The organism is Celeribacter ethanolicus (assembly GCF_002407265.1).
Classification (GTDB): Bacteria; Pseudomonadota; Alphaproteobacteria; order Rhodobacterales; family Rhodobacteraceae; genus Celeribacter; species Celeribacter ethanolicus.
Window position 1 is genome coordinate 668600 of the sequence record NZ_CP022196.1, and the last position, 113263, is coordinate 781862.

The window sequence follows — 113263 nt, forward strand, 5'->3', positions numbered from 1 at the left end:
TTTGGGCCAGCGAAGACGATCTGCGCGCCTGTGGCCTGTCGCGGCAAAAGGTGCGCTATGCCAAGGCCTTGGCCGAGGCGCGGATCGACTACCGCGCGCTGCGGGACGCGCCCACGCCCGAGGTGGTTGCGACCCTGACCGAGGTGCCGGGGATCGGCGTCTGGACGGCGGAAATCTATGCGATGTTCTCGCTCGGCCATGCCGATGTGTTTGCGCCGGGCGATTTGGCCTTGCAGGAAGCGGCGCGTCTGTTGTTCGATCTGCCGGACCGCCCGAAAGAGCGCGCGCTGCGGCAGATGGCCGAGGATTGGGCGCCATGGCGGGCGGTCGCGGCGCGGGTGCTCTGGGCCTATTACCATGTGGCCAAACAACGCGAGGGTGTGCGGTAAGCCCGGTTGCGAAGCCCCTGCTTTGTGCTTAGAGCTTGGCCATGACCCAGTTTGAGAGGACCCCATGAGCGATCTGACCAACCACAAACGCGACAGCCTGTCGGGGCGCACGAGCTCTGCGGTGATCTTCCTCCATGGCTATGGCGCCGATGGCAACGATCTCCTGAGCCTTGCCGATCCTTTGGGCGAACACCTGCCAGACACGATGTTCTTCGCACCGGACGCGCCCGAGGTCTGTACTGGCAACCCGATGGGATTTCAGTGGTTTCCGATCCCGTGGATCGACGGTTCCTCGGAAGAGGAGTCGCGTAACGGCATGCTTCGCGCAGTCGATGAGCTCAATGACTATCTCGACAATCTTATGGTCGATTACGGGTTCGAGGCCGAGCAGATCGCTCTCGTGGGCTTTTCGCAGGGCACGATGATGTCGCTGCATGTGGCGCCGCGCCGCGAAGAGGCGATGGCCTGTGTCGTTGGCTTTTCCGGGCGGCTGATTGCGCCGGAGATGCTCGCCGACGAGATGAAGGTGAAACTGCCGATCCTGCTGCTGCATGGCGATCAGGACGAGGTGGTGCCGCCACAGTCGATGCCGGAGGCGGGGCAGGCGTTGCAGGAGGCCGGATTCGAGACCTACGCGCATATCATGCGCGGCATGGGACATGGCATCTCGCCGGACGGTCTGGGCGTCGCACTGGCGTTTTTGCGGGAAAAGCTGGGCTATGAGGCCGGATAAGGCGGCGTGACGTAACGGTCTTGCGCATCGCGGGTGCGAAAGGGACGAAAGTTAGCCTTCTGTTCACTTTTTTCACCACATGATGAGCGCGACCCCTTGACCCTGCACCTTCGGGTGTTACCTATTTTTATACATAGCTAGGAGGGCTGACCTATGGACATTCTCATGACGACCGCACTCGCCTTGATCGCAACCGGTGTCGTGGTGGCCTATGCCTTCCTTTCCCAGCGTCCGACTGAGGAACGTCTCCCTGTCCGCATCCGTGTTGAGGACCGCAAACGCAAGCTCTGAGCTTGCGTCATCAGGTTCTGAACCGCGTGTAGCTTTCGATCTGACCCTCGGGCCCGGTGTGACCGGGCTTGTGGGCCGAAATGGATCGGGGAAATCCTCGCTTCTCAAATTTATTGCAAGCTCTGGGCTAACGGGGGCAACTGACCTGCCCGTGATGGGGGAGGTCTCACTCTCCGGCCCCGTGCGCCTGCTCGATCAATCGCCCGATCCGCAGGCCCGGCTGTGCGGGCTGTTCGGCTGTGCCGAAGCCTGGGCCGACCTCAGGCACGCTCTGGCCGGAGAGCCTACACGGGGGGCGTTTGAGGCGGTCGACTGGACGCTTGAGGACCGCATGGTGGCGCAGCTCACGCGTTTCGGGCTGCCCGGAATGGCGCCTGAACGGCGTCTTGGCGCGCTGTCGGGAGGGCAGCAATTGCGCGCCTCTCTGGCCGCGTTGTTTTTCGACGCGCCGGAGATCATCCTGCTGGACGAACCGACCAATGCGCTCGACACGGAGGCGCGGGAGGTTCTGGCGGCGGCGTTGAAATCTCATCGTGGCATCGCGCTGGTCGCAAGCCATGACCGCACGCTTCTCGAAGAGGTCGACCGCATCGTGTCGCTGGAACCGGACGGCTCGGTGGCCCAGTTCGGCGGTGGCTGGTCGGCGTTTCAGACCGCCAGGGAGGCGGAGCGTGCCCGGCTCGTGGCAGAGGCCGACAAGGCCGCTCGCGCCCTGCGTCAACATCGGGCACAGGTCGAGGAGGCCGCAGCCCGACAGGCAAGGCGCGCGCGTCAGGGCAAGGCGTTGCGCGACGGCTCGCAATCGAAGATGCTGCTGGACAAGGCCAAGGAAGGCGCTGAAGGCGCGGCCGGTGGACGGCTCCGGGCCACGGCTCGACGGCAGGAGGCACTGGGGGCGGCACAGGCAAGCGCAGTCAACCGGATCGAGGTCGTAACACCGGTGGCGATGGTCTTTCCCGAGATCAACCTGCCCGCGACGAAACAGGTGCTCGTGCTGCGCGAGGCGGTGTTTGCCATTGGCGATCGGCGGATCGGGCCGATCACCCTGAGCCTGACGGGGCCGGAAAGGCTGGCGATCAGCGGCCCCAACGGCGCAGGGAAATCGACGCTCCTGCGCGGCATCGCAGGCAAGATCGCGCCGCTGTCGGGCGAGGTGATCCGTCCGGTCAAATGCGCCCGGCTCGACCAGAGTGGCGGTCTTGCGGGACCGGGGAACCTGATCGAGGCGGCGCGCCGCGAACATCCGCATCTCGAGCCCGCCGAGATCCGCACCGCACTGGCACAGGCCGGGTTTCGCGGTGATACCGCGCTGAAACCGGTGGCGGTGCTGTCGGGCGGCGAGCGGCTCAGGGCCGCGATTGCACTTTTGGGCGCGGGTGGCTATCCGGCACCGCTTCTTTTGCTCGATGAGCCGACGAACCACCTCGATCTCGATGCGTTGGAGGCGCTGGAAGAGGGGCTTTCTCAGTGGCGTGGCGCGCTGATCGTGATCAGCCACGATGCGCATTTCCTGCGGAAACTGGAGATTTCGGCGAGGTTCTGCCTGAATTCGCGTCACATGGGCGTCACGAAAGCCCTGTAAAGACCGAGGCGAAGGTTTCGCATATTCTGAGGCTTGTCAGGTCAAAGCCGCGATATATAGTGAATCACAAGATGTGGGACGGGTCGTCCCGTCCCGCCAGCCGAGAGTTGAGCAGGACGAGGACCAGTGCACCCATGGATGGAGACTTCAGGACACATTTTGTCAGGGAACCCAACGCGGCCAAGGCGCATCCCGCGCTGGTGCTGAACGCGGATTACCGGCCGCTCTCTTATTACCCGCTGTCGCTCTGGCCCTGGCAGGAGGCGATCAAGGCGGTCTTCCTCGACAGGGTCGACATCGTGGCGGAATATGACGACTTCGTTCATTCCCCGAGTTGCAAGATCCGCATCCCTTCGGTCGTCGTCCTCAAAGATTATGTCAAACCTCAAAAGCGCGTGGCCTTCACGCGCTTTAATTTGTTTTTGAGGGATGAATTCCGCTGCCAGTATTGCGGTTCGAAAGGCGATCTGACCTTCGATCACGTCATTCCGCGCGCCCGGGGCGGCATCACGAGCTGGGAAAACATCGTGGCGGCCTGCGTGCCCTGCAACCTCAGGAAAGGCTCGAAATCGCTGCGTCAGGCCGGGATGAACCTGCGCAAGCCGCCGCGCGCGCCCGGCGCCGAAGAGCTCAAGAACATGGGGCGCAAATTCCCGCCGCATCACCTGCACGAAAGCTGGATCGACTTTCTCTATTGGGATGCCGAACTGGACATGTGAACTTCGGGCTTTTCCGAGGACCTAAATACTCAAATCCCGTGCGATGAAGCGCGATCAGGCGGAACAGGACGCGCCGCCCAGCACACAGAATTTCGCACAATGCGGATGATTGAGTGCAACCTCGCCCATGGCGCCCGCAAGCGTCGGACCTAGGTCGAACTCTGCCTCATAGGGCAAAAGCGTGCAGGCGACCACCGACGGCGCTGCCCCCTTGCGTTTCACCACCATGCGTTGCGACGCGCACATGATCTCCGAAGGCGATTTGCCAAGAATGCCCCAGCAGGCGGTGGTAATTTCCGGGACCTCGACCGTTATGTCCATCTCCGGGAAAATCACGGTTTTCGCCGGATGATCCGGGTCGATGTCATAGCCGCGATCGGCAGAAAGCGCGGCAAATCCGGCGCGGGTCTCGGCCTCTGTTTCATGCCAGAGCGAGCGGGCTGCGACGGTCATGGCGATGCCGTGATCGCGCAGCCAATCCATACCCGCAAGCGTCGTTGCGAAACTGCCCTTACCGCGCATGGCGTCATGATGTGCGGCGGTGAAATGATCGAGGGAGATACGGAGCGTGAGCCGACCGGGAAACGCCGCGTTCAGCTCTTCGATCGCGCTCAAAACGGCGGGCCGCTGCATCGGGCGCATGGCATTGGTGAGCACCAAAACCTCATAGCCCCGCGCCAGCGCCACCCGCATCATCGCAGGCATCTCGGGGTTCATGAATGGCTCGCCGCCGGTAAAGCCGATCTCGCGCGGGCGCATCCCGAGAGTGTCGAGCTCGTCGAGATAGCTCTCAACCTCCGCCGCCGTCATATAGGTCAGGGCATCGTTGGTCGGCGAGCTGTCGATATAGCAGTTCACGCAGGTGATGTTGCACAGCGTGCCGGTGTTGAACCACAGGGTCTCGAGCCACTCAAGCGCCACACGGGCGCGGGTCTCGCCCTTGGCTGTCATCGCCGGATCGGAAAATTTTCCAATGTTGGCAATCTCTTGGTTCTGATCTTTCATTGAAATGGCTCTCTGGCGGGCGGAGGAAGCAGGATATGGCGGCATCGGATCAGAGGCAGGGTAGTCCTCCAGCGGCGTGGTGAAAAGGTCTCACTTTTTTGCACAGCACCCGCCGGTGGAGGATTTGTCCCTAAGGACACTTGAGAGGTTGCGTGGCGGTGCTAGACTTCTTCCGGGCAAGGCGTTACGACAGGGGTTCGTTAGCGCTAACACTCAAAGCGCTGTGAGAGAGGGGCAGTCCGCTCTCACGCGGCTCAAACGCGAAAAGGAACACAGCCATGGCGTCACGCGTCATTCCGGTCGACGATTTCGATCTGGTGATCTTCGGGGGCACGGGGGATCTGGCGCGCCGGAAAATCCTGCCGGGGCTTTACCGCCGGTTCTGCGCCGGTCAAATGCCACCCACGGCACGCATCATCGGGGCGGCGCGCTCCGAACACGACACGGAAGAGTTCCGCCGCATCGTGCGTGCGGCGATCCTCGAATTCTCTTCGAAACACAGCTGCGACGAGGCGCTGATCGGCGATTTCCTCAAGCGGCTCGATTATGTGCAGGTCGATGCCCGTGGCGAGGACGGTTGGGACGCGCTCAAGGGGATGATGCGCGACGATGTGATCAAGGCCTATTATTTCTCGGTGGCGCCGTCACTGTTTGGCGACATTGCCGAACGGCTGATGAGCCATGGTATCGCCGATGACAAGGCGCGCATCGTGGTCGAGAAACCTTTTGGCCGCGATCTCAAAACCGCCAAGGCGCTGAACCGCGATCTCGCGAAACATTTCGACGAGACGCAGATTTACCGCATCGACCATTATCTGGGCAAGGAAACGGTGCAGAACCTCATGGCGGTGCGCTTTGGCAATATCCTGTTCGAGCCGCTGTGGAATTCGCAATACGTGGATCACATCCAGATCACCGTAGCGGAGACCGTCGGCGTCGGCGGGCGGGGCGAATATTACGACCGCTCGGGCGCCATGCGCGACATGGTGCAGAACCACCTGATGCAGCTTTTGTGCCTGATCGCGATGGAGCCGCCCTCGCGGTTCGAACCGGATTCGGTGCGCGACGAGAAGCTCAAGGTGATCCGCGCTTTGGAGCCGATCGACCATCACCATATCGTGCGCGGCCAGTATGACGCGACCGACGACGAACCATCGTACCGCGAAGATGCGGGCGATCCGCGCTCGCGCACCGAAAGTTTCATTGCGCTCCGCTGCATGATTTCGAACTGGCGGTGGGCGGGCACGCCGTTTTTCCTACGCACCGGCAAGAAACTCAAGGCGCGCAATTCGGAGATCGCCGTGGTGTTCAAGGATGCGCCGCATTCGATCTTTGGCGAGGAGGCGGGGCGGCATGCCAACCTGTTGTCGATCCGCCTGCAACCGAACGAGGGCATGACGCTCAAGGTGACGATCAAGGAGCCGGGGCCGGGGGGAATGCGCCTGATCGACGTCCCTCTGGACATGTCCTTTGCTGAGGCGCTCGGCGAGGATGCCGAGGAGATCACCGACGCCTATGAGCGCCTGATCATGGATGTGATCCGTGGCAACCAGACGCTGTTCATGCGGGGCGACGAGGTGGAAGCGGCCTGGGCCTGGACCGATCCTCTGATCGAAAGCTGGGAGGCGCGCGGCGACGTGCCGAAACCCTATGAGGCCTATTCCTCGGGCCCCGAGGAGGCGGCGATCATGCTTCATCGCGAGGGGCGGCGCTGGCGGGAGATCAAGGGATGAATTTCGTCGAATTTCCCGACCGCGAAGTGATGCTGCTCGATCTCGCCAACAAGATCGCGGGGGAATTGCGTGCGGCCCTTGAGGTCGAGGACCGTGTCAGTTTCTGTGTGCCCGGCGGCACGACGCCAGGGCCGGTGTTCGACATCCTCTCGGGCGTGTCGCTCGACTGGGGCCGGGTCGATGTGCTTCTGAACGACGAGCGCTGGGTGCCGGAAAGCTCGGAACGCTCGAACACGGCGCTTCTGAAACGGCGTTTGTTGGTGGGCCAGGCGTTGGCGGCGCGGCTCATCCCGCTCCATCGCGACGTACCGACGCCGGAGGAAGGCCTGCCGGGGCTGATGCCTGCGGTGGAGGCGGCCCTGCCGCTCAATGTGCTTTTGCTCGGCATGGGGACGGATATGCACACGGCCAGCCTGTTTCCCGGAGCCGATCAGCTTGAGCTGGGGCTCTCGGAGGACGCGCCGACGCTTTTGGCGATGCGCGCGCCCGGCGCGGGTGAGCCGAGGATCACGCTTTCGGCCAAGGCGCTCAAAACCGCGATCTCGACTCACATCCTGATCACCGGAGCGGAGAAACGCGCGGCCCTCGAGCGTGCGGAAACCCTGTCGGAGATCGAGGCACCGGTGCGCGCTTTTCTGGCCGATGCGACAGTGCATTGGGCACCCTGAGCTCTGCGCGAACCGTTTCGTGTTGAAATTTCCTCTTTTGCGAGGAAGGTTTAGCGTCCCTGAAACAATTCGACTATAAGCAGAATGAAAGAACCGGGCTGACAGGCGCGTCGGCCCGAGCCGCCGAAAGGACTTGCAATGACTGTTGATTTTGCCGCCCTCAAATCGCTGCGCAGTGCAAGCGCAGACCGTCATATCCTCGATCTCTTCGCAGAGGATTCAGACCGGGCCTCACGGTTCTCGGCGATGGCGGACGGGCTTTTGTTCGATTACTCGAAGACCAACATCGACGAAGCGACGCGGACGGCTCTGTTCGACCTTCTGGATGTGGCGGGGGTGCCGGAAAAACGCGAGGCGATGTTCTCGGGAGAGAAGATCAACGACACCGAGGGGCGTGCAGTACTGCATACGGCGCTGCGCAACCTCGATGGTGGGCCGGTCATGGTCGACGGCAAGGATGTGATCCCCGGTGTGCGCCATACGCTGGCGCGGATGGACGATTTCGCCGACCGGGTGCGGCGCGGCACGATCACGTCCTATTCGGGCGTGCCGTTTGAAAACGTGGTGAATATCGGCATCGGTGGCTCCGACCTTGGGCCGGTGATGGCCTATGAGGCGCTCAAGCCCTATGCCGACGGGCCGCATTGCCATTTCGTCTCCAATGTCGACGGCGCGCATGTGCATGATGTGCTCTCCGGGCTGAACCCCCAGACCACGCTGGTCATCGTCGCCTCCAAGACCTTTACCACGATTGAGACCATGACCAATGCGCAGACGGCGCGGGACTGGTTGGTGAAAGCGGTGGGCGAAGAGGGCATTTCGAAACATTTCGCGGCGCTGTCGACCGCGAAGGACAAGACCGCCGCTTTCGGCATCGACCCCGATCTGGTGTTCGGTTTCGAGGATTGGGTCGGCGGGCGCTATTCGGTTTGGGGACCGATCGGGCTGTCCTTGATGCTGGCCATCGGGCCGCAGCGCTTTGCCGAATTCCTGCGCGGCGGGCAGGCGATGGACACGCATTTCCGCACCGCCGAATGGCAGGACAACCTGCCGGTGCTTTTGGCGCTGGTGGGCGTCTGGCACAATCAGGTCTGCGGCTATGCCACCCGCGCGGTGCTGCCCTATGAGCAACGTCTGCTGCGGCTTCCAGCCTATTTGCAACAGCTCGAAATGGAATCGAACGGCAAGCGCGTGGCGATGGACGGCCGCGCTTTGCCGTTCGACAGCGGGCCGGTTGTCTGGGGCGAGCCGGGCACCAACGGTCAGCACGCGTTTTACCAGTTGATCCATCAGGGCACGCGGGTGATCCCCTGTGAATTCATGGTCGGGCGTTTCGGTCACGAACCGGGTCTGGCGCATCAGCATGAGCTTTTGGTCTCGAACTGTCTAGCGCAGTCCGAAGCGCTTTTGCGTGGCAGGTCTTTGGCGGAAGCCACGGAGATCATGAGGAAAAAAGGGTTCGAAGGGGCAGAACTCAAGCGGCAGGCACAGCACCGGGTTTTCCCGGGCAACCGGCCTTCGACAACGTTGGCCTATGAGAAACTGACGCCCTTCGTGCTGGGCCAGATTGTGGCGCTTTACGAGCACCGGGTGTTTGTCGAGGGTGTGATCCTCGGCATCAACTCCTACGACCAATGGGGCGTGGAGTTGGGCAAGGAGCTGGCTCTGGCGCTGCAACCGGTGCTGGCCGGCGAGGCCGATGGCGCGGGCAAGGACGGCTCGACGTTGCAGCTCGTCGACTACCTGAAGATGAACGGGTAGCGCCTTGAAATAAGGAAAAAATGGCCCATTGATGGGCCATTTTTATCCGAACAGGTTGCCGAATTTCAGCGCGGTCTTGGCATCGCCTGCAATCTTCAGCTTGCCGAACATGGCGGCTTTCATCGGGTTCAATTGTCCCGCGAGGATTTTCTCGAAGGTCGGCTGGTCGGCGATGATGGCGCAGTCGGCACGGTCGTCTGAAATCTCCGCCGTATCGCCCTTGATGATGAGATTGCCGATTTCCTTGATCCTGAGGGACACGGATTTTTCGAAATTCTCGCCCTTGAGCCGTTCGGTCAGCGCCGCTTGCGCGATGTCCAGAAAGTCTTTGGTCATGTGAGGTCCTCCCGGCAAAATCCCTAGCCGGTCGAAGCGGACAGCCAAAGCGAAACCTCACGTCACAGGGGCCGTGCGACCATATTCCAGATCAGCGCGGCGAGAAACAGACCGAGACCGAAAGACAGATGTGCGACCAGGCTGCGCCAGCGTGCCACGCCGGGGCGAGGTGACCGGGCGGCGGCAAAGCCAAAGCCGAAGGCCGGTTGCATCACGCAGTAGGGCAAGAGAACGGAGGCAGCTCCGATGAACATGGCGGGGCCGAAGATCTCTCCGGCGGCAAGCTCCGCCGGCCCCCGGTGCGCCCCGAGCCAAAGCAGCAGCAGGGCGGCAAAGCCGATGCCGATCAGGTAATGCAAGGCCCAGCCGACGGGACGTTCTCCGGCAACCGGCGGGCTGTCGAGGATGGTGCGATGGCGGAACCGGCCCCGCGCCATGCCAAGCCCCCAGCGCCCGACGAGCGCATAATCGAGCGAAGGGATCTGCCAGAGGCGTTGGCGCAGGAGGGCCACCGCATCCATGAAAAGCGTTGCGCCGATGCCCATGAGTGCGGCATCCGCCATGAAGGTCAAAATCGTCATCTGTCTCTTTCCTTGATTTGAGGGAAGAGCTATCCTGCCACTTCAAGTCAACTTGAGGTCAAGCCATGTTTCTCGATATTTCCGAAGTGGCGAAACGCAGTGGATTTTCGGCATCGACCCTCAGATATTATGAGGAAAAAGGATTGATCTCCTCGGTGGGTCGCCGTGGTCTCCGGCGGGTGTTCGAAGCACGGGTGCTCGACACGCTGGACGTGATCAGCCTTGCGCGTTGGGCCGGGTTCAGCCTCGACGACATTCGTGACTGGATATCGTCCGAGGGGCAGGTGGCGATCGACCGCGACCGGCTTGAGGCGCGAGCCGGGGAAATCGCAACCTTAGCGGCCCGCCTCACTTCGCTGGCCGAAATGCTGCGCCATACGGCCGATTGTCCGCACGAAGATCACTTCGACTGTCCCGAGTTCCAGCGCATGCTACGCGCCGCGCGGCGGCGCAAGCCCGGCAGGCAGTTACAGGGTGATGAGCTTTATCGCTTCACCGTCTTTGCGGAACACCGCCACGATCTTGGTTGAGGGGCCGAAAACTGTAGGGTTACTGCACCGCCAGTGTTGCCGCCAGATACAAAGGCTTTGAACTTTGGGTGACTTATAACCCCGTCATAAGCCTTCACATAATCCTCAGGCGTGTTGAACTGCGTCGCATGTTCCCTTATGTGCTTGATATTATTGCTCATTGTAATCGGCACGTCACCCTTGCCCGGAACATGGATCGTCGCGCCGCCAAAATCCGGCGGCGTGCCGTGTTTGATCGGGTCGTAGGGCACGCCATACTTTTTGAAGAACTTGTCATGGTCCACAACGGAACCTGTCATGGGATCCAGACCATGCAGGACGCGATTCAGAAGTTGCTTTTGGGGCAGAGGCGTTTCGAGCCAGATTGCTTACCAATCTTTAGGCTTGGGGCGGTTCCAATAGTCGGTCACGTCCGGCTCTTCACCACTCTCAAAGGCGTATTTGTAAACGTCTTCGAAGAACCGGCGGGCGGATTTTTCGTCCTTAGCTACACAGGCTGTTGCCCATCTGAAATCATCCATACCTAAAAGATTATATTTGAGACGACGTTCGTACTCTGCTTTCAATTCTTCTCGTTTGTGCTCTGAGAGAGATTGGATGAGTATTGGCACATCGTCACTCATTGCAACATTCACATTAAAATGGCCAATTAAGGCATACAAGCTTGCCTCTGTTTCTTGGAGGGTCATTCTTCACCTAAGGGTTGGGATACATTGTTTTGAGTAGATAAGTGCCGTTCGCATCTTTTGCGAAAACAGGTACAAGCTCTGTATTTGGACCAAACACTGTTGGCTTTCCAAATTCATCGTAGCCTTTGATGCGTGATTGAAAGTTTGGACCAAATATATCTGACATTTTTATTCCCTTTACTGCACCGCCAGTGTTGCCGCCAGATACAAAGGCTTTGAACTTTGGGTGACTTATAACCCCGTCGTAAGCTCGCACATAGTCTTCAGGCGTGTTGAACTTCGTCGCATGTTCCCCGCTTATATGCTTGATCTTATTGCTCATTGTAATCGGCACGTCCCCCTTGCCGGGGACGTTGATCGTCGTCCCGCCAAAATCCGGCGGGGTGCCGTGTTTGATCGGGTCGTAGGGCACGCCATACTTTTTGAAGAACTTGTCATAGTCCACAACGGAGCCTGTCATGGGATCCAGACCATGCAGGACGCGATCCAGAAGCTGTTTGTCGGTCACGGCCCCTTCGTGCCTCTGGGGGCCATGTCCCTGTCTGGCCAGATCATCGAGTTTCTGGATCCAGTGCCGGGTCGGAATGATGACCTTCTTAACAGGTTCGAGACTTTTCGTTTCCCGAATATACATGCTTTGCCGCAATTTTTGGCCAAGCGGGCCAACTTTGGCAATGATCGGCTCGGCTGTTTTCAGGAATGCGACAAAGGCATAAACCTTGCTATTCGCATTGATTATTTTCCGCAGCTTGCTGGCCAGAGACGCGATCTTGCCCGCAATGATCACCACCGCCCCGGCGGCACCGACACCTGTCGCGGCAAGAAGCGCCGACACGATCAGGCTGATCACCCACATCAGGAGCTCAGGCAGGACAAACCCGATACCTTGACCGAGAATTTCTGCCCAGAAGTTCGGTGTCATCAGCGTGATGACGCGCATGATGCTATTGGCGATGAGGCCCAGAACCGGTGTGCGGCGGAAGACTTCCAACAACCCGTTCAGAAATTCAGATCCTTTGGCGAAGAGATCGCTCATGAGGGTGCCGAACTCGCCGATGACTCCTTCTGCGGTTCTGAGGGCTGCCAATGGATTGAGTGCTGCAAACAGCTTGTCAACATCGCCGGACAGCAGTCCCCGCATGAATTCTGTCAAAGCTTTGACGACTTCCACGCCGGTCGTGATCGCTTTGGCATGTGTCTGAGCGATGTCTTGCAATGTGTCTATCGGGTTCGACACACGATCCCAGACTGCATTTCCCACCTTCGCAGCAGAGCTTTTAAGCGCTCCGGCAACTGATCCCCAAAAGTCCTTTTCTCCGTCCCACCAACTCGACATTCCACTGCCGACACCGGTGATGAAGTCACCGCTGGCGCCCAGCCAACCGTCGCTGTTCCACTCCGTAATATAGGGGGCGAAGACACCAGCCATCGTGACTTCAAAGGTTCTGAGAGCCGCAACGATTTCCTGTTCAAGCGTCCATGCTTCTTCTTCCAGAGCGTTCAGCGTTTCCTCATCGCCCGTGTCGATATCGAGGGGAGTGCGTGGCAGGTCAGGTTGTTCTGAAATGCCAAGATTGGAGCGGACGGGCGGCACGTCATCGGTGCTGCATTGCGCGCCATAATTCTGAACATGGTAGCTGCGCGTTTCAGCAAGGACGACGTCTTTGTCCAGAAAACGTGTCAACACGGCAGTGGCTGGTGTTTTGTACGGGTCGTCATACAGAAAAAGGACACTGCGTGGAGCGGTGCAGCTTTGTGTCACGCCGCCATATGTGCCGGACAGTGTGTTCGCGACGGGTTCGGCCTGTGCGGTCACCTCTGCGGGGGTCATCTCGGTCATGATGCTGCTCTCTTCGGGGCGGAAAGGTGCTCCATACGGGCTTTGAGGGCGCTCATTTTGTCGATCTCACTTAAAGGACTTTTGCAAATATCGGACAGGCGGCCAGAGGGGTCTTTATGTTCAAAGCTCTGGCCAAAGAACAACGACCATGCCGCCAGAATATAAAGGTGTTTTTGTTGCCTGAACCCGTAGCCGACCATGCGATGTACGGGATCTTCGATCAGGGAGAGGATCGTCTCTTCGGAATAGTTTTTAAGATCTTTCGGGAAGCCTTTTTTCAGAGCTTCCGCCAGCGTCCAAAGGTCCTTGCGCTCACGCTCTCTGGAAAAGGGGGCGAGGTCGTATTCTGTGATTTCAAAGGGCTTCGAGGGGGTGTTCGCTGTGTACACCAGCGTATGTTGCAATACAATTTCCCGGACGGTTTTGCCGCCATCCTGATCGGCCAGCAGGGCGTGAACACAGAACCCGTCACGCATAAACCAGCGCTCAACGCGCTCTCGATTGTTGGCGATATGCGGGAAGTAAAGCCGCATATATTGCTCATCCCAAAAGCGGACAAAGATCGGAGTTCGCTGTCCTGCGCGCGGCACGAGGGTAAATTTCCTGAAATGCCCCCAAACCTCGCTCATGCGCGCCGTTGTACGGATGAAAATGCCGGTATTTTGCCCCCAATGCTTCGCGAAAAAGCTCTTGTGGAAGGCTGGTACGAGGCCGCCGTCGTCCCAGGCGTCATCGGGCAGGGTCATGTCGATGAGATACGGCGCACTTTCCTTAAGCTCCTCGGCGGCGGTGCCTTTGAACAGGCACTGAACCGGCACATCGACATCGTCGAGATCGAACGTTCCGATGACGTTCTTGCGCAGCGTGGCATCCACGATGAGATAGGTGCGCAGTTTCTGGCCGTCTTCCGGCTGACCGAACAACAGCTCTTTCAGCTCCGGCGCGATCCAATCCCGATCCCAGAACGGAATGCCGGTCTGATCGGGGAGCGGCGCGAAGGCATGGTCCTCAATGGTCAGATAGCTTTCCGGTTGAATGGTTTCGTGAGGCCTCATGCTTTGCATTGGTCCCAGCTCAACGGTGTTGCCGGAATGCACGGCCTGCACAAGTGCACCAACCTGCGGATGCTGCGATGTGTGATCCGAGATGTAGTGCGCGGCGGGCAGGACGTCTTCGAGCCAGATCAGCGTATAGCCACGAGGCGCCACATGCGCCTCAAGCGTTGCCCGGAAACTTTCATAATGCGCCCAAACTGCGGCCTGACAGCGATATTCTCCACCGTCGGCCTGCCGTAAATGGCAGACACCAATCCATGCTGTTCTCATCTCGCAACCAATAAACTCAGTATAGAATCAAAGCAGAGCGCAAGGCTCTCATCTTTCTACGGGCGACGCTCGCTACGGTAAAGGTTTTGACTTTGGTGAGGCAGCCTGTGCGCGCAGAGGCGCTTAGGACGGCCATGAGGCAGGCGGCGAGGCTCAGGCTCTTGAGGAACACAGAACGGCTTGTCGTGGCCGCTGTGGGTCTGGCAGAGGAAAAGCACGTGGTGATCATGGCTCAGGTCGCAAAGGTCTCATTTTCGCCCATGATCGCTAAATCCAATAGGTACGCAAGCCGAACGGCGATCCGTTTCGAAGATGAAGAGAGGCCAAATAGGCTGAACACGCCGTAAATTCGTGTTGCATTCCGTCTTTTTGAAAATGGGGAGCGCGTTTGGCTGGCGCGCAAATTAACCCGTCATTTTTCTTATAAAACAAACACTTATTGGAGCGGGTAGCGGGAATCGAACCCGCGCGTTCAGCTTGGGAAGCTGACAGGCTACCATTACATCATACCCGCCTGAGGTGAGCCTTTAGGTAGTCAAAGCCGCGGGGGCGGTCAAGCGGATAAGATTGGGTAAATGCTGTTTTTTCATTAGAAGATCAGCAGTGCGACCACGATCAAAATGGCGATAATAATAAGGACCAGCCAGGGATTGAGGGGGGCAGCGTTGATCCGCCAATACTGACCGATCGTGAGGTTTTGAAGGATGCGGGGCTTTCCACCAATGGAGGACAGTACGAACTGATCCTTGGATTTGAGTTCGGCATCCGAATAGGTATCGCTTGAGAATTGCAGATATTTTTCAGTGCCGTTCTGCGTATACCTCACATCATATTCACGAGTATTCGTTTTCCTTTGCCCACGGGACCTTTTCGAACGCGCAGTTCCCACAAGGCTCGTAAATTCAATATTACAGTTTTTGCGTGTTAGAGAGAATTCGCCTTGCCCGGAGACGGAAACCGCAGTTTGCGTCGCGCATTTGGGGCAGACAATATTCAATTGCATTGCGTTATAAATTTCATTGTTAACTGTACCTGATAAAGACGTAGCATATACGTATCTGCCTGTGAAGATTTGGCGATTGTTCCCTCCGTCGGCGCTACGATGAGCGCAGAAGCGCAGTATGGCGATCAAAAAGGCCACGCCCGGTGAGGCGCGGCCAAGAGGTCCGGTGGGATGGACATCAGGTCTTGCGATATCGCTTAGGACACCGGCATCAGCACACCGTCGACGAAGTACATCACGCCGTTGGACTGCTCGATGTCTTTCGCGAGCGTGGTCACGAGATTGCCCTGGGCGTCGCGCAGGATGAGCTCTTCGCCGGTGCCTTTCTCGACGCGGATCGGGTCGCCGGACACGGTGGTCAGGGTCACGATGTTGTTGTCGAAATCGACCGCGACATTTTCCGGCAAGGCAATGTTGTCCGGGGACTCATCGCTCTTGAGCAGATCGTCGATCATTTGCGGCGTGAATTCGCCTTTCACCAGATGGGCATTGATCACGTCCTGAAGCATATCACGGTTTTCCGGCTTCATCAGATCGGCCACGGCCTCGGCCGGAAGCTTGTCGAAGGCGGCGTTGGTCGGCGCGAACAGCGTGTACGGGCCTTCCCCCATCAGCTCTTCGGCGAGACCGGCGGCCTTCACCGCTTCGATCAGGGTGGTCAGGTTCTGTACCTTCATCGCATTTTCGGCGATGGTGGCATTCTGGTCGAGTGCCTGTTCGTTGATGATCTCGGCACCGTTCACCGGCGCGTCCGCAAATGATGCGAGCGGGGCGGCGGCCATCAGGGCAGCGGTCGACAGGGCAAGGAATTTACCACGGGTTTTCATGAGAAACCTCCGTTTCATGTTCGTCAATTTGGCGTGGGCGACGTCTTCGCCGGCCTTCTGGGGACACAACCCGGCAAAACGGGCAAAGGTTTCCCTCCGCCCGTTCACATCATTTTCAACCAGTATCTGGGAACCTTTTGGCTCTTAGCCGCGCCGCCGTCTGCGCCGTCCGCCACCGTCGCCATCGCCCGCATTAAAATTCAGATCGGGCAGGGGCACGAGAGCACGCAGGCCAGTGAAAGGATCGGTTGCGTGCGGGATGGCGTTGGCGTTGACGAAATGCTCCTGGAACTTCGGCTCGATGGCGGTTTCCACCTTGGTGATGTGATGCACCAGCTCCTCAATCTCGCGCCGCGCGGCCCGGTTCAGAAGCGCGATCTGCGCGCCTGTGCCAGCGGCGTTTCCGGCGCTTGTGACATGCTCCAGCGGACAATCCGGGATCATGCCCAGAACCATGGCGTGTTTCGGCGAGATATGCGCCCCGAAGGCGCCGGCGAGCACCACGCGGTCCACCGTATCGGTGCCGAATTCATCCATCAGAAGCCGCGCGCCCGCGTAGAGCGCGGATTTCGCAAGCTGGATGGCGCGAATGTCGCCCTGAGTGACGGAGACCACCGGGCCCCCCTCGGCGGAGCCGTCGTAGACCACATATTCATAGGTGCGCCCCGAGGCACGGCAGCGCGACGTTCCAACGGCCTCCGGCGAGCCGATCAGCCCGTTGGCATCGAGCACCCCCGCCATGCGCATTTCCGCCACCGCCTCGATGATGCCAGAGCCGCAGATACCAGTGACGCCAGTGCGCCCGATCTTCTTGGCAAAGCCTGGCTCGTCGGACCATTGCTTGACGCCGATGATGCGAAACCGGGGTTCCTTGGTCACCGGGTCGATCTCGATCCGCTCAATGGCGCCATTGGCGGCGCGCTGGCCGGAGCTGATCTGCGCGCCTTCAAAGGCCGGGCCGGTGGGTGAGGAACAGGCCAGCACCCGCGTCTTGTTGCCCAGCAGGATTTCCGCATTGGTGCCGACATCGACGATCAGCGTCAGCGGGTCCTGTTTCTGAGGTGCCTCCGAGAGCGCTACGGCGGCGGCATCGGCGCCCACATGACCCGCAATCAGCGGCAGGATGTAGAGCTGGGCTTCGGGAGCAAGGCGTAGCCCGATGTCGGAGGCGGGCAGGTCGAGCGCGGAATTGGTCGCCAGCGCGAAAGGTGCCTGTCCAAGAGGCACAGGGTCGAGCCCCAGCAACAGGTGATGCATCACCGGGTTCATCACCACGACGATTTCGAAAATATCGGATGTGGCAATCCCGGCCTCATCGGCCAACTCCGCCGCCAGTTGCCCAAGCGCCTCACGCACCGCATCGGTCAGTTCGGCGGCACCGCCCGGGTTCATCATCGCATAGGACACCCGCGACATCAGGTCCTCGCCATAGCGGATCTGCGGGTTCATCACGCCGCCGGAGGCCTTGACCTCACCAGTTGCAAGATCGGTCAGATGCGCGGCGACGGTTGTGGAGCCGAGATCGACCGCCAATCCGTAGAGTGCCGGTTCGTGAAATCCCGGCCAGACGCCGACCACGCGCGGCGCACCTTCGCGGGCGGTGTTGAGCGCCAGTGTGACCGCGTCCTTGCCCTCGATCAGCGCCGCCTGAAGCTGGGTCAACATGGCCAGAGACAGGGTTGCGCTCTCAATCTGCCACGTCTCTTTCAATTGCGTCTGTACCCGTTCCCAGTCGCCGGTCGGCGTGTGCATGTCGGCGGGCGGGACCTCGACATAGACGGCGCGGGTCGCCGGGTCCATGTCGATGACCCGCGTGGTGGCGGCCTTCCGCACCACCTGCTTGTGCACCTGGCTCTCGGATGGCACGTCGATCACCACATCGCCCAGCACCTGCGCCTGACAGCTCATCCGGTGCCCGGGTTTGATGCCGCGCTTGGCGTCATAGGCGCGCTCCACCGCGTTGACCGGGCTGAGCGCCGCTTCGCCCGCGTGAATGCCGTGTTTGGCGTGATCGCCAAAAGACGGGCGCACCATGCATTTCGAACAGATCCCATGCCCGCCGCACACACTGTCGACATCGACACCGAGATCGCGTGCCGCCTGCAACACAGTGGTGCCGGGGGCAACATGGCCGCGCTTGCCGGAGGGGGTGAAAATCACCAGAGGGTTCTGATCGCTCATCTTTTCTTTGCCTTCCACGGATCGTCCTCGCGCCACGCGCCACTCTCCAACCCGTCCAGATGCCACGGCCCGATGGACAGCCGGATGAGCCGCAATGTGGGAAAGCCCACGGCGGCGGTCATCCGGCGCACCTGACGGTTGCGGCCCTCGGAGATCGTCAGTTCGAGCCAGCTTTCGGGGACGGATTTACGGTAACGCACCGGCGGCGTGCGCGGCCAGAGCCAGTCCGGTTCGTCGACACGCCGGGCGCGGGCAGGGCGGGTCATGCCGTCTTTCAGTTCAACGCCTTGACGGAGCAGATCAAGCGCCTCCTCGCTCAGATCCCCCTCGACCTGCGCCAGATAGGTCTTTGCCATCTTGTGACGCGGATCGGAGATCGCCGCCTGCAATTTCCCGTCATCGGTCAGAAGCAACAGCCCCTCGCTGTCGCGATCGAGCCGCCCGGCCGGGTAAACGCGTGGCACGTCGATGAACTCCGAAAGCGTCTTGCGTGTCGTGCCTTCGCTGCCCTTGTCGGTGAACTGGGAGAGCACGTCGAACGGCTTGTTGAAGGCGATTAATCGCGCCATGACGTGCGTTTCCTTTGCTGTTCAAATACTCAGGCACGGTCCCTTCGGACGTGCTTACCCTCTGCGACGCCGTCCACCGCCACGACGCCCGCCACCGGCGCCACCTGCCGCCGCGGCCTGTGCCGCCTCGGCAAAGCTCGCGCCCTGCGCCACGGCCTCCGCCACGCGGGAAAACCCGATCCATTTCGTGCCATCGGGATCATGATTCATCAGAAGGTTGGCGGCGCGGATCGCCTCCATCTCCTGCACCCGCACCGGGTTCATGATCGCAGACGTCATGCCCGCGCCAATCGCCATCGGCAGAAACGCCGCGTTGATGCCGTGGCGTTGCGGCAGGCCGAAGGAGATGTTCGACGCGCCGCAGGTGGTGTTGACGCCCAGCTCATCGCGCAGGCGTCGCACAAGGGTGAACACCTGATGACCGGCGGTTGCCATGGCGCCGATCGGCATCACCAGCGGGTCGACCACGATGTCATGCGCCGGAATGCCAAAGTCCGCCGCGCGTTCGACGATTTTTTTCGCCACGGCAAAGCGCACATCCGGGTCTTCGGAAATGCCGCTGTCGTCGTTGGAGATCGCCACCACCGGCACGTTGTATTTCTTCACCAGCGGCAGAACGCGCTCCATCCGCTCTTCCTCGCCGGTCACGGAGTTCAGAAGCGGACGGCCCTCGGCCATCTCCAGACCTTTTTCCAAAGCATCCGGCACCGAGCTGTCGATGCAAAGCGGCACGTCCACCACGGCTTGAACGCGGGCCACCAGTTCGGCCATCAGCGGCGGCTCGACAAAGTTGTTGTCGGCATAGCGCGGGTCTTCGGCCATCTTGTTGGAAAACACCGCACCCGAATTGATGTCCAGAACATTGGCGCCACAGGCCACCTGCTCCAGTGCGTCACGCTCGACGGTGGAGAAATCGCCCATCTCCAACTCGGCCGCGAGTTTCTTGCGCCCTGTCGGGTTGATGCGTTCGCCGATCACGCAGAAGGGTTCGTCAAAGCCGATGACGACGGTCTTGGTCTTGCTCTCGATCACAGTACGGGTCATGGGTCTCGTCCTTTACTGGGCCTCACGGCCCTCGTTGTTCACCAGCGCGATCAGGCGCTCTTTGTCATAGGCCGCATCCAGTTCGGCGGCGCGGGTGTCGGCGGCCTCCTGACCGTCGAGTGTGGTTTCCTCCACCACATCGCGCCATTCGGCCATATAGGCGTCGCCATCCGTGGCGCCGATCTTCATCGCCACGCGGTCGATGGCCTGTTCGAACCGCTCCGGCAGAACGGCACGCGCGGCCCGGCGGCCCCGGCCCACGCGGACCTGCGCCGGAATATCGCGCCAATAGATTACGGTCAGATCAGCCATCTTGCTCTCACGCTCAAATTCAGTCTCAGAACGCATAAAAGAGCATAAAAGAAAGGCGGGCTGCGGGAAAGGCCGCAGGATCGGAAAAATACTCAAGAAGATCATGAGCGGGGCCGGACCGCGGCCGCCGACCTCCGGTCATTGTGATGGTCAGTGATGGTCATGGCCTCTCACGGCTCTTGCCCGACGCGCGGATTTTCGCTTATGGTGGGGATAACTTGATATGGAGGGCGTGAACCATGGCGCCCAAGCGTCCCAAAGGTGCGGGCGCGTTCCCGAAAGCGGTCGAGCCTTCCGCACCCAAACCCGCCGACCCGGCCGAGCTTTATGCCGCGCTGGATCTCGGTACCAATTCGTGCCGCATGCTGATCGCCCAACCGAAGGGCAGCCAGTTCCATGTGGTCGACAGTTTCTCGAAATCGGTCCAGCTCGGCAACGGGCTCGAGGCCTCCGGTCGGTTATGCCGCACGTCGATCACCCGGACCATTCAGGCGCTGCGCGTCTGTCGCAAGAAGCTCGAAAAACACGAGGTCAAACATATGCGCCTGGTGGCGACGGAGGCCTGCCGCCGCGCCCGCAATTCACGCGATTTCCTGCGCCGGGTGCAGCGGGAGACCGGGCTCAAGCTCGAAATCATCAAGCCGGAGGAAGAGGCGCGCCTCGCCGTCGTCTCCTGCGCGCCTCTGGTCTCGACCAAGACCGAACAGCTTCTGGTGGTGGACATCGGCGGCGGCTCGACGGAGCTCGTGTGGATCGACCTGACCAATGTGCCGCGCGCCGAGCGTCCGCGGTCGATCATGCGGCTGCATACCGGTTTCACCAATGCCGACAGCCCGTTTCCGCATGCCAAGGTGGTGGACTGGATTTCCGTCCCACTCGGTGTCGCGACCCTGATGGAGCAATTCTCCGACGTCGAGGACGATGCCGCGCGGTTTGCGCTGATGTCCTGGTATTTCGAAGAAAAACTCGCCGATTTCACCCCCTATGCCAATGAGGCCTGTCGCGAAGGCTTTCAGATCATCGGCACCTCGGGGACGGTGACCACGGTCGCGGCCTCGCATCTCGGGCTCAAACGCTACGACCGCAACAAGGTCGACGGGCTGCGCATGACGTCCGAGCAGATCAACCGGGTGATCCGCGATTATCTCGACCTCGGCCCGGAAGGGCGCAAACGCGACCCGCGCATCGGGCGTGACAGGCAGGAGCTGATCATGTCTGGCGCGGCCATCCTTCAGGCGCTGTTGCGGATCTGGCCGACAGATCGGCTGTCCGTTGCAGATCGCGGCCTGCGCGAAGGTCTGCTTTATGCGCAAATGTCGGCGGACGGTGTTTTGGAAGAGGCCGTTCCCTAGGTTTTCTGATGGCCTGAATACTCAAACAAAAAGCGGGGCTTGCCCCGCTTCTTTCATGCATCATATTAAGTTTCGACAAGGCGCGAAATCAGGGGATGATCCGCGTGTATTTCGTCCCTTCGACAGTCGCGCCCGCGATGAGACCGGCCTGACCGAAGACTACGGCGATCACCGGAGACAGCGAGGTCAGGGTTTCCGCCGAAAGGTTTTCGCCCTTGTTCGACAGCGCGTATTCGAGATCGGCCCCCGCCGACCAACCCGGCGAATTGCGGAAACCCGCGAGTGCCTCGTTGGTCATGAAGAACAGGACGTGGGCATATTGCTGCGCGCCGATCTGAAGCCCGAAGGTGGCCTGTGTCGAGGAGAAATAATCCACCGTCACACCGCCCACGCGCAGCGCGCCGCGGCCATAGGACCCGCCAACGCCGAATCCGGCCTTGGTGATCAGCGGCATAACCAGCATGCCGACGGATTTGTCACGCAGCGCCGTGGTGCCGGGGTAGGTGGAGTAGAGGTAGTTCAGCGTACTGTCGACCCGAGCGTCGATGGTCGCGGCACCATTGGAGCGCATGGAATTGTCGCAGGCGGCCAAAAGCCCGGCACTGCCCAGACCGATCATGAACGTCCGGCGATTGGAAATCGGCATCTTGGAGGATGTCATAAGGCTGTCCTTTACTGCTATGCCTCGGAAGGGCTCTCTTGGCCCGATTGCCGGTACTATAACCGCAAGTTTTCGCCCATGTCATCGGCAAAACACCACCTATGGTGGGTTTGAGTGGGGTTTTGCCGATCTGTAGCCGTTATTTCGCGAGCAACTTCGCCGCTTCCGGGGCGAAATAAGTCAGGATGCCGTTGCATCCCGCGCGTTTGAAACACATGAGGCTTTCAAGCACGATCTTTTCGCGGTCGAGCCAGCCGTTCTGGAACGCCGCCGCCAGCATCGCATATTCGCCGGAGACCTGATAGGCGAAGGTCGGCACATGGAAACGCTCCTGCACCCGGGTGCAGACGTCGAGATAGGGCATGCCGGGCTTGACCATCACCATATCCGCGCCCTCAAGAAGGTCGCGTTCAACCAGACGAAGTGCCTCGTCCGTATTGGCCGGGTCCATCTGGTAGGTCTTCTTGTCGCCTTTCAAGGCGCCCGACGCTCCGACTGCATCGCGGAACGGGCCGTAAAACCCGGAGGCGTATTTCGCGGCATAGGACATGATCGACACCTTGTCGAAGCCCTCGGCCTCAAGCGCCTGCCGGATCATGCCGATGCGGCCGTCCATCATGTCCGACGGACCGATGATGTCGGCGCCCGCCTCGGCCTGGGCCACGGACATTTTCACCAGCGCCTCGACGGTCATGTCGTTGACGATCTCGCCATTCACCACATAGCCGTCATGGCCGTTGATGTTATAGGGATCGAGCGCCACGTCGGTCATGATCGCAAGTTCCGGCACCTCCGCCTTGATCGCGCGAATGGCCCGGTTCACGAGGTTGTTCGGGTCCCAGGCCCCGGCGCAATCTTCGGTTTTCAGCTCCGGTTCGATATAGGGAAACAGACAGATCGCAGGAATGCCAAGCGCGTAAGCCTCTGTGGCCGCTTTCACCAGCCGGTCGATTGTCAGACGTTCGACACCGGGCATCGAGGGAATGGGCGTCGCCTCATTCACGCCTTCGCGCACAAAGACCGGCCAGATCAGATCGGCGACGCAGAGGTGGTTTTCCCGCACGAGACCGCGCAGGGCCTCCATCTTTCGCGTCCGGCGCAGACGGGTGAGCGGGAAGGGAGCGGTGGTGCGTGTCATGGCGGTGACCTCGGTTTGCGACATTTCCATTGAGGTGGCATGGATTTTCTGGCGCTTCAAGGGTAGGAATCGGCACCTGGGGGGCCTAATCTGTGCACAGGTTGGGCAAGCTCCCCACAGAATTTGCCGTAAAAACCGGCCCCAGAAGCAAAGAGCAGGCGCCCGTGGACTTCTATTCAACCATTTTCGAAGTGATCGACATGCGGTCCTTTTCGAATCTGTGGTACTGGATCGCGCTGGCCGTGCTCTGGTCCACTGCCTCGCATTTCGTCCTGGGGGTGCCCTTCGATCTGGCGCTCAAGGCCAGGCGCCAGGGCGGTCAACGCATGGCCGATCTCGAGGATCTGGTGCGGATCAACTGCGCGCGGCTGCTCAGCATCGCCGAGGTTTCCGGGCTGATGCTCACGGCATTCGCGGGGGCGGCCATCACCATTCTGGGATTCACCGGATTCGTCTATGATATGGAATTTTCCCAGGCCCTCTTCCTGATGGCCTTCCCGATGATTTTCGTCGGTCTTCTGAATATCCGTCTGGCGCGGCGCATCGCAGCGGACCGCCCCAGGGGCGAGCACCTCGTCAGCCTGCTGCGCCGTCAGAGGTTCTATGTGCAACTCATTGGCATGATGTCTATTTTCGCCGCCGCCATGTGGGGCATGTATCAGAATATCGTCATCGGTCCCTTGGGAGGGTGAACGAATGAGCAAGGCCAATCATCTTACCGTCGGCGGCGCGCCGGAGGGGTTCGACGCGTTTTACCTTGCCCGCGAAGTGGCGCGCTCAGAGGCGCCCGTGATCCATGTGGCGCGGGACGACAAGCGTCTGGCGGCCCTGCGCGACGGGCTGCGGTTCTTTGCGCCCGATCTGCCGGTGCTGGAATTCCCGGCTTGGGATTGCCTGCCTTTCGACCGCAGTTCGCCCAACCCCGACCTCGCCGCACAACGCATGGCGACGCTGGCGGCTCTGGCCCATGGCGCGGTGCCGAAACGCTTTGTCCTGCTGACCACGCTGTCCTCCGCGACCCAGCGCGTCCCGGCGCGGGATACGCTCGCGGAGGCGGCGTTTACGCTCAGAAAAGGCCAGCGCGTTAATGAGGCGGAGTTGCGGGCGTTTTTCGTTCGCATGGGCTTTACCCAAGCGCCGACCGTGGTGGAGCATGGCGACTATGCCATTCGCGGTGGCATCATCGACGTCTTCCCGCCGGGGCAGGTTTTGCCGGTGCGGCTCGATTTTTTCGGCGATGAGCTGGACGGCATCCGGCGCTTCGATCCGGCGAGCCAGAAAACCGTCGACACCCTGGCAGAGGTCAGCTTCACGCCGGTCTCTGAGGTGATCCTTGATGAGCCGGCGATCACGCGGTTCCGGCAAAATTACCGCATCGAATTCGGTGCGGCAGGCACCGACGATCCGCTCTATGAGGCGGTGACGGCGGGGCGCAAACATGCGGGCATGGAGCATTGGCTCCCGTATTTCCACGAACGGCTGGATACGATTTTCGATTATCTGCCGGGCGTAACGATTTCCCTTGACAATCAATCGACTACGGCGCGTCTTTCGCGCTGGGAAGGCATTGAGGATCAGTATCAGACCCGGCGCGAGGCACTGGCTGCCAAGGGGCGGCTGGACTCGGTCTACAAACCCTGTCCGCCGGGTTTGCTTTATCTCGACGATGCGGCGTGGGAGGCGGCCACCGAAGGTCGTCGGGTGATCCATTTCCACCCTCTGCCGCAGGCCTCCGGCCCCGGTGTGATCGACGCGGGCGGTCGTGTCGGGCGTAATTTCTCGCCCGAGCGCCAGATGGAAGGCGTCAATCTTTTCGAAGAGTTGTCGGGTCATATTCGCAAACGGCGCGAAGTCGGGCAGGTGATCGTTGCCTCATGGTCCGAAGGCGCACGGGAGCGGCTCAAGTCGCTTTTGGAAGACGAGGACCTGAATGGGCTGACGGAGATTTCCGACTGGCGCGATGTGCCGGACGGGATCGGCGGCGTGTATCTTGCGGTCTGGACGCTGGATCAGGGCTTTGAGGCGCCGGTGGGCGACGGCCATTCCGTGACGGTGATTTCCGAGCAGGACGTGTTGGGCGACCGGCTGATCCGCCGTCCGGGACGACGCAAGAAGGCGGAGAATTTCCTCACCGAACATAGTACGCTGAGCCCCGGCGATCTGATCGTCCATGTCGAACATGGCGTGGGGATTTTCCGCGGGCTTGAGGTCGTGACCGCTCTGGGCGCGGCGCATGAATGTCTTCTCCTGGAATATGCGGGCGGGGATCGGCTTTATCTTCCCGTTGAAAACATTGAGCTTCTGAGCCGGTACGGCCATGACGAAGGGCTTTTGGACAAGCTCGGCGGCGGCGCTTGGCAGGCCAAGAAAGCGCGGATGAAGGAACGCATCCGCGAGGTGGCGGAGAAGCTGATCCGCATCGCCGCCGAGCGCCATATCCGTAAAGCGCCGATCATGGAGCCGCCGGAGGATATGTGGGAGGCCTTCTGCGCGCGTTTCCCTTATACGGAGACCGAGGATCAGATGAAGGCCATCGAAGATGTGCTCGATGATCTGGATCGCGGCATGCCGATGGACCGCCTCGTGTGTGGCGATGTGGGATTTGGCAAGACCGAGGTGGCGATGCGCGCGGCCTTTGTTGCGGCACTTTCGGGCGCACAGGTGGCGGTGATCGCACCGACGACGCTTCTGGCGCGGCAGCACTTCCGCAGCTTTGCCGAGAGATTCCGGGGTTTTCCCATCAATATCAGACCGATGTCGCGCTTTGTTTCCGCAAAAGACATGGCGAAAACCCGGGAGGAACTGGCCGAAGGGACGGTCGATATTGTCGTGGGCACCCATGCTTTGCTGGCGAAATCGGTGAAGTTTGCCAATCTGGGCCTCTTGATCGTGGACGAGGAACAACGCTTTGGTGTGACCCACAAAGAGCGCCTTAAGTCTTTGAAGTCCAACATTCATGTGCTGACGCTTTCGGCCACGCCGATCCCGCGGACGCTGCAAATGTCGCTCACCGGGGTGCGGGATCTCTCTATTATTGGCACGCCGCCCGTCGACCGGCTGTCGATCCGCACCTATGTGTCGGAATTCGACACGGTGACGATCCGCGAGGCGCTGTTGCGCGAACATTACCGGGGCGGGCAGTCGTTTTTCGTGGTGCCGCGCGTCAGCGATATTCCGGAGATCGAAGAGTTCCTCAAGGCGCAAGTGCCGGAGCTGACCCATGTGGTGGCGCATGGTCAAATGGCGGCGGGCGAGCTCGACGATCGGATGAACGCGTTTTACGACGGGAAATATGACGTGCTGCTGGCGACGACCATCGTGGAAAGCGGTATCGACATTCCGACCGCAAACACGATGGTGGTGCACCGCGCCGATATGTTCGGCCTCGCGCAGCTCTATCAAATCCGGGGCCGAGTGGGCCGTGCCAAGACGCGCGCTTATGCCTATCTGACCACGAACCCCCGCGCGCCTTTAACACCGCAGGCGGAAAAACGTCTGCGGGTTCTGGGCTCGCTCGATACGCTTGGGGCCGGATTTACCCTTGCGTCTCAAGATCTTGACATCCGGGGCGCAGGCAATCTGGTGGGTGAGGAGCAATCCGGGCACGTCAAAGAGGTCGGCTTTGAGCTCTATCAATCCATGCTGGAAGAGGCCATTGCGCGGATCAAATCGGGCGAGGAGGCGGTGAGCCTTGACGACGACGGCCAATGGGCGCCGCAGATCAACCTTGGCGTGCCGGTGCTGATCCCCGAAACCTATGTGCCTGATCTCGATGTGCGCTTGGGGCTCTATCGGCGTTTGTCCGGCCTGAAAACCAAGGTGGAGCTGGAAGGCTTCGCAGCCGAACTGATCGACCGCTTTGGAAAATTGCCCAAAGAGGTCAACACCTTGCTGCTCGTTGTTCGGATCAAGGAGAAATGCCGGGAGGCCGGGATTGCGCGGCTCGATGGCGGGCCAAAGGGCGCGACGATCCAGTTCCACAACGACAAATATGCCAACCCGGCGGGGCTTGTGGAATTCATCCATGGCCAGAAGGGTCAGGCCAAAGTCAAAGACAACAAGATCATCATCCGGCGCGACTGGAAGAAGGACAGCGACAAGATCAAGGGCGCGTATTCGATTGCGCAGGACCTTGCGAAATTCGCGAAGACCGCTGCGCAACCATCTAAAAAGTAAACTTTATTCAGCCGGTTTCGAGGGTTGCGACGGGGCGCCATGGGGGGCCGTGGCGCTGTCTTCGAAACGGAACAGGATCAGCGCCAGACCGGAGCAGAGAATCCCTGCCGCCATCACCGGGATCGGCGTGCCGTTGAAGGCAAGTCCGACGGGTGCGGCAATGAGAACGGCACCCATAGTGAACACCGCCCCGATCAGCGAGTTGGCGAGCCCCGCGAGACGCCCGAGCGGCACCAGTGCCAGTGCATTGAGGTTGCCGAAGGTGAAGGCGTTGATCGAGAACATCGCCACGGTCCACAGGAAGAACACGACAAAGCCCGGCATGCCGGTGCTGACGCCCAGAAGGTTGAGGGCGAATGCGATCACAGAGGCGGTCAGCGCGATGCCATAGCCCAGCCGGATCATGAAATGCATGCCTTTTTCACCCACGAGCCGCCCGTTCAGGATCGCGCCCACAGCGGAGATGATGGCGGTCGCCCCGAAGAAATAGGGGAAAACCTCTTCGAGCCCGAAGGTCTCGCTATAAATCTGCTGGACGGAGGAGAGGATGGCGAACATCTGGCCAAAGCCGAGAAGCAGGATCACCGTGTAAATCCGCACGTTGTAATTGCCGAAAACTTCGACCGCACCGGAGGACAGGTCCGCCCAGTTCAGGCGGCGGTGATTTTCCGGCATGAGGGTTTCACCCTGGCGCAGGCCGAGCCATGTCGCGCCCAGAATGGCGACCAGGATGAAGGCCGCGAAAATCCCGTGCCAGCCGAAATCCGTCATGATCAGCGCGCCGATTGAGGGGGCGGCGGCGGGCACCACCATGAAGATGGTCATCACGAAAGAGGTGATCTTGGCCATTTCCCGGCCTTCGTAGAGGTCGCGGACCATGGCGATGCCGACGGTGCGGGGAAAGGCGCCGCCGACGCCCTGGATGGCGCGGCCGACCAGCATCATTTCCAGCGTCCCCGACAGGCCAGCGACCACCGCGCCGACGATATAGAGGCCGAGGCCGAACAGGATCACGGGCTTGCGTCCGAAATGGTCGGACAGGGGGCCGGAGACCAGCGTGCCGAATCCCATGCCGAAGACGAAGGAGGTCAGCACCAGTTGCGCACGGTTGATGTCGTCGGGCGACAGATCGGCGGCGATCTGCGGCAGGCCGGGGAGCATCGCGTCGATGGAAAAGGCGACGGTCGCAAAGAGCAGGGCCAGAAGAACCGTGAATTCGAGTTGCGGCAAACGGCGCGGCATGAGGGTCACTTTCAATTTGGAAACGCTGGGGGACCCTAATCGGGGTGCGGCATTTTGAACAGTCCGTGAGATGGCGGGGCGGCTCTGCGGGAATGCACAGCCGCCGGGCTTGGGGTGAGGCGCCGCGCTTTAATCGGTCTCTTGCGCGGCCAGCTCGTCGATCACGTTGAGCCAAAGCTCGGTCGGCTGTGCGCCCTCGACCGCGTGCTGGTTGCCGACGATGAACAGCGGCACAGCGTTCACGCCCCGGTCACGGGCGTGCTGATCGCGGGCGCGGATGTCCCCGACGTCGGCCTCGGTGGCGAGCAGGCGGGTGACGGCCTCGGCGTCCATGCCGACCTGTGCGGCGAGATCGGCCAGCGTGGCGGAATCCCCAATATCGCGACCGTCCTGGAAATAGGCGCGGTAGAGGGCGGCGACCATCGGTGTCTGACGTCCCTCGATCCCGGCCCAGTGAATCAGCCGGTGCGCATCGAGCGTGTTGGGTGTGGTGCGAATGCCGAGAAGATCGGTCTTGGGCAGTTCCCGGATCAGAATCTCGACCACCGGCGCATAGGCTTTGCGCGCCCCCTCGGAGCCGCCGAATTTCGCATTGAGATAGTCGCGTCGCTCCATGCCGTCCTTCGGCATGGTCGGGTTCAATTGGAACGGGTGCCATTGGATGGCGAAACGGTGGTTTGGGCGCGCTTCGAGAGCGCGCTCGAGGCGCGCCTTGCCGATGTAGCACCAGGGGCAGATCGGATCGTGGAAAATGTCGAGCGGGATCATCGGGACCTCGTTTGGATGTTGAGGGCTTGTAGCGCGGTCGGGACGGGGAGGGGAGTGAGAAAAGGAAAATATTCTTGCCGCTCACATTTTTCAGAAAAGTGAATGTTCCCCTTGTCCCATATCTTGTGTTCGGGGCGGGTTTGCAGGTTTGCAAACTCTTCATATTCCCGATTTGTTTACTCTTCGTTCACGCGTGATCTGCGCTGAGTGCGGTGAGGATTGTGACGGACCGAGTTCGGTGACGAGGGCGGGGAATCGTGGTTAACTACGTGCAATCAAATGTTTTCAAGTTCATCAGGGTCACCATCATGGCGATGCAAAGCACTCCGCACTTCTCCACATTTCAGGGACGCGCCCCGCGCTCCGAACATGAGGTCGACAGTTTTCGTCACCGCATGCGTGTGCCCGTCGCGACGCTGGCCCTCGGTCTGATTGCGGCGATTGCCATCGCGGGCGGTGCGCTGGATCGGGTGATCTCGCATCAGGTCACCGGCGGCCTGACCGACATCGAATTCCTCACAGGTACGCTTCCGATCACCTCGACCGAGCTCGACTAAAGCAACCGGTCAGAAGAGAGATTCAGAGACCCAGGGCAGGCAAAACCTCACGAGCAGTCCACCCAACTGACCCTGCCCCAAGAGCCCCCGAAGATGCGAGAACAGCATCCGGGGGTTTTCTTTTGCCCTTTTCATCGTGCCAGCCGACGCGCTACAAAGCGCCATGGAACCGGATGACGATCACACCCCAAGCCTGATCAGACTGGCGCGCGAAGGCGTCGAAGGCCTGCCGGAAGAGGCGCGGCCTTTGGATTTGGGATTGCGGGTGCGCGATCTGCGCAAGGCGCGCGGTTGGACGCTGGAACAGGCGGCGACACAGGCCGGTCTGGCACGCTCGACGCTCTCCAAGATCGAAAACGGCCAGATGTCACCCACCTACGATGCGCTGAAAAAGCTCGCCGTGGGCTTAGAAATCTCCGTGCCGCAGTTGTTCACCCCGCCGCAGAAGGCGCAGATCTCGGGCCGGATGGCGGTCACGAAATCGGGCGAGGGCGCGGCGCATCCGACGGCGACCTATGAGCATGAGATGCTCGCGGGCGCGCTGACCAAGAAATCCATGCTGCCGTATCGCGCCACCATTCGGGCGCGCAGTTTCGAAGAGTTCGATGGCTGGGTGCGCCACGACGGGGAGGAATTCCTCTACGTGCTCACGGGTGTGATCAAGCTGATCACCGAATTCTACGAACCTGTCGAAATGCGCCGGGGCGACAGCGCCTATTACGACGCGTCGATGGGCCATAACGTAATCTCGGTCAGCCCGGAGGATGCGACCATCCTCTGGGTGACCTCCCTAACGTAACGCTCGCCCGACGTAATGTTCGGGCCGGGCCCGAGAGGTCTTTCCGCTCAGAACCAGCCCTGAACCGTGCGCGACGCGCCGGTGATGTCTTCGCCGACGCCCGCGACGGTGCCGCAGGAGGCCAAGATGAGGGTGAGGAGGAGGGCGACTGCTGCTTTCTTCATATTCTTTCTTCCCATTTCTCTAAAGGGTATTTTTCTCAGGCCTGAAGGGTCATTCTTCCCAGTACCACGTCATTTCCCGCCACATGATCCAATCGCCGTACAAAGGCAAGGGCTCAGGATAATGCAGCTCTTTCACATGTGCGTTGAAGCTTTCGTTCCAGGCGTAAAGCGGGATGACGTAGCGGCCTGCGGTCAACAGCCGATCGAGCGCGCGGGTGGCGGCAAGGCTGTCTTCGCGGTCATTCGCGTCGAGCATTTTGGCGATCATCGCATCCACGACCGGGTCCTTGATCCCCGCGACGTTGCGCGATCCGGGCTGATCGGCGGCGGTCTGACCGAAATAGGCATATTGCTCGTTGCCGGGGCTGAGCGAGGTGCCGTAGCGCACCGGGGTCATGCCGAAATCGAACTTGCCCATGCGTTGGATATATTGCGGCTTGTCGACGACTTCGATCTTCGGCTGGATGCCCAGTTGGTTGAGCATCTGGGTGTAGGTGTCGATGATGGATTGGTTTTCGTTGTCGCCGACCATGAGCAGAATCTCGAAGGTGAAAAGCTGGCCGTCGGCATTTTTCATCTGGCCGTTCTGGATGGTCCATCCGGCCTCTTCCATCAGCGCGAGCGCACGGCGCATCGCGCCTCGGTCAATCTCACGGCCCGAGGTTTCGGGCAGGGTGTAACCCTCCATCACGCCGGGGAGCAGTTGGTCCTGATAGGGTTCCAAAAGCTCTTTGACGCGACCTTCGGCAGGCCCCGGACGCATGCCCAGCGGCGAGTTGGAGAAGTAAGAGGTGATGCGGGTCTGCTGGTTCTCGGTCTGGGCCTCGTTGATATAGTTGAAGTTAAAGGCCTCGATCATCGCCTGCCGGACGCGCCAATCGGCGAATTGCGGCAGGCGGGTGTTCATTGCGAATCCAGTCATGCCGGTGGGGCGCTGGTGCGGGATCTCGGATTTGATCACATCGCCGCGGGTGACCGCAGGAAAGTCGTATTGATCCTGCCAGGTCTGCACGTTGAATTCGCGGTGCGCGTTCAGCTCTCCGGCTTTGAAGGCCTCGATCACCAGAGAGGGATCGGCAAAGAACTCAAACCGGATGGTGTCAAAATTCGCCTGACCCTGCATCACGGGCAGGTCCTTGCCCCAATAGTCGGGGTTGCGGGTCATCTCGATGAACATGCCGGGGTTAGCGTCGGTCACCGTATAGGGCGCGGAGGTCACCGGGATCTGGTCCATGCCGGATTTGGTGAACTCCTTGTCGTCCCAATAGGCCTTTTTCAGGATCGGGCGCGTGGCGACCAAAAGCGCCAATTCGCGGTTTTCCGTGTTGAAGGTGAATTTCACGGATCTGTCGCCGGTCTGCTCGACGCTGTCGATCTGGCTCCAGAGCGAGGCGTAACGCCCGTTGCCCTCGGTGCCCAGCGTCTCGAAAGACCAGATCACATCCTCGACCGTCACCGGTGTGCCGTCGGAAAATTTCGCCTCCGGGCGCAGGGTGAACTCGACCCAGGTGCGATCTTCATCCGTCTCGACCGTCTCACACAGCAGGCAATAGAGCGAGAAGGGTTCGGAATAGGCCTGCATCATCAGGCTTTCGGCCATCAGATACCGCAACTGCCAGGGCACATTGCCTTTCTCGATGAAGGGATTGAGGCTGTCGAAGGTGCCACCTTCGCCGGTGACGATCTTGCCTCCCTTGGGCGCGTCGGCGCGCACATAGGGCAGGGACGTGAAATCGGCGGGCAGCTCGGGCGCGCCATACATGGCAAGACCATGGGTCGGCTCGGCATGGGCCATGGGGGCCAGGGCGCACAGCGCGAGCGCCGCAGTCGAAAGTCTCGCGGTATTTTTGACGCCCGAGAAATAGTTTTGTGCCATGGTGTAAACGCTGCCTCCGCCGGGGTCTTTTTGCGACCGATGTGCCGTTGTTCTTGCCGCAAACTTACGCGCAGCGGAAAGTGTTTTCAAACTTTTAGCTTGGAGAGCGGCACAGAACCGCGTATAAAGAGATCACTGCTCGATAGGTTTCTTGCCTGTATGAAACCTGCCTCAATAACTCAGCGCCCGCCTCGTGCGGGCGTTTTTTTTGGTTCTCAAACCGCCTTTTTTCCAAGCAGGCTTGAGTGAATCCGCCGTCGTGAATGGCAGGGAAAACCTGCCCGTCGGCGCATATATGGAACAGGGCCGGGCGATTCTCTGAGAGCGGGGCGATTCTTTGTCTTGGGATCGGGAGGTCTGGCCGCACCGTGCCGCAGGACGCACTCACTTTTTCGCGTTTGTCGTGTCATGCCGAAAACTGAGCCAGCCGCCCAGAGCGATGACAAACGCCGCAGCGAGCCAGGGCAGAGGAGACCAGAGGTTCAGTCGGACACAGAGGTAAAAGGCACCGCCCGCAAGCAACCAGGACCGCAACGATGTACAAAAGAAACAGAAGCCCCTGTACCTCCCCGACGATGACATCATAGAGAAAGCGGAACATGTTTCACCCTTGCCCTCACAACAACGGGAAAAACATATGCGTGACTTCACCCCAAGGGCAACCTAGGTTTTCCCCGACAGACATGAGGAAGTGTCAGAGGAGATTGAGATGTCATTGAAATCCAAAACCGCCGTGATCACCGGATCGAATTCGGGGATCGGGCTTGGGGTCGTACGCGAACTGGCAAAGGCAGGGGCCGATGTGGTGCTCAATTCCTTCACCGACCGCGACGAGGATCACGCGCTGGCCGAGGCCATCGGTCAGGAATTCGGCGTCAAGGCCCGTTATATCAAGGCGGATATGTCGCAGGGCGCGGAGTGTCGCGCGCTGATCGAGCAGGCGGGCACCTGCGACATCCTCGTGAACAACGCAGGCATTCAGCACGTGGCGCCGATCGACGAATTCCCCATCGAGAAATGGGATGCGATCATCGCGATCAACATGAACTCGGCCTTTCACACCACCGCCGCCGCTTTGCCGCTGATGCGCAAGGCGGGCTGGGGCCGGGTGATCAATATCGCTTCGGCGCATGGCTTGACCGCCTCGCCGTTCAAATCCGCCTATGTCAGCGCCAAGCACGGCGTGGTCGGCATGACCAAGGTGGTGGCGCTTGAGACCGCGAAAGAGGCGATCACCGCCAATGCGATCTGCCCTGGCTATGTGCATACGCCGTTGGTGGACGCGCAAATTCCAGACACGGCGAAGAAATACGGCATGAGCGAACAAGAGGCGATCGAGAAGGTGATCCTTGAGCGTCAACCCTCGAAACAGTTCGCCACGGTGGAACAGATCGGCGGCACGGCGGTGTTCCTCTGTTCCGACGCCGCGGCGCAGATCACCGGCACGACGATTTCCGTCGACGGGGGCTGGACCGCACTCTGATGGCGAAGCGGAAGGCGAAGAGCTCGATCAAACGGATCAACCTCGCGCTTCAGGGCGGCGGCGCGCATGGCGCCTTCACCTGGGGCGTGCTGGACCGGCTTCTGGAACATGAGGAGATCGAGATCGCCGCGATCTCCGGCACCTCGGCGGGGGCACTCAATGGGGCCGCGCTCAAATCCGGGCTGGTGCGCGGCGGAGCCAAGGGCGCGAAAGAGGCGCTCGACGGGTTGTGGGAACAGATGGGCGCGGTGTCCGATATGCGGCTCAACCGCTGGATGTCGCAATTCGGGCCGACGACCGAGATGGTCACCCGGATGATGCAGGCCAGCGTCCCTTTCGCCTTTCTCGATTCGATTGCGACCTTCACCAGCCCCTATGTCTACGGCGCCTTCTATGAGAACCCGCTGAGCGATGTGGTGGAAGATCTGGTCTGTTCGCAGACCGGATCTGACGAGGGGCCGGTGCTGTTCATCTCGACGACCAATGTGCGCACCGGCAAGATCCGGGTGTTCTCGGGGGCGGAGGTGACGGGGGATGTCATTCTGGCCTCCGCCTGCCTGCCGGAACTGTTTCAGGCGGTGGAGATCGAGGACCCTGAGACCGGCGTGACCGATCCCTATTGGGACGGCGGCTATACTGGTAACCCGGCGCTGTTTCCGCTGTTCGAACCGGAATTCCCGCAGGATGTGGTGATCGTCAACATCAACCCGATGGAGCGGCCCGGCACGCCGAAGACACCGGAGGAGATCCAGAACCGGATCAACGAGATCTCGTTCAATTCCTCGATGTTGCGGGAGCTGCGCTCGGTGCAGTTCGTGCGCGACCTGATCGCGGACAAGCGCCTTCCGGCGGGGGCGATGAAGGATGTGCTGATCCACATGATCGCCGATGACGATCTGATGCAGGATCTTTCGGCGCGCACCAAACTCGTGTCCTCGCCCTTGCTTCTGTCTCGGATGAAAGAGGCGGGCAGGGCCGCCTGCGACCGGTTTCTTGAGGCGCATTTCGACGATCTCGGACAGCGCGCGAGTGTCGATCTCAAAGCGATGTTTTCATAAGAGAAAAGCCGCCCTGATAGACGGCTTTCGGGAACGGGGTGGTCTGTCGTCTTGCCCCGGCTATGCGGACGGCAATGCGTCGGGTTTGGGCGGCTGTGTCGGGTCCTTCGGGTTCGGGTAAACCAGCCCCGCCGAAATCACTAGTTTGGCGGCATCTTCGACCGTCATATCGAGCTTGATCACGTCATGTTCAGGAAAGAACAGCAGAAAACCAGAGGTCGGGTTCGGCGTCGTCGGCACGAAGACGGAGAGATATTTCGTATCCTGCGGTGTGCGCCGTGCCACCTCGCCCTTGGCATTGGTGGAGACAAAGCCGATCGCCCAGATGCCGCGCCGCGGGTATTCCACCAGACAGGCCTGATCGAAGGAGGTTTCCGCTTGCGAAAAGATCGTTTCGGCGATCTGCTTCACCCCGTTGTAGATCGAGCGCACGATGGGCGTGCGGTCTACAAGGCTTTCGGCCCAGCGGATGAGCGAGCGGCCGACGAGTCCTTTGGCGATCCAGCCGACGACCACGGTGAAGATCAGGAAAATGATCACGCCTGCGCCGCGCAGGTTGATATGGATCTGATCCGCCGGGTCGGTATAGCCGAGGAACCGGTTGATCAGCGCATCGGGGTGATAGCCCTGCGGCACGAAGGTCAGCACCCAACCATCGACCCAGCCGATCACGGTCCAGATCACATAGGCGGTCAGCCCGATGGGGGCGACCACCACGAGCCCGGTCAGGAAGGCCGCACGCAAATGTGCAAAAAGCCCCGGACGGCGCGGTTTGGGCGGGTGGGTTTCGTCTTCGAACGGGTTGGTCATGGGGGTGCGAAGCCTGTGCTTGCGGGCGAGGTGCCCTGTTTGCGCTGAACTTATGCGCGCACAGGTTAAGAGACAAGTAAGCGGCCCAAAGGTTTCGGGCCGCTCACAGGTTTATTTTTCAGATCGTCGGTTCCGTTGCCGTTCTGGCGTTTATTTGCACAGCGCTCTCATTGTGCAGAGCGTCAGGATCTTTAAGCGCAGAGCGCCTTGGCGATCTCGGCCGCGAGCCGGGCGTTGTTGCGCACCAGCGCGATATTGGCGGTGAGCGAAGCCCCTTCGGTCAGCTCGAAAATCCGCTGCAACAGGAAGGGGGTGACCTCTTTGGCGTGGATGCTTTTCTCTTCAGCCTCTTTCAGCGCGGTCTCGACGAAAGGCATGATCACCTCGCGCGGAATCTCATCCGCCTCGGGGATCGGATTGGCGATAAGCTGCCCGCCCTTGACGCCCATGGCGGCACGCATATGCATGGCGCGGGCGATCTCTTCCGCGCTGTCCATCCGCAGAGGGGCCTGAAGCCCGGAGGCGCGCGACCAGAAGGCCGGGATGTCGTCCTGACCATAGGCGATGACCGGAACGCCATGGGTTTCCAGCACCTCGAGCGTCTTCGGGATGTCGAGAATGGCCTTCGGACCCGCCGCAACCACGGTCACGGCGGTTTCGCCCAGTTCCAGAAGGTCGGCGGAGATGTCAAATGTCTGTTCTGCGCCGCGATGCACGCCGCCGATGCCGCCAGTGGCGAATACCTTGATCCCGGCGAGTTCAGCCCCGATCATTGTCGCGGCCACGGTGGTCGCGCCCGTCGCACCGCGTGCGATGCAGACCGGCAGATCGGCGCGCGAGACTTTCATCACGCCGGTCGCCTGACCGAGGGCGGTGAGCTGTGTGTCGGTCAAACCGATGTGCAACACGCCGTCGAGCACGGCGATGGTCGCGGGCGTGGCACCCGCCGCCCGGATGTCCTCCTCGACCATGCGCGCGGTCTCGACATTCTGCGGGTAGGGCATGCCATGGGTGATGATCGTGGATTCGAGCGCCACCACGGGGCGGCCCGCCTCCAGAGCCTCGGCAACTTCGGGGGCATACATCATGGGAAGGGTCATAGGGGGGTATCTCCGGAAACGTAAAGGGCAGCGGCCTCAAGCGCGGCGGTCAGCGCACCGGTCGCATCGACCCCGCGCATTTCCGCCGCGATATGCGCCGCCATGAAAGTGTCGCCCGCACCGGTCACGCGCGCGACCAGAACTTCGGGCGGGGTTTGGGTCAGGACATCGCCACCGCTTGCAAGCGACGCGCCCTTGCCACCATTGGTCACAAGAACCCGATGCGCGCCTTTCTCCACGAGGGCCTGCGCGGCCTCGGCGGAGCTCTCAAACACGGTCTGTGCCAAAAGCCCGGCCTCTTCGAGGTTGACGTAAAGCGTTGCGCGCGGGTGATCCAGAAGCGGCAACAACCGCTCCGCTTTGCCCGGCGAGGCGGGTGCCACGCGCAGGTCGGCTTTGGCAAACAGCGGCGAGGTGGCAATCTCGCGCAAGAGCTGCGTGGTCAGGTTGCCATCGAGCGCCACAGGGCCAATGTAAGGCGCGTTCACCGTGCCCAGCCGCCCGTCGGCCAGAGGCCGCAGGATCTTGTCGCCCGCGCGTTCCAGCGAATGCGCATCCGCGATGGCAGCAATCAGACCGTTGGCCCCCTCGACCGCCATGTAACTGTCGGTCGGCAGATCCTCGGAAAGATAAACGTGCTCCGTGCCGATCCCGCGCACCTTCGCGGCCTCCATCAATTCCGTGCCTGCGGGATCATGCCCGATGGCGGTCAAAAGATCGGGCCGCATCCCGAACCGCGCCAAAGCCATGGCAATATTCATCGCCACACCGCCCGGCACCCGCACGATGCGCCCGGGCACATCGGAGCCCACGCGCATCGAACGATCCGTCCGCCCGATCACGTCCCAGAGCACCGAGCCAATACAAAGAATGTCATGTGTCTTGTCCATGTTCCCACTTGCGCCGGATTTTGACCGGATGGCAAGAGATGGCATGTGGTCCGGGCTCCGCCCCCTGTCTCCTTTGTACGAAAAATACTCAAAAACGGGGCAGGGGTTGCCAATGCCCGAATTCCCCTCTATATGCGCGAGCACTTCACAGACGGAGGCGGGCCCTCGGGGGAGACATCCCTGAACGGTCCACCGGTTGGGCATCTGCCTGAGACCCTCCGTCAAGGCGTTAAACCGGAAAGGAACGAACATGGCGCTTCCCGATTTCTCCATGCGTCAGCTCTTGGAAGCTGGCGTTCACTTTGGTCACCAGACTCAGCGTTGGAACCCGCGTATGGCGGAGTTCATCTACGGTGAGCGCAACGGCATTCACATCTTCGACCTGACGCAGACCGTCCCGATGCTGGACCAGGCTCTGCAGGCCGTGCGTGACACCGCCGCCAAAGGTGGCCGCATTCTCTTCGTCGGCACCAAACGCCAGGCCGCTGGCCCGGTTGCCGAAGCCGCAGAGAAATGCGCGCAATACTACATGAACCACCGCTGGCTGGGCGGCACGCTCACCAACTGGAAAACCGTGTCCCAGTCGATCCAGCGTCTGGCTGCCATCGACGAGACGCTCTCCTCGGGCGCCGAAGGCCTCACCAAGAAAGAGCGCCTCAACATGGAACGCGACCAGGCCAAGCTTCAAGCGTCGCTCGGCGGTATCCGTGAAATGGGCGGTCTGCCGGACCTGCTGTTCATCATCGACGTGAAAAAAGAAGATCTCGCGATCCTCGAAGCCAAGAAACTGGGTATCCCGGTTGTGGCCGTCGTCGACTCCAACTGCTCGCCGGCCGGTGTGGACTACATCATTCCGGGCAACGACGACGCCGCCCGTGCGATCTCGCTCTACTGCGACCTCGTGGCCCGCGCCGCTCTGGACGGCATGACGGCTCAGATGGACGCCGCCGGTGTCGACATGGGCGCCTTCGAAGAGCTGCCGGTTGAAGAAGCCGTGGCCGAGGCCGTCGAAGAGTAATCTTCGTCGCCGGGCCTGTATGTCGGTCCGGTCGTTACAAAATTGATACGGGGGCAGGGTAATCCCGCCCCCGCAAGCATATCCCAGAATTCGAGGAGAGCCGACATGGCAATCACTGCTGCTCAGGTCAAAGAACTGCGCGAATCCACCGGCGCAGGCATGATGGACGCGAAAAAAGCGCTGGTCGAAACCGATGGCGACATGGAAGCCGCCGTTGACTGGCTGCGCACCAAAGGTCTGGCGAAAGCCGCCAAGAAATCCGGTCGGACCGCTGCCGAGGGCCTCGTGGCCGTCGCCGTGAACGGCGGTGTGGGCGTCGCCGTCGAGGTGAACTCCGAGACCGACTTTGTTGCGAAAAACGCCGAATTCCAAACCATGGTGAAAGACATCGCCACCGCCGCTCTGGGCGTTGCGAATGTCGAAGAGCTGGTCTCCGCCGACGTGAACGGCAAGCCGGTTTCCGAACTGATCACCGACAAGATCGCCAAGATCGGCGAGAACATGGGGCTGCGCCGTATGGCCAAGCTCGAAGCTGAAACCGTTGTGACCTATGTCCACAACGCGGCGGCCGACGGCATGGGCAAAATCGGTGTGCTCGTGGGTCTCAAAGGCGGCGACGAAGCCTTTGGCAAACAGGTTGCGATGCACATTGCGGCTGCCAACCCGCAGGGCCTCGGCGAAGCCGATCTTGACCCGGCGATGGTGGAAAAAGAGCGTCAGATCCAGATCGAGATCGCCCGCGAATCCGGCAAGCCGGAAAACATCATCGAGAACATGATCAAGGGCCGCATGGCGAAATTCATCGCCGAGTCGACCCTTCTCGGTCAGGCCTTCGTGGTGAACCCAGATCTGACCGTCGAGAAAGCCGCGAAAGAGGCTGGTGCCGAAATCACCGGTTTCGTGCGTCTCGAAGTCGGCGAAGGCATCGAGAAAGCCGAAGAAGATTTTGCCGCTGAAGTCGCGAAAGTGATGCAGGGCTGATCCGTCCTCTTCGGACGAGCGTTTCGGGCCGTCTCCTTCGGGAGGCGGCCTTTTTCATGGCTCATGGTGACATGCGGCGTGACATGCGGCGGTTCGGCTGACGCGTCGATGGCGAGGCAGAAGAGTCGAGGCAAAAGAAAAGGGTGGCTCAAAAAGAGCCACCCTATGCGGGACAAAAACCTTGGATGAGGGACCCCGCAAAACTCATACAAACAAAAAGGACCGCACGGTTGAGTATAAACCCGCGGCCCTTCATAGAAGCATCGGTAAGCCGAATGACCCTGGCGATCCCGTACCCCCCCGTCCCAAAGGCCAAGCCTCGAAAGCCGGAACAATCTCATTTTGTTCCTCTCTCAACCAGAACGAAAGTACGCAATTCCATACCTTTTGGTTGATTTTATCCGTGGACGGCCTGGCGGCGGGGGTCAGAAGGTAAAAATTTGGTTGTGTAATGAAGCCTTTAGCACCGCCTGTGCCGTGGTTTCCACCCCCAGAGCCTCACGGGCGAGTCGCAGGTGTTTCTCCACCGTAGCCTTGTTCAGGCCCAGAATCTGGGCCGTATCGGCGACTGTTTTGCCATCGCTGATCCATTCCAGCACCTCGCGCTGGCGCTTGGTCAGCATGCGTTTCGGCAGCGGCATGCTGATCAGCTTCAGATGTGCAATGCCGCACAGGATCTCAATGTCCTCGCCATGCACCCCCCAGATTTCATCTGCTTCGGCCTGTGTGCCGTTGAACGGCTCCAACGACATGCCAATCGCACCCTTGGCCCGTTTCAGCGAATGCGGGAAGGCGATGGTATAGCCAGCGGTGACGCCGGAGGCCTGATTGAAGGCCACCACCTCACGCTCTTTCTCGGTAAAGCTGGCATGGTTCGCGCCGATCCAGTCCCAGGAACAACACCCTGAATTCTCCACCGCCCAACGGACCATCGGGCCGTGGCGATACCGGCCCTCAAGGAAATAGCCCTTCATGTAGTCCGGGCCGAAATTCGTCAGGAAGAGGTGGTCGTTGTCGTCACCGAACCCGGAATCGGTATGAAACCGCGTGAAACCGTAGAGCACATGATGAAAGCCGACCGTTTTCAGTCGTCTCAGCAAGGGGTCCCAGACCTCCTGGACCGTGGTCGCGTAGAGGATCTTCTGGACCTGATTGTGAATGCTCGTGTCCCCCATGCATTGAAATTAAGTAGAAATTACAAGCCGCGCAAGACATCCCGCGAGGTCAACCCGATGCCCAAATACTGTACATTGACGCACGGTTGCTGTGCATCACCCCACAACATGGGCCAGAAGAAGACAGCTTTCCGAGGTCACCACGCCGGGAATTTCACGAATCTCGCGCAGGATCCGGTCGAAATTCACGAGGCTGTCGGTGCGGATGTCGACGACCAGATCCCAGGCGCCATTGGTCGCGAAGACCGTGGAGACGCCCGGGATACGGGTCAGGGTGCGGATCACCTGGCGCGACATCTTGCCTTGCAGCGCCACAAGCGTGATCGCCCGCACCTCGCCCTCGACATCCACATCGGTCTCGATGGTGAAGCGCCGGATATGCCCGTTCGCCACCAGCGCGTCGAGCCGCGTGCGCGCGGTGCTGCGCGACAGGCCGGTGTCCTGCGCCAGTTCGGTGATCGACAATCTTGCATTGCGCCGCAGCGCCCCCAGGATGGCACGATCGCTGTCTGTCAGGGCGGGGATGTTCATTTTGACCTCATAATTAGTCATTTTGTATAAAACTAACGCCATAACGATCAAATTATAAGTCACAACTTTCATGGAACCGGCGCATACTGCGAAAAACGCACATCCTCACAAAGGTCTTCGCAGATGATGAAATCCACCGTTCTCCTTGGCGTTCCGGTCGAGACCGGCGCATCGCAACGCGGCTGTCTCATGGGGCCGGCAAGCCTGCGCACCGCCGGGTTGCCGGAGACACTCCAGGCGCTCGGCTGGTCGGTCGAGGATCGTGGCGATATCGAGATCGCGCCGCAGGAGAACATGCCGCATGCCAACCCTGCGGTGCACAACCTCGCCGAAACCCGCGCCTGGATCGCGGCTTTGGAGCCCGCCGCCTATGAGGCCGCACGCGACAGCCGTCTGCCGATCTTCATGGGGGGCGATCATTCCATGTCGGCGGGCACGGTGCCCGGCATCGCCCGCCACGCCGCCGAGGAGGGCCGACCGCTCTTCGTGCTCTGGCTCGATGCGCACCCGGATCTGCACACGCTCGACACGACCGAGAGCGGCAATCTGCACGGCACGCCGGTGGCCTATTTTACCGGGCAAGAGGGCTTTGAGGCCTATCCGGCCCTCACCGATTCCGTCGCCCCTGAGCATATGTGCTTCATCGGCATTCGCTCCGTCGACTCGGCGGAACATAAACGCATTCAACGTCTTGAAATGGATGTTCAGGACATGCGAGCGATTGACGAGACCGGGGTTCTGGTGCCGCTTCGGGCGTTTCTCGACCGGGTGCGCGGCGCAAACGGGCGGTTGCATGTCAGCTTCGATGTCGATTTTCTCGACCCCGGCATCGCGCCGGCCGTGGGCACAACGGTGCCGGGTGGGGCGACCTTCCGCGAGGCGCATCTGATCATGGAAACCCTGGGTGACAGCGGGCTGGTCGGCTCGCTTGATCTGGTGGAGTTGAACCCGTTTCTCGACGAGCGAGGGCGTACGGCGAAACTACTCTGCGATCTGACGGCGAGCCTGTTCGGTCGCCGCGTTCTCGACCGCATGACCCGGAGTTTCGGATGATGAATCTGCCTGCCTCCTCGAACCTGGCCCCTTCGGAGCTCGCCTATGTGCCTTTCGTCTCTGTCGCCAACATTATGCGTCTCGTGCATCATGTTGGAATTGAAAGATTTCTCAGAGACTTGGCGGGGCATATCGAAGCGGATTTCAAACGCTGGCCCGAATTCGACAAAACCCCGCGCGTGGCGTCCCATGTCCCCGGTGGCGTGATCGAGCTGATGCCGACAGCCGATGACACGCTCTACGGGTTCAAATATGTCAACGGTCACCCGAAGAACACGAGGACCGGCCATCAGACGGTCACGGCCTTTGGAGTTTTGTCCGAAGTTTCTACGGGTTACCCGGTGTTACTCACGGAAATGACAGTTTTGACGGCGCTGCGCACGGCGGCGACTTCGGCGCTTGTCGCCAAATACCTCGCGCCTACGGGAGCAGAGATCATGGCGATGATCGGCAATGGTGCGCAATGCGAATTTCAGGCCATGGCCTTCCGCGCGCTCTGCGGCATCAACCGGCTACGCCTCTATGACATCGACCCGACGGCGACCGCCAAGGCGAAACGCAACCTCGAAGCGCAAGGCTTTGAGATCACGACATGTTCCAGTGCACAGGACGCGGTGATCAGCGCAGAGGTGATCACCACATGCACCGCCGACAAGCAATATGCTACGATCCTGACAGACAACATGGTCGGACGTGGGCTGCACATCAACGCCATCGGCGGCGATTGTCCGGGCAAAACGGAGCTGCATCCGGATATTCTCCGGCGTGCCGGGATTTTCGTGGAATACCCTGAGCAGACCCGGATCGAGGGCGAGATTCAACAGCTTCCGGAAGATCACCCGGTGACCGAGCTTTGGCAGGTCATGCGGGGAGAGACCGAAGGGCGGCGCGACGCGGCGCAGCTCACGCTGTTCGACAGCGTGGGCTTTGCCATAGAAGATTTCTCGGCGCTGCGCTACGTGAGAAATCTCATACAAGGCACTAATTTTGCGGAAAATCTCGATATGCTTGCCGATCCGGACGACCCGCGCGATCTGTTTGGCATGTTCGAGAGAGCGGCGCGTTGACCCTCTGTATTCTCCTCAGCCACCGATCCCCAGCGCCTGATAAATCTCGGCCAGACGGCGCACGGCGATGATATAGGCGGCGGTGCGCAGATCGGGAATGTCGTCGGAGCTGTTCCAGAGCCGGGACATCTCGCCATAGGCGGAGCGCATCTTGTCGTCGAGCCCCGAGCGCACCAGATCAATTTCCCGTGCCCCGTCGAGGAAGCTCTCCGCGCCTTCGGGAAACTGATGCCCGGTCATGCTCTCGATCTGGCGTGCCAGCATGCGGTTGCCCTGTTCGTCGCGCCGGCGTTCCATCAACCCGAAGGGAATATGGGTCAGGTTCTTGACCCATTCGAAATAGCTCACGGTCACGCCGCCGGCATTGGCGTAAAGGTCGGGGATGATCACCACGCCGCGCTCGCGCAGGATTTCGTTGGCGGCATAGGTGATCGGGCCGTTGGCGGCCTCGACAATCAGCTTTGCCTTGATTTCATGGGCGTTCCCGTCGTGGATCGCGCTTTCAAGCGCCGCCGGAATGAGAATGTCGCAGGCATCGCTGAGCGCGGAGCCACTGTCGTATTCGCCGCCCGAGAACCCGCTTATGCCGCCGGTTTCCAGCATATGGGCCTTGAGCGCCTCGATGTCGAGGCCAGCCGGATTGCGCAGCGAGCCGTCGCGCTCGACCACCGCCACGATCTTGCAGCCATCCTCTTGGCTAAGGAATTTTGCCGCGTGATAACCGACATTTCCAAGCCCCTGAATGATCACCGTGCGGCCTTTGAGGTCCGCCGGCAGGCCGGTTTTCGCGATGTCTTCCGGGGTCTGGAAGAACACCTGCGTGGCGTATTGCACGCCCCGCCCGGTGGCTTCGACCCGGCCCTCGATGCCGCCCATGGCAATTGGTTTCCCGGTGACACAGGCATTGGCATTGATGTCATTGGACTTCATCCGGCGGTATTCGTCGGCGATCCAGATCATCGTCTTCTCATTGGTGCCGACATCCGGGGCCGGGACGTTCTGCGAAGGGCTGAGGAAATCGTGCCGCGCCAATTCCTGGGCGAACCGCCGGGTGATGCGCTCGAGCTCATGCGGGGCCCATGCGCTCGGGTCGATCTTCAGCGCGCCCTTGGAACCGCCGAACGGCAGATCCATCAGCGCGCATTTGTAGGACATGAGGGCGGCGAGTGCCTCGACCTCTTCGTGATTGGCATAGGGGGCATAGCGAATGCCCCCCTTGGCCGGGCTGGGGTGATTGGAATGAACGGCGCGCCAGCCCTCGAACGTATGCATCTTGCCACGCAGCCGCACCCCGAAGCGGGTCGTCAACGTAGTGTTGCAGACCGAGATTTTCTCCGCCAGCCCCTCTTCGAGCGACAGCAATTTGGCCGCATCGTTGAACATATTGGTGACATCGGCGAGAAACCCGTGACTGGTGGCCATGAAAACGCTCCGTAAGATCCTTGAGTGATGTGAAAAGGGCGGCCACACATTTCCCCGTGGCCGCCCGTCTTCGATGATATATCAGGTCAACCCGCCGAAGCAGAGGTTCTTGATCTCGAGATAATCGTCCATGCCGTATTTTGAGCCTTCGCGGCCCATGCCGGACTGTTTGACGCCGCCAAACGGGGCCATTTCCGTGGAAATCGCACCGGTGTTGATGCCGACCATGCCGCTTTCCAGCGCCTCGCCCACACGCCAGGTGCGGTTCAGGTCAGAGGTGTAGAAATAGGAGGCCAGCCCGAATTCGGTCGCGTTGGCGAAGGCGAGCGCCTCCTCCTCGGTCTCGAATTTCACCAGCGGCGCCAGCGGGCCGAAGGTTTCCTCGCGGGCGACCTTCATCTCCTGCGTCACGCCTTTGAGAAGCGTCGGTTCGAAGAAGGTCTGGCCGAGGTTCGAACGATTGCCGCCGGTGACCACTTCCGCGCCTTTCTCGACCGCATCCGCAATATGGCTTTCGACCTTCGCGACCGCCGCCGCATTGATCAGCGGGCCGGTGTTGACGCCTTCGGCGAACCCGTCGCCAAGGGTCAGGCCATCGAGCGCTTTCGCCAGTTTCGCGGCGAATTCATCATAGATTCCGGACTGAACATAGATGCGGTTGGCACAGACGCAGGTCTGGCCGTTGTTGCGGAATTTCGCAAGCATGCAGCCCTCGACCGCCGCGTCGACATCGGCATCGTCGAACACCACGAAAGGCGCATTGCCGCCCAGTTCCATGGACATTTTCTTGACCGTCCCAGCCCCCTGTGCGAGCAGAATTTTCCCCACGCGGGTCGAGCCGGTGAAGGTGATTTTCGCCACTTTCTCGTTGGCGCACATCTCCTGGCCCATGCCTGCGGCGTCGAGCCCTGTCAGCACGTTGAACACGCCGGCGGGCACGCCCGCGCGCTCTGCCAGAACGGCAAGAGACAGTGCGGAGAGCGGCGTGAACTCGGACGGTCGTGCCACCATGGTGCAGCCGGCAGCAAGGGCAGGGGCCATCTTGCGCGCCAGCATGGCGTTCGGGAAGTTCCACGGCGTAATGGAGCCGACCACGCCCACCGGTTGCTTGACGATCACCATACGTTTGTCGTTTGTCGGCCCCGGGATCATGTCGCCATAGATCCGCTTGGCCTCTTCCGCGAACCATTCGACATAGGACGCACCGTAGAGAATTTCGCCACGGGCTTCGGCCCAGGGCTTGCCCATCTCGGCGGTGAGGATCGTCGCCAGATCGTCGGCATTCGCGACCATGAGATCGAACAGCCTGCGCAGGATCGCGGAGCGTTCCTTGACGCCGGTCGCGGCCCAGGCCTTTTTCGCGGCATGGGCGGCATCAATCGCCATGGCCACATCTTCCGCCGACAGGTCGGTGACATGGGCGATCACCTCTCCGGTGGAGGGGTTCTCCACCGGGAAGGTGTTTTTGCCTTCGACCCAGACGCCATTCACATAGGCGCGGGTTTCCAGAAGGGTTTTATCGTTCAGCTCACGCATCTCAGAGTCCTTTTGCCGCTTTGGCAGCGTTTTCGAGGATATCGAGCGCTTCTGCAAACACATCGTCCTGAATGGTGATCGGCGCGAGGAAGCGGATCACGTTGCCATAGACGCCGCAGGTCAGCAGAAGCAGGCCACGGTTAAGCGCCTCGACCCGGATCGCATTCGCCAGTTCCGGGGCAGGGGTGCCGTCGGCGTGGCAGAATTCGGCCGCGACCATGAAGCCCGGACCGCGCACTTCGACGATCTCCGGCACATCGGCTTTCAGCGCTTCGAGACGGGCTTTCAGCGTATCACCGAGCGTATTGGCGCGGTCGCAAAGCTTTTCTTCTTCGATGACGTCGAGCACGGCGTTCGCCGCCGCAATCGCCAGCGGGTTGCCGCCATAGGTGCCGCCCAGACCGCCCGGACCGGCCGCGTCCATGATCTCGGCCTTGCCGACCACGGCAGAGATCGGGAAGCCACCGCCAAGGCTTTTCGCCATGGTGGTGAGATCCGGCGCGATGCCGTAAGCCTCCATCGCGAACACGGTGCCGGTGCGGGCAAAGCCGGTTTGCACCTCGTCGGCGACCATCACGATGCCCTTATCGTCACAGAGCTTGCGAATACGTTCGACGAATTCTTTCGGGGCCGGGTTGAAGCCGCCTTCGCCTTGCACGGGTTCGAACACGATGGCCGCGACTCGGGCCGGATCGACATCCGCCTTGAACAGGTGCTCGATGGCATTCAGGCTGTCGTCAACGGAGATGCCATGCAGCGCGTTGGGGTAGGGCGCGTGGAACACGTCGGCGGCCATTGGGCCGAAACCGACTTTGTACGGCACCACCTTGCCGGTCATCGACATGGTCATGAAAGTCCTGCCATGGAAGCCGCCGTTGAAGGTGATCACCGCCGATCGACCCGTGGCCGCACGCGCGATTTTCACGGCATTTTCAAGTGCTTCTGCGCCAGTCGTGACAAAGAGGGATTTCTTGTCAAAGTCCCCAGGAGCCAGCGCGTTCAGGCGCTCGGCGAGACGAACATAGGGTTCATAGGGCACCACTTGGTGGCAGGTATGGGTGAAGGAGGCGAGCTGCTTCTCGACCGCTGCGATGACCTTCGGGTGGCGGTGGCCGGTGTTCAGCACGGCGATGCCGGAGGCGAAGTCGATCAGGCGATTGCCATCTTCGTCCCAGATTTCCGAGTTTTCCGCTTTCACCGCATAATGGTCGGTGAGTACGCCCACGCCGCGGGCCAGAGCCGCCTTGCGACGGGATTCGATTTCGGTATTTGCAGTCGATTTCAACATGATCTGTCCTTTCAGGGCGCCGATTTGGCGCGATGTTCTGTGCCTTGCTCCTGAGATTAGGGGTTTTATTATTTTCAAAAAGTCTGTTTCTTTATTTTTGTAACACATTGTATTACGGTGATAGCTCACAACTGTTTGGTCGATAATGAACACCCACAACACCTCCGACGATCTGGCCCTCGGCCACCGGCTGCGTGTCGTGCGCGAACGCGCGGGCCTGTCTCAACGCACTCTGGCCAAGAAGGTCGGTGTGCCGAACTCGACCATTTCGCTCATCGAGAGTGGCAAGATGAACCCGTCGGTCGGCGCGCTGCACAAGATCCTCGCGGGGGTACCCATCGGACTGTCGGAATTCTTCGCCATCGAACCCGTGGCCGAACAGCAGATCTTCTACGCCGCCGAGGAGCTGACCGAGATCGGCAAAGGCAAGGTCTCGCTCAAACAGGTCGGGCAATCGCTCTTTGGTCGGGCGATGATGATGCTGCGCGAACGCTACGAGATCGGCGCGGACACCGGCCGTGTGATGTACGGTCATGAGGGCGAAGAAGCCGGAATCGTGATTTCCGGCCGTGTCGAGGTGACCGTGGGCGATCAGCGCAAGATCCTCGGACCGGGCGATGCATATTACTTCGAAAGCCGCACACCGCACCGTTTCCGCCAGATCGGACCGGAACCCTGTGAAGTGGTAAGCGCCGCGACGCCACCGAGTTTCTGATGGAATATTAAGGGATTACGAGCAATATCTCATCTTGGTATTTGTATATATTATACATAATACCAATTATCAGACAATTTCAGATTGGTCCAACTTCCCCGAAAACGCGGTTCCGCCACGTCTACGTTAGGACGTCGCACAGTATGGACGATCTCCGCAGAACGCATGATCGAAGCCAGTGCCCCTGGTCCGACGTATACACAAACCCTGCGCGATCATGGCGTTACAGGCTGCGATCCCCGGCTCTGGTCAGTGTTGAAGACGCTATCGCAGAACCGTTGCTCAATCCTTTGGCGCAAAGTTGTGCACACAGCCCCCTGAGTGTGTCTGCACAACGGCTCATGCTTGACCGCCTCATAATTTGATCATATTTTTCCAAAGACGGATCAAAACGATCCCCGACCCGTCATGGCCACCCGGTATTGCTCCCCTCTCGGGTGCGATGCCCTCGAACGGTCCGGCGATAAAGGATAAAGACCATGCAAGACAACCACCTGCCCACCGCCGAGCTGCAAGCGCTCGATGCCGCTCACCATATGCACCCGTTCACCTTCGGGGCTGAACTGGCTGAGAAAGGTGCGCGCATCATCACCAAGGCCATGGGTGTCTGGCTGACCGACAGCGAAGGCGAAGAAATTCTCGACGCCATGGCGGGCCTGTGGTGTGTCAATGTCGGCTACGGGCGCGAGGAACTGGCCGATGTGGCGGCGCGCCAGATGAAGCAACTGCCCTTCTACAATACCTTTTTCCAAACCTCGCACGTCCCCGCGATCATGCTGGCGAAGAAACTCGCCGAGATTGCACCGGGCGATCTGAACCATGTGTTCTTCAACGGTTCCGGATCGGATTCCAACGACACCAACCTGCGTATGGTGCGGCATTATTGGGAGCTCAAGGGCCAACCCGAGCGTTTCAACGTGATCTCGCGCTGGAACGGCTATCACGGCTCGACCATGGGCGGTGGTTCTCTCGGCGGGATGAAAGGCATTCACGCTCAGGGCGGTCTGCCGATTCCCGGCATTCACCACATCGACCAACCCGACTGGTGGTCCGAAGGCGGCGACATGACGCCCGAAGACTTCGGTTTGCAACGCGCGCAGGAGCTTGAGGCGAAAATTCTCGAACTCGGACCCGAAACTGTCGCCGCCTTCATCGCGGAACCCGTGCAAGGTGCCGGTGGCGTGATCGTGCCGCCCGCCACCTATTGGCCGGAAATCCAGCGCATCGTGAAAAAATACGACATCCTGCTGATCGTCGATGAGGTCATCACCGGCTTTGGCCGCACCGGCAACTGGTTTGGCAGCCAGACCATGGGCATCACGCCCGACATCATGACCTGCGCCAAGGGCATTACTTCCGGCTATATCCCCTTGGGCGCCTCCATCGTGTCCGACAAGATCGCCAATGTGATCGACGAGGGCGACGAGTTTGCCCATGGCTACACCTATTCCGGCCATCCGGTGGCCTGTGCCGTGGCGCTCGAAAACATCCGCCTTCTGGAAGAGGAAGGCATCGTCGAGCGTGCGGGCAAGGAGATCGCGCCCTATCTCAAGGAAAAATGGGAAGCGCTGGTCGATCACCCGCTGGTCGGCGAGGCCAAGATCGTCGGCCTCATGGGCTCCATCGCCCTCACCCCGAACAAGGCCACGCGGGCGAAGTTCAAGGCCCCCGGGGGCACGGTCGGCTATATTTGCCGCGAGCGGTGTTTCGCGAACAATCTGGTGATGCGCCATGTCGGCGACCGGATGATCATCTCGCCGCCGCTGACCATCACCAAGGCAGAGGTCGACATTCTCATCGACCGCGCGCGCAAGTCTCTTGATGAAGCGCTGGAGCGGATCAATGCGGAGGGGCTGAACGCCTGAGTTCCGTATGGACATCCTGACCTATAACGACCGCTTGGGCGAACATCCGCAATCGTGGTACGCCGCCACAGCGGAGACGCCCGGCCCCTACCCGGCTGCCACCGGCACGATCAAGGCCGATGTCTGTGTTGTCGGTGGCGGCTATGCGGGGCTGTCGGCGGCGCTGCACATGGCACGGCGCGGGCTCGACGTGGTGCTTCTGGAGGCGTCGCGCGTCGGCTCCGGGGCTTCGGGGCGCAATGGCGGTCAGGTGTCGATGGGACAACGGCTCGAACAAGACGAGCTTGAGACTCATGTCAGCATGGATGACGCGCGGATGCTCTGGGATCTGGGCGCCGAGGCCGTGAGTCTGGTCAAAACGATCCTGTCCGAGAGCGGGGATGACTGCGACTGGCGCGATGGCGTGATCCACGCCAACCATCGCGCGCGGTTTTCCGACCATTCGCAAAAGCATGTGGATCACATGCACAAGGTCTACGGCTACGACAAAATCCGCTACCTCGACCGCGATGCGGTGCGCCATGAGACCGGGTCTGAGGACTATCATTCCGGCACGCTCGATATGGGGTCCGGTCATCTGCACCCGCTGCGCTATGCCTTCGCGATTGCACGTCTGGCCGAGGCCGCAGGTGCGCGCCTTCATGAGCTGTCGCGGGCCACCAAGGTCGAGACCAAAGGCAAGCCGCGCATCCATACCGATCAGGCCGTCATCGAGGCCGATCACCTGATCCTTGCGCTCAATGGCTATCACAACAATCTCGACCATGACGTTGCGCATCACGTCATGCCGATCAACAATTTCATCGCGGTCACCGCCCCCCTGCCCTCGGGTCTTGCCGCCAAGCTGATCCCGAACCGCCATGCCGTCGCGGACTCGCGTTTCGTGATCAATTACTACCGCATGTCGCCCGACAACCGGATGATTTTCGGCGGCGGTGAGAGTTACGGCTATAAGTTTCCGACCGACATTCGCGCCAAAGTCCGCGCGCCGATGCTGGGTGTTTACCCGGAGCTGAAAGACGCCAAACTCGACTACGCCTGGGGCGGCACTCTGGGCATCACCATGTCCCGCCTGCCGCATTTCGCGCGCCTCGGGCCATCGTCGATCTCCATCGCCGGATTCTCCGGTCAGGGCGTCGCTTTGGCCACGCTCGCGGGCCAGATCGCGGCGGAGGCGGTCGAAGGTCAGGCGGCGCGGTTCGATCTGATGCAATCGCTGCCCAGCCCGCGCTTTCCCGGCGGGCCGAGCCTTCGGACGCCGCTTCTGGCGCTGGCGATGACGTGGTATGCTCTGCGCGACAAGATATAAAAGACAACAGGATAAGAGGCGAAAATGACGGAATTGAAAACCGACAGGTTCTATATCGACGGGGCTTGGGTAGCGCCTCTGGGCAGCACCATGGTGGACGTGATCAACCCGGCGACCGAAGAGGTCTTTGCCGAGGTTGCCCTGGGAACCAAAGCCGATGTCGATGCCGCCGTGGCCGCAGCAAAAGCCGCCTTCCCGTCCTTTTCGCACAGCACGAAATCCGAACGCCTTGAGCTTCTGGCCTCAATCCGTGAGGTCTATCAGAGCCGCTACGACGAGATGTCCGCCGCGATCACCGAGGAAATGGGGGCGCCGATTTCGCTTTCGGACCGGGCGCAGGCCGCCGTTGGCATCGGCCATCTCGATGGCGTGGTGAAAGCGCTCGAAGCCTTCGACTTCGAACATCGCAACGGGCCGGGCGATCTGATCCTGCATGAGCCGATCGGGGTTTGCGGCTTTATCACGCCGTGGAACTGGCCGATCAACCAGATTGCTTTGAAGGTGATCCCTGCCCTCGCCGCCGGTTGCACCATGGTGCTGAAACCCTCGGAACTCACCCCGATGAGCGCACTGCTCTATGCCGAGATCCTTGAGGAAGCGGGCCTGCCGAAAGGCGTGTTCAACCTCGTCAATGGCGACGGGCCGACGGTGGGCGCTGCGATCTCGTCGCACCCGGATGTGGCCATGGTGTCCTTCACCGGCTCGACGCGTGCGGGTGTGGAGATTTCCAAAGCCGCCGCCGCGACCGTGAAACGCGTGACGCTGGAGCTTGGGGGCAAATCGCCGAACATCCTTCTCGACGATTGCGATTTCGAGGAGGCGGTGAAGCGCGGCGTGCGCCATTGCTTCCAAAACACCGGCCAGTCCTGCAACGCACCGACGCGTATGCTGATCCCGCAGAGCCATTACGAGACCGCGATGGAGATCGCCAAAGAGGTCGCCGAGAGCACGAAAATCGGCCTTCCCGCCCAGCCCGGCAATCACATCGGCCCGCTCGTGTCGCAGATGCAATACAATCGGGTGCAAAGCCTCATTCAGGCCGGGATCGAAGACGGTGCGCGGCTCGTCGCGGGCGGTCTGGGCCGGCCCGAAGGGTTCAACCGTGGCTATTTCTGCCGTCCGACCGTGTTCGGCGATGTGACCAACGACATGCGCATCGCTCAGGAAGAGGTGTTCGGTCCGGTTCTGGTGATGATCGCCTATGACGGCGACGACGAGGCGGTGGAGATTGCCAACGATACGCCTTACGGCCTCGCCGCCTATATCCAGACCGGCACCAGCGAGGACAGCCAAGCCCGCGGCATGGCCATGGCGCGCGAAATTCGTGCGGGCATGGTGCATCTGAACGGTTCGGATATTTCCTACGGCTCGCCCTTCGGGGGCTACAAGCTGTCGGGGAACGGTCGTGAGGGCGGCATTTACGGCATCGAAGATTTCTGCGAAATCAAGGCGATTTCCGTATAATCTCAACTTTTACGTGAACTCTTCTGTTTCGGCGACAATGGCGCGAATATTCTCCATCCCCTGAAGAATATCGCGCCGCACTGCCTCCGCCACGCCCTGACTGTCGTGACGCTTCAGCGCCTCGATCGCCACGCGGTGCATGTCGGGCAGGTTCTGGTTGCCGAACCGCGTGCACATCACCCGAAGCGCCGGACCGCAGCGCAGCCAGAGCGTGTCGATGATCGGGCTGATCACCTCGCTCCTGCCCGGGGCGTAAAGCTGCATGTGAAACCGGTGGTTGTAGATCATATAGCCGCGCATGTCGCCTTGCCCCATGGCGACGTCGATCTCGCGGTCCACCGCCACCAGAGCCTCGATCCCCTCCTCCGTCATCCGCTCCGCGCCACGGCGTGCCAGTTCCGGCTCCAGAGCCAGACGGGCGAAAATCAGATCGTCCACCTCGGAGAGTGTCAGCGCCGGGACCGTCACCCTACGGTTGCCGTGAAAAATCAGCGCGCCTTCCGAGGTCAGACGCCGGATCGCCTCACGCACTGGCGTCATGCCCGCGCCGAGCCGGTCGGTCAGCCCCTTGATCGTTACCGGTTCGCCGGGGACGAGATCGCCGGACAAGATCAACTCGCGAATGCCGCGATAGGTCCGCAAATGTGCGGGTTCCTTGAAATAAAGATCCGTCATGCTCCGCCCTGATCCGCCACCTGTCGAAATTTGCTCAAATCATCTGAGCACAGGTTGACGGGGCTCGGCAAGAGAGGCGGATTTTTCTTCGCATTTTCAGTGCGGAAAAGCACCGACCCTTGGCGGGACCGGTGCTTCTCTGCTCATTTCTTGCACGCGTTTCGTGTCGGGGCTCAGCCGAGCGCGTAACCCGCGCCACGCACCGTGCGCACCGGATCTTCGCCACCGTGTTGACAGAGCGCCTTGCGCAGCCGGCCGATATGGACATCCACCGTGCGGGTATCGACATAAATGTCGCGTCCCCAGACCCGGTCGAGCAATTGCTCACGCGACCAAACCCGCCCCGGTTTCTCCATAAACGTAGACAAAAGCCGGAATTCGGTCGGGCCGAGTTTGAGCTGTTCGGCGCCGCGCGTGACGCGGTGAGTCTCGCTGTCGAGGCGGATGTCATCGTATTCGAGCACCTGCCCGGTGGCCGCCGGACGGACGCGGCGCAACTGGGTGCGCACGCGGGCCATCAGTTCGATCACCGAATAGGGTTTCACCACGTAATCGTCGGCTCCGGTCTCGAGTCCGCGCACCCGGTCCACCTCTTCGGAACGCGCCGAGAGCATGATGATCGGGATTTCGCGGGTATCGGGCCGGGTCTTGAGACGACGACAGATCTCGATGCCGGAAACCCCGGGCAACATCCAGTCGAGGACGATGATGTCGGGGTTGTCCTCGTCGACATAGAGAAGCGCGTCATCGCCGTTCTCCGCCTTGGAAACGGCGAAGCCTTCGGCCTCGAGATTGTAGGCGAGCACCTCCCGCTGGGCGGGTTCATCCTCGACGACAAGAACACGGGGCTGGTCTGCGGACATCAGAGATCCTCCGCGTCCACGGCCTGCGAGGTGAAATCACCTTTCGGACGGGCGTCTTCCGGCATTTCGCCAGTGGTCAGATAGATCACCTGTTCGGCAATCGAGGTGGCATGATCGCCCATGCGCTCGATGTTCTTGGCGATGAAATGCAGATGCATGCAGGCGGTGATGTTGCGCGGGTCTTCCATCATATAGGTGAGGAACTCGCGGAACAGGGCGTTGTACATCTGATCGACGTCGAGGTCGCGGTGACGCACTTCGTTGGCCATGGAGACGTCGCGCTGAATATAGGCGTCGAGCGCCAGTTTCAGCATTTCCTCCACCTCGCGCGCCATACGGCGGATCGAGGGGGCCGCGCCTTCGATCGGACGCATGTTCACGAGCACGCCGGTGCGCTTCGCGAGGTTCTTGGCATAGTCGCCGCAGCGTTCGAGATTGGTCGAGATCTTCATCACGGTCAGAACCGTGCGCAGATCGGAAGCGGTCGGCGAGCGCAGCGCGATCAGCCGCGCGGCTTCCTCGTTGACATCCTCTTCGAGCTTGTCGATGGCCTTGTCCGCTTCGCGCACCTTTTCGGCCAGTTCCACGTCGCGCTCTTCGAGGGCCTGAGCGGCATCCTTGATGGCGGCTTCGACGAGCCCGCCCATCTTCATGATCATCGCCTGAATGGCTTCGAGATCGCGGTCGAAGGCGGAGGCAATATGTTTGCTGTCGTTATGCATGGTTCTCTCCTGAGCCGATCCGGCCTTACCCAATCCGACCTGTGATGTAGCTCTCGGTGCGCTCATCTTTCGGGTTGGTGAAAATCTGTTCGGTATCACCATATTCCACAAGGTTGCCCAGGTGGAAGAAGGCGGTTTTCTGGCTGACGCGGGCGGCCTGTTGCATCGAGTGGGTCACGATGACGACGGAGAAATTCTCGCGCAATTCATCAATCAGTTCCTCGACCTGAAGCGTCGCAATCGGGTCGAGCGCAGAGCACGGCTCGTCCATCAGCAGCACTTCCGGCTCGGTCGCCACGGCGCGCGCGATGCACAGACGCTGTTGCTGACCGCCCGACAAACCAGTGCCCGGCGCGTCCAGCCGGTCTTTGACCTCGTCCCAGATCGCGCCACGGCGCAGCGCCTTTTCAACAATCTCGTCGAGATCGGCCTTGTTCTTGGCGAGGCCGTGGATGCGCGGGCCATAGGCGATGTTGTCATAGATCGACTTCGGGAAGGGGTTCGGACGCTGGAACACCATGCCCACTTTCGCCCGCAATTGCACCGGGTCGACGCGCTTGTCGTAGATGTCTTCGCCGTCGAGCAAGATGTTGCCCTCGACGCGGCAGATGTCGATCGTGTCGTTCATCCGGTTCAGACAACGCAGGAAGGTGGACTTGCCACAGCCGGACGGGCCGATGAAGGCGGTCACGGTCTTGTCCTTGATCTCCACGTCCACGTCCTTGATCGCGTGGGTGTCGCCGTAGAAGACCTGTACGCCTTTGGCCGAGATTTTGGTGTCGTTCATGTCCACGTCTTTTCTCACAATTCGCATATCGTTCATGGGTCTAACCTCAAATGACCTCGTTACCAACGGCGCTCGAAACGGCGGCGCAGGATGACGGCGATGATGTTCATCGTCATCAGGAAGAGAAGAAGGATGATGATGCCGCCCCAGGCCCGCTCATAATAGGCCGGATCGGCGCGTTTGGCCCATTCGTAAATCTGGGCCGGCATGGCGGAGTTCGGCGACAGGAAGGCGGCGGCAATCCCGTCGGGCATGTTGGAGGCGATGAAACCCACCATACCGATCAAGAGAAGCGGTGCGGTTTCGCCAAGCGCCTGCGCCAGACCGATGATGGTCCCGGTGAGGATGCCCGGCATGGCGAGCGGCAGCACATGGTGGAACACCGATTGCATCTTGGAGGCGCCGACCCCAAGAGCCGCATCGCGGATCGAGGGCGGCACGGCCTTCAACGAGGCGCGCGTCGAGATGATGATCGTCGGCAGCGTCATCAGCGTCAGCACCAGACCACCCACGAGCGGCGCGGACATCGGCAGATGGGCGAACTGGATGAACACCGCGAGGCCCAGAATACCGAAGACGATGGACGGCACGGCGGCGAGGTTGGAGATGTTCACCTCGATCAGGTCGGTCCATTTGTTCTGCGGCGCGAATTCCTCGAGATAGATCGAGGCGGCCACACCGATCGGCAGGGACAGCACCAGCACCACCATCATCATGAAGAAGGAACCCACCATCGAGACCCCGATCCCGGCCTGTTCCGGGCGGCTTTCCGAGGCGTCGGAACCGAAGATGAAGGCCGGGTTGAACGAGGTCTTCATCAGCCCCGCCTTGACCATGGCATCGGCCACGTCAAGGTGTTCGGCGTCGAGGTTCTTGTCACGCGCCAGGCTGTCGCGGGTCACACGGCCCTTGAAATAGCCATCGACACGGGACGAAGCCAGAAGCCGGAAATCGACCGTCTGCCCGATCAGGTCGGGGTTGGCGAGCACGGTGTCCCGCACCTGGGCGGCCACGGAAGAGGACAGGATATCCTCGACATCCTTTTCCTTGGCAAAGGGGATCTCGATCCCCTGCTCTTTCAGCGCCGCAACCAGGGCATTGGTCACGAGCGGCTTGTAGCCAAAGGTCGTGACCTTGGCGAGATCGGCCGGATCGCGATTGCCGTTCTTGTCGAGCTTGGCCTCGGTCAGCTCCACCGGGATGGTGACGAAGGTCTGCTTGAACGCCGGAATGCCGTTCGTGATGATCGAGAACAGCAGCGCCACGAGGAAGAACAGGCCGAGCGCGATGGCACCGATGCCATAGACCTTGAACCGGGTCTCGGCGGCATTGCGGCGTTTGGTGCGCGCGGTTTGCGTGAAGAGCGAGCTCTTGCCCGCGGCTTTGGCGGGGCCGTTATCAGCGGTAAAGTCGGACATCAGTCATACTGCTCCCGGTATTTGCGCACGATCACGAGCGCGACGATGTTGAGGCCGAGGGTGATGACGAACAGCGTCATGCCCAAGGCAAAGGCGACCAGCGCTTCCGGCGAGGAGAAATCCGCATCGCCGGTGAGCTGGGAGACGATCCGCGTGGTCACGGTGGTCATCGCCTCGAACGGGTTCATGTTGAGTTTGGCTGCGGCCCCTGCCCCCAGCACCACGATCATGGTCTCGCCGATGGCGCGCGAGGCGGCCAGAAGGATGGCCCCGACGATGCCCGGAAGGGCTGCGGGCAGTACGACCTGTTTCACGGTCTCGGATTTCGTCGCACCGAGACCCAGAGAGCCGTCGCGCATCGCTTGCGGCACCGCATTGATGATGTCGTCCGACAGCGAGGAGACGAAGGGAATGAGCATCACGCCCATCACCAGACCCGCGGTCATCACGGAACGCCCGCCCTGCATCCAGCCGAGGCCTCCGTCGCCGAAGACCGACATCAGAAGCGGCCCGACGGTCAGGAGCGCGAAGAGACCGTAGACGATGGTCGGGATACCGGCGAGCACTTCGAGAAGCGGCTTGGCAATCGCGCGCACCTTGGGACCCGCGTATTCCGACAGGTAGACGGCGGCAAACAACCCGATCGGCACCGCGACGACCAGCGCGATCAGCGAGACATAGAACGTGCCCCAGAACAACGGCAGAATGCCCAGCTCGGAGCCGCCACCGAAGGACGGCGCCCATGTGGTGCCGAAGAAGAAATCCGTGGCCGGGTAGAGCTTGAAGAATTCGATGGTGTTGAAAATCAGCGACAGCACGATGCCGACCGTGGTCAGGATCGCGATGGAGGCCGCCGACAGAAGCAGCATCAGGATCACACGTTCGACGGAGTTGCGCGCCCGCAGGTCCTTGCCTGTGCGCAGGAAGGCCACGGCAAAGCCCGCGATGGCGGCGGCCAGAACGGCCCCGGTCATCAGCCAGTGGCCGGTTGCGTTCATCGTCCGGTATGTCTGCGCCGCCTGAAGCACATAGGGCTGCACATTGGAGCCGAGCGCCACGCCGACCTCGCCGAGGCGGCCGCGAATGTCGGTGAACTCGGTGCGGATGTCGCGGGCCTGTTCGGCGCTCAGGGCACCCTGCTCAACCGCGATGTCGAGCCCGTCGGCAACGCGACGCACATCGGACATGGCGAGGTTGAGAGAACCGTAATCCGTCAGGCCGCGCTCCGGGATCATACCCGCCACCTGACCGTGGATCACCATCGGCTGGACGATCAGCCAGAGCACCAGAACCGCGAAACCGGGGATCAACGTGGCCAAAAGCACGTTGGAGCCGTAATAGCTTGGGAGAGAGTGAAGCAGGCGAATATCGCCCTGCGCATCTTTAAGCGCACGGGCGCGCCCGAGAACAAATCCGATGAGGCCAAGGGCCAGAACGAGGATGAAAAGCCACAAAACGGGCATGGAGCTGCTCCTATGCGGGACCGGGGGAGGAATGGACCGGTCCGGTGCAGGGATTTCGAAAAGCGATCTGCCGGTGTCGGCGGGGCTTTCCGGCGGGAAGCGGCGCGAGATCTCCCGCGCCGCCTCTGTCTTCGTGCAAACCTTGGGGGTACCCCCGAGGCTTATTGCATGGTGTCTTCAGCAGCGACAGCAGCTTGCGTGGCGGCCAGTTCCGGGTCGGACACGAGGCCGTACTCGGCGAGCGGGCCGTCCGGGCCAGCCATGTCGTCGGAAATGAAGAACTCAGCATATTCTTTCAGACCCGGGATCACGCCGATGTGGGCTTTCTTCACGTAGAAGTAGAGCGGACGGGAGACCGGGTAGTCGCCGGAGGCGATGGAGGCGGTGGTGGCCTCGACGCCGGACATGGTCGCGGTTTTCAGCTTGTCGGTGTTGTTCTCGTAGAAGGCGAGACCGAACACGCCGATGCCGTTCGGGTTGGCGTCGATGGAAGCGAGGGTTTCGGTGTAGTCGCCGTCGATGTCCACGGATTTGCCGTCGGTGCGAACCGCCATGCAGGCGTCTTCCGCGTCGTCTTCGGACATGCCGGAAGCAACCATGGCTTCCATCGCGCCGGTGGCTTCACAGCCGGCCAGGAGCACTTTTTCTTCGAAGACTTCACGGGTGCCGTGCTTGGTGCCCGGGATGAAGGCCATGATGTCGGCGGCGGGCAGATCGGCGTTGAACTCGGACCACTGGGTGTAGGGGTTGGCAACGATCTCGCCGTCTTTCAGGACTTTCTCGGCCAGAGCGTTGAAGATGTCAGCCGGTTCAAAGGCGGTGAAGGCCGGGCCGTTGAGCTGGGAGGCGAACACGATGCCATCGTAACCGATGCGCACTTCGATGATGTCGGTCACGCCGGCTTCGGCACAGGCGGCGATCTCTTTGTCTTTGATCTTGCGGGAGGCGTTGGCCACGTCGATGGTGTTTTCGCCGACGCCTTCGCAGAAGCGTTTCAGGCCAGCGGAGGAGCCACCGGATTCCACGACCGGGGTCGGGAAGTCGAAGTTTTCACCGAAAGCTTCCGCGACGATGGAAGCGTAGGGCAGAACGGTGGAGGAACCGGCGACCTGCACCTGATCACGGGCGCTCGCGGCGGTGGCGGAGACGGCTGCGATCGCGATCGCGGAGGCGGTCAGTTTCACAAAGGACATCGTATGCTCCTGATTTGCTCTATGTCCGAGAGCGGTATTGCTCTCTCGCTGGGCGGTTTAGGGGGGACGTGCAATGCTTTTGTGAAACTAGTGTAACAGTTTCATGACAGATGGCGTGGATTTCCTCGACATCTTTCGGATTAGTCGAGAAAACGCAGGGGTTTTCGGCTGTTTCGCACCTTTCCTGTGACATTCCGTCAAGGATTGTGACAGGAAATTAACCTTTACCGACCGAACACTGGCAGGCAAATGGAGGGACTATCCGGTCGCCGCAAACGGTTTGTGACAGGTTTATGTGACGCTTATTCGTAGGGCAGGATGACGGAGAAGCAACTGCCCTGCCCCGCGTGGCTTTCGATCCGAAGACGCCCGCGGTGCCGGTTCAGGATGTGCTTCACGATGGCCAGGCCCAGCCCGGTGCCGCCCATTTCGCGCGAGCGGTGCGAATCGACGCGGTAGAATCGTTCGGTCAGGCGCGGAATGTGCTGGGCGGCGATGCCGTCGCCCTGATCGGAAACATCTACCCGCACCGCCTGCGAGCGCATGGTCGGCTCATCCGTGTGCGACGTCAGGCAGACCCGCACCTCCTTGCCGCGGCCGCCGTATTTGATCGCATTCTCGATCAGGTTGGTGAAAACCTGGATGAGCTGGTCGTGATCGCCAGGCACCTCTTCGCAGCCCTCGACCCCTTCGACGATCAAGGTCACGTCCTGGGCCTTGGCCACCGGTTGAAGATTGAGCGCGACGGAGCGCAGAATCGCCGAGACATCCACATGATCGGTCGGACGCACCCGACGCTCTGCCTCGACCCGGCTCAGGGACAAGAGATCCCCGACGATCCGATTCATCCGCTTGGCCTCGCGATCCATGATCCCGAGAAAGCGTTCCCGTGCCGAGGTGTCCTCCGCCGCAGGTCCCAGAAGCGTTTCGATGAAGCCCAGCACGGCGGTCAGCGGCGTGCGCAGCTCGTGGCTGACATTGGCGACGAAATCCCGCCGCATCTGCCCGGCCTCATAGACCTCGGTCTTGTCCTCGAAGGCGACCGTGACACAGGCGAAATCGCCGACGATCACCGGGCGCAGCACAACGTCATAGACCAGTTCGCGCTGGCTTTCGGTGACGCGATAGACCGCTTCGGCCGGGTGCGACAGGCGCAGCACGTTCTCGATCGCATCCAGAAGCATCGGCTGGCGCAGAACGGTGATGTAATGCCGCCCGACCATCTGTTCGTTGAACAGACCACGCGCCGGGGCATTGGCCGCCATGATGCGTTCGTCCCGCCCGATCACCACGACAGGCAACGGCATGGCATCCGCCAGGGCGCTGACCATCTCGCTGTCTCGGGAAGAAGATTTGAAACTGTATTGCATCGGAAATCCTGTCTGCGCGCCTGCCTAAAGTGGCGATGTAACTGTTTCATGACAGTCCGGGCAGGCCAAGCGCGATCCACATTCTCCTGCCTTAAACCGCGCCATGATTTTTTCAATTTGCGAATTTTTCCGAATTCAGAAAAAATATTGTTGCATTTTCGATACTTTACCCCTTTCCTCAGAGAGGACGAGGCAGAAACAGATGGGGACCCGGCCCATGGGAACCGTAAGACAAACGGCTTTCGGAGAGTTCGTTGCGGGACGACGCGGGGCGCAACCCGGCGCCGGCGGCATGATCCTGATGGTCGGAGAGCCTCAGCGCATGCAGACCCTGAAAAAGCATTTCCCCGAACGCAGCGGGGTGTTTTTCATCGAATTCTCAGACCTCACCCCGGAGATTTTGCATAGCATTTGCCCCGACAGCGTGATTTCCCCGGCGATTTCCGATCAGTTCGATTGTCTCGATCTCGCGGATTTCCTGAGTGCCGCGCGCTACAAGGGCGCCTATCGCGTGCTTGCCCGTGACCTGCCGCGCCCGGAGATCATCCGCAACGAATTGCGCAGCCATTATCCGGGCCTTGATTTCGATGTGCTGCGCCCGGAACCGATACGGGTGCTGGCCTCGTTGCACTGAGGCCAGACACAAGCCGCTCACGAAAAAGGGGCCGTGCGGCCCCTTTCCTTATCCGATCTGTTGCAACCCGTCGCGATAGCGCTGCGCGTTTTGCTGGTAATGCAGCGCCGAGCCTCTGAGCCGGGAAATCTCCGTCTCCGACAGCGCTCGCACGACCTTGCCCGGGCTGCCCATCACCAGAGATCCATCCGGGATTTCCTTGCCCTCGGTGATCAGGGCACAGGCGCCGATCAGGCAGTTCCTGCCGATCTTCGCGCCATTGAGCACCGTCGCTCCCATGCCGATCAGGGAATTCTCGCCGATGGTACAGCCGTGCAGCATCGCCTTGTGGCCGATGGTGCAGCCCGCGCCGATGGTCAGCGGATAGCCCATGTCGGTGTGGCAAACCGTGTTCTCCTGGATGTTCGTGCCCTCGCCGACAAGGATCACCTCATTGTCGCCGCGCAGCGTCGCGCCGAACCAGACGCTCGCGCCCTCTTCCAACACCACCTTACCGATGACATTGGCATCGGGCGCCACCCAGAAGTCGCCATTCTCCGGCAGAACCGGCGCGTGATTGTCCAGTGTGTAAAGCGTCATCCCTCGACCTCCTCGAATTCCGCCTGCAACTTGCGCACGAATCTCATCAGCCCCGGTTGCTGCGCGCGTTTCAGGCGCTCCGCCGATACGATGGTCTTGAGCCGTTCGAAAGTCACGTCCAGATCGTCGTTCACCAGCACATAGTGATAGCCGTCCCAATGGCTGATCTCGTCCCAGCTCTGTTCCATGCGTTTCGCGATCACCTCGGGCGTATCGACACCGCGACCTTCGAGGCGACGGCGCAGCTCGGTGATCGAGGGCGGCAGGATGAAAACCGACAGGACGTGATCGCGCAACACCGAATTGGAAATCTGCTGCGCGCCCTGCCAGTCGACGTCGAAGAGCACATCGCGCCCCTCCTCGATCGCCGTGCGGACCGGACCGGCGGGCGAGCCGTAGAAATTGCCGAAGACATTGGCATGCTCCAACATCTCGCCCTGGTCCACCATATGCTTGAAGCTCGGCACGTCGACGAAATGGTAATGCACCCCGTGATCCTCGCCTTCGCGCGGCGGCCGCGTGGTCGCGGAGACGGAAAAGCTCAGGCTCTCGTCCCACTGCATGAGTTTCCGCGCCAGCGTCGATTTGCCCGCGCCCGAGGGCGAGGACAGAATGATGAGAAGGCCGCGACGATCCGCATTCCGCTCCGCAGTCATGTGAAAATTCTCCCTGAGACGGTCTTGGCCTTGTCCTTATCAGCCCGTTTGCGGCTTGAAAAGCGGCCCGCCCCTGCGACAGGGCGGAACAAGACGGGAGCAAAATGTGACCGGAATGTGGTGGGAGGCCTGCAAAAGGACTCACTTGCGCCGCCGTTTTCTGTCCGATCCGCCCCCGTCCGGCCTCATCGCGGCCGATATTTAAAATTTTACCGTTATCCGCAAAGTGGGATACAGATCGGAAAAATTCGTTAACGCCAGATCAAGATGCTTCTGCAAATATTTGTTTTCATGTGATTTACATGGTTAATATGGGCATGATGCCGAACGAAGTCTTAAGAAATTCCCTACCATTCCATGGAATATTTCGTCCCATGTTAACCACTGGTTAGGTTTTTCCACCAAATCGGGCAAGTTCGTGGCATATTCAGGTCAACACAGCGGTCAGGCTTGCAAGATCCAGCCAGACCGCCGCGAAGATGAGATAACAACCCGCGGGATCGCCCGGGCCCAGACAGCTCCGGACCAGTGCTCAGAACGGCCGCCCGCCTCCGAACGCACCGCCAGAGCGGAAGACCGCCCCAGGCCCGTCGGAAAAGTAACAGGTGACGAGATGAAGATCGAATATGTCAGTGGCTCGAATGTCGTATCCCTCATGCCCCGCCGGGGCGCTGCGCAATATCCTGCGCTGAAAACCGTGGAGGCCTATTGGGAGGGCCTGCGCAATGGCCGTCCGGTGCCCGCGCGCTCCGAGATTGATCCGCGCGGCATGCAATCGGCGCTGGAATTCGCCTTCATCCTCGAACGCATCGCCCCCGGCGTGGCGCGGTTCCGTCTTGCGGGCATGCATCTCACCGATCTCATGGGCATGGAAGTGCGCGGCATGCCGCTGACCGCCATGTTCGTGCCGGAAAGCCGGGCGAAACTCTCCGAGGCGCTGGAAGCCGTGTTCGAAACCCCGCAGATCGCCACGATCGCGCTCAAGGCCGAACGCGGCATCGGGCGCGGCGCGATGGATGCGCAGCTTTTGCTCTGCCCGCTGAAATCCGATTTGGGCGACGTCAACCGCATTCTCGGCTGTCTCCAGTCGAAGGGTGAGATCGGCCGTCAGCCGCGCCGTTTCGAGGTGGCCAATGTCCAGTCGCGCCCGCTTCTGGGCAATCCGATGGAGCAGAGCTTTGAAACCACGGAAAAAGGCACGCCTGTGCCCGCCGGTTTCGCCGAGGCCAAACGCGCCTATGACGAGGCCAGTGCGGACGCCCCCCGCACCGAGGCGACCCCGCGTCAGGAACCGATGCGCCCGCGCGGCAAGCCGGTGCTGCGTCTGGTGAAAACCGACGAGTGAGGCGACAGGAACACTTACCGCCCAGAAAACAACAACACCGGAAGGCGGTTCCGGCGTGGCACCTGTGGGGGCGCCACGCCTTTTTGCTTTTCAATGACGCGCTGGCATGCTCCTCTCTGTCCAAACAGGAGTGCCACGCATGATCACCTACGCCCTGGAGCCGGACCTCTCCGCCACTGAATTCCTTGCGCTGCTTGCGGCCTCGACGCTCGCCGAACGCCGCCCTGTCGATCAGCCGCAGCGGATTTCCAAGATGCTCGCTGGCTCCGATCTGATCGTCACGGCGCGCGATGCGGCGGGACATCTGGTGGGCGTGGCGCGCTCCGTGACCGATTTCGCCTATTGCCTTTATTGTTCCGATCTCGCCGTCGACCGCAAGGTTCAGGGACGCGGCATCGGCAAGGCACTGCTGCGCGAAACCGTCAAGGCGGCGCCGGAGGTCAAGACTCACCTGCTGCTCTCCGCCCCCGGCGCGATGTCGTTTTATGAGGCGGCGGGCTATGAGGCGGTCGGGAATTGCTTCATCTTCCATCGTGGGGAATGACAAAAGCCGGGCGCGAGGCCCGGCTTTCGACTTCTTGATTGCGCATAGACTTACGCGGAGGCAGCGAGGCTCTCCGGCGTCTGCCCCTTTTGCAGCTCTTCGGCCACGAGGAACGCGAGTTCCAGCGACTGAGACGCGTTGAGGCGCGGGTCGCAAGCGGTGTGGTAGCGGTCGGCGAGGTTTTCGTCCGACACGGCGCGCAGCCCCCCGGTGCATTCGGTCACATCCTGGCCGGTCATCTCGAAATGCACGCCCCCCGGGATGGTGCCCTGATCGCGATGTACCGCGAAGAATTCCTGCACCTCGGAGAGCACCTGCTCGAAGGGGCGGGTTTTATAACCGCTGTCGGATTTGATCGTGTTGCCATGCATGGCGTCACAGGACCAGACCACATTCGCCCCTTCGGATTTCACCGTCTCGATGAGGCGCGGCAGATGATCCGCCACTTTGCCCGCGCCAAAACGTGCGATCAGCGTGAGACGCCCGGCCTCATTCTCCGGGTTCAGTTTTTCCATCAGAACCTTGAGATCCTCGGCACTGGTCGAGGGGCCGCATTTCAGACCGATCGGGTTCTGCACCCCACGGCAGAATTCGACATGCGCGCCGTCCGGCTGACGGGTGCGGTCGCCGATCCAGATCATGTGGCCGGAGCCCGCAATCGTGGCGCCGGTGGTGCTGTCAACGCGGCAGAGCGCCTCTTCGTATTCCAGCAGAAGCGCCTCATGCGAGGTGTAGAAATCCACCGTCGCCAGTTCGTGGTTGTTCTCGGAGGTCATGCCCGCCGCTTTCATGAAATCGAGCGCATCCTGAATGCGGTTCGCCATGTCGCGGTATTTTTCCGCCTCGTCCGATTCCGTGAAGCCGAGCGTCCAGGAATGCACCCGGTGAATATCGGCAAACCCGCCTTTGGAGAAAGCGCGCAGCAGGTTCAGCGACGCCGCGGCCTGAGTGTAGGCCTGAAGCATGCGGTTCGGATCGGGGATACGCGCTTCGGCAGTGAAATCGAAGCCGTTGATGATGTCGCCCCGGTAGGACGGCAGTTCGACGCCGCCCACGGTCTCGGTCGGGGCCGAGCGCGGTTTCGCGAACTGACCGGCCATCCGGCCCACCTTGATCACCGGAACTTTCGCACCGAAGGTCAGGACCATGGCCATTTGCAGCATGACCTTGAATGTGTCGCGGATCTGATCCGCGCCGAATTCGGCAAAGCTCTCGGCGCAATCGCCGCCTTGCAGAAGGAAGGCCTCGCCACGCGATGCCTTGGCCAGATCGCGTTTCAGCTTGCGCGCCTCGCCCGCAAAGACGAGCGGCGGATATTTGGCAAGCTGTGCCTCGACGGCAGTCAGCGCGGCCTCGTCCGTATAGTCGGGCATCTGCACACGCGGTTTGTTGCGCCATGCGGTTTTCACCCAATCCGTCATCGTCTTTACTCCAAAACGGTTGATATTCTCCTCCCTCCCGCGCAGCCGTTAGCGGTAGCAAACGCGGTCGGTCTGCGGAGTTATAGAGAGTGTCAGGCCTTGAGAAAACCCAAAACAGACGCGAAAAGCCGCGCAATTGCGTCGCAATGGCCTATTTCTTATGCGTTCAGCGCGCGGGCGCAATCCGGTAGGCCACCCCGTCGATCACCGAGAGAAACCAGATCGCCCCGTCGGGCGCTTCGACCACGTCGCGCACACGCCCGGTTTCCGGCCATTGCCACTGCGTCTCACGGCTGAGATCGGGGGACAAGACAGCGATATAATCGAACTTCAGCGAGCCTATCAGATGTGCGCCTTTGAGTTCCGGGAACAGGCGCCCGGAATGGATCGCATAGCCCGAGGGCGCAATCGAGGGCGTCCATTGATGCGCGGGCGGCTCAGTGCCCGCAAGTGTCATCGGCGCAAACCGCCCGCCGCCGTAATTCTCGCCATAGGTGGTGAGCGGCCAGCCGTAATTCGCGCCCTTTTTCACAAGGTTGATCTCGTCACCGCCCTGCGGCCCGTGTTCGTTGACCCAAAGCCGCCCCTGCCCGTCGAGCGCTGCGCCTTGCGGGTTGCGATGGCCATAGGACCAGATCGCGGGCAAGGCATCCGGTTGATCGACGAAAGGATTGTCGGCGGGGATCGTGCCGTCGCGGTTGAGCCGGAGCACCGATCCGTTGGCGCGCGACAGGTCCTGCGCCAGTGCGCCGTCACCGCGCTCACCCACCGTGAGGTAGAGCGTACCGTCCGGGACCTCGACGATGCGGGAGCCGAAATGCTGGCCTTTGCGGCTGCCGTTCTCCATCACGAAGAGATCGCGAAAGCCTTCAAGCCGCCCTCCTATCAGTCGCCCGACCCCAAGCGCCGTGCCCGCCCCGCCCTGCATCGGCTTGGAATAGCTTAGGAAAATCTCACGGCTCTCAGCGAAATCGCTTGGCACCATTACGTCGAGCAAGCCGCCTTGCCCGGCGTCCCAGACCTTTGGCACGCCGGACACCTCGCGCAGCGCCCCAGCGTCGAGCCACAAAAGCCGCCCGTCCACCTCGGAGATCAATACACCGCCATCCGGCAGAAACCCGATGGACCAGGGCGCGTCCAGCCCGGTGACCATCGGCGTGACCTCCACCGTGCGGGCCCCGGCCATACGCTCGACAGCGGCGGCGGGAAGCGGCAGAGCAAGGAGGATCAGGCAGGTCAACATACGGATCATCGGAGCACCTCTTTCATCGCAGATGTCATCACATTTTCCTCTTGAGTGAGCTAGAGCGCCGAGACGCACGGTCAATCATGAGGCCGAGTCGGGTGTCGCTGTCACGGCAAGCACACGCATAGCGCGAAACTTCTGCGACCGAATCCCGCAAGGCTCTCAGAATTTGAGCAAATGCCCCCATTCCTGGCGCGATCCGCTCCCGGAACGGGACGGCATATCTTTCCATCCGGTCAAAGCCCGTCTAGTCTCCGGGCCAGGACAAGATCCAAACAGGGAGAATTCTTTTATGAAAAAGCTGCTTCTGGCGACCACGGCCGCCACGCTCATGACCGGTGCGGCCTTTGCCGAAGACGTCAAGGTCGGTATCCTTCTCGGGTTCACCGGCCCGCTCGAAACCATCATGCCGCATATGGCGGACAGTGCGGAGCTTGCGTTCAAGGAAATTTCCGAAACCGGCAAATTCCTCGGCGGTTCGACCATCAGTTCCGTGCGCGGTGACAGCACCTGTGTGGACGCCTCCGCCGCCACCGCCGCCGCCGAACGCCTGATCACCGCCGATGGGGTCGTGGCGATCATGGGCGCCGACTGCTCCGGCGTGACCGGCGCGGTTCTCTCCAACGTGGCCGTGCCGAACGGCGTCGTGATGATTTCGCCCTCCGCCACCTCGCCGGGCCTGAGCTCGATCGAAGACAACGGGTTGTTCTTCCGCACCTCGCCCTCCGATGCGCGCCAAGGCGAAATCCTCGCCGATGTGCTGGAGGAAAAAGGCATCACCTCCGTGGCCGTGACCTACAACAACTCGGATTACGGCAAGGGCCTCGCCGATGCGTTCGCCGCCAATTACGACGGTGAAATCACCCTGAGCGCGCCGCATGAAGACGGCAAGGCCGACTATTCCGCCGAAATCGCGGCACTGGCCTCCGCCGGTGGCGAGCTTCTCGTCGTGCTGGGCTATATCGACCAGGGTGGCAAGAACATCATCCAGTCCTCCGTCGACACCGGCGCCTTCGACATGTTCCTCGTCGGTGACGGCATGTATGGCGAGAGCCTGCTCGGGCTGGGCGACATCGTCGAAGGCATCCTGGGCGTCGTGCCTTGGGCCGAAGGCGAAGGCACCGACATGTTCACCAAGCTGGGCACCGATGCCGGGATTCTGGTCGACAGCACCTACACCCGCGAAAGCTATGACGCCGGCGCTCTGATCGCGCTCGCCATGGCCAAGGGCGGTGCCGCCACCCGCGAAGCCGTTGCCGCCAATGTGCTCGACGTGGCCAACGCGCCGGGCGAGAAAATCCTTCCGGGCGAATTCGACAAGGCGCTCGACATTCTCGCCGCCGGTGGTGACATCGACTATGTCGGTGCGACCAACGTCGAACTGATCGGCCCGGGTGAAGCTGCCGGGTCCTACCGGTATTACACCATCACCGACGGGGCCTACGAGACGGTGGACATCCGCTGAGACAGGGCGTAAGCCACACCATCCGGCCCGGGGCGCCATATGACGTCCCGGGCTGACTTTCTTATCCGGCCCGCTGATAATGAGGCCGGAACCAGATACGGGACACGAAACACATGATCGAAGTGCGTGATCTGCACATGCATTTCGGCGGTTTTCGCGCGGTGGACGGGGCTTCGCTCACACTTGAGCAAGGGTCCATCACGGGGCTGATCGGCCCCAATGGCGCGGGGAAAACGTCGCTTTTCAACTGTATTGCCGGGGTGCTCACGCCGACCTCCGGGCAGGTGCTGTTCAACGGTGAGGACATCACGGGCCTCAAGCCGCATGAGCTGTTTCACAAGGGCATTCTGCGCACCTTCCAGATCGCACATGAATTCGGTTCGATGAGCTGTCGCGAGAACCTGATGATGGTGCCTGCGGGGCAATCTGGCGAGACGCTCTGGAACACCTGGTTCGGGCGCAAACGCATTGCCGATGAGGAGCGCGCTTTGCGGGCCAAGGCCGACGAGGTGCTGGAGTTTCTGACGATTTCCCACATTGCGGACCTGAAAGCGGGCGAGATTTCCGGCGGTCAGAAGAAACTTCTGGAGCTGGGCCGCACGATGATGGTCGACGCCAAGATGGTGTTTTTGGACGAGGTCGGTGCGGGTGTGAACCGCACACTCCTTTATACGATCGGCGATGCGATCAAGCGGCTCAATACCGAACGCGGCTATACCTTCTGCATGATCGAGCATGACATGGAGTTCATCAAGCAGCTCTGCGATCCGGTGATCGTGATGGCACAGGGGCAGGTCATGGCGACCGGCACCGCCGACGAGATCATGCAGAACGAAGCGGTGATCGAGGCCTACCTCGGCACCGGTGTGAAGAACAAGAAAACCGGGGAGGACGCGGAATGAACCGTCTGTCTGCGCTTTTTCTCGGAACCATGCTCACTCTGGGCGGCGCGTCGGGCAGCCTGGCCCAAGCGATTGTCGGGGTTGCCTTTGTCGATGGTAAACGTGTCGATCTCTATGACAACGGCACCTGGGATTTCAGTGAACAAGGCGACCTGACCTGTCAGAAGATTGCGGCAAAGCTGTCATTTTGCGGCAATCCCCTGAAATGGAAACCGGCGAGAGTGCCAAATGCCGAGGTGAGTGCCGCGTTCAGCATGGATGACCGCAATTACGGCATGGTGGTCTATGAAGCGGTTGGCGCAAAAGAGGGAATGTCCCCTGCATTGCTGCAAAGCGTCGCCCTTGAATATGCGGCCGAGGCCGCCGGGGTCTCTGTGTCGCACATTCCTGTTTACGGGATCGAGCCCTCGGAAGTCTCCGGGCACGCAACCGAAACGCTGTATTACGGCGCCTCGTTCGAAGGCATGAACATCATCTATGCCAATACGCCCATCGTTGGCGATCACGACACGGCGCAACTGATCACATATACGCTCGCCGAGCAGATCGACGATGCGTTCAAAGCACGTCACATGGCTTTTCTCGACGACTTCAAAGCGAACTTCTGGGAGGATTCAGAATGACCTTCCTCCACGCGAATGAAATGCGCGGTGGCTATGGCAACGGCGCGGATATTCTGCACGGTTGCACGCTCACGGTGCAAAAGGGCGAGATCGCGGTGATCGTCGGCCCGAACGGCGCAGGCAAATCGACCGCGATGAAAGCGGTGTTCGGCATGCTGAACCTGCGCGAGGGGCATGTCCATCTCGACGGCGAGGACATCACCCGCCTGTCGCCTCAGGAACGTGTGCGCAAGGGGATGGGCTTTGTGCCGCAGACCCATAACATCTTCCCGACCATGACAGTGCGTGAAAACCTCGAGATGGGCGCCTTCATCCGCAAGGACGATTTTGAGCCGACCATCGAACAGGTCTACGAACTGTTTCCGGCGGTCTATGAAAAGCGCCACCAGAACGCGGGCGAACTGTCCGGTGGGCAACGTCAACAGGTGGCCGTGGGGCGCGCGCTGATGACCAAACCCAAACTTCTGATGCTCGACGAGCCCACGGCGGGCGTCTCGCCCATCGTGATGGACGAGTTGTTCGACCGGATCATCGAGGTCGCCAAGACCGGAATCTCGATCCTCATGGTGGAACAAAACGCCCGGCAAGCGCTTGAAATCGCGGACAAAGGCTATGTTCTGGTGCAGGGCGCGAATGCCTATACCGACACCGGCGCGAACCTTCTGGCCGATGCGGAGGTGCGACGCACCTTTCTGGGAGGCTGAGGGGGCTGACATGCGTATTTTCTCCAGAAAGACGGCACTCGCAGCCCTGCTCCTCGCCGCCCTGCCCACAGCCTTGATGGCCAGCGCACAATGTTCGGTCATCGTACAAGGCGGCGCGCCCTGGCGGTTTTCCCTTGAGGAGGGCGACGGGGTGAGCTGTGCGCGCTATCTGCGCGAAGAGGGGGCGCGTGACGCCACCTGTCTCTTCGAGACCACGGCCGAAGCACCGAAAACCCACCGATACCAACACAGCGACAGCAAGGCCTTCTGGGACCTGCGCGAAGACGGTCTGATGACCGGCTATGTCGATGTGATCACCCAGGACCCGACGCCGGGGGTCGACATGCTCCCCTTCGGCGGCATCTGTCAGGAGGTTGTCTGATGGATCTTCTCAACGCACTGGTTGCGTTCACCAATTTTGTCGTGGTGCCCGCCACCGCCTATGGCGCACAGCTTGCCCTCGGTGCCTTGGGCGTCACGCTGATCTATGGCGTACTCCGGTTCTCGAACTTCGCCCATGGCGAAACCATGTCCTTCGGGGCGATGGTCGTGGTGCTGGTCACCGGACTGTTCCAGAGCTGGGGCATAACGCTCGGCGTCCTGCCCACGGCGCTTCTCGCCCTGCCCTTCGGCATGCTCGCGACCGCGCTCCTGCTTCTGGCGACCGACAAGGCGATCTACAAATTCTATCGCAAGGTGAAGGCCGCGCCGGTGATGCTGGTGATCGTCTCCACCGGCGTGATGTTCGTGATGAACGGGCTGGTCCGCATGGTGGTCGGCACCGATGACCGTCGTTTCGCCGATGGCGCGCGCTTCGTCGTCAATGCCCGCGACTTCAAGGCCTGGTCCGGTTTAAGCGAAGGTCTTGCGATCAAGACGACACAGGTCATCACCGTGGTCGTGGCGATGCTCACCGTCGCGGCGCTGTTCTGGTTCCTGAACCGCACCCGCACCGGCAAGTCCATGCGTGCCTATTCCGACAACGAGGATCTGGCGCTTCTGTCGGGCATCAACCCGGAGCGTGTGGTGACCATCACCTGGATTCTCGTGGGCGCTCTGGCGACCATCGCAGGTGCGCTCTACGGCCTCGACAAGTCCTTCAAACCCTTCATCTTTCAACAGCTTCTCCTGCCGGTCTTCGCCGCCGCCATCGTCGGTGGCATCGGCAACCCGCTGGGCGCCATCGCGGGCGGGTTCGTCATTGCCTTTTCCGAGGTGACGCTGACCTACGCTTTCAAGAAGGTCGTGACCTATCTCGGCCCGGATGGCTGGGCCCCCGACGGCTTGGTGCAGCTTCTCTCGACCGATTACAAATACGCCGTGTCCTTCTCGATCCTGATCATCGTGCTGATCTTCAAGCCGACCGGCCTGTTCAAGGGGCAAAACATATGACCCGGACCCGTGCACCGCTGTATTTCGCCGCCATGGCCGCGCTCATTCTGGCCGTCGGCTTCCTTCAGTCGTGGAACTCGGCGCTCTCCATTCTCAACATGGGGCTGATCTCCGCCATCATGGCCTTGGGCGTGAACCTGCAATGGGGCTATGCCGGGTTGTTCAATGTCGGCGTCATGGGCTTCGTCGCGCTTGGCGGCCTCGCCGTGGTGTTGACCTCCATGGCTCCGGTGCCCGCCGCCTGGGCCGCCGGTGGGGGCCGTGTCCTTCTCGCGCTGGTCGTTGGCGTGATCGCCATTGTGGCTGCCGCTCTGACCTTCAAACGCCTGCCGAAAGGGCGTATACGGGGGGCGGTGATCGCCGCCATCCTGATCGTCGGTCTCTGGGCCTACCGCACCTTGTTCGACCCGGCCGTCGCCGCCATCGAAGCCGTGAACCCGGCGGTCACCGGCTATCTCGGCGGGCTCGGCCTTCCGGTCCTTCTGGCTTGGCCTGTAGGAGCCCTGCTGGCCGCCGGTGCTGCCTGGCTCGTGGCGAAAACGGCGCTCGGGCTGCGCTCCGACTATCTTGCCATCGCGACCCTCGGCATTGCCGAGATCATCGTCGCCATGATGAAGAACGAGGACTGGCTGTCCCGCGGCGTCAAGAACGTCAACGGCTTGCCGCGCCCGGTGCCCTATGAGATCGACCTGCAACAGGCAGACTGGTTCCTGACCCTCATGCACAAGATCGGCATGGACCCGGTCACCGGTTCCTCGATCTTCGTCAAGCTGCTCTATGCCGGTTTCTTCCTCGCCGTCATCGTGATCATCGTCACCGCTATGGAACTGGCCCTCAAGTCGCCTTGGGGCCGGATGATGCGCGCGATCCGCGACAACGAGGTGGCCGCCGAAGCCATGGGCAAGGATGTCACCGGACGCCACCTCCAGATCTTCGTGCTGGGCGCGGCAATCATCGGCTTTGCCGGTGCGATGATGACCACGCTGGACGGCCAATTGACGCCGACGACCTACCAGCCGCTGCGCTACACCTTCCTCGTCTGGGTGATGGTGATCGTCGGGGGATCGGGTAATAACTGGGGCGCGGTTCTGGGCGGCATGCTGATCTGGTTCCTGTGGGTCGAGGTCGAGCCGATCGGCGCCTGGATCGTCGGGCTTCTGACCTCCGGCATGGAGGACGGGACGCTGAAATCCGGGCTGATCGAGCGGGTCGCCTACATGCGTTACCTGACGATGGGGATTATCCTATTGGTCGTGCTGCGCTTTTCGCCCCGAGGGCTTTTGCCCGAAAAATAAACCGGTGGGGATTTGTCCACCACCTGAAAACCCGCGACGGGGCTTTGCTGGAATTTCCTTTCCGCACAGCCCCGTCGCCGCCTATCATCTCTCGCGTATCTCCAGTGTCACGGGCGTGTTTGTCCCAACATGAGGTCTCCAACATGAGAGCAGTATTTTGAAACTTCTCGCAGGCATCTGTGCCGCAGGGCAATCGCGCCGTATGGGCTTCGACAAGCTCTCGACCCCGCCCTCGCTGCATTCTCCCGATACGCTGTTGCGCCGCGCGGTGTCCGCCGCCCATGGCCAGCCCTTCGTCGTCGCCCTGCCCCCGGAAACCCATCCCTATCACCGCGCCCGGCGCGATCTCTTGCGGCCTCATGATCCCTGTCTCGTGGTCGGGGATGCCGAGACTGGCCTGTCCGCCACGCTCAAGGCGCTGGCCCGTTACGCCATCGACCGCGAGGTCGACGGTCTTGCGATCCTGATGGCCGACATGCCCTTCATCACCGCGAGCCATCTCGAAACATTGGCCACCCTGTTCGAAACCTTCGGCACCACGCGCATCGTGCGGGCGCAATGCCAGAGCGGGCGCGAGGGCTATCCGGTGATTTTCCCCGCCGCTCTCTTGCCGGAATTCGAAACCCTCTCCGGGGACGACGGCGTACAGGTTCTGCTGGAACGCCATGGGGTGAAGCGGATGGAAATGCCCTCTGAATCCCCCTGCCTGCATGTGAACACGCCGGAGGACTGGCGGCAGATGTGACAGGGGTCGCAAAGGAGCCCGGTCAGACTGACGAGAGACTTCGCTCGCCGTGAGCGCTTCACGCGCCTGGGAAACGCGACGGTCAACTTCTGGAAATTCGCAGCTCTGCCGCCCATAGGCCGCGAAATATGGTGCCTGAATCAGGCTAATCCAAATTTCAGCGCATTATTTCGCGACAAGCCCCCATATTTGTCCCCATTGGACACATATAGGAAACAGTCGTCTCCGAAACGTCACGCGTCTCTTGGCAGGCAGGAACCGCCTCCCCCGGGATCACACCCGAGGGGGACGGCGGCAAATGCCGGCGCCCCCGACGGCATAGGCCTGAGCGAAAAACCAGGCTCAGGAGACCAGAAGCTCCGCCTCATGTTTGCGCAGGATGCGGCGCGCGGCGGTGAACCCACCACGGGTCGACACTTCGGCCAGTTCCGGGAAGAGCGTGAAAAGCTCCTCGCGGGCCTCTTCGCCGATGCCGGAGAGCGTGTAATCGCCGGGCTGGAAGCTTTCGGACCAGGTGCCATCCGACAGAACCACCTCGTGGCGGTCGAACATCACATGGATATAGGTCAGGCCGTAGGCCTCCACCACATCCACCCCGTCCATCCGGGTCAGGTGTTTCGCCGCAACCAGAACCTCGTGCTCGTCAAAGAGCAGCGCGGCTTTCTCGTTCGAGACCAGCATGCGGTGGTTCGGCGACACCATCATGTCGCGTTCCGGCAGACCGGCCCCGAGCGCGCCCTTGCGGATCAGCACCGGGTTCAATTCGGAACGCGCCGCGAGATCGGCCCCGGACAGGGTCTTTTGCCCGATCCAGCGGATTTGCTGAATGCCGTTGTCGCGGGTGATCACCCTGTCGCCAACTTTCAGCTCTTCCACCTTCATCTCGCCCTTCGGTGTCGCGATCAGCGTGCCGGGGGTGAAGCAGGGGATGATTTCCTCGATGTTGGTGTAGTTGATGTTGGCGTATTCGTTGGTATCCGCCTTGTAGAGCTGGATCTGGCCGTCATAGCCATTGCCGTCGCTGTCCGGGTTCTGCACATGGTGAGTGATCACCCAGCCATCGGCCAGAAGCTCGGTCAGATTGAGCGTATCCCAGTCGACACCGCCGTCGCCACCATGCACGGTGGTGTTGTAGACGCCGGAGGTCACGTCGGTGAAGGTCACGTAGATCGTGTCCTCGTCGTCGCCACCGTCGAGAACGTCGTTGTCGCCACCGCCATAGATCGTGTCATTGTCTTCGCCGCCGAACACGGTGTCGTGGCCTGCACCCGCGTAGATCGTGTCGTCGTCGATGCCGCCGTCGATGTAATCGTCGCCAGAGCCGCCATAGATCAGGTCGTCATCATCCTGACCATAGATCGTGTCGTTGCCGGCGCCGCCGTCGATGATGTCCTTGCCGTTCTCGACTTCGAGATCGCCCGCATCGTCCGGGACGTTCAGGCTGTCCGGATAGGCCGGGTCGAGGCCACCATAGATGGTGTCGTCGCCGTCGCCGCCGTCGATCGTATCGGAGCCTTCGCCACCGATGATCGTGTCATTGCCGGTGCCACCCAGAATGGTGTCGTCGTCGAAACCGCCGTCGATGTAATCGTCATCCGCACCGCCGTCGATATAGTCGGCATCGTCACCGCCATAGATGGTGTCGTTGCCGGCGCCACCGTAGAGCGTATCCTTGTCGTTGTCCGGATCGGCATCGTCCGGCACATAGGGGCCGTAGCCGCGATCCGGGCTGCCGTCCGGGCCGCCGATGATGATATCGTCGCCGTCACCGCCTTCGATCACGTCATTGCCGTCGCCACCGTCGAGATAGTCGTCACCGCCCGCGCCGGAGATGGTGTCGTCGCCACCCATGCCCCAGAATTCATTGGTATAGGTGTCCGACGGATCCGTACCCTGACTGTCGAAGCCGATCAGCGTGTCGTCATATTCGGAGCCGATCACCCCGTCGATACCCCCTGCGATCGTGTCGTTGTCGGCATCGCCGCCCGACAGATCGTTCGTGGTCAGATTGACATTCACCGCCTCGTCCGAGCCGGAATAATCAATGTTGTCCTGACCCGCACCGCCGCTGAACGTGTCCGCGCCCGCGCCGCCGATGAACGTGTCGTCGCCCGTGCCCCCGGAGAGGTAGTTGGTGCCCTCGTCGCCCTGCAATGTGTCATTGCCGGCCTGGCCAAAGATCGTGTCGTCGCCCGCGCCGCCGATCAGCGTGTCGTCGCCTTCGCCTTCGCCGATCACGGCGCTGTCCACATCATAGGTCACGTCCGAAATATAGACGACCGAGGTGCCGGTGCCGGTGTTGGCGTGAATGATCTCGATCGAGGACACCGGGCCTTCGATGCTCACCGTCACGGTGTTGCTGTCGGCAGTCGGCGCAACCATATCCGTGCCGGTGCCGGACACGGTGCCACCGTTCTCGGTCAGATCGGAACCGAGGTCGTAGGTTACTTCGACCGCATTGCCATCGGCGTCATAGGCCCGAACGGTCACCGTGCCGTAATTGGCGTCGATATCCGCGATGTTGAAGGTCACATTCTCCACTTCCTCGGAGAAGGCGATCTCGTAGGTGCCGCTTTCGCCCGCATCCGCCGTGGATTTCAGCGACGAGAACGCGGAGGCGCCATCGACACCGTCGGTGTTGATCGTCGTGGTGGAAAAATCGGAATCGACCGAGTTGTAGGAGGTGTGACACCCGCCACTCTCGACTGGCGTGGTGATCGAGACGGTCACATCGCCGGTGTCCTGGATCAGGATCTTGCCATCCAGGTCTTCGCCATTGTCGACCGTGCCATAGCCGCCATCGGTATCGGCAAGCCTGGCCCAGATGAAGGTCTCGGAGCTGCTCGACGAGACCTCGCCGGTGTCGCCGTAGATCGTATCGTCGCCCTCGCCGCCGAGCACCGTATCGTCGCCATCGCCCGCATAAACGATGTCATTGAGCCCGTCGGCGCTGTCGATCATGTCGCCTTCCGGGTCGCCAGTATAGGCGATGTCGATATAATCGTCCCCCGACGTGCCCTCGACAATCCCGTCGATCGTGGGAGTCGCAGGATTCGGATCGGTCGGGTCGCAGCGATCATCATAATTCGTCGTCATCGTCTCTCTCCTTGCAACCGCTCACCGCGGGCATCCTCTTTAAAACACGCGCTCAAGGTCCGGGTGCTCCGAGACCATTCGCAGTCTGGGCCCGTACAGGCACTCCGGCCCCGAAGGACCATCCGTAATGGGAAAGACACGACCAGAAATCCCCGACACCATGGCGCAGAACCATGAGCGTCGGCGTTTCGTCACCTCAAGCAGCAGCAGATCGGAACCCCGACCTTTTTCCACATCGGTCACGCCGGTCGACATCCTGCAATACGGATATCTTTTTGCGTGGCCGCCCCCGTGGCCTTTGGTGCCCCCCAGTTGGGCCCCTTCTGGATATGTCAAAACCGTGGTCAAGGAACAGGGAAAATGGCGGGAATGTGCTCAAATATGGCGCTCGCATGGCAGCCCTGCCCACAAATGACCAAAATTCAGGCATTGTCACGACCATGAGTCTTGCCCTAAAAGGAAAATAATTATCATTTGATATTAAGGATTTACGGGATATCCATCAGGATGTGATGCAGGTTTTTACCCCCATTTACCTTACGGAAAGTTTTCCGGCCATATCCGGGAACGGGTGGAGGTCAAAATGTGTCAAAAACATGGCACTCACGAATGGTGAGAACCAATATCGTGCAAAAAACCGAATTCGAGCAAAACCGGGAACAATCCCCGACTGTGTCACGAATCGGATCACAGCGACCGGCCCTCTCTCCGGGGTCCCCAGGATGCGCGGATGAAGGCTTCCCGCCTGCAGAGAATGAGCGCTTTTCACACTTTCCACTCCGCACACACACCGAGCCATCATGCAGACCAAAATAAACGAAACAGGTAATTGGGATTCGCCTGTGTGAGTAATCTGCACTCACACCTCGGTCATGTCAGAGGTCTGGTGGAGAACCTCTTGAACGAACTGGTACCCGTGGCCGGACTCGAACCGGCAAGGCCGCAAAGCCGGGGGATTTTGAATCCCCTGTGTCTACCAATTCCACCACACGGGCAGAGCGCCATGAAGGCGCAGTAAAAGGCGTTTAGCCGAGGCTTGAGGAGAGGTCCAGAGGGATCAGCGCAGCGAATGCGAAAAATCCTCCCCGCAACACGACAGCCGACGCCGGAACGCCGCCCTGCCCCCTCAGAGCCGATCGGCCGAGAACGTGTCGCAGGCGTTCAGATCGCCTGTCTTGTAGCCGGTGGCGAACCAGTGCTGTCGCTGCTCGGATGTGCCATGGGTGAAGGTATGCGGCTGCGGGATGCGCCCCGCGTTCTTTTGCAGCGTGTCGTCGCCGATCTGTTTCGCGGCGTTGAGCGCCTCGCGGATGTCGCCATGTTCGATGGACCCGAATTTCTCATCCGCCATCTTCGCCCAGATGCCGGAGAAACAATCGGCCTGAAGCTCGATCATGACCGAGACCGCATTGCTTTCCGTCTCCGAGGCCTTGGCGCGATAGGCATTGGCCTGCCCGAGGATGCCCAGCTCGTTCTGCACATGATGCGCGACCTCATGCGCAACCACATAGGCCTGGGCAAAGTCGCCGCCCGCCCCCAGTTGCCGCTGCATCGTGGTGAAGAAATCGGTGTCGAGATAGACCTTCTGATCGGTCGGACAATAGAACGGCCCGGTCGCACCGGAGGCGGAGCCACAGGGGCTTTGCGTCACGCCTTTGTACAACACGAGGATCGGCGGGATATATTCGCCGCCCAGTTGCTCGGCAAAGACCTCGGTCCAGATCTCTTCGGTGTCGGCAAGCGTCACGGACACGAACTGCGCCGCGCGTTCGTCGGCGGCGGTGATCTCGACATTCTGGCCTGTCGAAATGCTCTGGGTTCCCTCCAGAAGCGGCGTGACGTCGATGCCAAGGAAATAACCGATCGCGATGATCGCCAGAAGACCGAGCCCGCCGACCCCGCCCACAGCCTTGCCGGAACTCATGCGCCGCCGATCCTCGATGTTGCGCGAGCCGCGCCGTCCCTGCCACCTCATCGCTCACCCTTTCGAACGCATCACCTGCCGCTCACAATACTGTCAGCCCGGCGGGGAACAAGCCCTCATGCTTGACGCTGCGCCATGAATGGGGCCTATAGGGGCAAAAGCGACGGGACGGCAGATGATCAGACGGCTTTACAACTGGACCATGTCCCTGGCGGAAAGCCCGCATGCCCTCTGGGCGCTGGCGCTCGTTGCCTTCATCGAAAGCTCGGTTTTCCCGATCCCGCCGGACATCCTGATGATCCCGCTGATTGTCGCCCGTCCGCGCGAGGCCTTCAAGATCGCGGGCATCGCCACGGTGGCCTCCGTTCTGGGCGGCATGCTGGGCTATTGGATCGGCTTTGGCGCGTTCGAGACCGTGGGCAAGCCGGTGCTCGAATTCTATGGCAAGGACGCCTATTTCGACGATTTCGCCGCCAAATATAACGACTATGGCGCATGGGCCGTGTTGATCGCCGGCGTCACCCCCTTCCCCTACAAGGTGATCACCATCTTGTCGGGGGTGACGCATCTGTCCCTGCCGGTGTTCATTGTGTCCTCGATCACCGCCCGGGCCATCCGCTTTTTCGTCGTGGCGGCACTTCTGTGGAAATTCGGCGATCCGATCCGCGACTTCATCGAGCGCCGTCTCGGCCTCGTCTTCACGCTCCTCATCCTGCTGTTTCTGGGCGGCTTCTATGCCGTGAAATATCTATGACCAAGCCCGTCTCTCCTTTCGCCCCGCAACAACCGGCACTGGCCGCCACCATGGGATCGCTCGCCATCCTTTGTGGCGCCTTCGTGTTCCAGTCGCTGGGCTATGCGCCCTGCGAAATGTGCCTCTGGCAGCGCTGGCCGCATGCCATTGCCATCGCGATCGGCGTGCTCTTTGTGATGACGAAATCCCGCCTGCTGACGTTCCTGGGCGGGCTGACCATGCTCGTTTCCGCCGGTCTTGGCCTCTACCATGCCGGTGTGGAGCAGAAATGGTGGCCGGGTCCGACCTCCTGCACCGGCGCCTCAGACGCGCTTTCGGGCCTGTCGGGCATGGATTTGCTGCCCACGGCGGGCGCGGCGAAACTGGTGCTCTGCGACGAGATCGTCTGGGACACCTGGGGGCTTGGCATCACCATGGCGGGCTGGAACTTTCTGTTCTCGCTTATCTTCGCGGCACTCTGGTTCACCGCCTGGCGGAAAGCCCGATAAACCGAAAAAACAGCTCTTGAGATCGGGCGCAAAACACCCCATCTTTGCCTCATGAGCAAAATGCAACCGCAGAAAAAGGTCATTCCCTTCCCCACCGCCCGCCGCGGGCGCAAGCGGGTCGGCGGCGCTCTGGCGGATGCCCGCGCCGAGGCTCTGAAGGCGCGGTTTCACGAAGTTTCCAAAGCCGCGCAAACTGGCGATGCGACAACGCCGCTCAAACGGCTTTTGAAGCGATTCTGAACCGCCCCCCCTTAATGCACCCGGAACTCACCAACACAATTGCGCCATTCGCCCGGCGCGATCAGCTTGCGGTGGGTAAAGCGCACATGGTGCAACGGGCCTTCGATATTCTCCTGCCAGAATTCGATGAATTTGAACAGCTTCGGGTAATCCGGAGCGAGATCGAAGAGCTGCCATGAGAACGTGTTCAGCACGCTTCGGTAGTCCGGCATCCGGTAGGTGAACTCCGCCAGCGTCAGCCCGTAGCCCGACAGCATCATTTCCGTGTCGCTCATCTCGCGCGCCTGCGTCTGCGGCATGTGCATTTCTCCTGTTGGTCTGGCCGTTTCGGCCTTGGTTTGGGCCTCCCTGAAAAAATCCTGCCGGAAAATGATTAACTGTCAATGAAAACATCGTAAAAACAGTATGTTGTCACTCGCGCGTGCTGGCTGCCACCGATCCGCCGCCGGTTCGGCGCATCCGCCATTGCACCCCATATCCGGTATAGGGTAGAGTGTCCCACAACGAGATACGGGACCGGATCCCGCAACGCAAAAAGACAGGCGGACAACGTGAGCGATACACCCGAAACCCCTGAAAACACGCCCGAAAACGGCGAAGAAAACCGTCGTGAACCGATGGCCTGGGAAGGTCCGAAGGTCTCCATCACCCAGGAGATGAAAACCTCCTATCTCGATTACGCGATGAGCGTCATCGTGTCCCGCGCGATCCCCGATCTGCGCGACGGGCTCAAACCGGTGCACCGGCGCATCCTCTTCGCGATGAACGAAGCGGGCAATACCCATGACAAACCCTACCGCAAATCGGCGCGTGCCGTCGGCGACACCATGGGCAAATACCACCCGCACGGCGACTCGGCGATCTATGACGCCCTCGTACGGATGGCGCAGGATTTCTCCATGTCGCTGCCGCTGCTCGACGGTCAGGGCAACTTCGGCTCCATGGATGGCGATCAGGCTGCGGCCATGCGCTATACCGAAGTGCGGATGGACAAGCCCGCCGCCTATCTTCTGGCCGACATCGACAAGGACACGGTCGATTTCGAACTGAACTATGACGGCAAGGACAAGGAGCCCACCGTACTCCCGGCGCGCTTCCCGAACATGTTGGTGAACGGCGCGGGCGGGATCGCGGTCGGTATGGCGACGAACATCCCGCCGCACAACCTGGGCGAAGTGATCGACGCGACGCTCGCGCTGATCGAGAACCCCGACGTCTCTTCCGAGCGGCTGATGGAGATCGTCCCTGCCCCGGACTTCCCGACGGGGGGCATGATCCTCGGTCGTTCCGGCGCACGCAAAGCCTATCTCGAAGGCCGCGGCTCCGTAGTGATCCGGTCCAAGACCCGCGTCGAGGAAATCCGCAAGGACCGCTACGCCATCGTCGTCGACGAAATCCCCTATCAGGTGAACAAAGCCTCGATGATCGAGAAGATCGCCGAATGCGTGCGCGACAAGCGGATCGAAGGCATCGCCCACGTTCAGGATGAATCCGACCGCAACGGCGTGCGCGTGGTGGTCGAGCTGAAACGCGATGCGACCGCCGAGGTGGTGCTGAACCAGCTTTTCCGTTTCACCCCGATGCAGACGTCTTTCGGCTGCAATATGCTGGCTCTGAACGGCGGGCGGCCCGAACAATTGACGCTGCGCGCCTTCCTTGAGCATTTCATCACCTTCCGCGAGGAAGTCGTGGCGCGCCGGACGGCGTTTGAGCTGCGCAAGGCCCGCGATCGGGCCCATATTCTCTGTGGTCTCGCGGTGGCTGTGTCCAATGTCGACGAGGTGGTCGCGACCATCCGTGCCTCTGCCGATGCGGCCGAGGCGCGCGAGAAACTGATGACCCGGCGCTGGCCCGCGCATGAGATCGCCGATTACATCCGCCTGATCGACGATCCGCTGCACAAAATGAACGACGACGGCACCTATAACCTCTCCGAGGTTCAGGCTCGCGCCATTCTCGACCTGCGCCTGCAACGCCTCACCCAGATCGGTGTCAAAGAAGTCACCGATGAGTTGGTCGAACTGGCCGCCAAGATCAAAGACTACCTCGCCATCCTCGCCTCGCGCGAGCGGATCATGGAGATCATCTCCAACGAACTCATTGAGGTCAAAGAACTGTTCGCCGTGCCGCGCCGCACCGAGATTGCCGACTGGTCCGGCGACATGGACGACGAGGATCTGATCGAGAAAGAGGACATGGTGGTGACCGTGACCGCCTCCGGTTGGGCGAAACGCACGCCTCTGGCCGATTACCGCGCGCAGAAACGCGGTGGCAAGGGCCTCTCGGGCATGGCAACCAAGGATGAGGACGTGATCACGACTCTGTTTGTCGCGAACACCCACACCCAGCTTCTGGTCTTCACCGACGATGGCATGGCCTATAAGATGAAGACATGGCGTCTGCCGCAAGGCGGCCGCACCGCCAAGGGCAAGCCGCTCTTGCAAATCCTGCCGATCCCGCAGGGCGTCTCGATTGCCGCCATCCTGCCGATCGACCGCGACGAGAAGGACTGGGACGATCTCCAGATCGTCTTCGCCACCTCGAAAGGCTCGGTGCGCCGCAACCGTCTGTCGGATTTCACCAATGTGAAATCGAACGGCAAGATCGCGATGAAATTCGAAGGCGAAGACGAAGGCACCCGCCTGATCAACGCCCGGATCTGCGACGAGAACGACGATGTCATGCTGGTCACCTCCGGCGGCCGCGCGATCCGCTTCCCTGTGACCGATGTGCGCGTGTTCAACTCGCGCAGTTCGACCGGTGTGCGCGGCATCCGTCTTGTGAACGAGGGCGACGAGGTCGTGTCCATGTCGGTGATCCGCCATTTCGAGGCCGATCCGTCCGAGCGCGCCGCCTATCTCAAAATGCGTCGCCAGATGGCCGGGGCCGATGAGACCGACGCGGGCGATGACGAGGAAGAGGCCGTCGAAGGCGCGATCACGCAGGAGCGTTTCGAGGAAATGCAGGCCGCCGAAGAGCTTTTGGTGACGATCACCAAAGCAGGCCTCGGCAAGCTGACCTCGTCGCATGATTACCCGGTTCGTGGCCGTGGCGGTCAGGGTGTGGGCGCCTTCAAGCTCTCGGCGAAAACCGGCGCGCTTCTGGCCTCCTTCCCGGTCGGGCTTGAGGACCAGATCATGCTCGCCACGTCGAAAGGCCAGTCGATCCGCTGCCCGGTCAACGGCATCTCCTTCCGCTCGCGCGGCGCCGGTGGCGTCAAGGTGTTCGACACCGGCAAGGGCGAGGAAGTCGTTTCCGTCGCCTGGATCGCGGAAAGCGAGGATGAGGACGACAGCGCGGAAAGCTGACGCGGCGCCCCTCCGAAACAAGCCAAAAGACCCGTGTCTGCGACGCGGGTCTTTTTTCATGGGCCACTCCGCCATGGCGCTTCTGACGGCCACGACACCACAGTACAAAAGCGTTATTGCATTTTTGTTTGCTATTTTGACGTTTTGCCATCCGATTGGCGCATCAAAGCCCTTCGATATATCCTGATGCAGGGTCGGGATGGCGGTATGTTTGACGCCTCGCCCCTCGCGTCGAGGCCTGCGCTTGCGACACCGCACGCGCGAGCGCTAACGGTCGGCATGCTGGTCGCCCTCCGAACAGCCCTGAGGGGGCCTTGCATGCCATGCGGCAGGAGACAACAGGTGACGCAACTTAAATAACTGAATTAAAATGATTTATGGAATTATCCGATTTTCGGAAGCGCGTCGCCGCACCAGCCGACTCACCCAAAACACCCAGAGGTAAGAGAAACCGTACCTTATGGTGCGCAAATTGGACGACCCTGAAACCGGCTCTGCAAAACTTCGCCAGCCTGTCGTGTCGGGTTTGAAAAAACCGTTGCGCAAAGATGACAACATAGCTTTTCTTTGCGCTCTCAGCCCCTGAAATCCGCATTCGCATCGCACTCCCCGGGCCAGACGCCTAAAATGCATTCGTATCTCATGATATGACGTTCCGGACAGCTTCGGGACCGTCTTCATCCTAGTGTTCACACTGCTGACAAAATCGTCTTCCCGACGATGAAGAGGGGCAAATTATGAAAAACCTTATGATCACGACCGCATTGGTCTGTGTGGCATCCACGGCCGCTTCGGCCCAGGAAATCACTTATGGCGGCCTGCTGGCCAATCTCGGCACCTACTCCGTTGACGGCTACGACGCCGACCTGAGCCTGTTCGCAGGCGACATCGGCATCGCTGTCGGCACCTTCGACTTCTGGATTGATGGCGTCCAGGCGACGCTGAGCCCGGAAGGCTCTTCCTACGACGCGCACGCTGACATCCTGACCTTGGGTGCAGGCGCCTCCTTCGGCAACGGCTTCCGCGTTGACGTGTCCTCCAGCGACATCAGCGCAGGCGTGTTTTTCTCGGGCTTGGATGTCGGCATCGACGAACTCGGTGTCGCCTATGACAACGGCACCTATTTCGGCCGCATCAGCTACGCGAAACTCAGCGAAGACACCAACGGCGACATTGACGGTCTCTGGGGTCTGCATGCCGGCTATGCCTTCTCCGATGCGGCTGAAATGTCGCTCTCCGTGCATGGTGTTGATGGCGACTGGGGGGACTACATCGACCCGGTCTACATCCTTTCCGGCAGCTATGACGCCGGCGTCTGGGATGTCAATCTGAACGGCATTTCCGCCAATATCGACGGTCTGGACATTTCGCTTCTGACCATCGGCGGCAGCTATGATTTCACCAGCGAATGGTCTGCCTACGGTGCCTACACCTATGGCTCGCTGGAAGATTACGACGCGAACCTCGTCCGTGTCGGTGCGGCTTACACGCTTAACGACACCTACAAGTTTTTCGCCGACTACACCTATGCCGACGTGGAAGACATGGACGGCAATCTCGATGGGTTCTCCATCGGCGTCTCCATGGACTTCGGCGACAAACCGACCTCGTATGAAACCACTGCGGATCGTCTGACCAACTCTCTGAAATCCGTTCTGGCCTTCGATTACTAAGCGCGACGGCACAATCAGGCACCGCCTGCGCAACACGGAAGGTCCGCCCCTTGGGGCGGGCCTTTTTGTTTGCTCCCACTCTTGGCAAAATAAACGGAAGGTACACGCACCTTCCCTCCGCAGGTCGCTGCCGGGACACCAGATTGGCGCGCAGGTCAGAGCAGGTTGCGCCAGCCTCCGCGCCAGAGCGAAAACCGACCGCCACCCCAGAGGATCAGCGGCACGGCCATCGCAACGGTGAACAGCGTCAAACGGGCGGTATGATCCGGGCGCAGCGGCTCATGCGCCACCGCAAAGTGAAACGCCAGGACCAAAGCCGCCGCCAGTGCCGCCATGACCCGGGTGCGGATGCCGAAGGCCAGCCAGATTGCGATCAGGAAAAACAGGCCACCGACGACCATGTCGCGCATATCGCTCATCAGCAGAAACACCGAGGACATTTCCGAGACGTCGCCCACCAGTCCACCAGCCTGCGCGCGCAGGCCCTGCGTCCAGCCCAAGCTCTCCGACACCGGGTGCAGCAAAAGTGCCACGCCAAGGGAAAGCCGGACCCCCAGACGTCCACCGTCGCAGGCGATCCCCGTCAATGAGGAGAACATGTTCATAATGGCCTCGTGCGTCTCTTGTCTTCTTCAAGATAAACGCACAAAAAAGCACCGATCAGCCAGTTCAGATTTGCACATTGCGCAATTGCAACAATCTATGCGTGTGTTCTCGCTGCAATTACGGCCCAATCATCTGCGGCCCGAGATCCCATCCCCCAGTCGCGTAAAGCTGGAATTTGCCACGCTCTGTGCAATGAACCCGGTCACCTGGGTGATCGCAGGGTCCCCACGCCGGCTTTCATGATGGCTCATGTAGAGATCGCAGCTTTGCGCCGTATCCGGCACGGCCACGAAATCCGCCATCTCCAGACCGGAAGCCACCGGAAGGAGCCCCGCCAGACGGGTTGCGCGCATCACCAGTTGCAGATGGTCGAACGTATCCACATGAATGCGCGGCGGCTGGCCGAAATACTGCGTCGCACAGACCATCGGCTCGAACTCCCGTAACTCGACCCCGAGCCCGACCCAATCCCGGATCGCCGGATCGCGCTCCGGGGCAAAGACCTGGACCCTGATCGACCCGATCTTGCGCGAGATCAGCCGCCCCGCGCGCGGTCGCAGGGAGGAGATGATGACATCATTGCCGGACAGGGTCTCGATCATCGCCCGATTGTGAAAGCTGAGCTGGATGTTTTCCATCTCACGGGCGCATTCCGCCAGCGCGGGGATCAGGATATGCCCCGAGATCAGCGGCGAACAGGCCACCCGGATTTCCGCGCTCTGCAAACCGTGCTTGAGGCGCAGGCGGTTCTTTTCCCGCTCGATCTCCTCGTGAAACCGATCCGAAGCCTCGATGAGACCGCGCACCTCCGGATTCGTGCCCCAGCCTGCGGGGGTCTTGATCACCGGATTCATGCCCAGTTCGTCGGCCATGCGCTCCATCCGGCGCGACACTGTCGCCGGGTTGGTGCCAAGCGCCCGCGCGGCGGCAGCCATCGTGCCATGCCGTTCGATTGCCAACAGAAATTTCAGGTCATCCCAACGATCCATTCCGCTTGCCCTCTTCTGCGCGCCCGCCTGTGCTGCCCGTTCTCAAACGCCGGACCCGCCGTATGAGCATGGACGGCAGCCCCCTCATTCACTTTACCGAAAAGCCAGAAATGGAAAAATAAGATGATAATAAGATAAGACAGAGCGACATATACGCAAAATGAACACGCTTGTCCGCTTGACCTCACGCAACCCGATGCATTTTCATCCGCTCTCCTGCCATGCACCCGCGCCCCGCAGCCAGGCACGGCGCATGCGTCATGTGCAGGAAAAGACAGGTCCGCCGCCCCGGGAGCATCCGGATGCGATGGGGGCGGCAATTTCTCGAATTGGCCTCTGATCAATTGAATTTCGCGGGACTTTTCATGTGGAATGCCTACAACTGAGCCGAACCGGAACCAGGAACACGACCCAGATGAGCGCCTATGACCAAATGCTGAATGTGACCCAGACACGCCTGATGGATGCGCGGATCATCCCGCCCCTGCGCGAGGGAGCCTTTCGGCATATGGCCGGTGTCTTCGACAAGACCGGGGCGTTTTGCCAACCCGCCAACATCAAGCGCGGCGCAGACTACCTTCTGGGCACGAAAAATCTGCGGGAGACACCCGCCAAGCGTCTTCAGGGCAGACATCTCTACGGCGGTCAGATGAACCACCATTTCGGGCATTTCCTCTGCGAAACCCTCTCTCGCCTCTGGGCTCTGGATCATCTGGACACGGATATGGACTCGATCCTGTTCCTGTCGCGGCGCCCCAGTACCCCGCATGACCTGCAACCCTTTCAAACCGCAATATTCGACGCCCTGAACCTGCCGGTTCCGGTCCGGATCGTCTCCGAACCGCTCATCGTCGACGAACTGATCGTCCCGACCCAGGGCTTTGGGGTGGACGAACTCGGCGAAGGTGCGCCGGAATTTCGCGACTACATCCATCGGAATTTTCTGCCGGAGGTCGCGCCGGAGGGGCCGGAAAACCTTTACATTTCGCGACAGGGCCTGTCCCTGCGGGCGGGCGCGGCGCTCGGTGAGACCGCCCTGTCCGACAACCTGCGCAACGCGGGCTATGAAGAATTCTTTCCGGAGAAACACGACATCGCCACACAGGTCGCGCGCTACAAAGCCGCCAAGAACATCGTCAGCATCGAAGGATCGGCCCTGCATCTCTATGGTTTCGTCGGCCACAAGGCCCAGAACGCGGCGGTGATCGTCCGGCGCTCCGACATGTTGGCGGCGAACATGATTGCGGCACAACTCAGGACATTCTGCGACATCACCCCGCATGTGCTGAATGCCGTGACCCGGGAATGGGACATCGCCGACGGCCCCGTGCGCAGTTCGAAATCCATCAGCCTGCTGGACATCCCGCAACTCGGCCATGAGCTTGCGCAAGCTGGCATGCTGGAGGACGGGGCCTGGGCCCCCGCCACGGGCAATTTCGACCGGCGTATCGCGCGGATCAGCGGCAAAACCAACCGGGATTACCGCGAAGTTCCGCTTCAAACCGCCCCTGCACCGGGCTGATCCATGGACATGGCCTTGCCATGCAGAGCCATCGCGACTAAGCCCAATCCTAAAATGGTGCAGGACGTCATGACAGAACACACACTTCACATCGTCGGCGGCGGCATGGCCGGGTCCGAGGCCGCATGGCAGGCCGCCAATCTCGGCATCAAAGTCGTGCTGCATGAAATGCGGCCCGAGGTCGAAACCTTTGCGCATCAAAGCGGCAAATTCGGCGAGATGGTCTGTTCCAACTCCTTCCGCTCGGACGATGACGAACAGAATGCCGTGGGGCTTTTGCATTGGGAAATGCGCGCCGCCAACGGCTTGATCATGGCGACGGCCGATAAACATAAGCTGCCTGCGGGCGGGGCCTTGGCGGTGGACCGCGAGGCCTTCGCGGATCACGTCACGGCCCAGCTTGAGGCGCATCCGAACATCTCCGTCGACTATGGTGAAATCACCGAATTGCCCTCCGAGGGCATGTGGATTTTCGCCACCGGCCCCCTGACCTCTCCGGCGCTTGGCGAAGCCATTGCCAAGGAAACCGGCGCCGACCGGCTGGCGTTTTTCGACGCCATCGCGCCGATTGTCTATGCCGAGAGCGTCAATATGGACGTCGCCTGGTTGCAAAGCCGCTACGACAAGGGCGAGACCGAGGAAGAGCAGAAAGCCTATCTCAACTGCCCGATGACGAAGGACCAATACGAAGCCTTCATCGACGCGCTTTTGGCCGCCGACAAGACCGAGTTCCATGAGGGCGAAACCGCGAAATATTTCGACGGTTGCCTGCCGATCGAAGTCATGGCCGAACGCGGGCGGGAAACCCTGCGCCACGGACCGATGAAACCCATCGGTCTGACCAACGCGCATAAGCCCGAGGATAAGGCCTATGCGGTGGTGCAATTGCGCCGCGACAATGCGTTAGGAACACTTTATAACATCGTCGGCTTTCAGACAAAAATGAAATACGGCGCGCAGACTGAGGTGTTCAAAATGATCCCCGGTCTGGAGAACGCCTCTTTTGCCCGTCTGGGTGGCATTCACCGCAACACCTTCCTCAATTCGCCGACGCTTTTGGACGATCAGATGCGGCTAAAATCGCGGCCGAACATTCGCTTTGCCGGTCAGGTGACGGGCGTTGAGGGCTATGTCGAAAGCGCTGCCATGGGCTTGCTCGCCGGTCGCATGGCCGCTGCCGAACTTCTGGGCCGCGACCTGCCGCCGCCGCCCTTTACCACGGCGATGGGCGCCCTGATCAACCACATCACTGGTGGTGCGGAGGCCAAGACCTTTCAGCCGATGAATGTGAACTTCGGTCTTTTCCCGCCGCTGGACGGTCTGCGTGGCGGTCGCAAAGGCCGCAAGGAGCGCTACAAAGGCTATACGGATCGCGCCAAAGAAGATTTCAATCAATGGCTTGAGGAGCAATCCTAATGCCCTACGTGACCCGGTTTGCGCCTAGCCCCACGGGGCCTCTGCATCTGGGTCACGCCTTTTCCGCGCTCACCGCTTACACCCGCGCACGGGAGCAAAACGGTCGTTTTCTCCTGCGCATCGAGGATGGCGACACAAGCCGCTGCCGCCCGGAATGGGAGGCGCTGATCTACGCCGATCTCAGATGGCTCGGGATCTCTTGGCCGGAGCCGGTCCTGCACATCACGGCACGCGAAGACATTTACGCAAGTGCCCTGAAAAGGCTCGATGAACTGGACCTGATCTATCCCTGCTCCTGCACCCGCCGCGATGTGATGAACGCGCTGTCGGCCCCGCAGGAAGGTGCCCCCATGGGTCCCGATGGGGTGATTTACCCCGGCACCTGTCGCAGCCGCGCCATGGCATCATTCCGCACCGGCGACGCGATCCGACTCGATATGGCAAAAAGCCTTGCATATCTGGGGGATGTGAGCCGATTCTCATGGCAGGAAACCGGCCCCTATGAGACCGGAACGCATCGCCTCGACTCAGCTCAGTTGATCCACGGCGTAGGCGACATCGTTCTGGCCCGCAAGGAGCTTGGCACCGCCGCCTATCACCTTTCCGTGGTGATCGACGACGCGGCTCAGGGCATCACCGAGGCCGTGCGCGGTGCCGATCTTATGGAGGCGACGCAAATCCACCGGCTGTTGCAGGCGCTGTTGGACCTGCCGGAACTCGCTTACCACCATCACCGCCTGATCCGTGACGAGAACGGCAAACGGCTTGCCAAACGCACGGACGCCAAAGCCATCTCGAAATTTCGCGAGGAGGGCCTCACCCCTGAGGATGTGAAAGCTTTGATCGGATTGTGAGTATTTGGGGCAGCAAAGGAAACGGAACGGGGTTCCTTTGCTGGCAAAATACTCAACTCATCGGTTTCATCAACTCAACGGCCTCGCCGTCCTGCACCGAACGGTAGAAACACGAGCGCCGATTGGTGTGGCACGCAGCCCCCGCCTGATTGACCAGAACGAGGATGCAATCCATGTCGCAGTCGAAGCGGAAATCCACCAGCGTTTGCAGGTGGCCGGAGGTCTCGCCCTTGACCCAGAAGGCCTGACGCGAACGCGACCAATAGGTCACCTTGCCGGTCTCCAGCGTTTTGCGCACCGAGGCCTCGTTCATCCATGCCATCATCAGCACCTCGCCCGTCGCATGGTCCTGTGCAATGGCCGGGATCAGCCCCTTGTCATCATATGTCAACTGAGCGGCATCGAATGTGCCAAATCTCTCATCGCTGCACGTCGCACTGCACATGGGCTTGTCCTTTCCAAACGAGGGCATTTGCCCTATCTATGAGACCCGATCCCGAAAGGCAAACCATGTCCGCGACCTCCTCCACTGACCTTGCACAGCTCTATTCCGGCACGCTCCTGGCGCTGGCGGCCGACATCCCGCTCACGGGGCGGCTCGATGCGCCGATGGTGTCGATCAAGGAACGCGCGCCACTCTGCGGCTCCACCGTCACCGTGGATATGGATGTCGAAGACGGGCGCGTCACCCGGTTTGCGCAGGATGTGAAGGCCTGTGCCTTGGGTCAGGCGGCGGCCTCCGTACTTGGGCGTCATGTCATCGGGCGCACGGAAGCCGAGCTGATCCGCGCCCGCGACGAGTTGACCGTCTTTCTCAAGCAGGATGGCCCCGTGCCTTCCGCCCCGTTCGAAGGCTTCGAGGCCCTCCTGCCCGCCCGCGATTTCAAAAATCGGCACGCCTCCATTCTTTTGGCGCTCACAGCCGCCTGTCACGGTTTTGGCAGGCTGAAAACCCCGGACTGAGACGAATTGGAACGGGCTTAACCGAAGCGTAAGACCCTTGGGGCATGATCCGGAGCAATCCGGAGGTGTTCATGATTCCCAATCCCGAGTTTGACGGGGCCCAACCCGCAGAGCAGCGCATGACGAAACTTGCCGACTATGCGGGCCGTCTCGGTTTCGAAGTGGTCGATATCGCCGGCTTTCTCGATACGGTCGACCGTCAGTCGCAAAACCAGATCCGCACGTTGAGCGAAGCCCAGATCGCCGCCTCCGAGGTGATGGCGGCCAATGGCACCGTGCGTCAGGCTCTGACCTCCGTCACCGGCATCACCGATCAGACGCTTGCGAAAGTCGAGGGCTCGGTGGCCTTCGTGCGCGAGAGCGGGCAGAAATCGCAAAGCGTCGCCGCATGGGTACAGGAACTGGCCGAACGCATGGAACGGGTTGCGAAATCGCTCGAGGCGGTCGAGGCCAACAATGCCCATATCGCCGACATCGCCCGTCAGGTGAACATCCTCGCCATCAACGCCAAGATCGAAGCCGCGCGCGCTGGCGACAGCGGTCGCGGATTCGGCGTCGTGGCTGAGGCGATCAACGAATTGTCGCAGAAGACCGCGCGCGCTGCGGGGGAGATCGAGGAGAATATCTCCACCCTGTCGAGCTGGGTCGGGAAACTGCGCGACGAGGCCGGCACCGTGTCTTCGGACGCTTCCCATGTCATCGCCAATGCGACCGAAGCGGACCACGCGCTGACCGGCATTGCCGAAGGGGTGCGCCAAACCCATTCCGCCACCCGGACCATGGCGGATGAGGCCGAGAAAGTTCAATACGCGGTGGAGAAATTCCACCCCGCCTTCGACACGATCGGCACCATCGCGCGCGATACGGCGGAGGGTATCCATATCGCCAACACGCGTGTCGAAAAGCTGGTCGACAGTTCGGAAACCATCTTCCAGACCGCCGTGGCCCTCGGCGGCGCGAGCGAGGATCTGTTCTTCATCAACAAGACGCGGCAGGCCGCAGCAGAGATCTCCGCCCTGTTCACCGGCGCCCTCGCCTCCGGCCGAATTTCGCGTGCCGATCTGTTCGACCGGAGCTATGTGCCACTTGCGGGCACCAACCCGGCGCAGCATATGGCGCGGTTCACTCAATTCACCGACGAGGTTCTGCCAGAGATTCAGGAAGCCATGCTGTCGATCGACCCAAAGGTCGTGTTCTGCGCGGCGATCGACCCGAACGGCTATCTGCCGACGCACAACCGCAAATTCTCACAGCCGCAGAGCAAGGACACGGCCTGGAACGCTGCCAATGCCCGCAACCGACGCATCTTCGATGACCGCGTCGGGCTCAAGGCCGGTCGTAACACCGAACCCTTTCTGTTGCAGGTCTATCGCCGCGACATGGGGGCCGGAAAATTCGTCATGATGAAGGATGTCTCCGCGCCGATCTTCGCGGATGGGCAGCATTGGGGCGGGCTGCGCCTTGCTTACACGTTCTGAACAAAAGAAACCGCCGCACTTCGGGGCGAAGGCGGCGGCAGTCGGATCTGAGCTCCGCACGGCGGTCGGTGGGATGAGGCCCACCGCTGACGGGAACAGGTGAATGTCAGCAGAAAGCCGGAGTGCGGGTCGGGGTCAGATCTCAGGCAGAATAGGAATATCGTGTCTCAATCAGGCGAGATCAGAGCAGAGCCGGCAGGGACAAGCCTCCCATGAGGATGACGAGCAAAGCAACCGCTCCGAGCATATCTTCGAACAGCGTGGCTTGCGAACGGGCGACTACGGATTTCAGGTCGTTGATCATGGCATCCTCGGCATCATGGTTAATGACTTGTTGCCAATTTGTTCTCATATCGCCCGAGGTCTGTAAAGAACTTTTTGAGAACATTCGCGAACAAAATGGAATTACGCGATGCGAGTTCCAACTAACCCACTGAAATCAAACGAATCGCTTCGTCCTTCCCCATGAGCCACAAAAGCACACGTACTGCCGCCCCGCGCTCAGTCTGGAGCTTCGGATCGTCATGTAAAAGCTTGCGTGCATCCGATTGCGCCAACGCCATCAGCGCCGATTGCCGCTCCAGATCCGCCACGCGAAACCGTGGCAGCCCGGATTGCGCCGTGCCCAGAACATCGCCCGCACCCCGCATGGCAAGGTCTTCCTCAGCAATCCGAAACCCGTCCTCCGTCTCGCGCAGGATCTCCAGCCGCCGACGCCCGGTCTCGGTCAGCGGAGGTTTGTACATCAGAAGACAGGTCGAGGCGACATCGCCCCGCCCGACCCGTCCACGCAACTGATGCAACTGCGCCAGACCGAAAGCTTCCGCGCGCTCAATGACCATGATTGACGCGTTGGGCACGTTCACCCCCACCTCGATCACCGTCGTCGCCACCAGAACCGACAGCCGTCCAGCGGCGAACTCCGCCATGGTCCGGTCCTTATCCTCGGCGGCCATCTGACCGTGGACCAAGCCGACCTGACCCTCCCCGAAAGCGGAGCGGAGCGTCTTGAACCGCTCTTCGGCGGCCATCATGTCGACCACTTCGCTTTCCTCGACCAGCGGGCAGACCCAATAGGCCTGCCGTCCCTGCGCAATCGCTCCTCTCAGATGCGCGACCACCTCGTCCATCCGTTCGATGGAACTCAGCGCGGTCTTGACCGGTGTTCGTCCGGGCGGTTTTTCGTCCAGCACCGAAACATCCATATCGCCATATTGCGCCAGTGAGAGCGAACGCGGGATCGGCGTCGCGGTCATCACCAACACATCCACAGCCTGGCCTTTTTGCGCCAGCGCCAAACGTTGCGCCACCCCGAACCGGTGCTGCTCGTCGATGATCGACAGCCGCAGATCGTGAAACGCCACATCCTCCTGAAACACCGCATGGGTGCCGACCAGAACGTGAATATCGCCACGTTTGAGGGCCGCGAGCTTGTCCTCGCGTGCGCGCCCCTTGTCCCGCCCGGTCAAAAGCTCCAGCACCACGCCTGCCGCCTCCGCCATCGGGCGCAAACCTTCAAGGTGCTGACGCGCAAGGATTTCCGTGGGAGCCATCATGACACCCTGCCCGCCTGCCTCGACCGCGACCAGCAGAGCCATCAGCGCCACAAGCGTCTTGCCCGACCCGACATCGCCCATCAACAGCCGGTTCATTCGCAAAGGCGTCGCCATATCGGCGGCGATCTCCTCCATCGCGCGGGCCTGCGCCCTGGTCGGCCGATACGGCAGCGCGGCCAGGACCTTGCCCCGCAGCGCGCCATTGCCCTCATTCGCCCGTCCCTTGCCGCGCCGCACCTGCGCCCGGGCCAGAGCCAGCGTCACCTGATGGGCAAACAATTCGTCATAGGCCAAGCGTTGCCGCGCTGCACTCGTGGGCGACACTTCGCTTTGAGACAAGGGCCGGTGCGCCTGATCCAGGGCCACGTCGAAATCCGGCCAACCTTCGCGCGCCTTCAGCGCCGGGTCGATCCATTCCGCCAACTCCGGCACCCGCTCAAGCGCCGCCGCACTGGCTTTGGCCATGGTTTTCTGCGTCACGCCCGCCGTCAGCGGATAGACCGGTTCGAACCCCGGCAATTCTCCCGCCTCCTCGGGCGACAGGATGTGATCGGGATGCGGCATCTGGAACTGGCCGTCATACATCTCGACCTTGCCGGAGATCAGCCGCCGTTCGCCCACCGGCAATTGCGCCTCGATCCATTTCGGCGCACCGCGAAAGAACACCACCTGAAACGCCAGTTCGCGGTCCTCGACGGTCACCCGGTACGGCAGCCCCTTGCGGCTCGGCGGCTGGTGGCGCAGCACGGTGACTTCGACCGTGGCAATCTCCCCCGGCGCGACCTCGCGCAGACTGTCGCGCCGCCTCCGGTCCACCACCGCATTCGGCAGGGTGAACAGCAAATCACGAGGCCGCTCAATCCCGAGCGCGGGCAAGAGCTTCGCGGTTTTAGGTCCGACACCCGCGAGGGTTTCGAGGCCCGCGAACAGCGGAAACAGGATATCTGGCCGACCTGAATTCATGCGTCCCCGATCAAAGCGAGCCAGCCGTCTTCGTCCAGCAGTTCAATGCCCAATTCGCGGGCTTTTTTCTCTTTCGAGCCAGCCCCCGGACCGGCCACGACCAAATCGGTTTTTGCCGAGACCGAGCCTGAGACTTTCGCGCCAAGCGCCTCGGCGCGGGCCTTGGCCTCTGCCCGGGTCATCTTTTCGAGCGTTCCGGTGAAGACCACGGTCTTGCCACTGACCGGACTGTCATTTTGCGGTTTTTCCGCCTCGATGGGCCGGAGATGCGCGACCAGACGGTCGATGGAGGCACGTTCGGCCTCCTGATGGAACGTGGTGATCACCGAAGTCGCCATGACCTCGCCCACGCCGTCGATGGACAGGAGATCGTCCCATTCCGGCCCCGTGCCCACGGTTGCGGTTTTCATCGCACTCTCGAAGTTTTCCCAGGTGCCATAATGGGTTGCAAGCAGATTTGCAGAACTTTCCCCAACGTGCCGGATGCCCAGGCCGAAGATCAGCCTGGCGAGCGGAATGTCGCGGCGGGTGTCGATGGCGTCGAAGAGGTTGAGGGCGGATTTCTCGCCCCAACCTTCTCGGTTCTTCAGTTGCGACAGGTTTCCAGGGCCGAATTTCGCTTTGAGTTCAAAGATGTCGGCGGGTTCTTTCACCCAACCGTCCTTATAGAACTGCTCCACCTGTTTCGCGCCCAGACCCTCGATGTCGAACGCACCGCGCGAGACGAGATGTTTCAGCTTTTCAACAGCTTGCGCGGGACAGATCAACCCGCCGGTACAGCGCCGCACCGCGTCGCCCTCTTCGCGGATCGCATCCGACCCACACTCAGGACAGGTTGTCGGAAAAGCGTATGGCAACGCGTCGGACTTGCGTCGGGCAAGATCGACGTCGGCGACCTTGGGGATCACGTCACCGGCGCGGTAGACCTGCACCCAATCGCCGACGCGAATGTCCTTGCCGCCGCGGATTTCTTCGCCCTTGCTATCGAGACCCTTGATGTAATCCTCATTGTGCAGCGTGGCATTCGAGACGACGACACCGCCGACGGTCACCGGGGTCAGACGCGCCACCGGAGACAGCGCCCCGGTGCGACCGACCTGAATGTCGATGGCCTCCAACCGGGTCCAGGCGAGTTCCGCCGGGAATTTATGCGCAATCGCCCAACGCGGCGTGGTGGAGCGAAACCCGAGACGGTGTTGCAGGTCTAGCCGGTCGACCTTGTAGACCACCCCGTCGATGTCATAGCCGAGCGTGGCGCGCTGCGTCTCGATCTCATGATAATGTGCGATCAACTCTGAGATGTCGGTGAAGCGCTTGGTCAACGGGTTGGTCTGAAATCCCAGTTCGGTGAGGCGGTGAATCGCGCCCATCTGAGTATCGGCTAACGGCTCGGAATGTTCCCCCCAGGCATAGGCGAAGAATTTCAGAGGCCGCGCACGGGTGATCTCGGCATCGAGCTGGCGCAGGGACCCGGCGGCAGCGTTGCGCGGATTTGCGAAGGTCTTGCCGCCGCGCTCGGCATGGCGAGCGTTCAGCGCCTCGAAATCGGCATGCGACATGTAGACCTCGCCACGCACTTCGAGAATCTCGGGCGCACCGGTCAGCTCCTGCGGAATGTCGGCAATGGTGCGGGCATTGTCGGTGACATTCTCACCGACCTCGCCATCGCCGCGGGTGGCGGCCGAGACGAGTTTGCCCTGCTCGTAGCGCAAAGAAAGCGACAGCCCGTCGATTTTCGGCTCGGCGGTATAGGCGATCTCGCCCGGAGCGCCGAGATATTTGCGCACGGAACGGTCGAATTCCGCCACATCCTCGTCGTCGAAGGCATTCGCGAGCGACATCATTCGCACGGCATGGGTGATCTTGCCAAAGCCCTCGGACGGGGCCGCACCGACCTGCTCGGTCGGGCTGTCGTCGCGTTTCAGATCGGGAAAACGTGCTTCAATTTCGGCATTTCGGCGCTTGAGCGCATCGTAATCGGCATCCGACATCACCGGCGCATCGTCCGCGTGATAGGCCGTGTTGGCCCCGGCCAAAAGATCCGCGAGCCGCGCAAGCTCCGCACGCGCCTCCTCCACGCTCAGCGCAGAGGTGGCTTTTGTCGCAACAGATTTTTCCTGTGTCAGATCGTCAGCCATGAAAATACCTCCCCGCAGATGCCTCTCTCTGATTTAGGAGAGGGGCGCGGGGAGGTCCAGTATGATATCCACGGAGGTGAGAAAACGTCTCGACGGGTTACGGGACCGGCGGCGCAGATACCGCCGGGTACAAATATCTCGCCCGATGGCGTCAGGCCCCGATCGCCATCTGTTCGTCGCCATGGCTGCTACCAGGTTCCGGATCGCGCAGCACATAGCCACGGCCCCAGACGGTCTCGATGTAATTCGCACCGTCGGTGGCGTTGGCGAGTTTCTTGCGCAGCTTGCAGATGAACACGTCGATGATCTTGAGCTCGGGCTCGTCCATGCCGCCATAGAGATGGTTGAGGAACATTTCCTTGGTCAGCGTCGTCCCCTTGCGCAGCGACAAGAGTTCGAGCATCTGATATTCCTTGCCGGTCAGATGCACCGGCTTGCCGCCGACGGAGACGGTTTTCGCATCGAGATTGACCTCGATCTTGCCGGTGCGGATCACCGATTGCGAATGGCCTTTCGAGCGGCGGATGATGGCGTGAATGCGGGCGACCAGTTCCTCGCGGTGAAACGGCTTTGTCAGGTAATCGTCGGCGCCGAAGCCGAAGCCCTTGATCTTGTTTTCGGTATCGTCGGCCCCCGACAGGATCAGGATCGGCGTGTCGACGCGCGCGAGGCGCAATTGCCGCAGCACCTCATGGCCGTTCATGTCGGGCAGCCCGAGATCGAGAAGGATCAAATCGTAATCATAAAGTTTCGCGAGATCGATCCCCTCTTCGCCAAGGTCCGTCGTGTAGACGTTGAGGTTGGCGTGCGACAGCATCAATTCGATGCTTTTCGAGGTGGTGGGATCGTCTTCGACCAGCAAAATACGCATAACCTTGGCTCTCCGTTTTTCTTCCAATGACGTTCTTGTTGCGTTCGCTTGTTAGGAAGATGGCTAAAAATGGTTAACTACACGTTACCAGATTTAACCTTTTTCGGATTTCAACTCAAGGTTGTCTATATTTCTGCACAGAGGTGGCTTTCAGCGCCGCTTCGCCGTGCTCCGTGATGGCATTTTTCCACGAATTGAACTCTTCTTCGGACAATCCATACATTTTCAGCGCCTCGGTGACGGGAATCAAGCCGAAGACCACCCCCTTCACCACGGCCGCCTTGCGCGAGGCGACCCAGCGGCGGGTGTCCTTCGGCGGCAGATCGGCACGGGTCATGATCGACCCATCGGGAAGGGTCACCGCACGGGGGCCATCGACTTTCTTGAGATACATAACGCTCACCCTCATCTTGAATTGCACAGCCTTTGTGCCGCAATCCTCTTAATGGGGGGTGAAGCCGGGACTTGAGAATAGCTCGAATTTTCTTATATAGCGGAGCAGTTCCCGAAAGGATTTGTTCATGTTTGACGACGGCGCACACCCGCTGAACTCTTTGGGCTTTGCCAAGCCCCCCAAGGACACCCGCGTGGTCGTGGCCATGTCGGGCGGCGTCGACTCGTCCGTCGTGGCGGCGCAACTGGCCGAAGAAGGCTATGACGTGGTCGGCGTGACTTTGCAGCTCTATGACCACGGCGCGGCTCTGGCCAAGAAAGGCGCCTGTTGCGCGGGGCGTGACATTCATGACGCGCGGCGCGTCGCCGAGGAGATGGGCTTCCCGCATTATGTGCTCGATTACGAGAACATCTTTCAGGATGCCGTGATCGACGAGTTTGCCGACAGCTATCTGGCGGGGGCCACCCCCGTGCCCTGCATCCGCTGCAACGAACGCGTGAAGTTCAAGGATCTGTTGAACACCGCGAAGGATCTCGATGCCGATTGCATGGCGACCGGGCATTATATCCAACGCGTGATGGGCGAGAACGGGCCGGAGTTGCACTCCGCCGCCGATCCGAACCGCGATCAGAGCTATTTCCTGTTCTCGACCACGCCGGAGCAACTCTCCTATCTGCGCTTCCCTCTGGGTCATTTGCCGTCGAAGGATGCGACGCGGGCGCTGGCGGCGAAATACGGGCTTTCCGTTGCCGATAAGCCCGACAGTCAGGACATCTGTTTCGTGCCGAATGGCAACTATGCGCAGGTGATCGAGAAACTGCGCCCCGGCGCCGCCGAACCCGGCGAGATCGTCGACCAAAACGGCAATGTGCTGGGCACCCACAAGGGCGTCATTCACTATACGATCGGCCAGCGCCGCGGGCTTGGCATCGGTGGGCTGGCCGATCCGCTTTATGTGGTGAAACTCGATGTCGACAACCGGCAGGTGGTTGTCGGCCCGAAAGACATGCTGGCGACCCGGACGATCCCGGTGCGGGAGATCAACTGGCTGGGCGATGAGCCCTTCATGTCTCGCAAGGAATGGGTGCTCGACGTCAAGGTGCGCTCGACCCGCCCGCCGCGCGAGGCCATCGTCCGCCCGATCTCGGAGACCGAAGCGGAGGTCGAACTCGCGACCGCCGAAGAAGGCGTCTCGCCAGGGCAGGCCTGTGTGTTCTACGATCCGGAAAGCCCGCGCATCTATGGCGGCGGCTGGATCTGGAAAGGACGCTGAGATGAAACGCCTCGCTTTGATCGCCCTCCTGCCGGTGGCGGCTTTCGCCGATCCGTCGACGGAATGCTCTATCGGCCTCGGGTCGCAGGTCGAGATCGCCGATTGTGTGGCCGAGACCGAGGAAAAGGCGAACGCGGCGATGGAGATCATGCTGGGCTTTGCCCGCAGCTCCGCGCAGGAGCTCGATGAGATCACCGGGCGCGAAGTTGCCCTGCCCGCTCTGGAGGCCTCGCAAACCGCGTGGCAAACCTACCGCGACGCGCAATGCGACTCTGTCGGCGCGGGCTTTGGCGGCGGCTCCGGCACGGGGATCGCAATCCGGTCGTGCCGGGTCGAGCTGACCCGCGCACGCACCAAAGAGATCGAAGACCAGATCAACTGATCAGTTGCGCTGAGTGGGAGACAGACTCACCAGATAGGCCGCAAGATCGGCGTTGTCCCGATCTGTTCGGTCCTGATCGAAACGGGTCTTGTGCGAGGCAAGAAACGCTGCGATTCGCGACGCGTCCTCGGGCGCTAGGACCATTTCTATCGTCCCGCCATGACATCGCGCACATTTCTCGGCATAAATCTCCGCCCCACGGGCGGTCTCCGCGACCAAATCCCCGACCGTCAGGTCATCGGCCTGCGCCGACAGGACGCAAAACATCAAAGCAACACAGAAAACGGCTCGACCCATCGCACACCTCCGGCGATCACACTACGCCTCGAATTGACCGAGCGCAAAGAATCGCCGCGATGAGTCGCCTTAGCCTTCTCCTCATGGTTGCAATGGAGGGCTGCGCCATGACTTCGCCTATGAAATTCTGCCAAAGCTGCGGCATGCCTTTGTCCCAGGATCCCTTGGGCGGCGGGCGCAATGCCGACGGAACCCGGTCCGATCATTTCTGCTCGTTCTGCTATCTCGACGGTGCATTCGTCGATCCCGACATGACCGCGCAGGACATGCAGACACTCTGTTCCGGGAAACTGCGCGACCATGGCACATTGGCCCTGCTCGCCTGGCTCAAAACACGCCACATCCCGCATCTGGAACGCTGGCGCGACGCCGCCTGACGTGTCCCTGCGTTTCCTTTGCTGTGAAAATACTCAGGCCACGGCCCGCGCCTCGGAGATTCCGTCCAAGACGGCGCGCGCCGCCCGAAGCCCCGGAGCCTCATCGCCACGCCCGAGCCGTTCCATGGTCAGATTCATGGCCGCGCGCTGCTCGTGCCCCTGAGTGTTGACCACATGCGACAGGCTCGCCGCGATCTTCTGCGGGATACAGTCGGGGCCAAGGAATTCCGGCACCACGCGGCTCTCGGACACCAGATTGACCAAGGTCACCGTGTCGACCAAGAGCTTGCGCTTGACGATTTGTTCGGTCAGCCAGTTCATCCGGTAGGCGATCACCATTGCCGTGTCATTGGCCGCCAGTTCCAGAGACACCGTCCCCGAGGCTGCCAGCGCCACATCGGCACCCCGGAAGGCCACGGATTTGCTTACCGGGTCGGTGAACAGCTCGACCTCGACAGGCCAATCCTTGATCGCGGCGCGCACATGATCCTCAAGCCCCGGCGCCACCGCCAGCCAATAGCCTGCCTCCGGGTGGGTCTTGGCGAAATGCCCCAAAGTCTCGCCAAAAATCGGCGCAAGACGGCTGATCTCGCCTTTGCGCGAGCCGGGCAGGATCAAAACGACGGGCTTGTCGATCAGATTACAGGTGGCGCGCAAGGTCATCACCGCGTCGAAGCTCGCCACATCCTCGGTCGCCACCGGGTGCCCGACGAAATCGCACCGGAGGCCCTCTTTCTCAAAATAGGGCGGCTCGAACGGAAACAGCGCCAGCACCTGATCCACGCGTTTCGCCATCTTCGCGGCGCGTTCGGGCCGCCAGGCCCAAACGGTGGGCGCCACGTAATGGCAAATCCGGATGTCGCTTTCGGCCTTCACAAGGTCGGCGACGCGCAGGCAGAAATCCGGGCTGTCGATGGTCAGCACCACATCGGGCTGCCAGTCGAGAATGGCCCGCGCCACCTCGCGGATGCGGCGTTTCAAGTGGAAATATTTCGGCAGGATCTCGGCAATGCCCATGAGCGACAGCTCGGACATCGGAAACTGGCTCGTAAGCCCCTCCTCCGCCATGCGCATGCCGCCGACGCCGCGAAACTCGACCTCTGCGAGAGATTTCAGGCCCGCCATGGCGGCCGCCCCCAGCTTGTCGCCCGAGGCCTCGCCCGCGATCACGAACACCTTCACCGCTTTCTCGGTCATTGCGCCTTCAGGAACAGCCCCGCCTCCTTGATCCGCGCTTTGACCCGTTCCTGTTCCAGGACAATCACGCCCCCCGCAGGCACCACAATGCCGCCAATCCCGGCGGAGATCAGCTTTTCCACCGTCTCGATACCGATGGTCGGCATGTCGATGCGCAGGTCCTGCCCACGTTTCGGCGCCTTGACGAAAACGCCCCTGGCCCGGCGCAACCGCTCCGGCGTCGCGCCCACGAAGGACAGCATCGCATCGGTGCCCTGAACCGTCTCGATCCCCAGCATCTGACCTCCGGCACAGACCGCGCCCTGCCCGACATCCAGCGGCGACAGCGCGTCGAGCACCTCCTGCGCGCGTGCAGCGTCATCGAGGTCTTCGCGCGACGGTTTGCGGCCCCAAAGCGTGTCGGGCGCAAGCAAAAGATCGGGACGGATTTCGGTGGCGGCGCGGATCAGAAAGCCCTGATCCTCGAACAGCGCCAGAACCTCGCGCAGCAGCGCATCATCGCCCTTGCCGAGTTTGCGGGCGAGGCGAAAGGCGTGGTGATCCAGTTTCATCGGATTGATCTTGGGCCGCGCCATCGCGCCCGCAAAGACCACCGCGCCGACGTCGTGGGATTTCAGTTCCTTGAAGAGCTTGCCGAGCTTCTCGATCCGCGCGGTGACATGGTCGATCCCCTCCGGCACCGCCGTCTCGTCAAGCGTGACATAAACGGGCTCATTCAGCGCCTCGGCCAAAAGCCGGGGCAGCGCGCCCGATCCGGCGATGATCGCGGTTCGGGTCATCGCGGGCCTCACTTCGGGGTCAGGAAACCACGGTCGCTCTCGCCCATGACGAAGGCCACCATGCGCGCGACGTAATCGCTGTCGAAATCTTCCGTCAGACGCTGGGCGCGGTCCTTGAACGAGCCTTCGCCCTGTTTGAGCATCTGGAAGGCGGCGCGGAGCTGGTTGATGTCGTCCCGATCAACGCCTTTGCGTTTGAGACCCACGAGGTTCAGCCCATCCAACTCGGCGCGCGGCCCCTGCACCAGCGCATGCGGCAGCACGTCGGAGGTGACCATGGAAAGCGCCCCGACAATGGCACCCTGCCCGATCCGCACCCATTGGTGAATGCCCGACAGCCCGCCGATGATCACGTCGTCCTCGATATGGCAATGTCCGGCGACCGCCACGGAGTTCACAAGGATCACCCGATCCCCGATCTGCGCGTCATGGGCCACGTGGCAGGACGACATGAACAACCCGTCATCGCCGACGCGCGTCACACCGCCACCGCCCTCGGTGCCGGTGTTCATCGTCACATATTCGCGGATGCGGTTGCGCTTGCCGATGACGAGTTTCGTCTCTTCGCCCTTGAACTTGAGATCCTGCGGGATCTCTCCGATGGAGGCGAATTGAAACACCGTGGTGTCCTCGCCGATCTCGGTGTCGCCGGTGACGACGACATGGGATTTGAGCGTGACCCGGTCAGAAAGCCGCACCTTCGGGCCGACAAGGCAGAACGGGCCGATCTCGCAACCCGCGCCGATGACGGCGCCCTCTTCGATCACCGAAGACGGGTGAATTTTGGCGCTCGGGTCGATCATGCTCATCGTCTTGCCCTCAGGATTTCGGCGTCAGGTCCATCATCGCGGTGAACTCGGCCTGACAGGCCAGTTCGCCGTCGACCTCGGCGCGGCCGTCGAATTTCCAGACCTTGCCGCCGCCGCGTTTCACCGTGACATGCATCTTGAGCTGATCGCCGGGAACCACTTTGCGGCGGAATTTCACGCCGTCGATGTTCATGAAATAGACGTTGAACACCTTGTCGGCCAAATCCATATGGACGCCGACCATCACCGCCGCAGTTTGCGCCATGGCTTCGACAATCGTCACGCCGGGCATCACCGGTTCGCCGGGGAAATGGCCCTGAAAATGCGGCTCGTTATAGGTCACGTTCTTGATGCCGGTGCAGCTTTCCGGACAGACGATGTCCACCACGCGGTCCACAAGCAGAAACGGATAACGATGCGGCAGAATGCGCTGGATCAGGTCAATGTCAGCTGTGGTCGGTTTGGTGGTCTCGGTCATGTCTTGTCCCCGGCTTGGCTCTGGGCCGTCTTTTGTCTGGGCCATCTTCACGCCTCGGACCCGTCCCCGGTCCGGCCCGCACGCGGCCCTTGAGCGGGCGGGATGGCATTTTCCCACAATGCTGTAACAATCGCGGCAGGGGCTGACAAGCGCCCTCAGTCCGGCTCCGATGCCGCAGGCGCGTCCGCCGGTGTCTCTGCCTCCTCCGCATCGAGCCGCTCAATCAGAAGCCCCGAGACATCTATGGCTCCGCTCATCAGGTAGACCTGCCCGCGCTCGAACACCAGAACCGCGCCGAAATCGCGCGCAAGACCGGTCAAGGCCTTGTTCATCTCCTCTTCGAGCCCCGCGAGCCCGTCGTCATATTGCGTCTGGATCGCTTGCGCTTTCTGATCCTGTTCGGCCCGGATCGCCACGACCTTTTCGTCGAAGGCCTGGGCCCGGGCGCGGAATTCCGCCTCGCTCAGGCTGTCACGAATGTCGGCCAGAGCCTGCTCTTCGGCCTCGAGTTCGTCATAGATCCGCTTGTTCTCCTCAAGAAGCGCGTTGCGCGCCGCCTCGCCGCGGGCCTCCAGAGCCGCACCGGCCGCGCTCGAGGCGATCACCCGGTCCCGATCGAACACCAGCACCGGAAAGACCAGCTTGGTCCTGACCTTCTCCGTTTCCGGCGGCACGGTCGCGCCCGTGTCCTGCGCCCGCACCGCCAAGGGCGCGAAACACAGGGCAAGGCTCAGGCCGAAACACAGGCCAAAGGTCGGAAACGCCGCACGCCGCATCCAGAGCCTCCGTCAGAAGCTCGAGGAAATGGTCAGATCGAAGCTCTGTTCCTTGTCGTAGTCTTCCTTGTCGAGCGCCTTGGTGAAGTTGAAGCGCAACGGCCCCATCGGCGTCGTCCAGAAGATCGAGGCCCCCACCACGGAGCGCCAGTTCAGATCGTCGGAGCCCGCGATGATATCCGTCGCGTCATCCAGCCCCCAGACCGAGCCGTAGTCGAAGAACAGACCGCCGGAGAGACCGTATTCCTCCGGCAGACCGAGCGGGAAATTCGCCTCGAGACGTGCCACGGCATAGTAATTGCCGCCAAGCGGCAGGTCGTTGTTGGACGAGCGCGGCCCGATGCCGCCCGGCTCGAAGCCACGGATGATCGAGGGCGAGTTGAAGTAGCGATCGGTGATCCGGCTGTCACCATCGGCGTCGATCACCCCGCCTTCGAGGGTCGCGCGCAGTGTCACCTCTTCGTGCCAGACCTTCATCTCGCCGGTCAGTTCGGCGGAGGTCTTGATGTAATCCGTGTCGCCCCCGATCAGACCGGCAAAATCCTGACCGAACTTGAACAGCATCCCGGCATTCGGGTTCAGCCCGCTGCGACGGGTGTCGTAGCTGTAGGAATAGCCCAGGGAATGGGTCGTGAGGCGCCCGGCGTCGATGTCGTTCTGGATCTGCACCGGATAGGTGTAACCCGCGTCGGTGTAATCCTCGTCCTCGACGATCTCGGCCACCTCGGCCCGGTAATTGACCGTCAGCGCCCCGTTTTCCGACACCGGGAAGGTCAGGCGCGGCGAGACATAGGCCCGGCGGGTGACATATTCCGCATAGGACGGCTGCGACGACCCGATCCCGGCGGACAGCCCGAAGGCCACATCGCGCCCGAGGAAGGCCGGCTCGACGAAGTTGAAGCTCAGGCTGCCGTCATTGATGTCGGTCGTCAGGTTGAAGGACAGGCGTTGCCCGCGCCCGAGGAAGTTCGCCTCGCTGAAGGAGGCGATCAGGTTGGCGCCCTCGGAAACCGAGTAGTTGCCGCCGAAGGAGAACGAGCCCGTCGGTTTTTCCGTCACGTTCACATCGACGATCATCTGATCCTCGGCGGAGCCCTGACGGGTGTTCACATCGGCATTGGAGAAATAGCCGAGCGCGCGGATTCGTTCCGCCGCGTCGCGGATCTCGCGCGGGTTGAACGGGTCGCCTTCGACGGTCTTGAATTTCTGCCGCACCACGCGGTCGAGCGTGGTGGCATTGCCCTCGATGTCGATGCGTTCGACGAAGACCCGCGGCCCGCGCACCAGCACGAATTCGATGTCGAGCGTCTGCGCCCGGTCGTTGCGTGTCACCCGCGGCTCGACCCGCAGGAAGTCGATTCCCTTCGCCGTGGCCAGCGTTTCCATCCGTTCGATGGTGTTGTCGACGGCGAGCGGCGAATAGGTCTGTCCCTCACGGATCTTGTTGACCTTGAGGAATTCGGCCCCATCTGCCTCCGCGATCTCGGAGGCGACGGAAATCTTGCCGAACTCGTATTTCTGCCCCTCACGCACGTTGAAGGTCATGAAATAGGCGTTGCGCTCGCGCGAGAATTCGGCGGCGACGTTGAGCACCTGGAAATCGACATAGCCGCGCGAAGTGTAGAAATCGGTCAGCACCCGCTTGTCGAACTCGACCCGCTCTTCGGCATAGGTGTCGCGCCCCACGATGAAACGCAACAGCCCGGCCTGCTTGGTCTCGAGCACCCGGCGCAACCGGTTGTCGGAATAGCTGCGGTTGCCGACGAAGCTCAGACGCTCGATCTCGACCCCCTTGCCCTCTGTCACCTCGAACACCACGTCGACGCGGTTTTCCGGACGGCGGATGATCTTCGGCGTCACCGTTGCGACGAGCTGGCCCTTGACCTCATAGGCCCCGGTGAGCGCGGCGGCATCGGCCTCGACGACCGCCGGCGAATAAACCCCGCGGACTTTCGTCTGCAACGCCGACATCAGCGCCTCGTCGGACACTTTCTTGTTGCCCTCGATCGCGATGGCCGAGACGACGGGGAATTCCACCACCTTGATCACGAGCGTGTTGCCGCGCGGGATGAATTCGACGGTCTCGAACAGGCCGGAGGCCAGCACCTTCTGATAGGCGTCGTTCAGTTCGGCGGCTGAGACGCCCTGACCGCGGGCGATTCCCGCGTAGGACAGGATCGTGTCGGGCGACACCCGCTGTGCGCCTTCGACGGACACAGAGGTGAATCGGTAGGCCTGGGCCGCGGCCGGGGTCGGAAACGCCGTGTAAGACACGGACGTGACAGCGAAAGCCGCGAAGGACAGAGCAAAAGCGCGGGCCGCGAAACGCGTTGCCCCACGGGTCGGACGATCATTGAATGCGAACATGGCAGCTTTCTCGAAATTCCCCACAAGTCCCTAGCTGAGTACCGGGATTGCCGCCCCTTGTCAAAACGGAACGCGCCGGTCACGCCACAGCATAAAGGCCTTCGCCGAAAGCGAAAGCCCTTCATCTTGTTTTCAGAGGAAAATCAGCGTGGTTCCGCCGCCTTGCCACAGTTTGTGACGGGCGGCCCGTTTCAGAGCCCCGACAGGGGCTCAGAGGAACAGGTGGCCGAAGAACGATCCCGCCACAAGTGCGACGACAATGGTCGCGGCGTAGAGCAGACGATCCCAGTTGAGATCGGCAAGTTGGCTGAGGCTGCGGTAGCTTGCGCGGATTGCGGTCATGTCTGTGCCTCCTTTGCGGTCCTGTTCCAGCGGACCTGTTTCGACGGATCGCGGAATGGCGCGGATCATTCCGACACCGAAGAGGGGCGCTGAGACGCGTCCCGTCTGTGCCCGCTCTACGCGTCGAATGTGGCAGGATTTGGACCGCCTTGCCGTTTGACAGAAAAAACTTGCGCCCGCATCAAATCTGATCCGGGCGCAGAAGACAGACGGCAGCGATCCGTTCAGATCATTTGCAGAACAGGTCCGAGGTCAGCCCCAGCACCATGAACCCCATGATCACCACCATGCCGATGGTCATCATCACGCCGACAGCCCGGTCCGGCAGAGGTTTGCCGCGCACCGCCTCATAGGCGTAGAACACCAGATGTCCGCCATCCAGCACCGGAATCGGGAAGAGATTCATCAGACCGATCGCAGTCGACAACATGGCGACGGTCCACAGGAAACTGCTCGCCCCGTCGGAGGCCGAGGTCGACACCACTTCGGCGATGCCCACCGGGCCGGAGATGTTGCAGGCCGAAATCGCCCCGGTGATCATATGACCCAGCCCCGACAGCGACATGGTGATGATCTGCCAGACCGCGCTGATCCCCGCCGACATCGCCTCGCCAATCCCCACCGGCTCGGTGCCCACGGTGAACAGCATGCCGCCGGTGATGCCGATCAGCCAGCGTGTTTCGAACCCGCCATCCTCGGCGGGAACATCGCGGCGACGCGGCTCCAGCGTGGTCTCGAATGTCTCGCCCCCGGCCTCGGTCGGACGCCAGATCGTGAGCGTCATCGCCGCGCCGTCATGGCTGCCGACATAATCCTGAAGGTCCCAGAAGGTCTCGACCGGCTGACCGTCGAGCGCCGTGATCACGTCGCCCGCCTTCAGCCCGGCATCGCGCGCCGCCGATTTCGGGGAGATGCCCGCAACGATCACCGGATAGGGGTAAGGCCCTTCGACCGTGACCTCCTGCCCGTCGCGCAGCACGGTGTAGGACACCCGCACCGCACGCGGCAGCGTGTCAAGAAAGCCCGACATTTCCTCCGGCGCGGGCACTTTGATGCCTTCGATCGCGAGGACTTCGTCACCGGATTGCAACCCGACCTCAGTGGGCATCGGCTGCACTTTTTCGATCACAAGCGTGTCGGCGGCCTTGCCGATGCTCAGCACGAAGGCGGTGAAAACGAGGAAAGAGAAGATGAAGTTGAACACCGGCCCTGCCGCCACGGTGAGCGTGCGCGCCCACAACGGTGCGCCGGGCATGGTGTGGCGAGCCTCGTCGGCGCTCAGCCCCTCGACCGCATGAGCATCGGGGGCGGAGGCGGCATTGGCGTCGCCTGCGAATTTCACGTAGCCGCCAAAGGGCAGCGAGGCGATCTGCCAGACCGTGCCGCGTTTGTCGGTGCGTTGCCAGAGCGGTTTGCCGAAGCCCAGCGAGAACACATCCGCCTTGATGCCGCACCAACGCCCGACGATGTAATGGCCGTATTCATGCACCGTTACGATGATCGACAGGGCGACGATGAAGAACACCAGCGTGAAAGCGCCCCCGCCCAGACTGTTCAACAGGCTGCTCAAATCCATAGTCTCCAATCCCCTCAGGCTGCTTTCAGGTCGAAAACCCGTGCCCGTGCCTCTTTATCGGCTTCTAAAATCGTCTCCAAGCTCAGAGCGTTAACCCGAAGGCTCACACCGGCTGACATTTCCGTCAACACCCGCTCCACAAGCCGCGCCATGTCGGGAAACCCGATCTTTCGGGCGATAAAAAGGTCCAGAGCCGCCTCTTTCGCGGCATTGAACACCGCACCCGCCAAGCCGCCCGTCGCCATCACCTCGCGCGCCAGTCTGAGCGCCGGAAAGCGGATTTCATCGGGCGCCTCAAAGCGCAACTGGCCCACTTTCGCCAGATCGAGCCGTTCCACCGGCAGGTCGCGCCGCTCCGGCCAATGCAGCGCATAACCGATGGCGTGGCGCATATCGGGTGCGCCGAGATGCGCCATCAGCGCCCCGTCGCGGAACCCCACCAGCGCATGCACATAGGAACCGGGATGCACCAAAACCTCGATCTGATCCGGAGAGAATCCAAAATATTCTTTGGTCTCAATGATTTCGAGCGCCTTGTTGAACATCGAAGCGGAATCAATCGTAATCCTCTGCCCCATGTCCCAGGACGGGTGCTTGCAGGCCTGTTCCAGAGTCGCGCCCTTGAGCTGTTCCAGAGACCAGTCGCGGAACGGCCCGCCGGAGGCGGTGATGATCACGCGTTCGACCTCTGCCGGATTCTCACCCACGAGGCCCTGAAACACCGCCGAATGCTCGCTGTCGACCGGCAGGATGCGCGCGCCCTGCTCTTTCGCTGTGTCCATCAGCAGAGGCCCGGCGGTCACGAGGCTTTCCTTATTGGCCAGCGCCAATGTTTTGCCGTGACGCAACGCGTGCAAACCGGGGGCCAGCCCCGCCGCCCCGACGATGGCCGACATGAACCAGTCGACCTCACGGTCCGCCGCCTCGATCAGCGCCGCGTCCCCCGCCGCCGCCTCGATCCCCGTCCCCGAGAGCGCCGCGCGCAACTCCGACAGCCGGTCCTCATAGGCGGTGACGGCCACCTTGGCCCCGAGATCTATGGCATCCTGCGCCAGACGCGCGATATTGCCGCCGCCGGTGAGCGCCACCACGTCATAGGACTCACGGTCGCGCCGGATCAGATCAATCGTCGATTGCCCGATGGAGCCCGTCGCCCCGAAAATGGAAATGCGTCGCATGCCTCTGCCTCAGCCGAAAATCGTCGCGAGAATGACGTAGAGCGCGCCCACGGCCAGAAGCGCGTCGAACCGGTCGAGCACGCCGCCATGACCGGGAATGATGTGCGAGCTGTCCTTGACCCCCATGCGCCGCTTGAGCGCGCTTTCAAGCATATCGCCCAGTTGCGAGGCGAAGGACAGCACCATGGCCGAGGTGACGAAGAACCACAGACGCACAAAACCCTCGGGCATGTAAGGATGGGTGAAATAGGCAAAGATCATCGCCCCGATCCAGCCGCCTAGGATGCCCGACCAGGTCTTGTTCGGACTGATCCGCGGCCAGAATTTCGGCCCGCCCAGCGTCTTGCCAACGAGATAGCCAAGGCTGTCGGTCACCACCACAAGCCCGATGGCATAGAGCAAAAGCGCCAGCCCGCCCTCGGCCGAAAGCGAAATGAGTCCAAGACAGCCCAGAAGCAGCACGACCAGATAGAGCGCAAGCATCGGCTGATCGCCGGGACCGAAGCCCCCCGCCGCCTGCTTGACCCGGGCCATGCGCCAA

Annotated in this window: 109 protein-coding genes and 2 tRNA genes (2 of these 111 cut by a window edge); 48 read left to right on the plus strand and 63 right to left on the minus strand. The window is 61.2% G+C overall.

All coding sequences use genetic code 11. The features are described from left to right. The 5 genes from CEW89_RS03330 to CEW89_RS03345 all read left to right on the plus strand — a co-directional run. Positions 1-389, plus strand: partial view of a DNA-3-methyladenine glycosylase family protein gene (locus tag CEW89_RS03330; protein WP_096804898.1) — the 3' portion only. The gene continues 235 nt to the left of window position 1, outside the view; only the last 389 of its 624 coding nucleotides appear in the window; the start codon falls outside the window, past its left edge; it ends in the stop codon at positions 387-389. Between the two features lie 64 nt (positions 390-453). Beyond that, on the plus strand, positions 454-1122 hold the full coding sequence (locus CEW89_RS03335) for an alpha/beta hydrolase (protein ID WP_096804899.1): 669 nt from the start codon (positions 454-456) through the stop codon (positions 1120-1122). A 165-nt stretch (positions 1123-1287) separates the two neighbouring features. Beyond that, the gene (locus CEW89_RS21375; protein ID WP_274377284.1) at positions 1288-1413 is read left to right on the plus strand and encodes a hypothetical protein; all 126 of its coding nucleotides are present in this window, start codon (positions 1288-1290) and stop codon (positions 1411-1413) included. Positions 1414-1483: 70 nt separating this feature from the next. After that, complete coding sequence (locus CEW89_RS03340; protein WP_244906192.1) at positions 1484-2995, plus strand: ATP-binding cassette domain-containing protein; 1512 nt, start codon at positions 1484-1486, stop codon at positions 2993-2995. Positions 2996-3129: 134 nt separating this feature from the next. Next, positions 3130-3714: an HNH endonuclease gene (locus tag CEW89_RS03345; RefSeq protein ID WP_066708147.1), complete on the plus strand. Its 585-nt coding sequence runs from the start codon at positions 3130-3132 to the stop codon at positions 3712-3714. A 54-nt stretch (positions 3715-3768) separates the two neighbouring features. On the opposite strand, the gene CEW89_RS03350 is transcribed toward CEW89_RS03345, so the two are convergent. Beyond that, the gene (locus CEW89_RS03350; RefSeq protein ID WP_096804901.1) at positions 3769-4719 is read right to left on the minus strand and encodes a radical SAM protein; all 951 of its coding nucleotides are present in this window, start codon (positions 4717-4719) and stop codon (positions 3769-3771) included. 278 nt (positions 4720-4997) lie between these two features. Between CEW89_RS03350 and zwf the strand changes: the two genes are divergently transcribed. The 3 genes from zwf to pgi all read left to right on the plus strand — a co-directional run bounded on the left by zwf (position 4998) and on the right by pgi (position 8881). Then, positions 4998-6452 carry a glucose-6-phosphate dehydrogenase gene (gene zwf / locus CEW89_RS03355; RefSeq protein WP_096804902.1) on the plus strand — a complete coding sequence of 485 codons (1455 nt, stop codon included), beginning with the start codon at positions 4998-5000 and terminating at the stop codon, positions 6450-6452. Next, a complete protein-coding gene (gene pgl, locus CEW89_RS03360) occupies positions 6449-7120 on the plus strand; it encodes a 6-phosphogluconolactonase (protein ID WP_096804903.1) in 672 nt (223 codons plus the stop codon). The genes zwf and pgl overlap by 4 nt, the downstream gene beginning before the upstream one ends. A 138-nt stretch (positions 7121-7258) precedes the next feature. Continuing rightward, positions 7259-8881 (plus strand): glucose-6-phosphate isomerase, encoded by a 1623-nt coding sequence (gene pgi / locus CEW89_RS03365; protein WP_096804904.1) that lies wholly within the window; start codon positions 7259-7261, stop codon positions 8879-8881. 42 nt (positions 8882-8923) lie between these two features. Here the strand turns inward: pgi and CEW89_RS03370 are convergent, their stop codons facing one another. Both CEW89_RS03370 and CEW89_RS03375 read right to left on the minus strand, forming a co-directional pair. Beyond that, complete coding sequence (locus CEW89_RS03370; RefSeq protein WP_066708135.1) at positions 8924-9217, minus strand: SCP2 sterol-binding domain-containing protein; 294 nt, start codon at positions 9215-9217, stop codon at positions 8924-8926. A 62-nt stretch (positions 9218-9279) separates the two neighbouring features. Further along, positions 9280-9798 (minus strand): DUF2938 family protein, encoded by a 519-nt coding sequence (locus tag CEW89_RS03375; protein WP_096804905.1) that lies wholly within the window; start codon positions 9796-9798, stop codon positions 9280-9282. A 65-nt stretch (positions 9799-9863) separates the two neighbouring features. Here CEW89_RS03375 and CEW89_RS03380 point away from each other — a divergent pair, with 65 nt between their 5' ends. Next, complete coding sequence (locus CEW89_RS03380) at positions 9864-10328, plus strand: helix-turn-helix domain-containing protein (protein ID WP_096804906.1); 465 nt, start codon at positions 9864-9866, stop codon at positions 10326-10328. Here the strand turns inward: CEW89_RS03380 and CEW89_RS20660 are convergent. The 11 genes from CEW89_RS20660 to CEW89_RS03435 form a co-directional block, all read right to left on the minus strand. Further along, the gene (locus tag CEW89_RS20660) at positions 10283-10627 is read right to left on the minus strand and encodes a hypothetical protein (protein WP_157779747.1); all 345 of its coding nucleotides are present in this window, start codon (positions 10625-10627) and stop codon (positions 10283-10285) included. The genes CEW89_RS03380 and CEW89_RS20660 overlap by 46 nt on opposite strands. Before the next feature lie 69 nt (positions 10628-10696). Continuing rightward, a complete protein-coding gene (locus CEW89_RS20665) occupies positions 10697-11017 on the minus strand; it encodes a hypothetical protein (RefSeq protein WP_157779748.1) in 321 nt (106 codons plus the stop codon). A 7-nt stretch (positions 11018-11024) separates the two neighbouring features. After that, the gene (locus CEW89_RS03390; protein WP_096804908.1) at positions 11025-12857 is read right to left on the minus strand and encodes a hypothetical protein; all 1833 of its coding nucleotides are present in this window, start codon (positions 12855-12857) and stop codon (positions 11025-11027) included. After that, complete coding sequence (locus tag CEW89_RS03395; protein ID WP_096804909.1) at positions 12854-14182, minus strand: DUF4123 domain-containing protein; 1329 nt, start codon at positions 14180-14182, stop codon at positions 12854-12856. The genes CEW89_RS03390 and CEW89_RS03395 overlap by 4 nt, the downstream gene beginning before the upstream one ends. A 440-nt stretch (positions 14183-14622) precedes the next feature. Further along, positions 14623-14696, minus strand: a tRNA-Gly gene (locus CEW89_RS03405). A 75-nt stretch (positions 14697-14771) separates the two neighbouring features. Next, a complete protein-coding gene (locus tag CEW89_RS20670) occupies positions 14772-15314 on the minus strand; it encodes a hypothetical protein (protein ID WP_157779749.1) in 543 nt (180 codons plus the stop codon). A 68-nt stretch (positions 15315-15382) separates the two neighbouring features. After that, positions 15383-16012, minus strand: coding sequence for a fasciclin domain-containing protein (locus CEW89_RS03415; RefSeq protein WP_066709923.1), 630 nt, complete (start codon positions 16010-16012; stop codon positions 15383-15385). 144 nt (positions 16013-16156) lie between these two features. After that, the gene (locus tag CEW89_RS03420) at positions 16157-18193 is read right to left on the minus strand and encodes an ASKHA domain-containing protein (protein WP_096807114.1); all 2037 of its coding nucleotides are present in this window, start codon (positions 18191-18193) and stop codon (positions 16157-16159) included. Continuing rightward, the gene (locus CEW89_RS03425; protein ID WP_096804913.1) at positions 18190-18762 is read right to left on the minus strand and encodes an rRNA large subunit pseudouridine synthase E; all 573 of its coding nucleotides are present in this window, start codon (positions 18760-18762) and stop codon (positions 18190-18192) included. The genes CEW89_RS03420 and CEW89_RS03425 overlap by 4 nt, the downstream gene beginning before the upstream one ends. A 54-nt stretch (positions 18763-18816) precedes the next feature. Beyond that, positions 18817-19806, minus strand: a complete 990-nt coding sequence (locus tag CEW89_RS03430) for a methyltetrahydrofolate cobalamin methyltransferase (protein ID WP_096804914.1) — start codon at positions 19804-19806, stop codon at positions 18817-18819. A gap of 12 nt (positions 19807-19818) precedes the next feature. Next, positions 19819-20118 carry a virulence factor gene (locus CEW89_RS03435; RefSeq protein ID WP_096807115.1) on the minus strand — a complete coding sequence of 100 codons (300 nt, stop codon included), beginning with the start codon at positions 20116-20118 and terminating at the stop codon, positions 19819-19821. Positions 20119-20357: 239 nt separating this feature from the next. On the opposite strand from CEW89_RS03435, the gene CEW89_RS03440 reads away from it, so the two are divergent. Further along, the gene (locus CEW89_RS03440) at positions 20358-21470 is read left to right on the plus strand and encodes a Ppx/GppA phosphatase family protein (RefSeq protein WP_096804915.1); all 1113 of its coding nucleotides are present in this window, start codon (positions 20358-20360) and stop codon (positions 21468-21470) included. Between the two features lie 88 nt (positions 21471-21558). On the opposite strand, the gene CEW89_RS03445 is transcribed toward CEW89_RS03440, so the two are convergent. Further along, positions 21559-22116: a lipid-binding SYLF domain-containing protein gene (locus CEW89_RS03445; protein ID WP_066709968.1), complete on the minus strand. Its 558-nt coding sequence runs from the start codon at positions 22114-22116 to the stop codon at positions 21559-21561. 154 nt (positions 22117-22270) lie between these two features. After that, complete coding sequence (gene hemB, locus CEW89_RS03450; RefSeq protein WP_066709966.1) at positions 22271-23269, minus strand: porphobilinogen synthase; 999 nt, start codon at positions 23267-23269, stop codon at positions 22271-22273. Between the two features lie 164 nt (positions 23270-23433). Here hemB and CEW89_RS03455 point away from each other — a divergent pair, with 164 nt between their 5' ends. Further along, positions 23434-23961, plus strand: coding sequence for a component of SufBCD complex (locus CEW89_RS03455; RefSeq protein WP_096804916.1), 528 nt, complete (start codon positions 23434-23436; stop codon positions 23959-23961). A gap of 4 nt (positions 23962-23965) precedes the next feature. After that, on the plus strand, positions 23966-27445 hold the full coding sequence (mfd, locus tag CEW89_RS03460) for a transcription-repair coupling factor (RefSeq protein WP_096804917.1): 3480 nt from the start codon (positions 23966-23968) through the stop codon (positions 27443-27445). Positions 27446-27448: 3 nt separating this feature from the next. Here the strand turns inward: mfd and CEW89_RS03465 are convergent, their stop codons facing one another. Both CEW89_RS03465 and CEW89_RS03470 read right to left on the minus strand, forming a co-directional pair. Then, positions 27449-28687, minus strand: a complete 1239-nt coding sequence (locus tag CEW89_RS03465) for a multidrug effflux MFS transporter (protein WP_066709905.1) — start codon at positions 28685-28687, stop codon at positions 27449-27451. A gap of 129 nt (positions 28688-28816) precedes the next feature. Next, positions 28817-29455: a DsbA family oxidoreductase gene (locus tag CEW89_RS03470; RefSeq protein ID WP_096804918.1), complete on the minus strand. Its 639-nt coding sequence runs from the start codon at positions 29453-29455 to the stop codon at positions 28817-28819. A gap of 308 nt (positions 29456-29763) precedes the next feature. On the opposite strand from CEW89_RS03470, the gene CEW89_RS03475 reads away from it, so the two are divergent. Together CEW89_RS03475 and CEW89_RS03480 are read left to right on the plus strand one after the other, a co-directional pair. Further along, positions 29764-30012, plus strand: coding sequence for a hypothetical protein (locus CEW89_RS03475; RefSeq protein WP_066709900.1), 249 nt, complete (start codon positions 29764-29766; stop codon positions 30010-30012). A gap of 163 nt (positions 30013-30175) precedes the next feature. Beyond that, on the plus strand, positions 30176-30811 hold the full coding sequence (locus CEW89_RS03480; RefSeq protein ID WP_066709898.1) for a helix-turn-helix domain-containing protein: 636 nt from the start codon (positions 30176-30178) through the stop codon (positions 30809-30811). Positions 30812-30858: 47 nt separating this feature from the next. Here the strand turns inward: CEW89_RS03480 and CEW89_RS03485 are convergent, their stop codons facing one another. Together CEW89_RS03485 and CEW89_RS03490 are read right to left on the minus strand one after the other, a co-directional pair. Next, positions 30859-30975 (minus strand): putative periplasmic lipoprotein, encoded by a 117-nt coding sequence (locus tag CEW89_RS03485; protein ID WP_066709895.1) that lies wholly within the window; start codon positions 30973-30975, stop codon positions 30859-30861. A gap of 49 nt (positions 30976-31024) precedes the next feature. Next, on the minus strand, positions 31025-32851 hold the full coding sequence (locus tag CEW89_RS03490) for an extracellular solute-binding protein (RefSeq protein WP_096804919.1): 1827 nt from the start codon (positions 32849-32851) through the stop codon (positions 31025-31027). A 709-nt stretch (positions 32852-33560) separates the two neighbouring features. Between CEW89_RS03490 and CEW89_RS03495 the strand changes: the two genes are divergently transcribed. Together CEW89_RS03495 and CEW89_RS03500 are read left to right on the plus strand one after the other, a co-directional pair. Further along, complete coding sequence (locus CEW89_RS03495; protein WP_096804920.1) at positions 33561-34334, plus strand: 3-hydroxybutyrate dehydrogenase; 774 nt, start codon at positions 33561-33563, stop codon at positions 34332-34334. Beyond that, positions 34334-35392, plus strand: coding sequence for a patatin-like phospholipase family protein (locus CEW89_RS03500; protein WP_096804921.1), 1059 nt, complete (start codon positions 34334-34336; stop codon positions 35390-35392). Before CEW89_RS03495 ends, CEW89_RS03500 begins: the two co-directional genes overlap by 1 nt. 60 nt (positions 35393-35452) lie before the next feature. On the opposite strand, the gene CEW89_RS03505 is transcribed toward CEW89_RS03500, so the two are convergent. From CEW89_RS03505 to CEW89_RS03515, 3 genes are all read right to left on the minus strand, one after another. After that, positions 35453-36202 (minus strand): DUF502 domain-containing protein, encoded by a 750-nt coding sequence (locus CEW89_RS03505; protein WP_096804922.1) that lies wholly within the window; start codon positions 36200-36202, stop codon positions 35453-35455. 191 nt (positions 36203-36393) lie between these two features. Continuing rightward, on the minus strand, positions 36394-37302 hold the full coding sequence (locus CEW89_RS03510; protein WP_198403490.1) for a pseudouridine-5'-phosphate glycosidase: 909 nt from the start codon (positions 37300-37302) through the stop codon (positions 36394-36396). Next, positions 37299-38192: a PfkB family carbohydrate kinase gene (locus CEW89_RS03515; RefSeq protein WP_096804923.1), complete on the minus strand. Its 894-nt coding sequence runs from the start codon at positions 38190-38192 to the stop codon at positions 37299-37301. The genes CEW89_RS03510 and CEW89_RS03515 overlap by 4 nt, the downstream gene beginning before the upstream one ends. Positions 38193-38442: 250 nt before the next feature. Between CEW89_RS03515 and rpsB the strand changes: the two genes are divergently transcribed. Continuing rightward, the gene (rpsB, locus tag CEW89_RS03520; RefSeq protein ID WP_066709869.1) at positions 38443-39210 is read left to right on the plus strand and encodes a 30S ribosomal protein S2; all 768 of its coding nucleotides are present in this window, start codon (positions 38443-38445) and stop codon (positions 39208-39210) included. A gap of 105 nt (positions 39211-39315) precedes the next feature. Beyond that, positions 39316-40191 (plus strand): translation elongation factor Ts, encoded by an 876-nt coding sequence (tsf, locus tag CEW89_RS03525; RefSeq protein WP_066709866.1) that lies wholly within the window; start codon positions 39316-39318, stop codon positions 40189-40191. 425 nt (positions 40192-40616) lie between these two features. Here tsf and CEW89_RS03530 read toward each other — a convergent pair whose 3' ends face one another. Both CEW89_RS03530 and CEW89_RS03535 read right to left on the minus strand, forming a co-directional pair. Beyond that, complete coding sequence (locus CEW89_RS03530; RefSeq protein WP_066709863.1) at positions 40617-41366, minus strand: helix-turn-helix transcriptional regulator; 750 nt, start codon at positions 41364-41366, stop codon at positions 40617-40619. A 96-nt stretch (positions 41367-41462) separates the two neighbouring features. Next, complete coding sequence (locus CEW89_RS03535) at positions 41463-41897, minus strand: Lrp/AsnC family transcriptional regulator (protein WP_066709860.1); 435 nt, start codon at positions 41895-41897, stop codon at positions 41463-41465. 123 nt (positions 41898-42020) lie between these two features. On the opposite strand from CEW89_RS03535, the gene rocF reads away from it, so the two are divergent. Together rocF and CEW89_RS03545 are read left to right on the plus strand one after the other, a co-directional pair. Then, positions 42021-42950, plus strand: coding sequence for an arginase (gene rocF / locus CEW89_RS03540; RefSeq protein WP_096804924.1), 930 nt, complete (start codon positions 42021-42023; stop codon positions 42948-42950). Next, a complete protein-coding gene (locus tag CEW89_RS03545; RefSeq protein WP_096807118.1) occupies positions 42950-44017 on the plus strand; it encodes an ornithine cyclodeaminase in 1068 nt (355 codons plus the stop codon). The genes rocF and CEW89_RS03545 overlap by 1 nt, the downstream gene beginning before the upstream one ends. Positions 44018-44032: 15 nt before the next feature. Here the strand turns inward: CEW89_RS03545 and CEW89_RS03550 are convergent, their stop codons facing one another. From CEW89_RS03550 to CEW89_RS03560, 3 genes are all read right to left on the minus strand, one after another. Then, positions 44033-45439 carry a Glu/Leu/Phe/Val family dehydrogenase gene (locus CEW89_RS03550; protein WP_066709857.1) on the minus strand — a complete coding sequence of 469 codons (1407 nt, stop codon included), beginning with the start codon at positions 45437-45439 and terminating at the stop codon, positions 44033-44035. Positions 45440-45520: 81 nt separating this feature from the next. Continuing rightward, entirely contained in the window at positions 45521-46975 is a 1455-nt protein-coding gene (locus CEW89_RS03555; RefSeq protein WP_096804925.1) for an NAD-dependent succinate-semialdehyde dehydrogenase, read from the minus strand. Between the two features lies 1 nt (position 46976). Next, positions 46977-48263: a 4-aminobutyrate--2-oxoglutarate transaminase gene (locus CEW89_RS03560; protein ID WP_096804926.1), complete on the minus strand. Its 1287-nt coding sequence runs from the start codon at positions 48261-48263 to the stop codon at positions 46977-46979. Positions 48264-48408: 145 nt separating this feature from the next. Here CEW89_RS03560 and CEW89_RS03565 point away from each other — a divergent pair, with 145 nt between their 5' ends. The 4 genes from CEW89_RS03565 to CEW89_RS03580 all read left to right on the plus strand — a co-directional run bounded on the left by CEW89_RS03565 (position 48409) and on the right by CEW89_RS03580 (position 53616). Next, a complete protein-coding gene (locus CEW89_RS03565) occupies positions 48409-48978 on the plus strand; it encodes a cupin domain-containing protein (protein WP_066709850.1) in 570 nt (189 codons plus the stop codon). A gap of 479 nt (positions 48979-49457) precedes the next feature. Beyond that, positions 49458-50843, plus strand: coding sequence for an aspartate aminotransferase family protein (locus CEW89_RS03570; RefSeq protein WP_096804927.1), 1386 nt, complete (start codon positions 49458-49460; stop codon positions 50841-50843). A 7-nt stretch (positions 50844-50850) separates the two neighbouring features. After that, complete coding sequence (locus tag CEW89_RS03575; protein WP_096804928.1) at positions 50851-52152, plus strand: NAD(P)/FAD-dependent oxidoreductase; 1302 nt, start codon at positions 50851-50853, stop codon at positions 52150-52152. Positions 52153-52176: 24 nt separating this feature from the next. Then, the gene (locus tag CEW89_RS03580) at positions 52177-53616 is read left to right on the plus strand and encodes an aldehyde dehydrogenase family protein (protein WP_096804929.1); all 1440 of its coding nucleotides are present in this window, start codon (positions 52177-52179) and stop codon (positions 53614-53616) included. 9 nt (positions 53617-53625) lie between these two features. On the opposite strand, the gene CEW89_RS03585 is transcribed toward CEW89_RS03580, so the two are convergent. The 8 genes from CEW89_RS03585 to CEW89_RS03620 all read right to left on the minus strand — a co-directional run bounded on the left by CEW89_RS03585 (position 53626) and on the right by CEW89_RS03620 (position 62068). Then, the gene (locus tag CEW89_RS03585) at positions 53626-54291 is read right to left on the minus strand and encodes a GntR family transcriptional regulator (RefSeq protein ID WP_096804930.1); all 666 of its coding nucleotides are present in this window, start codon (positions 54289-54291) and stop codon (positions 53626-53628) included. Between the two features lie 173 nt (positions 54292-54464). Further along, a complete protein-coding gene (gene phoB, locus CEW89_RS03590) occupies positions 54465-55154 on the minus strand; it encodes a phosphate regulon transcriptional regulator PhoB (protein ID WP_066709834.1) in 690 nt (229 codons plus the stop codon). Next, a complete protein-coding gene (phoU, locus tag CEW89_RS03595; RefSeq protein ID WP_066709831.1) occupies positions 55154-55876 on the minus strand; it encodes a phosphate signaling complex protein PhoU in 723 nt (240 codons plus the stop codon). Before phoU ends, phoB begins: the two co-directional genes overlap by 1 nt. Before the next feature lie 25 nt (positions 55877-55901). After that, a complete protein-coding gene (pstB, locus tag CEW89_RS03600) occupies positions 55902-56699 on the minus strand; it encodes a phosphate ABC transporter ATP-binding protein PstB (protein ID WP_096804931.1) in 798 nt (265 codons plus the stop codon). Positions 56700-56722: 23 nt separating this feature from the next. Next, entirely contained in the window at positions 56723-58081 is a 1359-nt protein-coding gene (pstA, locus tag CEW89_RS03605; protein WP_096804932.1) for a phosphate ABC transporter permease PstA, read from the minus strand. Next, a complete protein-coding gene (gene pstC, locus CEW89_RS03610; protein WP_066709814.1) occupies positions 58081-59544 on the minus strand; it encodes a phosphate ABC transporter permease subunit PstC in 1464 nt (487 codons plus the stop codon). Before pstC ends, pstA begins: the two co-directional genes overlap by 1 nt. A gap of 161 nt (positions 59545-59705) precedes the next feature. Further along, on the minus strand, positions 59706-60737 hold the full coding sequence (locus CEW89_RS03615) for a substrate-binding domain-containing protein (RefSeq protein WP_066709810.1): 1032 nt from the start codon (positions 60735-60737) through the stop codon (positions 59706-59708). A gap of 302 nt (positions 60738-61039) precedes the next feature. After that, entirely contained in the window at positions 61040-62068 is a 1029-nt protein-coding gene (locus tag CEW89_RS03620) for an ATP-binding protein (RefSeq protein ID WP_238379794.1), read from the minus strand. A 256-nt stretch (positions 62069-62324) separates the two neighbouring features. Between CEW89_RS03620 and CEW89_RS03625 the strand changes: the two genes are divergently transcribed. Further along, positions 62325-62741: a hypothetical protein gene (locus CEW89_RS03625; RefSeq protein ID WP_066709805.1), complete on the plus strand. Its 417-nt coding sequence runs from the start codon at positions 62325-62327 to the stop codon at positions 62739-62741. Between the two features lie 48 nt (positions 62742-62789). On the opposite strand, the gene CEW89_RS03630 is transcribed toward CEW89_RS03625, so the two are convergent. Continuing rightward, a complete protein-coding gene (locus CEW89_RS03630; protein WP_066709802.1) occupies positions 62790-63320 on the minus strand; it encodes a gamma carbonic anhydrase family protein in 531 nt (176 codons plus the stop codon). Continuing rightward, entirely contained in the window at positions 63317-63976 is a 660-nt protein-coding gene (gene gmk / locus CEW89_RS03635) for a guanylate kinase (protein ID WP_096804933.1), read from the minus strand. Before gmk ends, CEW89_RS03630 begins: the two co-directional genes overlap by 4 nt. A gap of 613 nt (positions 63977-64589) precedes the next feature. Here gmk and CEW89_RS03640 point away from each other — a divergent pair. Together CEW89_RS03640 and CEW89_RS03645 are read left to right on the plus strand one after the other, a co-directional pair. After that, complete coding sequence (locus CEW89_RS03640) at positions 64590-65321, plus strand: PAS domain-containing protein (protein ID WP_096804934.1); 732 nt, start codon at positions 64590-64592, stop codon at positions 65319-65321. 139 nt (positions 65322-65460) lie between these two features. Next, positions 65461-65865, plus strand: a complete 405-nt coding sequence (locus tag CEW89_RS03645) for a GNAT family N-acetyltransferase (RefSeq protein WP_096804935.1) — start codon at positions 65461-65463, stop codon at positions 65863-65865. Positions 65866-65915: 50 nt separating this feature from the next. Here the strand turns inward: CEW89_RS03645 and CEW89_RS03650 are convergent, their stop codons facing one another. Both CEW89_RS03650 and CEW89_RS03655 read right to left on the minus strand, forming a co-directional pair. After that, entirely contained in the window at positions 65916-67286 is a 1371-nt protein-coding gene (locus tag CEW89_RS03650; protein ID WP_096804936.1) for a class II 3-deoxy-7-phosphoheptulonate synthase, read from the minus strand. A gap of 166 nt (positions 67287-67452) precedes the next feature. Further along, the gene (locus tag CEW89_RS03655; RefSeq protein WP_096804937.1) at positions 67453-68538 is read right to left on the minus strand and encodes a PQQ-dependent sugar dehydrogenase; all 1086 of its coding nucleotides are present in this window, start codon (positions 68536-68538) and stop codon (positions 67453-67455) included. 286 nt (positions 68539-68824) lie between these two features. Here CEW89_RS03655 and CEW89_RS03660 point away from each other — a divergent pair, with 286 nt between their 5' ends. From CEW89_RS03660 to CEW89_RS03695, 8 genes are all read left to right on the plus strand, one after another. Beyond that, positions 68825-69997 (plus strand): ABC transporter substrate-binding protein, encoded by a 1173-nt coding sequence (locus tag CEW89_RS03660; protein ID WP_066709788.1) that lies wholly within the window; start codon positions 68825-68827, stop codon positions 69995-69997. 113 nt (positions 69998-70110) lie between these two features. After that, the gene (locus tag CEW89_RS03665) at positions 70111-70899 is read left to right on the plus strand and encodes an ABC transporter ATP-binding protein (RefSeq protein WP_066709785.1); all 789 of its coding nucleotides are present in this window, start codon (positions 70111-70113) and stop codon (positions 70897-70899) included. 29 nt (positions 70900-70928) lie between these two features. Next, on the plus strand, positions 70929-71522 hold the full coding sequence (locus CEW89_RS03670) for a hypothetical protein (protein WP_157779750.1): 594 nt from the start codon (positions 70929-70931) through the stop codon (positions 71520-71522). Further along, positions 71519-72226 carry an ABC transporter ATP-binding protein gene (locus tag CEW89_RS03675; protein ID WP_096804939.1) on the plus strand — a complete coding sequence of 236 codons (708 nt, stop codon included), beginning with the start codon at positions 71519-71521 and terminating at the stop codon, positions 72224-72226. The genes CEW89_RS03670 and CEW89_RS03675 overlap by 4 nt, the downstream gene beginning before the upstream one ends. A 10-nt stretch (positions 72227-72236) precedes the next feature. Further along, the gene (locus tag CEW89_RS03680) at positions 72237-72608 is read left to right on the plus strand and encodes a hypothetical protein (RefSeq protein ID WP_096804940.1); all 372 of its coding nucleotides are present in this window, start codon (positions 72237-72239) and stop codon (positions 72606-72608) included. Then, the gene (locus tag CEW89_RS03685; protein WP_066709768.1) at positions 72608-73618 is read left to right on the plus strand and encodes a branched-chain amino acid ABC transporter permease; all 1011 of its coding nucleotides are present in this window, start codon (positions 72608-72610) and stop codon (positions 73616-73618) included. The genes CEW89_RS03680 and CEW89_RS03685 overlap by 1 nt, the downstream gene beginning before the upstream one ends. Then, on the plus strand, positions 73615-74913 hold the full coding sequence (locus CEW89_RS03690; protein WP_096804941.1) for a branched-chain amino acid ABC transporter permease: 1299 nt from the start codon (positions 73615-73617) through the stop codon (positions 74911-74913). Before CEW89_RS03685 ends, CEW89_RS03690 begins: the two co-directional genes overlap by 4 nt. Positions 74914-75070: 157 nt before the next feature. Beyond that, complete coding sequence (locus tag CEW89_RS03695; protein ID WP_066709760.1) at positions 75071-75658, plus strand: nucleotidyltransferase family protein; 588 nt, start codon at positions 75071-75073, stop codon at positions 75656-75658. A 342-nt stretch (positions 75659-76000) separates the two neighbouring features. Here the strand turns inward: CEW89_RS03695 and CEW89_RS21380 are convergent, their stop codons facing one another. The 3 genes from CEW89_RS21380 to ypfJ all read right to left on the minus strand — a co-directional run bounded on the left by CEW89_RS21380 (position 76001) and on the right by ypfJ (position 80729). Further along, on the minus strand, positions 76001-78754 hold the full coding sequence (locus tag CEW89_RS21380; RefSeq protein ID WP_157779751.1) for a Hint domain-containing protein: 2754 nt from the start codon (positions 78752-78754) through the stop codon (positions 76001-76003). Between the two features lie 908 nt (positions 78755-79662). Beyond that, a tRNA-Leu gene (locus tag CEW89_RS03710) sits at positions 79663-79749 on the minus strand. Between the two features lie 131 nt (positions 79750-79880). Then, positions 79881-80729, minus strand: coding sequence for a KPN_02809 family neutral zinc metallopeptidase (ypfJ, locus tag CEW89_RS03715; protein WP_096804943.1), 849 nt, complete (start codon positions 80727-80729; stop codon positions 79881-79883). 124 nt (positions 80730-80853) lie between these two features. On the opposite strand from ypfJ, the gene CEW89_RS03720 reads away from it, so the two are divergent. Genes CEW89_RS03720 through CEW89_RS03730 form a run of 3 tightly spaced genes read left to right on the plus strand, consistent with a single transcriptional unit; the run spans position 80854 to position 82160 of the window. Further along, the gene (locus CEW89_RS03720; RefSeq protein WP_066709747.1) at positions 80854-81432 is read left to right on the plus strand and encodes a YqaA family protein; all 579 of its coding nucleotides are present in this window, start codon (positions 80854-80856) and stop codon (positions 81430-81432) included. Then, a complete protein-coding gene (locus CEW89_RS03725; RefSeq protein ID WP_096804944.1) occupies positions 81429-81920 on the plus strand; it encodes a disulfide bond formation protein B in 492 nt (163 codons plus the stop codon). Before CEW89_RS03720 ends, CEW89_RS03725 begins: the two co-directional genes overlap by 4 nt. A gap of 60 nt (positions 81921-81980) precedes the next feature. Further along, entirely contained in the window at positions 81981-82160 is a 180-nt protein-coding gene (locus tag CEW89_RS03730) for a hypothetical protein (protein ID WP_066709741.1), read from the plus strand. Positions 82161-82171: 11 nt separating this feature from the next. Here the strand turns inward: CEW89_RS03730 and CEW89_RS03735 are convergent, their stop codons facing one another. Beyond that, positions 82172-82459 carry an usg protein gene (locus CEW89_RS03735; protein ID WP_198403491.1) on the minus strand — a complete coding sequence of 96 codons (288 nt, stop codon included), beginning with the start codon at positions 82457-82459 and terminating at the stop codon, positions 82172-82174. 252 nt (positions 82460-82711) lie between these two features. Here CEW89_RS03735 and gyrA point away from each other — a divergent pair, with 252 nt between their 5' ends. Continuing rightward, a complete protein-coding gene (gyrA, locus tag CEW89_RS03740) occupies positions 82712-85468 on the plus strand; it encodes a DNA gyrase subunit A (protein ID WP_198403492.1) in 2757 nt (918 codons plus the stop codon). Between the two features lie 737 nt (positions 85469-86205). Beyond that, the gene (locus tag CEW89_RS03745; protein ID WP_096804946.1) at positions 86206-87141 is read left to right on the plus strand and encodes a porin family protein; all 936 of its coding nucleotides are present in this window, start codon (positions 86206-86208) and stop codon (positions 87139-87141) included. A 155-nt stretch (positions 87142-87296) separates the two neighbouring features. Here CEW89_RS03745 and CEW89_RS03750 read toward each other — a convergent pair whose 3' ends face one another. After that, a complete protein-coding gene (locus CEW89_RS03750) occupies positions 87297-87746 on the minus strand; it encodes a hypothetical protein (protein WP_096804947.1) in 450 nt (149 codons plus the stop codon). A 129-nt stretch (positions 87747-87875) separates the two neighbouring features. After that, a complete protein-coding gene (locus CEW89_RS03755) occupies positions 87876-88736 on the minus strand; it encodes a LysR family transcriptional regulator (RefSeq protein ID WP_096804948.1) in 861 nt (286 codons plus the stop codon). 415 nt (positions 88737-89151) lie between these two features. Here CEW89_RS03755 and CEW89_RS03760 point away from each other — a divergent pair, with 415 nt between their 5' ends. From CEW89_RS03760 to gluQRS, 3 genes are all read left to right on the plus strand, one after another. After that, positions 89152-90258, plus strand: coding sequence for a glycosyltransferase family 61 protein (locus tag CEW89_RS03760; RefSeq protein WP_096804949.1), 1107 nt, complete (start codon positions 89152-89154; stop codon positions 90256-90258). Between the two features lie 69 nt (positions 90259-90327). After that, positions 90328-91674: a methylenetetrahydrofolate--tRNA-(uracil(54)-C(5))-methyltransferase (FADH(2)-oxidizing) TrmFO gene (gene trmFO / locus CEW89_RS03765; protein ID WP_096804950.1), complete on the plus strand. Its 1347-nt coding sequence runs from the start codon at positions 90328-90330 to the stop codon at positions 91672-91674. Further along, a complete protein-coding gene (gluQRS, locus tag CEW89_RS03770; RefSeq protein ID WP_096804951.1) occupies positions 91674-92528 on the plus strand; it encodes a tRNA glutamyl-Q(34) synthetase GluQRS in 855 nt (284 codons plus the stop codon). Before trmFO ends, gluQRS begins: the two co-directional genes overlap by 1 nt. A 52-nt stretch (positions 92529-92580) precedes the next feature. Here gluQRS and hisI read toward each other — a convergent pair whose 3' ends face one another. Beyond that, positions 92581-92973, minus strand: coding sequence for a phosphoribosyl-AMP cyclohydrolase (hisI, locus tag CEW89_RS03775; RefSeq protein WP_066709705.1), 393 nt, complete (start codon positions 92971-92973; stop codon positions 92581-92583). 65 nt (positions 92974-93038) lie between these two features. On the opposite strand from hisI, the gene CEW89_RS03780 reads away from it, so the two are divergent. Both CEW89_RS03780 and CEW89_RS03785 read left to right on the plus strand, forming a co-directional pair. Next, positions 93039-93491 carry an iron-sulfur cluster assembly scaffold protein gene (locus CEW89_RS03780; RefSeq protein WP_198403493.1) on the plus strand — a complete coding sequence of 151 codons (453 nt, stop codon included), beginning with the start codon at positions 93039-93041 and terminating at the stop codon, positions 93489-93491. Between the two features lie 119 nt (positions 93492-93610). Further along, a complete protein-coding gene (locus tag CEW89_RS03785) occupies positions 93611-94969 on the plus strand; it encodes a methyl-accepting chemotaxis protein (RefSeq protein WP_244906154.1) in 1359 nt (452 codons plus the stop codon). Between the two features lie 181 nt (positions 94970-95150). Here CEW89_RS03785 and CEW89_RS21385 read toward each other — a convergent pair whose 3' ends face one another. The 5 genes from CEW89_RS21385 to sciP form a co-directional block, all read right to left on the minus strand. Continuing rightward, positions 95151-95273 carry a hypothetical protein gene (locus tag CEW89_RS21385; protein WP_274377293.1) on the minus strand — a complete coding sequence of 41 codons (123 nt, stop codon included), beginning with the start codon at positions 95271-95273 and terminating at the stop codon, positions 95151-95153. Positions 95274-95394: 121 nt separating this feature from the next. Beyond that, positions 95395-97488, minus strand: a complete 2094-nt coding sequence (recG, locus tag CEW89_RS03790) for an ATP-dependent DNA helicase RecG (RefSeq protein ID WP_096804953.1) — start codon at positions 97486-97488, stop codon at positions 95395-95397. Continuing rightward, positions 97485-99626, minus strand: a complete 2142-nt coding sequence (gene ligA / locus CEW89_RS03795) for an NAD-dependent DNA ligase LigA (RefSeq protein WP_096804954.1) — start codon at positions 99624-99626, stop codon at positions 97485-97487. The genes recG and ligA overlap by 4 nt, the downstream gene beginning before the upstream one ends. A 151-nt stretch (positions 99627-99777) precedes the next feature. Then, the gene (ctrA, locus tag CEW89_RS03800; protein WP_096804955.1) at positions 99778-100497 is read right to left on the minus strand and encodes a response regulator transcription factor CtrA; all 720 of its coding nucleotides are present in this window, start codon (positions 100495-100497) and stop codon (positions 99778-99780) included. Positions 100498-100612: 115 nt separating this feature from the next. Then, positions 100613-100891 carry a CtrA inhibitor SciP gene (gene sciP / locus CEW89_RS03805; protein WP_066709690.1) on the minus strand — a complete coding sequence of 93 codons (279 nt, stop codon included), beginning with the start codon at positions 100889-100891 and terminating at the stop codon, positions 100613-100615. A 127-nt stretch (positions 100892-101018) separates the two neighbouring features. Here sciP and mnmA point away from each other — a divergent pair, with 127 nt between their 5' ends. Then, a complete protein-coding gene (mnmA, locus tag CEW89_RS03810; RefSeq protein WP_066709687.1) occupies positions 101019-102164 on the plus strand; it encodes a tRNA 2-thiouridine(34) synthase MnmA in 1146 nt (381 codons plus the stop codon). 1 nt (position 102165) lies between these two features. Then, a complete protein-coding gene (locus CEW89_RS03815) occupies positions 102166-102546 on the plus strand; it encodes a lysozyme inhibitor LprI family protein (protein ID WP_096804956.1) in 381 nt (126 codons plus the stop codon). Here CEW89_RS03815 and CEW89_RS03820 read toward each other — a convergent pair whose 3' ends face one another. Then, positions 102547-102843: a c-type cytochrome gene (locus CEW89_RS03820; protein ID WP_066709679.1), complete on the minus strand. Its 297-nt coding sequence runs from the start codon at positions 102841-102843 to the stop codon at positions 102547-102549. Positions 102844-102950: 107 nt separating this feature from the next. Between CEW89_RS03820 and CEW89_RS03825 the strand changes: the two genes are divergently transcribed. Beyond that, positions 102951-103220, plus strand: coding sequence for a zinc ribbon domain-containing protein (locus tag CEW89_RS03825; protein WP_238379792.1), 270 nt, complete (start codon positions 102951-102953; stop codon positions 103218-103220). Between the two features lie 33 nt (positions 103221-103253). Here CEW89_RS03825 and lpxB read toward each other — a convergent pair whose 3' ends face one another. The 10 genes from lpxB to CEW89_RS03875 form a co-directional block, all read right to left on the minus strand. After that, positions 103254-104417 carry a lipid-A-disaccharide synthase gene (gene lpxB, locus CEW89_RS03830; RefSeq protein ID WP_096804957.1) on the minus strand — a complete coding sequence of 388 codons (1164 nt, stop codon included), beginning with the start codon at positions 104415-104417 and terminating at the stop codon, positions 103254-103256. Further along, entirely contained in the window at positions 104414-105196 is a 783-nt protein-coding gene (locus tag CEW89_RS03835; RefSeq protein ID WP_096804958.1) for an LpxI family protein, read from the minus strand. Before CEW89_RS03835 ends, lpxB begins: the two co-directional genes overlap by 4 nt. 8 nt (positions 105197-105204) lie before the next feature. Continuing rightward, positions 105205-106005 carry an acyl-ACP--UDP-N-acetylglucosamine O-acyltransferase gene (gene lpxA, locus CEW89_RS03840; RefSeq protein ID WP_081423994.1) on the minus strand — a complete coding sequence of 267 codons (801 nt, stop codon included), beginning with the start codon at positions 106003-106005 and terminating at the stop codon, positions 105205-105207. Between the two features lie 10 nt (positions 106006-106015). After that, complete coding sequence (gene fabZ, locus CEW89_RS03845; RefSeq protein WP_096804959.1) at positions 106016-106483, minus strand: 3-hydroxyacyl-ACP dehydratase FabZ; 468 nt, start codon at positions 106481-106483, stop codon at positions 106016-106018. 155 nt (positions 106484-106638) lie between these two features. Next, a complete protein-coding gene (locus tag CEW89_RS03850; RefSeq protein ID WP_096804960.1) occupies positions 106639-107259 on the minus strand; it encodes an OmpH/Skp family outer membrane protein in 621 nt (206 codons plus the stop codon). Positions 107260-107271: 12 nt separating this feature from the next. Then, on the minus strand, positions 107272-109626 hold the full coding sequence (gene bamA, locus CEW89_RS03855; RefSeq protein ID WP_096807123.1) for an outer membrane protein assembly factor BamA: 2355 nt from the start codon (positions 109624-109626) through the stop codon (positions 107272-107274). A gap of 210 nt (positions 109627-109836) precedes the next feature. Further along, positions 109837-109968 carry a hypothetical protein gene (locus tag CEW89_RS21390; RefSeq protein ID WP_274377292.1) on the minus strand — a complete coding sequence of 44 codons (132 nt, stop codon included), beginning with the start codon at positions 109966-109968 and terminating at the stop codon, positions 109837-109839. Positions 109969-110197: 229 nt separating this feature from the next. Continuing rightward, entirely contained in the window at positions 110198-111544 is a 1347-nt protein-coding gene (rseP, locus tag CEW89_RS03865; RefSeq protein ID WP_096804962.1) for an RIP metalloprotease RseP, read from the minus strand. Between the two features lie 14 nt (positions 111545-111558). Further along, entirely contained in the window at positions 111559-112722 is a 1164-nt protein-coding gene (gene dxr, locus CEW89_RS03870) for a 1-deoxy-D-xylulose-5-phosphate reductoisomerase (RefSeq protein ID WP_096804963.1), read from the minus strand. A 9-nt stretch (positions 112723-112731) separates the two neighbouring features. Beyond that, positions 112732-113263 carry the 3' portion of a phosphatidate cytidylyltransferase gene (locus tag CEW89_RS03875; protein WP_066709647.1) on the minus strand. 158 nt of this gene lie beyond the right edge of the window, so only the last 532 of its 690 coding nucleotides appear in the window; its start codon lies off the right edge, out of view; it ends in the stop codon at positions 112732-112734.

Coding starts and splice junctions, on each gene's coding strand:
- CEW89_RS03545 (WP_096807118.1), top strand. CDS start 42,950: ATGAATCTGCCTGCCTCCTCGAACCTGGCCCCTTCGGAGCTCGCCTAT.
- CEW89_RS03395 (WP_096804909.1), bottom strand. CDS start 14,182: ATGAGAACAGCATGGATTGGTGTCTGCCATTTACGGCAGGCCGACGGT.
- CEW89_RS03670 (WP_157779750.1), top strand. CDS start 70,929: ATGCTCACTCTGGGCGGCGCGTCGGGCAGCCTGGCCCAAGCGATTGTC.
- CEW89_RS03665 (WP_066709785.1), top strand. CDS start 70,111: ATGATCGAAGTGCGTGATCTGCACATGCATTTCGGCGGTTTTCGCGCG.
- CEW89_RS03750 (WP_096804947.1), bottom strand. CDS start 87,746: ATGAACATGTTCTCCTCATTGACGGGGATCGCCTGCGACGGTGGACGT.
- CEW89_RS03735 (WP_198403491.1), bottom strand. CDS start 82,459: ATGCCGCAGACGCAGGCGCGCGAGATGAGCGACACGGAAATGATGCTG.
- lpxB (WP_096804957.1), bottom strand. CDS start 104,417: ATGACCGAGAAAGCGGTGAAGGTGTTCGTGATCGCGGGCGAGGCCTCG.
- CEW89_RS03380 (WP_096804906.1), top strand. CDS start 9,864: ATGTTTCTCGATATTTCCGAAGTGGCGAAACGCAGTGGATTTTCGGCA.
- CEW89_RS21380 (WP_157779751.1), bottom strand. CDS start 78,754: ATGACGACGAATTATGATGATCGCTGCGACCCGACCGATCCGAATCCT.
- mfd (WP_096804917.1), top strand. CDS start 23,966: ATGAGCAAGGCCAATCATCTTACCGTCGGCGGCGCGCCGGAGGGGTTC.
- zwf (WP_096804902.1), top strand. CDS start 4,998: ATGGCGTCACGCGTCATTCCGGTCGACGATTTCGATCTGGTGATCTTC.
- CEW89_RS03425 (WP_096804913.1), bottom strand. CDS start 18,762: ATGGCGCGATTAATCGCCTTCAACAAGCCGTTCGACGTGCTCTCCCAG.
- CEW89_RS03510 (WP_198403490.1), bottom strand. CDS start 37,302: ATGACCCTTCCCATGATGTATGCCCCCGAAGTTGCCGAGGCTCTGGAG.
- CEW89_RS03780 (WP_198403493.1), top strand. CDS start 93,039: ATGTCCGCGACCTCCTCCACTGACCTTGCACAGCTCTATTCCGGCACG.
- CEW89_RS03485 (WP_066709895.1), bottom strand. CDS start 30,975: ATGAAGAAAGCAGCAGTCGCCCTCCTCCTCACCCTCATCTTGGCCTCC.
- CEW89_RS03505 (WP_096804922.1), bottom strand. CDS start 36,202: ATGACCAACCCGTTCGAAGACGAAACCCACCCGCCCAAACCGCGCCGT.
- rpsB (WP_066709869.1), top strand. CDS start 38,443: ATGGCGCTTCCCGATTTCTCCATGCGTCAGCTCTTGGAAGCTGGCGTT.
- CEW89_RS03515 (WP_096804923.1), bottom strand. CDS start 38,192: ATGGACAAGACACATGACATTCTTTGTATTGGCTCGGTGCTCTGGGAC.
- CEW89_RS03470 (WP_096804918.1), bottom strand. CDS start 29,455: ATGATCCCGCTCGACATTTTCCACGATCCGATCTGCCCCTGGTGCTAC.
- CEW89_RS03815 (WP_096804956.1), top strand. CDS start 102,166: ATGAAACGCCTCGCTTTGATCGCCCTCCTGCCGGTGGCGGCTTTCGCC.
- sciP (WP_066709690.1), bottom strand. CDS start 100,891: ATGTATCTCAAGAAAGTCGATGGCCCCCGTGCGGTGACCCTTCCCGAT.
- CEW89_RS03760 (WP_096804949.1), top strand. CDS start 89,152: ATGAGCGCCTATGACCAAATGCTGAATGTGACCCAGACACGCCTGATG.
- CEW89_RS03785 (WP_244906154.1), top strand. CDS start 93,611: ATGACGAAACTTGCCGACTATGCGGGCCGTCTCGGTTTCGAAGTGGTC.
- CEW89_RS03755 (WP_096804948.1), bottom strand. CDS start 88,736: ATGGATCGTTGGGATGACCTGAAATTTCTGTTGGCAATCGAACGGCAT.
- rseP (WP_096804962.1), bottom strand. CDS start 111,544: ATGGATTTGAGCAGCCTGTTGAACAGTCTGGGCGGGGGCGCTTTCACG.
- CEW89_RS03550 (WP_066709857.1), bottom strand. CDS start 45,439: ATGGCCACCAGTCACGGGTTTCTCGCCGATGTCACCAATATGTTCAAC.
- fabZ (WP_096804959.1), bottom strand. CDS start 106,483: ATGACCGAGACCACCAAACCGACCACAGCTGACATTGACCTGATCCAG.
- ligA (WP_096804954.1), bottom strand. CDS start 99,626: ATGGCTGACGATCTGACACAGGAAAAATCTGTTGCGACAAAAGCCACC.
- CEW89_RS03625 (WP_066709805.1), top strand. CDS start 62,325: ATGGGAACCGTAAGACAAACGGCTTTCGGAGAGTTCGTTGCGGGACGA.
- pstA (WP_096804932.1), bottom strand. CDS start 58,081: ATGTCCGACTTTACCGCTGATAACGGCCCCGCCAAAGCCGCGGGCAAG.
- CEW89_RS03415 (WP_066709923.1), bottom strand. CDS start 16,012: ATGAAAACCCGTGGTAAATTCCTTGCCCTGTCGACCGCTGCCCTGATG.
- pstB (WP_096804931.1), bottom strand. CDS start 56,699: ATGAACGATATGCGAATTGTGAGAAAAGACGTGGACATGAACGACACC.
- CEW89_RS03560 (WP_096804926.1), bottom strand. CDS start 48,263: ATGTTGAAATCGACTGCAAATACCGAAATCGAATCCCGTCGCAAGGCG.
- CEW89_RS03440 (WP_096804915.1), top strand. CDS start 20,358: ATGGCGCCCAAGCGTCCCAAAGGTGCGGGCGCGTTCCCGAAAGCGGTC.
- CEW89_RS03620 (WP_238379794.1), bottom strand. CDS start 62,068: ATGGTCAGCGCCCTGGCGGATGCCATGCCGTTGCCTGTCGTGGTGATC.
- ctrA (WP_096804955.1), bottom strand. CDS start 100,497: ATGCGTATTTTGCTGGTCGAAGACGATCCCACCACCTCGAAAAGCATC.
- CEW89_RS21385 (WP_274377293.1), bottom strand. CDS start 95,273: ATGATCAACGACCTGAAATCCGTAGTCGCCCGTTCGCAAGCCACGCTG.
- CEW89_RS03465 (WP_066709905.1), bottom strand. CDS start 28,687: ATGCCGCGCCGTTTGCCGCAACTCGAATTCACGGTTCTTCTGGCCCTG.
- CEW89_RS03370 (WP_066708135.1), bottom strand. CDS start 9,217: ATGACCAAAGACTTTCTGGACATCGCGCAAGCGGCGCTGACCGAACGG.
- CEW89_RS03725 (WP_096804944.1), top strand. CDS start 81,429: ATGACCAAGCCCGTCTCTCCTTTCGCCCCGCAACAACCGGCACTGGCC.
- CEW89_RS03535 (WP_066709860.1), bottom strand. CDS start 41,897: ATGAACATCCCCGCCCTGACAGACAGCGATCGTGCCATCCTGGGGGCG.
- tsf (WP_066709866.1), top strand. CDS start 39,316: ATGGCAATCACTGCTGCTCAGGTCAAAGAACTGCGCGAATCCACCGGC.
- CEW89_RS03745 (WP_096804946.1), top strand. CDS start 86,206: ATGAAAAACCTTATGATCACGACCGCATTGGTCTGTGTGGCATCCACG.
- CEW89_RS03655 (WP_096804937.1), bottom strand. CDS start 68,538: ATGATCCGTATGTTGACCTGCCTGATCCTCCTTGCTCTGCCGCTTCCC.
- CEW89_RS03825 (WP_238379792.1), top strand. CDS start 102,951: ATGACTTCGCCTATGAAATTCTGCCAAAGCTGCGGCATGCCTTTGTCC.
- CEW89_RS03420 (WP_096807114.1), bottom strand. CDS start 18,193: ATGAGCGATCAGAACCCTCTGGTGATTTTCACCCCCTCCGGCAAGCGC.
- CEW89_RS03645 (WP_096804935.1), top strand. CDS start 65,461: ATGATCACCTACGCCCTGGAGCCGGACCTCTCCGCCACTGAATTCCTT.
- hemB (WP_066709966.1), bottom strand. CDS start 23,269: ATGACACGCACCACCGCTCCCTTCCCGCTCACCCGTCTGCGCCGGACG.
- CEW89_RS03730 (WP_066709741.1), top strand. CDS start 81,981: ATGCAACCGCAGAAAAAGGTCATTCCCTTCCCCACCGCCCGCCGCGGG.
- CEW89_RS03495 (WP_096804920.1), top strand. CDS start 33,561: ATGTCATTGAAATCCAAAACCGCCGTGATCACCGGATCGAATTCGGGG.
- CEW89_RS03835 (WP_096804958.1), bottom strand. CDS start 105,196: ATGACCCGAACCGCGATCATCGCCGGATCGGGCGCGCTGCCCCGGCTT.
- CEW89_RS21390 (WP_274377292.1), bottom strand. CDS start 109,968: ATGACCGCAATCCGCGCAAGCTACCGCAGCCTCAGCCAACTTGCCGAT.
- phoB (WP_066709834.1), bottom strand. CDS start 55,154: ATGTCCGCAGACCAGCCCCGTGTTCTTGTCGTCGAGGATGAACCCGCC.
- CEW89_RS03580 (WP_096804929.1), top strand. CDS start 52,177: ATGACGGAATTGAAAACCGACAGGTTCTATATCGACGGGGCTTGGGTA.
- CEW89_RS03850 (WP_096804960.1), bottom strand. CDS start 107,259: ATGCGGCGTGCGGCGTTTCCGACCTTTGGCCTGTGTTTCGGCCTGAGC.
- pgi (WP_096804904.1), top strand. CDS start 7,259: ATGACTGTTGATTTTGCCGCCCTCAAATCGCTGCGCAGTGCAAGCGCA.
- CEW89_RS03685 (WP_066709768.1), top strand. CDS start 72,608: ATGGATCTTCTCAACGCACTGGTTGCGTTCACCAATTTTGTCGTGGTG.
- mnmA (WP_066709687.1), top strand. CDS start 101,019: ATGTTTGACGACGGCGCACACCCGCTGAACTCTTTGGGCTTTGCCAAG.
- CEW89_RS03575 (WP_096804928.1), top strand. CDS start 50,851: ATGGACATCCTGACCTATAACGACCGCTTGGGCGAACATCCGCAATCG.
- CEW89_RS03630 (WP_066709802.1), bottom strand. CDS start 63,320: ATGACGCTTTACACACTGGACAATCACGCGCCGGTTCTGCCGGAGAAT.
- trmFO (WP_096804950.1), top strand. CDS start 90,328: ATGACAGAACACACACTTCACATCGTCGGCGGCGGCATGGCCGGGTCC.
- phoU (WP_066709831.1), bottom strand. CDS start 55,876: ATGCATAACGACAGCAAACATATTGCCTCCGCCTTCGACCGCGATCTC.
- CEW89_RS03435 (WP_096807115.1), bottom strand. CDS start 20,118: ATGGCTGATCTGACCGTAATCTATTGGCGCGATATTCCGGCGCAGGTC.
- lpxA (WP_081423994.1), bottom strand. CDS start 106,005: ATGAGCATGATCGACCCGAGCGCCAAAATTCACCCGTCTTCGGTGATC.
- CEW89_RS20665 (WP_157779748.1), bottom strand. CDS start 11,017: ATGACCCTCCAAGAAACAGAGGCAAGCTTGTATGCCTTAATTGGCCAT.
- CEW89_RS03350 (WP_096804901.1), bottom strand. CDS start 4,719: ATGAAAGATCAGAACCAAGAGATTGCCAACATTGGAAAATTTTCCGAT.
- pgl (WP_096804903.1), top strand. CDS start 6,449: ATGAATTTCGTCGAATTTCCCGACCGCGAAGTGATGCTGCTCGATCTC.
- dxr (WP_096804963.1), bottom strand. CDS start 112,722: ATGCGACGCATTTCCATTTTCGGGGCGACGGGCTCCATCGGGCAATCG.
- CEW89_RS03475 (WP_066709900.1), top strand. CDS start 29,764: ATGGCGATGCAAAGCACTCCGCACTTCTCCACATTTCAGGGACGCGCC.
- CEW89_RS03690 (WP_096804941.1), top strand. CDS start 73,615: ATGACCCGGACCCGTGCACCGCTGTATTTCGCCGCCATGGCCGCGCTC.
- CEW89_RS03335 (WP_096804899.1), top strand. CDS start 454: ATGAGCGATCTGACCAACCACAAACGCGACAGCCTGTCGGGGCGCACG.
- ypfJ (WP_096804943.1), bottom strand. CDS start 80,729: ATGAGGTGGCAGGGACGGCGCGGCTCGCGCAACATCGAGGATCGGCGG.
- CEW89_RS03345 (WP_066708147.1), top strand. CDS start 3,130: ATGGATGGAGACTTCAGGACACATTTTGTCAGGGAACCCAACGCGGCC.
- CEW89_RS20660 (WP_157779747.1), bottom strand. CDS start 10,627: ATGACAGGTTCCGTTGTGGACCATGACAAGTTCTTCAAAAAGTATGGC.
- CEW89_RS03570 (WP_096804927.1), top strand. CDS start 49,458: ATGCAAGACAACCACCTGCCCACCGCCGAGCTGCAAGCGCTCGATGCC.
- gmk (WP_096804933.1), bottom strand. CDS start 63,976: ATGACTGCGGAGCGGAATGCGGATCGTCGCGGCCTTCTCATCATTCTG.
- CEW89_RS03660 (WP_066709788.1), top strand. CDS start 68,825: ATGAAAAAGCTGCTTCTGGCGACCACGGCCGCCACGCTCATGACCGGT.
- CEW89_RS03650 (WP_096804936.1), bottom strand. CDS start 67,286: ATGACGGATTGGGTGAAAACCGCATGGCGCAACAAACCGCGTGTGCAG.
- CEW89_RS03675 (WP_096804939.1), top strand. CDS start 71,519: ATGACCTTCCTCCACGCGAATGAAATGCGCGGTGGCTATGGCAACGGC.
- CEW89_RS03430 (WP_096804914.1), bottom strand. CDS start 19,806: ATGACCCGTACTGTGATCGAGAGCAAGACCAAGACCGTCGTCATCGGC.
- hisI (WP_066709705.1), bottom strand. CDS start 92,973: ATGTGCAGTGCGACGTGCAGCGATGAGAGATTTGGCACATTCGATGCC.
- CEW89_RS03565 (WP_066709850.1), top strand. CDS start 48,409: ATGAACACCCACAACACCTCCGACGATCTGGCCCTCGGCCACCGGCTG.
- recG (WP_096804953.1), bottom strand. CDS start 97,488: ATGAATTCAGGTCGGCCAGATATCCTGTTTCCGCTGTTCGCGGGCCTC.
- CEW89_RS03720 (WP_066709747.1), top strand. CDS start 80,854: ATGATCAGACGGCTTTACAACTGGACCATGTCCCTGGCGGAAAGCCCG.
- CEW89_RS21375 (WP_274377284.1), top strand. CDS start 1,288: ATGACGACCGCACTCGCCTTGATCGCAACCGGTGTCGTGGTGGCCTAT.
- CEW89_RS03480 (WP_066709898.1), top strand. CDS start 30,176: ATGGAACCGGATGACGATCACACCCCAAGCCTGATCAGACTGGCGCGC.
- CEW89_RS03530 (WP_066709863.1), bottom strand. CDS start 41,366: ATGGGGGACACGAGCATTCACAATCAGGTCCAGAAGATCCTCTACGCG.
- CEW89_RS03585 (WP_096804930.1), bottom strand. CDS start 54,291: ATGACGGATCTTTATTTCAAGGAACCCGCACATTTGCGGACCTATCGC.
- rocF (WP_096804924.1), top strand. CDS start 42,021: ATGATGAAATCCACCGTTCTCCTTGGCGTTCCGGTCGAGACCGGCGCA.
- pstC (WP_066709814.1), bottom strand. CDS start 59,544: ATGCCCGTTTTGTGGCTTTTCATCCTCGTTCTGGCCCTTGGCCTCATC.
- CEW89_RS03500 (WP_096804921.1), top strand. CDS start 34,334: ATGGCGAAGCGGAAGGCGAAGAGCTCGATCAAACGGATCAACCTCGCG.
- bamA (WP_096807123.1), bottom strand. CDS start 109,626: ATGTTCGCATTCAATGATCGTCCGACCCGTGGGGCAACGCGTTTCGCG.
- CEW89_RS03820 (WP_066709679.1), bottom strand. CDS start 102,843: ATGGGTCGAGCCGTTTTCTGTGTTGCTTTGATGTTTTGCGTCCTGTCG.
- CEW89_RS03615 (WP_066709810.1), bottom strand. CDS start 60,737: ATGTCCTTTGTGAAACTGACCGCCTCCGCGATCGCGATCGCAGCCGTC.
- CEW89_RS03555 (WP_096804925.1), bottom strand. CDS start 46,975: ATGCGTGAGCTGAACGATAAAACCCTTCTGGAAACCCGCGCCTATGTG.
- CEW89_RS03445 (WP_066709968.1), bottom strand. CDS start 22,116: ATGCCGATTTCCAATCGCCGGACGTTCATGATCGGTCTGGGCAGTGCC.
- CEW89_RS03375 (WP_096804905.1), bottom strand. CDS start 9,798: ATGACGATTTTGACCTTCATGGCGGATGCCGCACTCATGGGCATCGGC.
- CEW89_RS03390 (WP_096804908.1), bottom strand. CDS start 12,857: ATGACCGAGATGACCCCCGCAGAGGTGACCGCACAGGCCGAACCCGTC.
- CEW89_RS03680 (WP_096804940.1), top strand. CDS start 72,237: ATGCGTATTTTCTCCAGAAAGACGGCACTCGCAGCCCTGCTCCTCGCC.
- gluQRS (WP_096804951.1), top strand. CDS start 91,674: ATGCCCTACGTGACCCGGTTTGCGCCTAGCCCCACGGGGCCTCTGCAT.
- CEW89_RS03490 (WP_096804919.1), bottom strand. CDS start 32,851: ATGGCACAAAACTATTTCTCGGGCGTCAAAAATACCGCGAGACTTTCG.
- CEW89_RS03640 (WP_096804934.1), top strand. CDS start 64,590: ATGAAGATCGAATATGTCAGTGGCTCGAATGTCGTATCCCTCATGCCC.